Annotated in this window: 110 protein-coding genes and 1 pseudogene (2 of these 111 only partly in view); 62 read left to right on the forward strand and 49 right to left on the reverse strand. The window is 70.7% G+C overall.

What is annotated here, in order from left to right:
• A protein-coding gene (locus BJ998_RS48875) for an HNH endonuclease signature motif containing protein (protein ID WP_184869589.1) crosses the window boundary here: on the forward strand, positions 1-965 show its 3' portion. 178 nt of this gene lie to the left of the window's left edge; 965 of the gene's 1143 nt are visible here — the last part of the coding sequence; its start codon lies beyond the left edge, outside the window; its stop codon occupies positions 963-965.
• 212 nt (positions 966-1177) lie between these two features.
• Here BJ998_RS48875 and BJ998_RS41410 read toward each other — a convergent pair whose 3' ends face one another.
• From BJ998_RS41410 to BJ998_RS41420, 3 genes are read right to left on the reverse strand one after another with little or no spacing between them, the layout of a single operon-like run.
• The gene (locus BJ998_RS41410; protein ID WP_184869590.1) at positions 1178-1795 is read right to left on the reverse strand and encodes an alpha/beta fold hydrolase; all 618 of its coding nucleotides are present in this window, start codon (positions 1793-1795) and stop codon (positions 1178-1180) included.
• The gene (locus BJ998_RS41415; RefSeq protein WP_184869591.1) at positions 1785-3146 is read right to left on the reverse strand and encodes a hypothetical protein; all 1362 of its coding nucleotides are present in this window, start codon (positions 3144-3146) and stop codon (positions 1785-1787) included. The genes BJ998_RS41410 and BJ998_RS41415 overlap by 11 nt, the downstream gene beginning before the upstream one ends.
• Positions 3147-3157: 11 nt before the next feature.
• Positions 3158-3631: a hemerythrin domain-containing protein gene (locus tag BJ998_RS41420; RefSeq protein WP_184869592.1), complete on the reverse strand. Its 474-nt coding sequence runs from the start codon at positions 3629-3631 to the stop codon at positions 3158-3160.
• A gap of 138 nt (positions 3632-3769) precedes the next feature.
• Here BJ998_RS41420 and BJ998_RS41425 point away from each other — a divergent pair, with 138 nt between their 5' ends.
• On the forward strand, positions 3770-4168 hold the full coding sequence (locus BJ998_RS41425; protein ID WP_184869593.1) for a ChaB family protein: 399 nt from the start codon (positions 3770-3772) through the stop codon (positions 4166-4168).
• A gap of 30 nt (positions 4169-4198) precedes the next feature.
• On the opposite strand, the gene BJ998_RS41430 is transcribed toward BJ998_RS41425, so the two are convergent.
• Positions 4199-4669 (reverse strand): hypothetical protein, encoded by a 471-nt coding sequence (locus BJ998_RS41430; RefSeq protein ID WP_184869594.1) that lies wholly within the window; start codon positions 4667-4669, stop codon positions 4199-4201.
• A gap of 51 nt (positions 4670-4720) precedes the next feature.
• Between BJ998_RS41430 and BJ998_RS41435 the strand changes: the two genes are divergently transcribed.
• From BJ998_RS41435 to BJ998_RS41465, 7 genes are all read left to right on the forward strand, one after another.
• Positions 4721-5536, forward strand: coding sequence for an SDR family oxidoreductase (locus BJ998_RS41435; RefSeq protein WP_184869595.1), 816 nt, complete (start codon positions 4721-4723; stop codon positions 5534-5536).
• 115 nt (positions 5537-5651) lie between these two features.
• Positions 5652-10094 (forward strand): SpoIIE family protein phosphatase, encoded by a 4443-nt coding sequence (locus tag BJ998_RS41440; protein WP_184869596.1) that lies wholly within the window; start codon positions 5652-5654, stop codon positions 10092-10094.
• Positions 10084-10461, forward strand: a complete 378-nt coding sequence (locus BJ998_RS41445; protein ID WP_184869597.1) for an STAS domain-containing protein — start codon at positions 10084-10086, stop codon at positions 10459-10461. The genes BJ998_RS41440 and BJ998_RS41445 overlap by 11 nt, the downstream gene beginning before the upstream one ends.
• 36 nt (positions 10462-10497) lie before the next feature.
• A complete protein-coding gene (locus BJ998_RS41450; protein WP_184869598.1) occupies positions 10498-10821 on the forward strand; it encodes a WhiB family transcriptional regulator in 324 nt (107 codons plus the stop codon).
• Between the two features lie 61 nt (positions 10822-10882).
• Positions 10883-11218, forward strand: coding sequence for a chemotaxis protein CheB (locus BJ998_RS41455; protein ID WP_184869599.1), 336 nt, complete (start codon positions 10883-10885; stop codon positions 11216-11218).
• Positions 11215-11964: an STAS domain-containing protein gene (locus BJ998_RS41460; protein WP_184869600.1), complete on the forward strand. Its 750-nt coding sequence runs from the start codon at positions 11215-11217 to the stop codon at positions 11962-11964. The genes BJ998_RS41455 and BJ998_RS41460 overlap by 4 nt, the downstream gene beginning before the upstream one ends.
• Positions 11961-12107 carry a hypothetical protein gene (locus BJ998_RS41465; RefSeq protein WP_184869601.1) on the forward strand — a complete coding sequence of 49 codons (147 nt, stop codon included), beginning with the start codon at positions 11961-11963 and terminating at the stop codon, positions 12105-12107. Before BJ998_RS41460 ends, BJ998_RS41465 begins: the two co-directional genes overlap by 4 nt.
• A 3-nt stretch (positions 12108-12110) precedes the next feature.
• Here the strand turns inward: BJ998_RS41465 and BJ998_RS41470 are convergent, their stop codons facing one another.
• Positions 12111-12362 carry a hypothetical protein gene (locus tag BJ998_RS41470; protein WP_184869602.1) on the reverse strand — a complete coding sequence of 84 codons (252 nt, stop codon included), beginning with the start codon at positions 12360-12362 and terminating at the stop codon, positions 12111-12113.
• A gap of 59 nt (positions 12363-12421) precedes the next feature.
• Here BJ998_RS41470 and BJ998_RS41475 point away from each other — a divergent pair, with 59 nt between their 5' ends.
• On the forward strand, positions 12422-13261 hold the full coding sequence (locus BJ998_RS41475) for a DMT family transporter (RefSeq protein ID WP_184869603.1): 840 nt from the start codon (positions 12422-12424) through the stop codon (positions 13259-13261).
• Here the strand turns inward: BJ998_RS41475 and BJ998_RS41480 are convergent.
• The gene (locus BJ998_RS41480) at positions 13221-14312 is read right to left on the reverse strand and encodes an AI-2E family transporter (protein ID WP_184869604.1); all 1092 of its coding nucleotides are present in this window, start codon (positions 14310-14312) and stop codon (positions 13221-13223) included. The two genes, BJ998_RS41475 and BJ998_RS41480, sit on opposite strands and share 41 nt — an antisense overlap.
• 86 nt (positions 14313-14398) lie before the next feature.
• Here BJ998_RS41480 and BJ998_RS41485 point away from each other — a divergent pair, with 86 nt between their 5' ends.
• The 4 genes from BJ998_RS41485 to BJ998_RS41500 are packed head-to-tail and all read left to right on the forward strand — an operon-like array spanning position 14399 to position 16810.
• Positions 14399-14950, forward strand: coding sequence for a DUF2231 domain-containing protein (locus BJ998_RS41485; RefSeq protein WP_246490003.1), 552 nt, complete (start codon positions 14399-14401; stop codon positions 14948-14950).
• 44 nt (positions 14951-14994) lie between these two features.
• Complete coding sequence (locus BJ998_RS41490; protein WP_184869605.1) at positions 14995-15609, forward strand: flavodoxin family protein; 615 nt, start codon at positions 14995-14997, stop codon at positions 15607-15609.
• A gap of 13 nt (positions 15610-15622) precedes the next feature.
• On the forward strand, positions 15623-15799 hold the full coding sequence (locus BJ998_RS41495) for a PIN domain-containing protein (protein ID WP_184869606.1): 177 nt from the start codon (positions 15623-15625) through the stop codon (positions 15797-15799).
• 6 nt (positions 15800-15805) lie between these two features.
• A complete protein-coding gene (locus tag BJ998_RS41500; RefSeq protein ID WP_184869607.1) occupies positions 15806-16810 on the forward strand; it encodes an NAD-dependent epimerase/dehydratase family protein in 1005 nt (334 codons plus the stop codon).
• Between the two features lie 4 nt (positions 16811-16814).
• Here the strand turns inward: BJ998_RS41500 and BJ998_RS41505 are convergent, their stop codons facing one another.
• The 5 genes from BJ998_RS41505 to BJ998_RS41525 are packed head-to-tail and all read right to left on the reverse strand — an operon-like array spanning position 16815 to position 20644.
• On the reverse strand, positions 16815-17294 hold the full coding sequence (locus BJ998_RS41505) for a hypothetical protein (protein ID WP_184869608.1): 480 nt from the start codon (positions 17292-17294) through the stop codon (positions 16815-16817).
• A 56-nt stretch (positions 17295-17350) separates the two neighbouring features.
• On the reverse strand, positions 17351-18340 hold the full coding sequence (locus tag BJ998_RS41510) for an inorganic phosphate transporter (protein ID WP_184869609.1): 990 nt from the start codon (positions 18338-18340) through the stop codon (positions 17351-17353).
• Between the two features lie 3 nt (positions 18341-18343).
• Positions 18344-18964 carry a DUF47 domain-containing protein gene (locus BJ998_RS41515; protein ID WP_184869610.1) on the reverse strand — a complete coding sequence of 207 codons (621 nt, stop codon included), beginning with the start codon at positions 18962-18964 and terminating at the stop codon, positions 18344-18346.
• Complete coding sequence (locus tag BJ998_RS41520) at positions 18961-19890, reverse strand: YihY/virulence factor BrkB family protein (protein ID WP_184869611.1); 930 nt, start codon at positions 19888-19890, stop codon at positions 18961-18963. The genes BJ998_RS41515 and BJ998_RS41520 overlap by 4 nt, the downstream gene beginning before the upstream one ends.
• Before the next feature lie 34 nt (positions 19891-19924).
• Entirely contained in the window at positions 19925-20644 is a 720-nt protein-coding gene (locus BJ998_RS41525) for a hypothetical protein (protein WP_184869612.1), read from the reverse strand.
• Between the two features lie 60 nt (positions 20645-20704).
• On the opposite strand from BJ998_RS41525, the gene BJ998_RS41530 reads away from it, so the two are divergent.
• The 5 genes from BJ998_RS41530 (at position 20705) to BJ998_RS41550 (ending at position 25598) form a co-directional block, all read left to right on the forward strand.
• A complete protein-coding gene (locus BJ998_RS41530; RefSeq protein WP_184869613.1) occupies positions 20705-21187 on the forward strand; it encodes a hypothetical protein in 483 nt (160 codons plus the stop codon).
• A gap of 147 nt (positions 21188-21334) precedes the next feature.
• Entirely contained in the window at positions 21335-21613 is a 279-nt protein-coding gene (locus BJ998_RS41535; protein WP_184869614.1) for a DUF6292 family protein, read from the forward strand.
• Between the two features lie 57 nt (positions 21614-21670).
• Entirely contained in the window at positions 21671-23464 is a 1794-nt protein-coding gene (locus BJ998_RS41540; RefSeq protein WP_184869615.1) for a thiamine pyrophosphate-requiring protein, read from the forward strand.
• A gap of 35 nt (positions 23465-23499) precedes the next feature.
• Positions 23500-25134: an aa3-type cytochrome oxidase subunit I gene (gene ctaD, locus BJ998_RS41545; RefSeq protein ID WP_376776052.1), complete on the forward strand. Its 1635-nt coding sequence runs from the start codon at positions 23500-23502 to the stop codon at positions 25132-25134.
• Positions 25131-25598 carry a DUF6328 family protein gene (locus BJ998_RS41550; RefSeq protein ID WP_184869616.1) on the forward strand — a complete coding sequence of 156 codons (468 nt, stop codon included), beginning with the start codon at positions 25131-25133 and terminating at the stop codon, positions 25596-25598. Before ctaD ends, BJ998_RS41550 begins: the two co-directional genes overlap by 4 nt.
• Here the strand turns inward: BJ998_RS41550 and BJ998_RS41555 are convergent.
• On the reverse strand, positions 25580-26143 hold the full coding sequence (locus tag BJ998_RS41555; protein WP_184869617.1) for an SRPBCC family protein: 564 nt from the start codon (positions 26141-26143) through the stop codon (positions 25580-25582). The genes BJ998_RS41550 and BJ998_RS41555 overlap by 19 nt on opposite strands.
• Positions 26144-26214: 71 nt before the next feature.
• Between BJ998_RS41555 and BJ998_RS41560 the strand changes: the two genes are divergently transcribed.
• The 14 genes from BJ998_RS41560 to BJ998_RS41625 all read left to right on the forward strand — a co-directional run bounded on the left by BJ998_RS41560 (position 26215) and on the right by BJ998_RS41625 (position 36063).
• The gene (locus BJ998_RS41560; protein WP_184869618.1) at positions 26215-26583 is read left to right on the forward strand and encodes a hypothetical protein; all 369 of its coding nucleotides are present in this window, start codon (positions 26215-26217) and stop codon (positions 26581-26583) included.
• On the forward strand, positions 26580-26834 hold the full coding sequence (locus BJ998_RS41565; RefSeq protein WP_184869619.1) for a monovalent cation/H+ antiporter complex subunit F: 255 nt from the start codon (positions 26580-26582) through the stop codon (positions 26832-26834). The genes BJ998_RS41560 and BJ998_RS41565 overlap by 4 nt, the downstream gene beginning before the upstream one ends.
• A complete protein-coding gene (locus BJ998_RS41570) occupies positions 26831-27112 on the forward strand; it encodes a monovalent cation/H(+) antiporter subunit G (protein WP_184869620.1) in 282 nt (93 codons plus the stop codon). The genes BJ998_RS41565 and BJ998_RS41570 overlap by 4 nt, the downstream gene beginning before the upstream one ends.
• Positions 27109-27348 carry a DUF4040 domain-containing protein gene (locus BJ998_RS41575; RefSeq protein ID WP_184869621.1) on the forward strand — a complete coding sequence of 80 codons (240 nt, stop codon included), beginning with the start codon at positions 27109-27111 and terminating at the stop codon, positions 27346-27348. Before BJ998_RS41570 ends, BJ998_RS41575 begins: the two co-directional genes overlap by 4 nt.
• Positions 27345-28076, forward strand: coding sequence for an MnhB domain-containing protein (locus BJ998_RS41580; RefSeq protein ID WP_184869622.1), 732 nt, complete (start codon positions 27345-27347; stop codon positions 28074-28076). The genes BJ998_RS41575 and BJ998_RS41580 overlap by 4 nt, the downstream gene beginning before the upstream one ends.
• Positions 28073-28408, forward strand: coding sequence for a sodium:proton antiporter (locus tag BJ998_RS41585; RefSeq protein ID WP_184869623.1), 336 nt, complete (start codon positions 28073-28075; stop codon positions 28406-28408). The genes BJ998_RS41580 and BJ998_RS41585 overlap by 4 nt, the downstream gene beginning before the upstream one ends.
• Complete coding sequence (locus BJ998_RS41590) at positions 28405-30201, forward strand: complex I subunit 5 family protein (protein WP_312890638.1); 1797 nt, start codon at positions 28405-28407, stop codon at positions 30199-30201. Before BJ998_RS41585 ends, BJ998_RS41590 begins: the two co-directional genes overlap by 4 nt.
• Positions 30202-30236: 35 nt before the next feature.
• Positions 30237-31256, forward strand: coding sequence for an SDR family oxidoreductase (locus BJ998_RS41595; protein ID WP_184869624.1), 1020 nt, complete (start codon positions 30237-30239; stop codon positions 31254-31256).
• Positions 31234-32325: an Rv2629 family ribosome hibernation factor gene (locus BJ998_RS41600; protein ID WP_184869625.1), complete on the forward strand. Its 1092-nt coding sequence runs from the start codon at positions 31234-31236 to the stop codon at positions 32323-32325. Before BJ998_RS41595 ends, BJ998_RS41600 begins: the two co-directional genes overlap by 23 nt.
• A 324-nt stretch (positions 32326-32649) precedes the next feature.
• A complete protein-coding gene (locus BJ998_RS41605) occupies positions 32650-33192 on the forward strand; it encodes a DUF222 domain-containing protein (protein WP_184869626.1) in 543 nt (180 codons plus the stop codon).
• Positions 33193-33224: 32 nt separating this feature from the next.
• Positions 33225-33791 carry an HNH endonuclease signature motif containing protein gene (locus tag BJ998_RS41610; RefSeq protein ID WP_184869627.1) on the forward strand — a complete coding sequence of 189 codons (567 nt, stop codon included), beginning with the start codon at positions 33225-33227 and terminating at the stop codon, positions 33789-33791.
• 248 nt (positions 33792-34039) lie between these two features.
• Positions 34040-34447, forward strand: a complete 408-nt coding sequence (locus BJ998_RS41615) for a VOC family protein (protein ID WP_184869628.1) — start codon at positions 34040-34042, stop codon at positions 34445-34447.
• Between the two features lie 8 nt (positions 34448-34455).
• Entirely contained in the window at positions 34456-35046 is a 591-nt protein-coding gene (locus tag BJ998_RS41620; protein WP_184869629.1) for an endonuclease, read from the forward strand.
• Positions 35047-35088: 42 nt separating this feature from the next.
• Positions 35089-36063 (forward strand): TIGR03557 family F420-dependent LLM class oxidoreductase, encoded by a 975-nt coding sequence (locus tag BJ998_RS41625; RefSeq protein WP_184869630.1) that lies wholly within the window; start codon positions 35089-35091, stop codon positions 36061-36063.
• Here the strand turns inward: BJ998_RS41625 and BJ998_RS41630 are convergent.
• Together BJ998_RS41630 and BJ998_RS41635 are read right to left on the reverse strand one after the other, a co-directional pair.
• Complete coding sequence (locus BJ998_RS41630; RefSeq protein WP_184869631.1) at positions 36060-36701, reverse strand: putative universal stress family protein; 642 nt, start codon at positions 36699-36701, stop codon at positions 36060-36062. The genes BJ998_RS41625 and BJ998_RS41630 overlap by 4 nt on opposite strands.
• A 135-nt stretch (positions 36702-36836) precedes the next feature.
• The gene (locus BJ998_RS41635; RefSeq protein WP_184869632.1) at positions 36837-36983 is read right to left on the reverse strand and encodes a hypothetical protein; all 147 of its coding nucleotides are present in this window, start codon (positions 36981-36983) and stop codon (positions 36837-36839) included.
• An 82-nt stretch (positions 36984-37065) separates the two neighbouring features.
• Here BJ998_RS41635 and BJ998_RS41640 point away from each other — a divergent pair, with 82 nt between their 5' ends.
• Positions 37066-40035, forward strand: a complete 2970-nt coding sequence (locus tag BJ998_RS41640; RefSeq protein WP_312890639.1) for an FAD-binding and (Fe-S)-binding domain-containing protein — start codon at positions 37066-37068, stop codon at positions 40033-40035.
• A 41-nt stretch (positions 40036-40076) separates the two neighbouring features.
• Here the strand turns inward: BJ998_RS41640 and BJ998_RS41645 are convergent, their stop codons facing one another.
• Genes BJ998_RS41645 through BJ998_RS41665 form a run of 5 tightly spaced genes read right to left on the reverse strand, consistent with a single transcriptional unit; the run spans position 40077 to position 44041 of the window.
• Positions 40077-41783 carry a glycoside hydrolase family 15 protein gene (locus BJ998_RS41645; protein WP_312890640.1) on the reverse strand — a complete coding sequence of 569 codons (1707 nt, stop codon included), beginning with the start codon at positions 41781-41783 and terminating at the stop codon, positions 40077-40079.
• Between the two features lie 18 nt (positions 41784-41801).
• Positions 41802-42881 carry an enolase C-terminal domain-like protein gene (locus BJ998_RS41650; protein ID WP_184869634.1) on the reverse strand — a complete coding sequence of 360 codons (1080 nt, stop codon included), beginning with the start codon at positions 42879-42881 and terminating at the stop codon, positions 41802-41804.
• Complete coding sequence (locus BJ998_RS41655) at positions 42878-43294, reverse strand: ester cyclase (protein WP_184869635.1); 417 nt, start codon at positions 43292-43294, stop codon at positions 42878-42880. Before BJ998_RS41655 ends, BJ998_RS41650 begins: the two co-directional genes overlap by 4 nt.
• The gene (locus tag BJ998_RS41660; RefSeq protein ID WP_184869636.1) at positions 43284-43793 is read right to left on the reverse strand and encodes a DUF1360 domain-containing protein; all 510 of its coding nucleotides are present in this window, start codon (positions 43791-43793) and stop codon (positions 43284-43286) included. Before BJ998_RS41660 ends, BJ998_RS41655 begins: the two co-directional genes overlap by 11 nt.
• 5 nt (positions 43794-43798) lie before the next feature.
• The gene (locus tag BJ998_RS41665) at positions 43799-44041 is read right to left on the reverse strand and encodes an acyl carrier protein (RefSeq protein ID WP_184869637.1); all 243 of its coding nucleotides are present in this window, start codon (positions 44039-44041) and stop codon (positions 43799-43801) included.
• A 72-nt stretch (positions 44042-44113) separates the two neighbouring features.
• Between BJ998_RS41665 and BJ998_RS41670 the strand changes: the two genes are divergently transcribed.
• From BJ998_RS41670 to BJ998_RS41690, 5 genes are all read left to right on the forward strand, one after another.
• A complete protein-coding gene (locus tag BJ998_RS41670; protein WP_184869638.1) occupies positions 44114-45049 on the forward strand; it encodes a glycosyltransferase family 4 protein in 936 nt (311 codons plus the stop codon).
• On the forward strand, positions 45042-45941 hold the full coding sequence (locus BJ998_RS41675; RefSeq protein ID WP_184869639.1) for a glycosyltransferase family 9 protein: 900 nt from the start codon (positions 45042-45044) through the stop codon (positions 45939-45941). The genes BJ998_RS41670 and BJ998_RS41675 overlap by 8 nt, the downstream gene beginning before the upstream one ends.
• A 27-nt stretch (positions 45942-45968) precedes the next feature.
• Entirely contained in the window at positions 45969-46157 is a 189-nt protein-coding gene (locus BJ998_RS41680; protein ID WP_446685019.1) for a DUF2795 domain-containing protein, read from the forward strand.
• A gap of 256 nt (positions 46158-46413) precedes the next feature.
• Entirely contained in the window at positions 46414-46956 is a 543-nt protein-coding gene (locus BJ998_RS41685) for a DUF222 domain-containing protein (protein WP_184869640.1), read from the forward strand.
• 32 nt (positions 46957-46988) lie between these two features.
• Positions 46989-47555 (forward strand): HNH endonuclease signature motif containing protein, encoded by a 567-nt coding sequence (locus tag BJ998_RS41690; RefSeq protein ID WP_184869641.1) that lies wholly within the window; start codon positions 46989-46991, stop codon positions 47553-47555.
• A gap of 234 nt (positions 47556-47789) precedes the next feature.
• Here BJ998_RS41690 and BJ998_RS41695 read toward each other — a convergent pair whose 3' ends face one another.
• The 3 genes from BJ998_RS41695 to BJ998_RS41705 are packed head-to-tail and all read right to left on the reverse strand — an operon-like array spanning position 47790 to position 51342.
• Positions 47790-48584 (reverse strand): glycosyltransferase family 2 protein, encoded by a 795-nt coding sequence (locus BJ998_RS41695; RefSeq protein WP_184869642.1) that lies wholly within the window; start codon positions 48582-48584, stop codon positions 47790-47792.
• Positions 48581-50035, reverse strand: a complete 1455-nt coding sequence (rfaE2, locus tag BJ998_RS41700; protein WP_184869643.1) for a D-glycero-beta-D-manno-heptose 1-phosphate adenylyltransferase — start codon at positions 50033-50035, stop codon at positions 48581-48583. Before rfaE2 (BJ998_RS41700) ends, BJ998_RS41695 begins: the two co-directional genes overlap by 4 nt.
• Positions 50029-51342 (reverse strand): aldehyde dehydrogenase family protein, encoded by a 1314-nt coding sequence (locus BJ998_RS41705; protein ID WP_184869644.1) that lies wholly within the window; start codon positions 51340-51342, stop codon positions 50029-50031. Before BJ998_RS41705 ends, rfaE2 (BJ998_RS41700) begins: the two co-directional genes overlap by 7 nt.
• 9 nt (positions 51343-51351) lie before the next feature.
• On the opposite strand from BJ998_RS41705, the gene BJ998_RS41710 reads away from it, so the two are divergent.
• Positions 51352-52494: a glycosyltransferase family 9 protein gene (locus BJ998_RS41710; protein WP_184869645.1), complete on the forward strand. Its 1143-nt coding sequence runs from the start codon at positions 51352-51354 to the stop codon at positions 52492-52494.
• On the opposite strand, the gene BJ998_RS41715 is transcribed toward BJ998_RS41710, so the two are convergent.
• From BJ998_RS41715 to BJ998_RS41745, 7 genes are read right to left on the reverse strand one after another with little or no spacing between them, the layout of a single operon-like run.
• Positions 52421-53101 carry an SDR family oxidoreductase gene (locus BJ998_RS41715; RefSeq protein WP_184869646.1) on the reverse strand — a complete coding sequence of 227 codons (681 nt, stop codon included), beginning with the start codon at positions 53099-53101 and terminating at the stop codon, positions 52421-52423. The genes BJ998_RS41710 and BJ998_RS41715 overlap by 74 nt on opposite strands.
• A 12-nt stretch (positions 53102-53113) precedes the next feature.
• Complete coding sequence (gene rfaE2 / locus BJ998_RS41720) at positions 53114-54424, reverse strand: D-glycero-beta-D-manno-heptose 1-phosphate adenylyltransferase (protein WP_184869647.1); 1311 nt, start codon at positions 54422-54424, stop codon at positions 53114-53116.
• The gene (locus tag BJ998_RS41725) at positions 54421-54996 is read right to left on the reverse strand and encodes a D-sedoheptulose-7-phosphate isomerase (RefSeq protein WP_184869648.1); all 576 of its coding nucleotides are present in this window, start codon (positions 54994-54996) and stop codon (positions 54421-54423) included. Before BJ998_RS41725 ends, rfaE2 (BJ998_RS41720) begins: the two co-directional genes overlap by 4 nt.
• On the reverse strand, positions 54993-56207 hold the full coding sequence (locus tag BJ998_RS41730; RefSeq protein ID WP_184869649.1) for a glycosyltransferase: 1215 nt from the start codon (positions 56205-56207) through the stop codon (positions 54993-54995). Before BJ998_RS41730 ends, BJ998_RS41725 begins: the two co-directional genes overlap by 4 nt.
• A 2-nt stretch (positions 56208-56209) precedes the next feature.
• The gene (locus BJ998_RS41735; protein WP_184869650.1) at positions 56210-57157 is read right to left on the reverse strand and encodes a glycosyltransferase; all 948 of its coding nucleotides are present in this window, start codon (positions 57155-57157) and stop codon (positions 56210-56212) included.
• Complete coding sequence (locus tag BJ998_RS41740) at positions 57154-58176, reverse strand: glycosyltransferase family 9 protein (protein WP_184869651.1); 1023 nt, start codon at positions 58174-58176, stop codon at positions 57154-57156. The genes BJ998_RS41735 and BJ998_RS41740 overlap by 4 nt, the downstream gene beginning before the upstream one ends.
• A complete protein-coding gene (locus tag BJ998_RS41745; RefSeq protein WP_184869652.1) occupies positions 58173-58697 on the reverse strand; it encodes a D-glycero-alpha-D-manno-heptose-1,7-bisphosphate 7-phosphatase in 525 nt (174 codons plus the stop codon). The genes BJ998_RS41740 and BJ998_RS41745 overlap by 4 nt, the downstream gene beginning before the upstream one ends.
• Positions 58698-58817: 120 nt before the next feature.
• Between BJ998_RS41745 and BJ998_RS41750 the strand changes: the two genes are divergently transcribed.
• The 3 genes from BJ998_RS41750 to BJ998_RS41760 are packed head-to-tail and all read left to right on the forward strand — an operon-like array spanning position 58818 to position 60330.
• Positions 58818-59714: a glycosyltransferase family 9 protein gene (locus BJ998_RS41750; protein WP_312890641.1), complete on the forward strand. Its 897-nt coding sequence runs from the start codon at positions 58818-58820 to the stop codon at positions 59712-59714.
• Positions 59715-59752: 38 nt separating this feature from the next.
• Positions 59753-60145 carry a phage holin family protein gene (locus tag BJ998_RS41755; protein ID WP_184869653.1) on the forward strand — a complete coding sequence of 131 codons (393 nt, stop codon included), beginning with the start codon at positions 59753-59755 and terminating at the stop codon, positions 60143-60145.
• Positions 60142-60330, forward strand: a complete 189-nt coding sequence (locus BJ998_RS41760) for a DUF3618 domain-containing protein (protein WP_184869654.1) — start codon at positions 60142-60144, stop codon at positions 60328-60330. The genes BJ998_RS41755 and BJ998_RS41760 overlap by 4 nt, the downstream gene beginning before the upstream one ends.
• A 74-nt stretch (positions 60331-60404) precedes the next feature.
• Here the strand turns inward: BJ998_RS41760 and qcrB are convergent, their stop codons facing one another.
• The 3 genes from qcrB to BJ998_RS41775 are packed head-to-tail and all read right to left on the reverse strand — an operon-like array spanning position 60405 to position 64559.
• Positions 60405-61991 carry a cytochrome bc1 complex cytochrome b subunit gene (qcrB, locus tag BJ998_RS41765; RefSeq protein ID WP_246490005.1) on the reverse strand — a complete coding sequence of 529 codons (1587 nt, stop codon included), beginning with the start codon at positions 61989-61991 and terminating at the stop codon, positions 60405-60407.
• An 8-nt stretch (positions 61992-61999) separates the two neighbouring features.
• Positions 62000-63103 carry a cytochrome bc1 complex Rieske iron-sulfur subunit gene (gene qcrA / locus BJ998_RS41770; protein WP_312890642.1) on the reverse strand — a complete coding sequence of 368 codons (1104 nt, stop codon included), beginning with the start codon at positions 63101-63103 and terminating at the stop codon, positions 62000-62002.
• A gap of 37 nt (positions 63104-63140) precedes the next feature.
• A complete protein-coding gene (locus tag BJ998_RS41775; protein ID WP_312890643.1) occupies positions 63141-64559 on the reverse strand; it encodes an MFS transporter in 1419 nt (472 codons plus the stop codon).
• Positions 64560-64632: 73 nt separating this feature from the next.
• Here BJ998_RS41775 and BJ998_RS41780 point away from each other — a divergent pair, with 73 nt between their 5' ends.
• Positions 64633-64881 (forward strand): hypothetical protein, encoded by a 249-nt coding sequence (locus tag BJ998_RS41780; protein ID WP_184869657.1) that lies wholly within the window; start codon positions 64633-64635, stop codon positions 64879-64881.
• Positions 64882-65075: 194 nt separating this feature from the next.
• On the opposite strand, the gene BJ998_RS41785 is transcribed toward BJ998_RS41780, so the two are convergent.
• Both BJ998_RS41785 and BJ998_RS41790 read right to left on the reverse strand, forming a co-directional pair.
• Positions 65076-65849, reverse strand: a complete 774-nt coding sequence (locus BJ998_RS41785; protein ID WP_184869658.1) for a class I SAM-dependent methyltransferase — start codon at positions 65847-65849, stop codon at positions 65076-65078.
• 81 nt (positions 65850-65930) lie between these two features.
• Positions 65931-67325 carry a cellulose binding domain-containing protein gene (locus BJ998_RS41790; RefSeq protein WP_184869659.1) on the reverse strand — a complete coding sequence of 465 codons (1395 nt, stop codon included), beginning with the start codon at positions 67323-67325 and terminating at the stop codon, positions 65931-65933.
• A gap of 189 nt (positions 67326-67514) precedes the next feature.
• Here BJ998_RS41790 and BJ998_RS41795 point away from each other — a divergent pair, with 189 nt between their 5' ends.
• Genes BJ998_RS41795 through BJ998_RS41815 form a run of 5 tightly spaced genes read left to right on the forward strand, consistent with a single transcriptional unit; the run spans position 67515 to position 72776 of the window.
• A complete protein-coding gene (locus tag BJ998_RS41795; protein ID WP_184869660.1) occupies positions 67515-68795 on the forward strand; it encodes an extracellular solute-binding protein in 1281 nt (426 codons plus the stop codon).
• 32 nt (positions 68796-68827) lie between these two features.
• Positions 68828-69757, forward strand: a complete 930-nt coding sequence (locus BJ998_RS41800; protein ID WP_221339553.1) for a carbohydrate ABC transporter permease — start codon at positions 68828-68830, stop codon at positions 69755-69757.
• Complete coding sequence (locus BJ998_RS41805; protein ID WP_184869662.1) at positions 69754-70566, forward strand: carbohydrate ABC transporter permease; 813 nt, start codon at positions 69754-69756, stop codon at positions 70564-70566. Before BJ998_RS41800 ends, BJ998_RS41805 begins: the two co-directional genes overlap by 4 nt.
• 3 nt (positions 70567-70569) lie before the next feature.
• Positions 70570-72042 carry a beta-N-acetylhexosaminidase gene (locus BJ998_RS41810; RefSeq protein WP_184869663.1) on the forward strand — a complete coding sequence of 491 codons (1473 nt, stop codon included), beginning with the start codon at positions 70570-70572 and terminating at the stop codon, positions 72040-72042.
• Entirely contained in the window at positions 72039-72776 is a 738-nt protein-coding gene (locus BJ998_RS41815) for a GntR family transcriptional regulator (protein WP_184869664.1), read from the forward strand. Before BJ998_RS41810 ends, BJ998_RS41815 begins: the two co-directional genes overlap by 4 nt.
• On the opposite strand, the gene BJ998_RS41820 is transcribed toward BJ998_RS41815, so the two are convergent.
• On the reverse strand, positions 72773-73432 hold the full coding sequence (locus tag BJ998_RS41820) for a hypothetical protein (protein ID WP_184869665.1): 660 nt from the start codon (positions 73430-73432) through the stop codon (positions 72773-72775). The genes BJ998_RS41815 and BJ998_RS41820 overlap by 4 nt on opposite strands.
• A 51-nt stretch (positions 73433-73483) precedes the next feature.
• Between BJ998_RS41820 and BJ998_RS41825 the strand changes: the two genes are divergently transcribed.
• Complete coding sequence (locus BJ998_RS41825; protein ID WP_184869666.1) at positions 73484-74248, forward strand: cyclase family protein; 765 nt, start codon at positions 73484-73486, stop codon at positions 74246-74248.
• On the forward strand, positions 74245-75858 hold the full coding sequence (locus BJ998_RS41830) for a thiamine pyrophosphate-binding protein (protein ID WP_184869667.1): 1614 nt from the start codon (positions 74245-74247) through the stop codon (positions 75856-75858). Before BJ998_RS41825 ends, BJ998_RS41830 begins: the two co-directional genes overlap by 4 nt.
• Before the next feature lie 138 nt (positions 75859-75996).
• Here the strand turns inward: BJ998_RS41830 and BJ998_RS41835 are convergent, their stop codons facing one another.
• From BJ998_RS41835 to BJ998_RS41845, 3 genes are read right to left on the reverse strand one after another with little or no spacing between them, the layout of a single operon-like run.
• Positions 75997-76452: a pyridoxamine 5'-phosphate oxidase family protein gene (locus BJ998_RS41835; RefSeq protein ID WP_184869668.1), complete on the reverse strand. Its 456-nt coding sequence runs from the start codon at positions 76450-76452 to the stop codon at positions 75997-75999.
• 26 nt (positions 76453-76478) lie between these two features.
• The gene (locus BJ998_RS41840) at positions 76479-76799 is read right to left on the reverse strand and encodes a hypothetical protein (protein ID WP_184869669.1); all 321 of its coding nucleotides are present in this window, start codon (positions 76797-76799) and stop codon (positions 76479-76481) included.
• The gene (locus BJ998_RS41845; protein ID WP_184869670.1) at positions 76799-77026 is read right to left on the reverse strand and encodes a hypothetical protein; all 228 of its coding nucleotides are present in this window, start codon (positions 77024-77026) and stop codon (positions 76799-76801) included. The genes BJ998_RS41840 and BJ998_RS41845 overlap by 1 nt, the downstream gene beginning before the upstream one ends.
• A 161-nt stretch (positions 77027-77187) precedes the next feature.
• Between BJ998_RS41845 and BJ998_RS41850 the strand changes: the two genes are divergently transcribed.
• Positions 77188-78060: a S1 family peptidase gene (locus BJ998_RS41850; RefSeq protein ID WP_184869671.1), complete on the forward strand. Its 873-nt coding sequence runs from the start codon at positions 77188-77190 to the stop codon at positions 78058-78060.
• 4 nt (positions 78061-78064) lie between these two features.
• Here the strand turns inward: BJ998_RS41850 and BJ998_RS41855 are convergent, their stop codons facing one another.
• The gene (locus tag BJ998_RS41855) at positions 78065-79885 is read right to left on the reverse strand and encodes a M1 family metallopeptidase (protein WP_184869672.1); all 1821 of its coding nucleotides are present in this window, start codon (positions 79883-79885) and stop codon (positions 78065-78067) included.
• Positions 79886-80328: 443 nt separating this feature from the next.
• On the opposite strand from BJ998_RS41855, the gene BJ998_RS41860 reads away from it, so the two are divergent.
• Positions 80329-80880 carry an RICIN domain-containing protein gene (locus BJ998_RS41860; protein WP_184869673.1) on the forward strand — a complete coding sequence of 184 codons (552 nt, stop codon included), beginning with the start codon at positions 80329-80331 and terminating at the stop codon, positions 80878-80880.
• A gap of 92 nt (positions 80881-80972) precedes the next feature.
• Here BJ998_RS41860 and BJ998_RS41865 read toward each other — a convergent pair whose 3' ends face one another.
• A complete protein-coding gene (locus BJ998_RS41865; RefSeq protein WP_184869674.1) occupies positions 80973-83834 on the reverse strand; it encodes an AfsR/SARP family transcriptional regulator in 2862 nt (953 codons plus the stop codon).
• Positions 83835-84019: 185 nt separating this feature from the next.
• Here BJ998_RS41865 and BJ998_RS41870 point away from each other — a divergent pair, with 185 nt between their 5' ends.
• The 3 genes and pseudogenes from BJ998_RS41870 to BJ998_RS48255 all read left to right on the forward strand — a co-directional run.
• Positions 84020-93208: an RHS repeat-associated core domain-containing protein gene (locus BJ998_RS41870; protein ID WP_312890644.1), complete on the forward strand. Its 9189-nt coding sequence runs from the start codon at positions 84020-84022 to the stop codon at positions 93206-93208.
• Positions 93209-93230: 22 nt separating this feature from the next.
• Complete coding sequence (locus tag BJ998_RS41875; RefSeq protein WP_184869676.1) at positions 93231-95483, forward strand: DUF8189 domain-containing protein; 2253 nt, start codon at positions 93231-93233, stop codon at positions 95481-95483.
• Positions 95484-95675: 192 nt separating this feature from the next.
• Positions 95676-96287: pseudogene (locus BJ998_RS48255) on the forward strand (AfsR/SARP family transcriptional regulator); the annotation flags it as partial.
• Between the two features lie 516 nt (positions 96288-96803).
• Here the strand turns inward: BJ998_RS48255 and BJ998_RS48260 are convergent.
• Positions 96804-99989, reverse strand: coding sequence for a LamG-like jellyroll fold domain-containing protein (locus BJ998_RS48260; protein ID WP_246490006.1), 3186 nt, complete (start codon positions 99987-99989; stop codon positions 96804-96806).
• Between the two features lie 11 nt (positions 99990-100000).
• Positions 100001-100891: a DMT family transporter gene (locus tag BJ998_RS41885; protein WP_184869678.1), complete on the reverse strand. Its 891-nt coding sequence runs from the start codon at positions 100889-100891 to the stop codon at positions 100001-100003.
• A gap of 41 nt (positions 100892-100932) precedes the next feature.
• Between BJ998_RS41885 and BJ998_RS41890 the strand changes: the two genes are divergently transcribed.
• Positions 100933-101436 (forward strand): MarR family winged helix-turn-helix transcriptional regulator, encoded by a 504-nt coding sequence (locus BJ998_RS41890; protein WP_312890645.1) that lies wholly within the window; start codon positions 100933-100935, stop codon positions 101434-101436.
• Here the strand turns inward: BJ998_RS41890 and BJ998_RS41895 are convergent.
• A complete protein-coding gene (locus tag BJ998_RS41895) occupies positions 101433-102131 on the reverse strand; it encodes a GNAT family N-acetyltransferase (protein WP_184869679.1) in 699 nt (232 codons plus the stop codon). The two genes, BJ998_RS41890 and BJ998_RS41895, sit on opposite strands and share 4 nt — an antisense overlap.
• A gap of 99 nt (positions 102132-102230) precedes the next feature.
• The gene (locus BJ998_RS41900; RefSeq protein WP_184869680.1) at positions 102231-103136 is read right to left on the reverse strand and encodes a LysR family transcriptional regulator; all 906 of its coding nucleotides are present in this window, start codon (positions 103134-103136) and stop codon (positions 102231-102233) included.
• A 97-nt stretch (positions 103137-103233) separates the two neighbouring features.
• Between BJ998_RS41900 and BJ998_RS41905 the strand changes: the two genes are divergently transcribed.
• Complete coding sequence (locus tag BJ998_RS41905; RefSeq protein ID WP_184869681.1) at positions 103234-104235, forward strand: DUF4331 family protein; 1002 nt, start codon at positions 103234-103236, stop codon at positions 104233-104235.
• Here BJ998_RS41905 and BJ998_RS41910 read toward each other — a convergent pair.
• Positions 104232-104612 carry a hypothetical protein gene (locus tag BJ998_RS41910; protein ID WP_184869682.1) on the reverse strand — a complete coding sequence of 127 codons (381 nt, stop codon included), beginning with the start codon at positions 104610-104612 and terminating at the stop codon, positions 104232-104234. The two genes, BJ998_RS41905 and BJ998_RS41910, sit on opposite strands and share 4 nt — an antisense overlap.
• 296 nt (positions 104613-104908) lie before the next feature.
• On the opposite strand from BJ998_RS41910, the gene BJ998_RS41915 reads away from it, so the two are divergent.
• The gene (locus BJ998_RS41915; RefSeq protein ID WP_184869683.1) at positions 104909-106126 is read left to right on the forward strand and encodes an NAD(P)-binding domain-containing protein; all 1218 of its coding nucleotides are present in this window, start codon (positions 104909-104911) and stop codon (positions 106124-106126) included.
• Complete coding sequence (locus BJ998_RS41920) at positions 106123-108054, forward strand: thioesterase domain-containing protein (protein WP_184869684.1); 1932 nt, start codon at positions 106123-106125, stop codon at positions 108052-108054. Before BJ998_RS41915 ends, BJ998_RS41920 begins: the two co-directional genes overlap by 4 nt.
• 13 nt (positions 108055-108067) lie before the next feature.
• Here BJ998_RS41920 and BJ998_RS41925 read toward each other — a convergent pair whose 3' ends face one another.
• From BJ998_RS41925 to BJ998_RS41940, 4 genes are read right to left on the reverse strand one after another with little or no spacing between them, the layout of a single operon-like run.
• On the reverse strand, positions 108068-108685 hold the full coding sequence (locus tag BJ998_RS41925) for a mechanosensitive ion channel domain-containing protein (protein WP_184869685.1): 618 nt from the start codon (positions 108683-108685) through the stop codon (positions 108068-108070).
• Between the two features lie 38 nt (positions 108686-108723).
• Positions 108724-109686 carry a non-homologous end joining protein Ku gene (gene ku, locus BJ998_RS41930; RefSeq protein WP_184869686.1) on the reverse strand — a complete coding sequence of 321 codons (963 nt, stop codon included), beginning with the start codon at positions 109684-109686 and terminating at the stop codon, positions 108724-108726.
• Complete coding sequence (locus tag BJ998_RS41935; protein ID WP_184869687.1) at positions 109686-110255, reverse strand: hypothetical protein; 570 nt, start codon at positions 110253-110255, stop codon at positions 109686-109688. Before BJ998_RS41935 ends, ku begins: the two co-directional genes overlap by 1 nt.
• A gap of 12 nt (positions 110256-110267) precedes the next feature.
• Positions 110268-110819: a type 1 glutamine amidotransferase domain-containing protein gene (locus tag BJ998_RS41940; RefSeq protein ID WP_184869792.1), complete on the reverse strand. Its 552-nt coding sequence runs from the start codon at positions 110817-110819 to the stop codon at positions 110268-110270.
• Between the two features lie 303 nt (positions 110820-111122).
• Between BJ998_RS41940 and BJ998_RS41945 the strand changes: the two genes are divergently transcribed.
• Positions 111123-111530 (forward strand): DUF4383 domain-containing protein, encoded by a 408-nt coding sequence (locus BJ998_RS41945; RefSeq protein WP_184869688.1) that lies wholly within the window; start codon positions 111123-111125, stop codon positions 111528-111530.
• Positions 111531-111549: 19 nt separating this feature from the next.
• Positions 111550-112225, forward strand: the 5' end (the start) of a protein-coding gene (locus BJ998_RS41950; RefSeq protein ID WP_184869689.1) for a transketolase. It continues 1178 nt past the right edge of the window; 676 of the gene's 1854 nt are visible here — the first part of the coding sequence; its start codon is at positions 111550-111552; its stop codon lies off the right edge, out of view.

A 112225-nucleotide genomic window follows, 5' to 3' on the forward strand; every position in this document is an offset into this window, starting at 1 on the left:
AGGACCCCACCGAGCTCGCCATGGCCCTCACCGAACCTGAACAGACCGTGGCCCGGCGGAAAGAAGCCAGTGTGGTGTTGGAGATGCTGCCCCGGCTGGCCGACCAGCTACGACGCGGCGAGTTGGACTTCCGCCGACTGGACGCGGTGCGGGAGCGGGTCCGGCACCTGTCCCCCGACCTGGTCACCGAGGTTGAGGATGCACTGGTCGACGTGGCCGCCGGGTTGAACCGGACCCAGCTGTGCCGCAAGACCACCGCCCTGGTCGCCCACGCCGACCCCGACGGCTACGAGCAACGCTGCCACAAAGCCACCAAAGACCGCCGGGTCGAGTTCTCCCCACTCCCCGACGGCATGGCCAAACTGACCTGGATCCTGCCCGCCACCGACGCCCACGTCGTGTTCCAACAACTCTGCAAAGACGCCAAAGCCCTCCCTGCCGACGACCGCACCACCGACCAGAAACGCTCCGATGTCCTACTCGACCGGTTGCGGGGCACGACCCGCGACTGGAACGTCCGGACCTTCGTCACCCTCTCCATGGAGACGTTGATGGGCCTGACCAACGACCCCGGCCACCTCGCCGGCTACGGACCCATCTCAGCGGATGCTGCCCGGGAGCTGGCCATGCACGGCCCGTGGCGGGGCATCCTCCTCGACGAACACCGCCACGCCACCGCCATCACCACCGACACCTACCGCCCCACCACCCTGATGAAGGAATTCGCCCACGCGTCCGCCGGTGGGACCTGCACCGCCCCCGGCTGCGCCAGCCCCATTCAGGAGTACGACCACATCACCCCCTGGCCGCAGGGCGAGACCGAGCCCGCCAACCTCCAGGGCCTCTGCGCCTGGCACCACCACCGCAAACACGACAACTACACCGTGACCAGGGACCCTGACGGCACCTCACACTGGACCACCCCGACCGGCCGCCATTACACGACTCGCCCCTTCGAATACTGACCCCCGGTTCTTTGACAATTCCACAGCGACCAACAACCGCCAACCCACCACCCCCAGCAATGCACTTGGGCCGATTTTGTGTGGAGGTGGACGATGGCCTAAGCTCTCCGCGCGAGGGGCAGGCGAAGCCTGCCCCGGAATCGCCCCTCGTAGGCCATCGTCCAGATGGCTCCACACAAAATCGGCCCACCCACGCAACAAAACCCCACCACTCACAAATCCCGCAACACAATCTTCGCGAATCCCTCCGGATCCATGTACGGAAAAGCGTGCGGCATCCCCGGCAACGTTATAACCTCCCCGCCCAGGCCCGCGACCCACCCCGGCGTGCAAATGGGATCCCGCTCTCCCCGCACCACAACCACCGGGCACCGCACCCCATCCAGCATTTCCTCCAGCGGGCACCGCAGCATCGACCGCAGGAGCACCCAGATCCTCCGCAGCCCTGCCTTCCCCCACTCGGGAAACTCCTGCCGCCCAAGCGATGCCGGTTCTCTCGTGCCGTCAATCATCCACCGCGCCATCACCCGCGGCACGGTCCGGTACGCGGGGTCGACGGTGGGGCTCCCCAGCACCAACCGCCGCACCTTCATCTCCCGCGCCACCGCGGCGGCGACCTGCGTCCCCGACGAGTGCCCCACCAACACGACGTGGCGGTCACGAATCCGTTCAGCCACAACCGCTGCGTACTCCGGAATCCCCACCGGCGGACCCTCGACCGGCAGCCGCACAAGCTCACACCGCGCACCCGTCGCCTCGATGCATCGCACGGTCGGCTCCAGGTAGCGCGAGACGGCCAGGCCCGGCACCACCACGACGTCAGCTGGCACGGGCATGCTCCAGCTGATCGAGCACCCTCTGTACGCCGATCCGCAACTGCCGGTCGTCGCCGCGCGGAATCGCCGACGAATACGCTGCCAGCGCCGCGAAATCCTCCGGATAGCGACCCAAGTCCGTCGCCGGAAGCCGCACGGCCCCGCTGTATTCGCGCAGCCGCAACCAGTCCTCCGGCTCGGCGATGCCGGCCGACCGCACACCGTGCGGGAACATCAGCACGTCGACGTTCGCGTACCGTCGCTCCCGCAGATACCCCGCCACCGCGTGCAGCGCGTCCCGGACCGGGAAGGCGGTCCAGAACGGCACGAGCCCGGCCTGGTTGACGCCGACCGGGTCGAGCATCACGAACGACTCCACCAGCAGCCGGTCCGCCGGCCGGCCGGCGGCCAGCAGCCACTCCCGGTGCATGTCCGCGACGGCAGCCGACAACCCGTGCGGCTCGTCGAACACGATCCGGTGCACGGGATGCCCGTGCGCGGCGGCCCACCGCTCGATCTCGCCGCCCAGCGAGGGTTCGAACCCCCACTCCGCCTCCGGCGCGTGGTCGTCGGCCGCCGGCGAGTCGAAGGACCGCAGCGGGGATCCCTGCTCGGACAGGAACTCCGCCACCCGTGGGCTGCCGCCGAGGTACTCGTCCGGCCGGAGGCCGCCGTACGCACCGGTCTGGAACACGTGGCGGTCACCGATCCTGGTCACCGGCCACGACAGCTCGCAGTCCACGAGCACGATCGGCGCGCCGGGCATCAGCCGGGTCGCCAGGAACTCCTCGTACGCCCGGGGCAGCCGCAGCCACTTGAGCCGGAAGTACGTCATGAGGTCGATCATCAGCCGGTCCTGGTTGCCGTCGTGCATGTGGTGCAGGGCGACGTCAGGATTGTTGGCCAGTAACGGATCGGCGACCTCGGCGCCGAACTCGGCGGCCAGCACCGGGCGGTCCGGGTCGTTGCCGGACCAGCGCACCGGCACCAGCAGCGTCTGCGGCAGCCATGGAATCCCCGCTGCGGCGCACAGGTGCGTCATGGCGCCGTTGCTGGAACCGATGACCACGCCCGGATACTGCGGCGGCCAGTCGTCGTAGTGGCCGGTCATCCACGACGCCACCTGCTGCATGTCGATCGACGACAGCATCGACGGTGTCACGCCCTCGGCCGCGCCGGAGATGCGGTACAGCTGGGTGCGCAGCGCCTCGGGCAGCAGGTTGGACAGGTGCAGCGGCGCCGCCATCAGCCGGCTCTGGCCCAGCACCGCGAACCGCTTGCCCCGCAACGCGAGCGAGACCGCACGCAGCATCGCGGTGGCGGAGTCGAAGCCCGCCACCGCCCGGCTCGGCGAGACCGTGGACATGACCGCCGTCCTCAGGCGCTCTGCAGCGCCAGCGGATCGCTCGGCGCGTCCGCCTTGGCCGCGGCCATGCGCGCGCCCAGCTCCTGCAACTGCTTGCGCCCCATCGCCTTGCGCACCTCGGGGAACCAGTCCTTCTCCTCCTCTTCGACGTGGTGGCGGACGTTCTCGATCAGCACCGTCACCTTGGCGTCGAAGTTCTCCGCGTCGGCCTCCAGCTTCGCCAGCTCCGAGAGCATCCACACCACGACGTGGTGCTCCTCCACGCTTTCCAGCACGTGGTCCTCGGTCTCCGGCACCGCCTTGCGCGCCTCCGGATAGAAGATGGTCTCCTCGATGTAGGCGTGTGTCGTGAGTTCCTTGATGATGGAGTCGACCAGCCTGCGTTTCGTGGCGTACGCCTTGTCACCGGCCTGCTCGAACTTCTTGAACAGCTGCTCGACCGTCTTGTGGTCTTCCTTCAGCAGCACGATCGCATCGGTCGACACGGGGCCCACTCCTCCCGGCACGGATAAGACGAGACACCCACGGATACCCCGCCGCATCGGCGACAAACTGCGGTTTTCGACCGGGCCCCGCCGAGGTATCCCGTCCCCGTCCGAAGTCGACACTGGAGTGTGATGGCCATGCCCGGGGCGAAGGAACTGCCCAGCACCCTCAAGCGGTCCCCGCAGAAGGCGCAGCGCACGTGGATCAAGGCGCACGACGCGGCCGTCGAGGAGTACGGCGAGGGCCGGCGCTCGCACCAGACGGCGTTCGCCGCGCTCAAGCACAGCTACGAGAAGGTCGGCGACCACTGGGAAGCCAAGAAGAACAAGGGCCCGTCCGATCCGCAGGCGGCGCAGGGCAACCGCGCCAAGGCGAAGAAGACCGCCGGCGGCGTGGACGCCAACGCCAGCAAGACCCACCTGTACGAGGTGGCGAAGAAGCTGGACGTGCCGGGCCGGTCCACGATGACCAAGCAGCAGCTGGTGAAGGCGATCCAGAAGGCCAACAACCGCAAGACCGCCAAGGCCAGGTCGTGACCGGAGAGGGGCAGCCGACCGGGCTGCCCCTCAATCCCGGCGCATCACGCTGGACGGCCAGTCCGGGTCGCTCAACGCCCGCGGGAACAGCCAGAGAACCAGCACCAGCCCCAGTATCGCGACGACGAGGTAGGCCAGCGAGGCGCCGGCGTCGTAGCCGAACACCTCCTGCCACGGTCCGGAGTCGCGCACCGCTGCCGACACCACGAAAAGCAGCCAGAACAGCGACGACTGAACACCCGACAGCAGCGCGGCGGCCCGGCGGCGGAGCGCACACGCCAGTGACACCAGACCCGTCACCGCGATGATGCCCGCCTGCACCGCCGGCACGTGCACGCCGGCCACGAAAACCTGCCCCTGCAGCAGCGCCATGACGAACGCCCAGCCGCCGGCGAGGGCGAACACGATGCCCTGCCCGACGAGGATCCAGCGGCCGCGCCGGAAGGCGAGGTCGTTCGAGCCGTCGGCGATCGGGTCGATGATGACGTGACGGGTGGGCACGGCTCATGGTTGCCCACGCATGGCGGCGGCAAACGCGGGTACGCCAGGGCCATGACTGCCGCAAGCGAACGCGAAGCACGCCCCCTGACCGCCGTCGTCACCGGTTCGGACTCCGGCATCGGCCGCGCCGTCGCCGTCGCGCTGGCCGGCGGCGGGGTCGACGTCGGCATCACGTACAACCGGGACGAGGACGGCGCCGAGCAGACCGCCCAGGAGGCCCGCGAGCAGGGCGTCAAGACGGCCGTCCGGCACCTGGACCTGACCGACCTGCCGACCGCCGGCGCGGTGATCGACGAGCTGGCCGACGAACTCGGCGGCATCGACGTGCTGGTCAACTGCTCCGGCACCGGCACCCACGAACGGGTCATGGACCTCGACTTCGACACCTGGCGCGAGGTGCTGTCGGTTGACCTCGACGGGGTCTTCGTCTGCTCGCAGCGGGCGGCCAAGCACATGATCGACGGCGGCCGGGGCGGCCGGATCATCACCATCACCAGCGTGCACGAGCACGCGCCCCGGGTCGGGGCCGGCCCGTACTGCGCGGCCAAGGCCGGCGCCGGCATGCTGACCAAGGTCCTCGCGCTGGAGCTGGCCGAGCACGGCATCACCGTCAACGCGGTGGCCCCCGGCGAGATCTCCACGCCGATGACCGGCCAGGAGGACGTGGACCCGCACACCGAGCGCCGCCCGGGCATCCCACTGGGCCGGCCGGGGGCGGCCAGGGAGGTCGCGGCCGCGGTTGCGTTCCTCGCCACACCCGCCGCGGGCTACATCACAGGTTCCTCGCTGGTGGTCGACGGCGGCATGCTCCAGATGGGTCCGCAGGCCGGTTCCCACCTGACGAGCGACGACTGGCGCACACCGTGACGGATTGACCGATACCCCTTGTCCGGCAACGCCAAACCCGCATGCGTTGCCGGACCGTCGGACCTGCATCAAGCTGGAGGCATGGAGTCCCGTCGCAGAGAGGCCGGCCGGGTCGGTGAGTGACGTTTTTCCTGGCAGCAGCGAGATGGCCGCGCGGATGCGCGCCTACGACTGGTCCATGTCCACGCTCGGCGCGCCCGAGGGGTGGCCCGAGGCGATGCGCGCCGCCGTCCGGATCTGCCTGACCTCGCGCTTTCCCATGATCCTCTGGTGGGGTCGCGAGCTGCGGGTGTTCTACAACGACCCGTACCGCGAGCTGCTCGGCTCGAAGCATCCGGCCTTGGCCAAGCCGGGGCGGGAGGTCTGGTCGGAGATCTGGCACATCGTCGGGCCGATGCTGGAGGGCGTGCTCGCCACCGGCGAGGCGACCTGGTCCGACGACATGCTGCTGCCGATGAACCGGCACGGGTACTGGGAGGAGACGTACCACACGTACTCCTACAGCCCGGTGATCGACGACGAAGGCGCGATCGTCGGCGTGTTCACCCCCGTCACCGAAACCACCGGGCGGGTCGTCGGCACCAGGCGGATGGCCGCGCTGCAGGACCTGGGGGCGCAGGCCGGGGCGACGACCGTCGACGAGGCGTGCCGCCGGATCGCGGAGTGGGCCGACCGGCACGGCCCGGACCTCCCGTACGTGTCGGTGCACCTCGACGGCCCCGTCGACGACCGCTGGCCGCTGGCCGAGGTGATGCGGACCGGTGAGCCGGTGGTCGTCACCAATGTGAGCGGGCTGCCGAACGGCGGCTGGGCGACGCCGCCGACCGAGGCGATGGTGCTGCCGCTGCGCAGCGACGCCGGCGACAAGCCGCTGGGCGCGGTGGTGCTGGCGGCCAGCGCCGGGCGTGCCCTGGACGAGGACTACCGGGCGTTCCTGCGGCTGATCGCCGACCAGATCGCGGCCCTGGTCAACGGCGCGAAGGCGTACCAGGCGCAGCAGCGCCGGGCCGAGGAGCTGGCGGCGCTGGACCGCAGCAAGACCGTCTTCTTCTCCAACATCAGCCACGAGTTCCGGACGCCGCTGACCCTGATCACCGGGCCGCTGCGGGAGCTTCGCGAACATGCGCCGCCGGAGATCGACGAGCAGCTGTCGATGATCGAGCGCAACGCCATGCGGCTGGGCAAGCTGGTCAATGCCCTGCTGGACTTCTCCCGCATCGAGGCCGGCCGCGTGCAGGCCCACTACGAGCCGGTCGACCTCGCCGTGCTGACCGCCGAACTGGCCAGCGTGTTCCGGGCCGCGATGGAGAAGGCCGGCCTGGCGCTGGAGGTGGACTGCCCCGCCCTGGGCCGGCCGGTCCACGTGGACCGGGAGATGTGGGAGAAGGTCATACTCAACCTGCTGAGCAACGCCTTCAAGTTCACCCTGGACGGCTCCGTCACGGTCACCCTCCGGCCCGACGGCGACCACGTGGTGCTGCGCGTGCGTGACACCGGCGTGGGCATTCCGGCGCACGAGATGCCCCGGCTGTTCGAGCGGTTCCACCGCATCGAGCAGCCCCGTGCGCGGTCCACCGAGGGCAGCGGCATCGGCCTCGCGCTCGTGCGGGAACTCGTCCGGCTGCACGGCGGCGACATCTTCGCCGAGAGCGTCGACGGCGAGGGCACGTGCTTCACCGTGCGCATCCCGTTCGGCGAGGGGCTGGCCGTCGAGACGCGTGCGGAGCCCGCGCCGGTGTCGACGCCGTACGTGGAGGAGGCGCTGCGCTGGCTGCCGCCGGACGTGCCCTCCGGCGGGCCGTTCGACCGGGGGCCGGGCTACGTGCTCGTCGCCGACGACAACGCCGACATGCGCGACTACCTGTCCCGTCTGCTCGGCGTGCGGCACACCGTGCGGACCGTCGGCGACGGGGCGCACGCGCTGGAGCTGGTCCGGTCGGATCCGCCGGACCTGCTGATCAGCGACGTGATGATGCCCGTGCTCGACGGCATCAGCCTGGTCCGGGAGTTGCGGGCGGACCCGAGGACGGCTCGCCTGCCGGTGCTGCTGCTGTCCGCCCGCGCCGGGCAGGAGGCCGCCGCCGAGGGGCTGCGGGCGGGCGCCGACGACTACCTGGTGAAGCCGTTCGCCGCCGGCGAACTGCTCGCCCGGGTGAACACGCACGTCCGGCTGGGCCGGGTCCGCCGGCAGGGCGAGGAGCGGTTCCGCACCATGGCGGACGTGGCACCGGCGCTGATCTGGGCGTCGGACCGGACCGGCAAGCGGGTGCTGGCCAACCGCGGCTGGTCGGAGTTCACGGGGACGGCCGGGCTGGCCGACGAGTGGCGGGCGGCGCTGCACCCGGACGACCGCGACCGCTACCTGGCCACCTTCGAGCGGGCGACTCGGGACGGCCAGCCGTTCGACATCGAGTACCGGCTGCGCCGCGCCGACGGGGCGTACCACTGGATGGTGGAGCACGCGGTGCCGATCGGCAGCGGTTCCGAGTTCGGCGGGCACGTCGCCAGCTGCGTCGACGTCAACGAGCGCTACCGGGAGAGCGAACGGCAGCGGCTGCTGGCGCTGGTCGGGACGGCGCTGGACGCCGAGTCGGGCGTGCGGCAGCGGCTGGACCGGCTCATCGGCGTGCTGATCGACAGCCGGCTGGCGGACGGCTGCGCGGTCACCCGGGTCACCGACACCGGCCTGCCGGTGACCATGGCCGAGGCCGGCGAGAGCATCACTCCGACGATGACGGTCGTGGCCAAGCCGACCCTGATCAGCGACACGGAGATCGCGCTGCCGCTGTGCGCGCGGGGCGAGGTGCTGGCCGTGCTGACCATGCGCCGCTCCCGCGACGAATCCGCGTACTGCGAGCGGGACCTGGAGCTGGCGAGCCAGATCGCCGACCGGGCCGGCATCGCGCTGGACAACGCGCTGCTGCTGGCCGAGGAGCAGGCCACCGCGCGCCGGCTGACGCTGCTGCAGCAGGCCACCGCGGACTTCTCCGCCGCCACGTCGCCGCAGCGCGTCGCCGAGACCGCCGCGACGCACGGCCGGCGGCTGTTCCTGGACCACGAGTTCGTCGTCTTCGAACTGCGCGACCCGCATCGGCTGCAGCCGCTGATCGTGGCCGGTCAGCGGCACGGGCTGGAGCGGCTCGACCTCCGCGAGCACTCGCCCGTCGCCGACGCCGTGGGCAGCCTGTCCCCGCTGTGGCTGGACCGGGTCGACGACTGGCGGGACGAGTACCCGGACTTCGTCGACCGGGCGCGGACCATCGGCTTCCGCTCCGGCGCGGTGATTCCGTTGCTGGCCAACGGAACGTGCATCGGTGTGCTGGCGCTGGGCAGCCGCCACGAGTTCCCGCTCGGCGCCGGCGACAAGCGAGCCGCGCTCGCGCTCGCCGAACAGTGCGCGCAGGCGTTGGATCGGGCCCGGCTGTACCAGGCCGAGCACGAGATCGCCGAGACGCTACAGCGCAGCCTGCTGCCGGCCCGGCTGCCGCAGCTGGACCGGCTCGCGCTGGCGGCCCGCTACCTGGCCGGTGCGGCGTTCAGCCAGGCCGGCGGCGACTGGTACGACGTGCTGCCGCTGGACGACGGCCGGGTGGCGCTCATCGTCGGCGACGTCGTCGGCCAGGGCCCGCGCGCCGCGGCCGCCATGGGCCAGCTGCGCAGCACGCTCGCCGCGTACCTGCTGGAGGGCCACCCGCCGGCCAGCGCCCTGGCCCGGCTGGACGAGTTCGCCGCCCGCATCCCCGACGCCCTGGCGTCGACGGCCGTGTGCGTGGTGATCGACTGCGCCGCCGGGGAGCTGCGCTGGGCCAGCGCCGGCCACCTGCCGCCGCTGGTGATCACCGACGGGTGCGGCGAGTTCCTGAGCGGTGCTCGCGGACCCGTCCTGGGGTTGGGCACCGGCATGGAGTTCACCGAGGCGCGGTGCGCCCTGTCGCCGCGGGCCAGCATCGTGCTCTACACGGACGGCTTGGTCGAGCGCCGGGACGCCGACCTCGACTCCGACCTGGAACGGTTGGCCGCCACCGCGGCGGACCTGCCGCCCGAGGAACTGGCGGTGTGGCTGGTCGACCACCTGCTCACCGACGAGGGCCCCGGCGACGACGTCGCGCTCGTGGTCGCCCGGCTGGTGCCGGAGCCGCTGCGAGGGACCCTGCCGGCCCGCCCCGACCAGCTGTCCGTCGCCCGACGCGACATCACCGAGTGGGCCAACCGGTCGGGACTGCCACAGGCGCTGACCGACGACCTCCTGCTCGTCATCGGGGAGGCCACGGCGAACTCCGTCGAACACGCCTATCGGGACCGGCCCGCCGGCGACTTCAGCTACGAGCTGCGGTGCACCCCGGACGGCGCCGTCACGGGCGTGGTGACCGACGGCGGCAGCTGGCGGCCGGTCCCCACGGACAACGGCACCCGCGGCCGCGGCCTGGCCATGATCAAGGCCGCGTCGGTGCGCTCCGAGGTGCGCGGATCCGAGGCCGGCACACGTGTCGAGTTCACGCTGCCGCCAGCTGTTGCCGCCTCCGACACCCGTGGCTATGGTCGAGGTCATGGGCAGTGACGGAGGTTTTCCGACGCCCGCCGATGCGGTCCCGCCGGCCCTGGCCGCGGTCGACACGATGGGCCCCGTCTCCGTTGTCCACGTCAGCGGCGAGATCGACATGACCAGTCGGGACGCGGTCGAGCGGGTGCTCACCCGCACCGTCGACGGCCATCCCGAGGCGGTGGTCGTCGACCTGTCCGACGTGACGTTCTTCGGCTCGTCCGGGCTGCAGATGCTCGCCGAGGCCCGCGCCCACGCCGCCGCGAACGCGGTGCCGCTGCGGCTGGTGGCCAGCTCCCGCAAGGTGCTGCGGCCGCTGGAGATCACCGGCATGACCACCGCCTTCCCCGTCTACGCCAGCGTCGCCGAAGCCGTTTCCGGCTAGCCGTTTCACCCGGCGCTGAGCGGGAAGCCGGCAGGCATGACCAGCAGGAGAGTCCTCCCCCGACCGGTCGCCGCCGATTGGGCGTGGCAGCTGCGGGCCGCCTGCCGCGGCGGCCCCGAAGCGGTGTTCTTCCACCCGGACCTGGAACGCGGGTCGGCCCGACAGGACCGGGACGAGCGGGCGAAGGCGGTGTGCGCCCGCTGCCCGGTGATCGTGGAGTGCCGCCGGCACGCCATCATCGCCGAGGAGCCCTACGGCGTCTGGGGTGGTCAGGACGAGCACGAGCGGCGGCTGGTCATCGCCCGCCGCCGGCGGGACAATCGGCGGCGCGGGCGAGCCCGGGTGCGTTCCGAAGTGTGAGGTTTCCTGAAGGGGGTAGCCTCCGGATTCGGGAATCGAACCGCCGAAAAGGGTGACGGAATTGCCCCACTGCCGCGACGTCGTTGTCGTCGGCGCATCAGCCGGCGGAGTCGAGTCATCGCGCGGCCTGCTGTCGGCGTCGCCGACGGATTTACCCGCCGCGGTGCCGGTGGTGCTGCACATGCCCGCCGGGGGCACGAGCGCCCTGCCGGCGGTCGACGCGCTGTTCCGCTCCGCGGCGCGAGCTGTCGGCCCGCGCGCCATCGGCGTCGTGCTGTCCGGGACCCTCGACGACGGCACGGCCGGCCTGATGTCGATCGCCGCCCGTGGCGAGCCGTCGGGTTTCAGCTGCCCGGACGGCGACGATGTTCTCACCGACGAGGGAACGGCGCTATGAGCCTGCGCTCCGACCTCGCTGTCGACGTCAGCCAGCGCGGGAAGGCGGTGCTCGTGCGGCTCGTGGGGGACTTGGACCTGGCGAGCGTGGCCGGCGTGCGGACCGCGCTGATGAAGTGCGTCGCCGACGAGCCGTCCGGCGTCATCATTCAGCTAGACCGGGCGACCGTGGTCACGCCGCTCGCGCTGAGTGTGTTCAGTGTGGTGGCCCGCAGGGCCAGCGACTGGCCTGGCCTGCAGGTGATGCTGGTCGCGCGGCCCGGCCGGACCCGGGAGTTGTTGCGGCGCGGCGCCCTCGACCGCTTCGTGCCCACGTTCGCGCTGGTGGCCGAGGCGATGCGCGCGCTGCAGGGGGCGCCCGCCCGCCAGGTGGCCAAGCTCGAACTTCCGCCATCGGACGGCAGCCCCGCGCTCGCCCGTCGCTTCGTCACCGAGACGCTGCGGGAGTGGCGGGTCGACGGCCTGACCGAGGATGCCTGCCTGGTCGTCTCCGAGCTGGTGGAGAACGCCATTCTGCACGGCCAGTCGGCGGCGGGACTCCGGCTGGAGCTGCGCCGCGGACGGCTGACCATCGCGGTGCGCGACGGCAGCAACCGGGCGCCGTCGCGGTTGGAACCGGGCTCGGCGGAGAGCGGCGGTCGCGGCGTGTTCCTCGTGGACGCGATGTCGAAGGCATGGGGCACCACCCCGACGTGGGACGGCGGCAAGGTGGTGTGGGCCGTGCTCGCCGTGGCGGGCACCGAGTGACCTCGTGCGCCGAGTACAGCGAGCGGGAGCTGCTCGGCGTCTCGGTGGTGTTCCATGACGTCCGCGTCGTCGCCAGCCCGCTGCGCGACCGCAACGGCGACACCGAGGGCGCGATCCTCGTCCTGGAGGAGAACCGCGCCTGAGCCTCAGGTGATGCTGACGACCAGAATGGACGGTAACAGGTCGACGGTGCCGTCCGGGCGGGTGACCGGGGCCCACCAGTCGTGGGTGCGGGGGTCGATGATCTCCGGGCCGGTGGCGCTGGCGCGGCAGAAGGAGTCCGGGCCGGCGGGCTCGGGGTCGAAGTAGACGACAACCGCGCCGGTGCTCAGGCGCGGGCTGTCCACAGGTGATTCCACGTCGGTCGGACCGCTGTCCTCCGGACTCATGCGTGTCATGCCCTGGAATACCCCGAAGGTGGGTGCGCAATCGCCGTGGATCCGGGGTATCCGGTGGAATGCTCGGTGTCCTACTGGCAGTGCTGGCCTCCGCGATGAACGCGGCGGCCTCGGTGTTGCAGCGCAAGGCGGACCGCGACGAGCCGGCGCGGATGGCGTTCTCCATCCGCATGTTGTGGGACCTGGTCCGCCGACCGGTGTGGCTGGCGGGAATCGGCGCGGTGGTGCTGGGTTTCGGGCTGCAGGCGGTGGCGTTGGCGGTGAGCCCGGTGTCGGTGGTGCAGCCCCTGCTGATCAGCGAGCTGCCGATGACGCTGGTGCTGGCGTCGATGGTGTTCCGGCGGTCGATCGCGGCCCGTGACTGGTGGGCCGTGCTGGCGATGGCGGTGGGGTTGGCCGTGTTCTCGTACTGCCTGGCACCGACGGGCGGCCATCCGCTCGGGGCCCCGCTGTGGGCGTGGATCGTCGGCCTGGCGGCGAGCCTGGTGCTGATGGGCGCGTTGACGGTCGCGGGACGGCGGACGAAGGGCGGCCGGCGGGCGGCGTTGCTGGGGCTGGCCACGGGAGTCGGGTTCGGCACGACGGCGGTGCTGGTGGCCGCGGTGGGGGCGGCCGGCGTCGGCGCGATGCTGCTGACGTGGCAGACCTACGCGGTGGTGGTGATCGGCCCGACGTCGTTCTTCCTGCTGCAGAACACCTTGCAGGCCGGCGAACTCGTGGCGTCCCAGCCGGGCATGACATTGAGCAATCCGCTGGTGGCGATGGCCTGGGGCTTCACCGTGTTCGGCGAGCACGCCCGAGGCGGCGGCTGGCTGGCCGGCGAGATCCTCGGCGCGGCGCTGATCGCCGCCGGCACTCTCATTCTGGTTCGCTCTCCGGTGTTGAAGCCGGGCTCCTGACGGCCGTCAGCCCGGCGTAGACACAGGCCGTGACCGGCACGGCCAGCAGCGCGCCGACGATGCCGGCCTCGGCGCCGCCGATGGCCACCACGACGACCACCACCAGCGGATGCAGCCGGACGAAGTTCCCGGTCAGCAACGGATGCAGCACGTTGCCCTCCAACTGCTGCACGCCGACCACGACGGCCAGCACCAGCAGCGCGGTCACCGGGCCGCCGGCCAGCAGCCCCATCACCACCGCCGCCGCGCCCGAGGCGAACGCCCCGACGTACGGGACGAACGCGCCCAGGAACACCAGGGCCGCCAACGGCACGACGAGCGGCACGTGCAGCAGGGCCAGCCCGATGCCGATGGCGATCGCGTCGATCAGCGCGACCAGGCCGGTGGTGCGGACGAACCGCACCAGCGCGTCGAAGGCCGCCCGTCCCGCGCGATCCATCCGGTCGGCGGTCCGCTTCGGCCACAGCGCGACGACGTGCTGCCAGACCCGCTCGCCGTCGTACAGGAACACGATCAGCATGAACAGCGCCAGCAGGATGCCGGCCCCCAACTCGGCAACCGCGGTCACCGTGTTCAGAGCCGTGCTCGCGACCACGTCACGGTGACTGTCCACCCAGGACCGCAGCTGGTCGAACATCTGGGTCAGTTGCCGGTCGTCCAGATGCAGCGGCCCGTGCACCAGCCACCCGTGCGTCTGGTCGATGCCCTGGTTCAGGCGGGAACCCAGCTCCTGCCAGTCCGACACGACCGAGACCGTGATGAACGTGACGAGCCCGCCGACCACGACCAGCCCCGCCAGCAGAGCCACCAGCACGGCCAGAACGCGGGGCCAGCCGTGCCGGCGCAGCCAGCTGGCCAGCGGTGCGAGCAGGGCGGCCAGCAGCATCGCCACCGCCAGCGGGATCACCACGATGCTGATCTGCGCCGCGATCACGCTCAGCGCCCACAGCGCACCGAAGATGATCAGGATCTGGAACGCGCGCACGGTCGCGCGGCCGATCAGGCCGGAGGTGAGCACCGGCAGCCGGCCGCGGGGAGTGGACGCCGCCATGCACCCGGGTTGCCGCCGACACCGTCGCGGAAACGCGTTTGCCCGCAGGTCACCCGGGTATTCGCCGACTGATCTGGAGGTGTGTCATGCACATGGCCATGGACGCCGCGAAACGACCCCGCACCGTGCTCGCCGGGCCGTACGGCCACCCGTTCCACCCCATCGCCGTCACGCTGCCGATCGGGGCCTGGACGTGCGCACTCGTGTTCGACGTGGCGGCGTTGTTCGTGCGGCCGCCGGGCTTCCTGGAGCTCGGCGCCGTATGGCTGATCGGCATCGGCATCGCCGGCGCGCTGCTCGCCGCCCCGCTCGGGCTGATGGACTTCCTGCGCCTGCGCAAGGGCGACCCCGCCTTCCGGGTCGGCGCCGTGCACATGGTCCTCAACGTCTTCATCCTCGTCTGCTGGGCCGTGAGCTTCTACCTGCGCATGCTGGGCCAGTTCAACGACTCCCGCACGTGGACGGTCATCTCGGACGTCGTGCTGCTGGCCATCCTCGGCGTCTCCGGGTACCTCGGCGGCATGCTCGCCTACCGCTACGGCGTGCGAGTGGCGACCGAGGCCACGCAGCGTGAGGGCTTCAACCCGTCCCTCGACGCCCCGCGACCGGATCCGCGTGGCCGTCGGCTGACGCGTTAGGGCCAACGCCAGTTTGACCCGCAACCCGACGGGTAGCCGCCTACATGACTGCAGCGAAGGAAGTGCGCGCGCTTGCCCTCGTATGCACGCTCACGCCGTCACCCGCCGAGTCCAGCAGCGACCTGCTCGCCCGGCACGTGCTGGACCAGCTCGCCGCCCAGGGGGTCAAGGGCGAGACCATCCGGGTCGTCGACCAGGAGGTGAAGCCCGGCGTGGCGGTGGACATGGGCGACGGCGACGTGTGGCCGGCGATCCGGTCCCGGCTGCTGGAGGCGGACATCCTGCTGCTGGCCACGCCGATCTGGCTCGGCCACCCGTCCAGCATCGCCCAGCGCGTGCTGGAGCGGCTGGACGCGGAGCTGTCCGAGACCGACGACGAAGGCCGGCCGCGCATGTACAACAAGGTCGCGACGGTCGCGGTCGTCGGCAACGAGGACGGCGCGCACAAGGTCAGCGCCGACCTGTTCCAGGCCCTGGACGACGTCGGCTTCACCATTCCGGCCGGCGGCGTCACGTACTGGGTCGGCGAAGCCATGCACGGCACCGACTACAAGGACCTCGACGAGGTTCCCGAGCAGGTGGCCAAGACCACCGAGCAGCTCGCCAGCAACGCCGCCCACCTGGCGCGGGTGCTGCGCGAGAACCCGTACCCGGCCTGAGGAGGCACCGCCGATGGCGCTCACCAAGAACCCGGCCCGCCCGTCCCTCGTCCTCGACGGCAACCCGCCGCAGCAGCGCCGCCGCGCCGCCCGGCACGTAGCCAGCCTGTCCGACAACGCCGAGCAGTGCGCGGAGTTGCTGGACATGCTCGGGCTCTCCGCGGACGACGGTCTCGCGCCCGAGGAGTGATTCCCGATGCGAGTCGTGGTGGTCGGCGGTTCCGGCAACATCGGAACCGCCTTGCTGCGCGCGATGGCCGGGACATTCGACTTCGACATGGTCGGTGTCTCCCGCCGGGCGCCGGCGTCTGACGTCCCCTGGCACGAGATCGACATCTCCCGGGCCGACTCCGACGTGTTGCTGCGCGCGGCCTTCGAGACCGCCGACGCCGTCGTGCACCTGGCCTGGCTTCTCCAGCCCAGCCGGAACATCCCGCTGCTGGCCCGGACCAATGTGGACGGTAGCCGCCGGGTCTTCGACGCCGCCGTCGCGTCCGGCGTGCGGCACCTGGTGTACCTGTCCTCGGTCGGCGCCTACTCCCCCGGCCCGGAGGATCGGGCCGTCGACGAGTCGTGGCCGACCGACGGCGTCCCGTCCTCGTCCTACAGCACGCAGAAAGCGGCTGTGGAACGGATGCTCGACCTCGTGGTGGCCGGTGACCCGGACATGACGGTCACTCGGTTCCGTCCGGGCCTGGTGCTGCAACACGCCGCCGCCAGCGAGATCCAGCGCTACTTCATCGGCGGTCTCGCGCCGACGGCCGTGTTCGACCTCGCCGCCCGGGCCAAGCTGCGGCTGCTGCCGCTGCCGAGCGACCTCAAGCTCCAGTTCGTGCACGCGGACGACGTCGCCGACGCCATCGTGCGGGCGTTGCGGGGCACCGTCTCCGGCGCGATCAACCTCGCCGCCTCGCCGCCGCTCACGGCGCGCAAGCTGGCCCGGCTGACCGGCGCCGTGCACATCCCCATGCCGGCCGGTGCCCTCCGCGCGCTCGCCGCGACGAGTTGGCGGCTGCGGCTGCAGCCGACCGAGCCGGGCTGGCTCGACCTCGCCATGTCGGTGCCGGAGATGGACACCAGGCGGGCGCTCAACGAGCTCGGCTGGCTGCCGAAGCACTCCGCCCAGGAAGCAGTCACCGCATTGCTGCGGGGACTGGCGGAGGGAGCCGGCGCACCGACTCCCCCGCTCGTACCGCGCTAGCTCCTCAGGCCCGGGGCCGCGGCCGGGGCTCGCCCAGCGTCGGCTCGGCCTGGGGCTGCGGCGCCATCCCGGCCGACGGGTCGTTGGTCACCGCGTACCCGTTCGGGTGCTCCCGCTCGTGCCGGAGCTCCCGCACCTGCGCGTCGAAGCCGGAGACGACCTCCTCCTGCTTGCGCCGGGTGAGCATGCGCAGCGCCACCGCGTACGCGACGGCCACCATGATCAGCAGCAGGCCGATGCGCACCAGGAACACCTGGTTCTGGTCGCCGCCGAACGGAATCGCCGCGAGCAGCGCGAGCAGTCCCAGCGTCACCAGGTGGAACAGCATCGACACCAGCATCGCGACCGAGCCGGCGGACTCGCGCTCCCGCGGGGCGACGTTCGCGCCGGCCAGGTAACGCTTCCCGCTGAAGGCGAGCAGCCGTCCCACGATGACGATGGCGATGACGCCGGCGACCAGGTAGTACACCGTTCCGGTGTCCACGAGAACCACCTCTCCTCAGGGTTGACACCGGAATACCCCGACACGCCGAAGCCGAATCACCCGAGCACGAGGCTCGCCGGCCAGTACACGACCGCCGCGACGACGGCGGCGGCCGGCAGGGTCAGCACCCAGCCGGTGACGATGTCCCCGGCGATGCCCCAGCGCACGGCCGACGGCCGCCGGGTCGCGCCGACGCCCATGATCGCCGTGGTGATCACGTGCGTGGTGGAGATCGGGGCTGCCCAGGCGAAGGCCGTCACGTACAGCACGGCCGCGCCGGACAGCTCGGCCGCGAAGCCGTGCGGCGGCGTCATCGGGAACACGCGGCGGCCGAGGGTCCGCATCACCCGCAGGCCACCGGAGTAGCTGCCGGCCGCCATCGCTCCGGCGCACGACAGCACCACCCACAGCGGCACACCGCTGCCGTGATAGACGCCCGTCACGGCCAACGCCAGCACGATCACGCCCATCGACTTCTGGGCGTCCTGGAGCCCGTGACCGAGCGCGAGAGCCGCCGCGGACACGATCTGCGCGTGCCGGAACCCCCGCCGGACCCGATGCGCGTTGCCGCGCCGGAACGCCCAGAGCACGCCGGTCATCACCAGGTAGCCGAGCACCAGCCCGACCAGCGGTGAGACGACCATCGGGATGATCACCTTGTCCACGACGCCGGCCCAGTGCACCTGGCTCGCCGACGCGATCGCCGCGCCGACCAGGCCGCCGATCAGGGCGTGCGACGAGGAGGACGGCAGCCCGAAATACCAGGTCGCGATGTTCCACACGATCGCGCCGACGACCGCCGCGAGCACCACCGCGAGACCGGTCCCGCCGTTCGGCGGCGCGATCACCCCGTCCGCGACGGTCACGGCCACACCTGTCGACAGCAGCGCGCCGATGAGGTTCATGGCCGCGCCCATCGCCAGCGCCCACCGCAGCGGCAGGGCGCGTGTGGACACCGCCGTGGCGACGGCGTTGGCCGCGTCATGAAAGCCGTTCGTGTAGTTGAACACCAGTGCGAGGGCGATCACCACCCAGAGGCCGAGCACCCGTCAGCTCTCCTTGACGGCGATCGTGTGCATGACGTCGGCGGCGTGCTCGAAGGCGTCCGCCGCCTCCTCAAGGCCGTCCACGATGTCCTTGAGCTTCATCACGGTCAGCGGCTCGTACTCGCCGCTGAACAGCAGGCTGAGCAGCCGCCGGTGGGTCTGGTCGGCGTCGTTCTCCACCTGGCTGATCTGCTGCCAGTACGGCACGAGGTCCTTGGGGGTGCGCAGCTTCGGCATCGCCGCGACCGTCAGCTCCGCCGCCTTCATCAGCTGCTGGACCTGCTCGAACACGCCGTCCGGGAACCGCTCGCAGCCATAGAGCGTGGCCAGGTCGACGACCTCGTCCACGTAGTCCACGACGTCGTCCAGCCGGACCGCCAGCCGGTAGATGTCCTCGCGGTCGAACGGCGTCACGAAGGTGACGTCGATCAGCTCGATGATCGCGTGCGTGTGGTCGTCGCCGACGTGTTCCAGCCGGCGCATCTCCTCGGCGATCGGTGGCCGCGCGGCGGCGTCGGCGCGCACGAACCGGTCGAGCACGGCCACCGCGTCGGCGATGTTGGCCGCGACCGCGGTCAGCAGGTCGTAGAACCGGGCGTCCCGCGGTGCGGGTCGAAGCCTCACTCGTCGGCCTCCCTGGGGGCGAGGAACGGCTCTTCGTCGGCCGGCTCGCCGGCGGCGAGCTGCCGGCCGCGGGCGAGTTCGGCGTCGAACGCGGCGCCCAGCAGCACCGCAAGATTACTGATCCAGAGCCAGACCAGGAAGACGATCACTCCGGCGAGGGAACCGTAGGTCTTGTTGTACGAGGCGAAGTTGGCGACGTAGATCGCGAAGCCGACCGAGGCGACCAGCCACAGCAGCACCGCCAGCACGCTGCCGGCGGTCAGCCAGAGGAACCGCGGCTTGGGCTGGCGGACGTTGGGCGCGGCCCAGTACAGCAGGCAGATCGCCAGGCTGACCAGGATGACGATCACCGGCCACTTGGCGATGCCCCAGATCAGCAGCCCGGTGGACCCGATGCCGATCCACTGTCCAACCTGGTCGGCGACCGGCCCCGACACCGCCAGCCCGAACGCCGACGCCGCCAGCATCACCATCATGGCCAGCGTCAGCCCGAGCTGCAGCGGCACCGTCTTCCACAGCGGACGCCCCTCGGCCACGCCGTAGACGGCGTTGTTGGCCCGGATGAAGCCGCCGATGTAGCCGCTGGCCGCCCACAACGCGCCGAGCACACCGATCACCGCCAGCGGCCCGGCTCCCGTGTGCGCGTTCTGGATGGCGCCGACCAGAAGATCCCGCCCCTGGCCGATCTGCACGGTGTTGATGCTGTCGACGAGCATCTTGGTCGCGTCGGACCCGAGCAGGCCGACCGCCGCCGTCACCACGATCAGACCGGGGAACACCGACAGCACCGCGTAGTACGTCAGCGACGCCGCCCAGTCCATCAGGTGGTTGTCCTGGATCGCCTTCACGGTGCGTTTCAGCGCCGCCCACCACGAGTCGGCCGGCAGGTCGATCGGTGTGCCGGGCGCGTCCGATTCCGTCGCCATGGCCCCCGACTTCCCCCGGGCAAAGCGGGCGAAACTACGAACCCCGCAGCCGCTGGGCCGCCTCGCGCAGCGCCTTGGCCCGCCGCTGGGCCTCGCGCCGCGCCTGTCCGACGGCCGCGTCGGCGTCGTCACGGGCCGAGCGGGCGTCGGCCAGTTCGGCCTGGAGCCGGTCCACCTCCTCGGTGCGCGACCGCAGTTCCTCCTCCGCCGCCTCCAGTGCCCGCTGGGCCTCCGCCTCCGCGGCCTCCGCCTCGTCGTAGGCCCGCTGCCGCTCCTTGTCACGCTTGGTGTCGCGCTTGGGGACCTCCGCGCCGGGCATGGGCATCGCGGCGTCGAAGCCCCAGCCGCCGCCCTCCGGCGCGGTCACGACCCGCCCGGCGAGCAGGTCCTCGGCGGCCGCCGGGTCGGTGTACGACCGTTCCAGCAGGTCCCGCAGCCCGGGGTTGGCGTCCGACACCCGCCCGACGAGCTTGTCCAGCACCTCGTTCCGCCGCCGGGACAGCTCCCGCAGCTCCGGTCCGTTCAGCGTCTCCTGAGCGCCCCGCATCTTCTTGCCGAGGTCCACCAGCGCGGCGACGTCCTTGGGGTGCTTGCGGGCGAGCTGGTTGGCCTGCCAGGCGGCGACGGTCGGCTTGCGCAGCTTCCGGACCCGCTCAGCGATCCCGGGCTCGGCCTTGGCCAGCTTGTCGCGTTCGGCGATGAACCGTTCCCGGGGCAGTCCGTAGAGCCGGTCGACCGCCGCCCCGAGGTCCATGCGGGTCAGGCTAGCCCGCCCGGCGGTTGCGCGCAGGTCAGGACGGGAACACCTGGTCGCATGGAGACCTTCCGGCACGAGCTCGCCATCTACCTCAACGACCATCTCGCCGGCGCGACCGGCGGCGTCGAACTCGCCAACCGCATCGCCCACGAGCACGACGACGCCGAACTCGCCGGGCTGGCCCGGGACGTCGAGGCCGACCGGGACAGCCTGCTGCGCATCATGGCGGCGCTCGGCGTGCCGCAGGACCACATCAAGGTGGCCGGCGGCTGGCTGGGCGAGAAGCTGGGTCGGCTCAAGTTGAACGGGCACCTGTTCAGCCGGTCGCCGCTGAGCTACGTCATCGAGCTGGAGGCGATGCGGCTGGGCGTGGACGGCAAGGCGGCCGGCTGGCAGACCCTGCGCTGCCTGGCCGAGCACGACGACCGTCTCGACCGGACGCACCTCGACGAGCTGCTGGCCCGAGCCGAGGCGCAGAAGGAAACGCTGGAGACCCTGCGCCGCAGGGCCGCCGAGACGGTGTTCGTCAAGCCCAGTTGACCGGTCACTTGACCGGAACAGGTCGCGCCGCCGGTTGTTTGCCCCCCGCCCGGGTATTTGGCTGTGGCTACCAAGGCGGTGACGAGCGTGATGGAACTGGATTTTGACGACTCTGCCTTACGGAACCTACGGGCCTACGTCCAACGCGTGAGCTCGGCGATGGGGTCGCGCTGCGACTGCGCGTGCGTGCTGACGGAGCGGCCGGTCAGCGTCTACCTGGCCATCGACGGCCACCTGAGCGGGTACCCGGACCGCGACGCCGCGCTGCTGTGGGACGAGGAGCGCGGCTGGTCGGCGGCCGTGGAGACCTACAGCGGCGAGGACCTGCTCGTCATCGCCGACATGGACGCGGAGATCTGGCCGGAACCGTCCCGTGTGGCCGCGTGGGCGACGGGGCTGCTGGACGGCGTGCACGCCCGGATTTGAAACCTCGCGGGTGGGTACCCGGCTGTCGAACACCGGCAGCTCACGCGAGGAGGAATCATGGCCGAGACCGTCGGCGACTACCTGCTGGGACGGCTGCGTGACTGGCAGGTGGACCAGGTCTTCGCCTATCCCGGGGACGGCATCAACGGCATCGTCGCCGCCTTCGGCAAGGCCGACGACGCACCGCGCTTCATCCAGGCCCGCCACGAGGAGATGGCGGCGTTCCAGGCCGTCGGCTACGCCAAGTTCAGCGGCAAGGTCGGCGTGTGCATGGCCACTTCCGGCCCCGGCGCGATCCACCTGCTCAACGGCCTCTACGACGCCAAGCTCGACCACGTCCCGGTGGTCGCGATCGTCGGGCAGACCGCGCGCAGCGCGATGGGCGCCAGCTACCAGCAGGAGGTCGACCTGCAGGCGCTGTTCAAGGACGTGGCCAGCGCGTACCTGGTCGAGGTGAACGTGCCCGAGCAGCTGCCCAACGCGCTGGACCGGGCCATCCGCGTCGCCGAGGCGGAGCGCGCGCCGACCGCCCTGATCATCCCCAGCGACCTGCAGGAGCAGCCGTACTCGCCGCCCGAGCACACGTTCAAGCAGTCCCCGTCCAGCCCGCCGAGCCACCCGCACACCGTGATGGTCCCGGACGCCGACGAGATCGAGCGCGCGGCCGAGGTGATCAACTCCGGCTCGAAGCTGGCGATCCTGGTCGGCCAGGGCGCCCGCAACGCCGCCGACGAGGTCCGCCAGCTGGCCGAGCTCACCGGCGCGGGCGTGGCCAAGGCGTTGCTGGGCAAGGACGTCCTGCCCGACGATCTGTCCTATGTGACCGGTTCGATCGGATTGCTGGGCACGCGCCCGAGCTACGAGCTGATGACCGACTGCGACACGCTGCTGATCGTCGGCTCCAACTTCCCGTACTCCCAGTTCCTTCCGGAGTACGGCAAGGCCCGCGGCGTGCAGATCGACATCGACGGCAAGTTCATCGGCATGCGCTACCCCACCGAAGTCAACCTCGTCGGCGACGCTCGGGCGACGCTGGCGGCGCTGCTGCCGAAGATCCGGCGCAAGGAGGACCGGAAGTGGCGTGAGACCGTGGAGCGCAACGTCGCCCGCTGGTGGGAGACGATGGAGCGCGAGTCCATGGTGTCCGCCGACCCGATCAACCCGATGCGCATCACGTGGGAGCTGTCCTCGCGCATCCCGGACAACGCGATCGTCACCTCCGACTCCGGCTCCGCCGCCAACTGGTACGCCCGCACGCTGAGGATGCGCGGCAACATGCGCGGCTCGCTGTCCGGCACGTTGGCGACGATGGGCCCCGGTGTGCCGTACGCGATCGGCGCCAAGTTCGCGCATCCGGACCGGCCCGTCATCGCGCTCGTCGGCGACGGCGCGATGCAGATGAACGGCCTGGCCGAGCTGATCACCATCCAGCGCTACTACGACCGCTGGACCGACCCGCGTTGCGTGATCTGCGTGCTGCACAACAACGACCTCAACCAGGTCACGTGGGAGCTGCGCGCGATGGGCGGCGCGCCCAAGTTCGAGGAGTCGCAGGTGCTGCCGGACGTCGACTACGCCGGCATCGCCCGTTCCCTCGGCCTGGGCGGCATCACGGTCACGGAACCGGACCGGCTCGGCGCGGCCTGGGACGAGGCGCTGGCCGCGGACCGGCCGGTGCTGCTCGACGTGCACTGCGACCCGAACGTGCCGCCGATCCCGCCGCACGCCACCTTCGAGCAGGTGAAGGCGGCCGCGGAGTCCGTGCTCAAGGGCGACCCGGACGCGTTCAGCCTGGTCACCCAGGGCATCAAGACCAAGCTGCAGGAATTCGTGCCAGGCAGCCGACGGTGACAACTCATTCTGGGACCACGACTCGACCACCGGCCCTGGAGCTGCCGCCGGTCCACGCCCGGCGGCAGCCCAAGGGCAGCGTCCTGGAGGAGACGCTGTTCACCACCGATCACAAACGGATCGGGATGATGTACCTGGTCACCACGTTCGGGTTCTTCCTCGTCGGCGGTGTGCTGGCGCTGCTGATGCGGACCGAGCTGGCCCAGCCCGGACTGCAGTTCCTGTCGCAGGAGCAGTACAACCAGCTGTTCACCATGCACGGCACCATCATGCTGCTGCTGTACGCGACGCCGAACGTGTTCGCCTTCGCCAACCTGGTGCTGCCGCTGCAGATCGGCGCCCCGGACGTGGCCTTCCCCCGGCTCAACGCCCTCTCCTACTGGCTCTACCTGTTCGGCGGCCTGATCGTCCTCTCCGGCTTCGTCACGCCCGGCGGGGCCGCCGACTTCGGCTGGTTCGCCTACGCCCCGCTCAACGAACTCGCGCACTCCCCCGGCGTCGGCGGCAACCTCTGGGCCGCCGGCCTGATCGTGTCCGGCCTGAGCACCATCCTCGGCGCCGTCAACATGATCACCACCGTCGTGTGCCTGCGGGCCCCGGGCATGACCATGTTCCGGATGCCCATCTTCACCTGGAACATCCTGTTCACCTCGTTCCTCGTGCTGGCCGCGTTCCCGATCCTGACCGCCGCCCTGTTCGGCCTGCTGGCCGACCGCACGCTCGGCGCGCACGTGTTCGACCCGCACAACGGCGGCGCGATCCTGTGGCAGCACCTGTTCTGGTTCTTCGGCCACCCCGAGGTCTACATCGTCGCGCTGCCCTACTTCGGCATCGTCACGGAGATCTTCCCCGTGTTCAGCCGAAAACCCTGCTTCGGCTACAAGGGCCTGGTCTACGCCACCATCGCCATCGCCGGGCTGTCCATGACCGTGTGGGCCCACCACATGTTCGCCACCGGCGCCGTGCTGCTGCCGTTCTTCTCGTTCACCAGCTTCCTCATCGCGGTGCCGACCGGCATCAAGTTCTTCAACTGGATCGGCACCATGTGGAAGGGGCAGCTGACCTTCGAGACGCCGATGCTGTTCGCCATCGGCTTCCTGCTGACGTTCCTGTTCGGCGGGCTGGCCGGGGTCGTCCTGGCCTCGCCGCCGCTGGACTTCCACGTCACCGACACCTACTTCGTGATCGCCCACCTGCACTACGTGCTGTTCGGCACGATCGTGTTCTCCACCTTCGCCGGCACCTACTTCTGGTTCCCCAAGATCACCGGCCGGATGATGGACGAGCGGCTGGGCAAGCTGCACTTCTGGACGACGTTCATCGGCTTCCACACGACATTCCTGGTGCAGCACTGGCTCGGCGCCGAGGGCATGCCCCGCCGCTACGCCGACTACCTCGGCAGCGACGGCTTCACGGTGCTGAACTCGATCTCCACCGTCGGCGCGTACATCCTGGGCCTGTCCATACTCCCGTTCCTGTGGAACGTCTTGCGCAGCTACCGCTACGGCGAGATCGTGCACGTGGACGACCCGTGGGGCTTCGGCAACTCCCTGGAGTGGGCGACGTCCTGCCCGCCGCCGCGGCACAACTTCCACTCGCTGCCCCGGATCCGTTCCGAGCGGCCGGCGTTCGACCTGCACTACCCGCACATCAAAGAGAGAACTACATGAGCGGGCCGGAGCAGGACGAGCACCAACGCCTGGCCCGCAACGTCGGTGAGCTGCTGCAGGAGCTGCGCGTCGCCCAGAACGGCGTGCAGGTCCTGTTCGGCTTCCTGCTGTCGGTGGTCTTCACCGACACCTACCGCAAGGCCGGCGACTTCGTGCACGTCACCCACGTGGTCGTGGTGATCCTCACCGCGGCCTCGGCGGGTTTCCTGATCGCCCCGGCGGCCTGGCACCGGGTGCTGTTCCGGCGCGGCGCGCGCGAGGCGATCGTGGACCATGCCAGCCGGTTCGTGGTGATCGGGCTGGTCCTGCTGGCGATGGCGATGGCGGGCACGGTGCTGCTGATCGGTTACGTCGTCTTCGGCGGGGTCGTCGGTGTCGTGCTCGGCGCGGGCATCGGGCTGCTCTTCGCCATGCTGTGGTTCGTCCGCCCCAGGTCGTTCGACGATCAGGAACGGTCGCGGTAGTCCTCCGGCTCGACGCCCGGCATGTCCCCGAGCACCGGGTCGGTCTCCGGCGGCTGGTTCGGCAGCGGCTCCTGGGTCACGTGGGTCTGCGGCTCCATCCCGACCTCGCCCCGCCACGCGCCCGTCTCGTGGCCGCGCTTCTCGATGAACGCCTTGAACCGCTTCAGATCGCCGCTGATCCGGTTGTCCACGAGGCCGAGCGCCGTGCCGGCCTTCTCGGTGACGCCCTCCGGCTCGTACTGCATGGCCAGCGCCACCCTGGTGGTGGCCTGGTCGATCGCCTGGAAGGTGACCACCCCGCCGTGCGGCGGGCCGCCGATCGTGTTCCAGGCGACCAGCTCGTCGGGGTGCTGGGCGATGATCTGGGCGTCGAACTCCCGGACGATGCCGCCGATCCTGGTCACCCAGCGGGTGAGCGTGTCGTCCACCTGGATGACCCGCTCCACACCCTCCATGAACTCGGGGAAGGACTCGAACTGCGTCCACTGGTTGTAGGCGGTGCGGACCGGGACGTTGACGTCGATGGACTTCTCGATCGTGGTCATGGTGTGTCGAATACCCGCGTCACCGGGACCCAACCGGTTTTGGCAGGTCATGCGCGGGGCATCCGGGCGACATGGCACGAGCCGTCGAGTCAGCCGTGTGGTGGGCGGTGCTGGTCGGCATCTGGCTGACCACGCTGAGCACGGTGAACTGGCAGGACCTGCTGGTCGCCGCGGTGCTGGCCGTGCCGTGTGTGGTCGCCGCGACGCTGCTGCGGGTCGCCTACGGCGGCCGCTGGCGGCCGGCCCGCGCGTGGACATTGCCGCTGGAGATCGTGCGCGGCTGTGGGGCGCTGTTCAGCCGGCACAAGGAGCTGCGGCACATTCCCGTGTCCTCGCTGCGGAAGGGCGTGAAGACGGTGGTCGTGTCGGCGTCGCCGGGCGCGGTCGTGCTGGACGACGACGGTGACTCGCTGCTCGTGCACGCGCTGGGGGACGAATGAGCGGCTGGGAGATCGCGACCTTGGCGCTGCTGGTCGGCGGCATGGTCCCCGCGCTGGTGCTCGTCGCGCGGGGCGGACCGGTGGATCGACTCGTCGGGCTGGAGCTGGCGTCCGCGGTCGGGGCCTTGACGCTGCTGGTGATGATCCAGGGCGACGGCCAGTCCAGCTACCTGATCGTGCCGCTCGTGCTGGTGCTGCTGGGATTCGCCGGCACGCTCGTGTACACCCGGCTGCTCGGGCCGAAGCCGTGATCGCCTGGGTGCTGCTGGCGGCAGGCAGCCTCGTCGTCGTGGCGTCGTCCATCGGCGCCGTGCTGGCCCGCGACTTCTACCGCCGGCTGCACTGGCTGACGCCAGTCACGTCCATCGGCGGCCCGCTGATCGGCATCGCGCTGGCGGTGGCGAACGGCTGGGGCCTGACGACGGCGATCGTGCTGCTGACGGTTGCGGTGCTGGGGATTTCGGGCCCGGTGCTGACGGCGGCGGTCGGACGGGTCGGCGCGCAGCGTGACGGGATCGTGGACTCGTGACCGCGCTGCTGGTGGTGGCGTTCCTGCTCGTCGCGGCGGGCGGGACGGTCGTGGTGTTGACCCGGGAGCCGGCGCGGCAGGCCGTGACGCTCTCGGTGTACGGGGTGCTGCTGACGCTGCTGTTCGTGCTGCTGCAGGCCCCGGACGTGGCGTTGTCGCAGGTGGCGGTCGGTTCGGCGGTGGTGCCGCTGATGGTGCTGCTGGCCGTGCGGAAGGTCCGGGGAGGAAAGCGGTGAGCCGGTCGGCCCGGTGGATCGTCTTCTGGCTCGGCGCCGGCGGCGTCGGGACGCTGATCGTGTTGGCGGTGCTGAAGCTGCCCTTCGGCGGGCTCGTGCACCCGTACCGCGAGCTGTCCGTGCCGGCGGCGATCGGCCGGTCGTCGCCGAACATCGTGTCGTCGGTGAACTTCGACCAACGGGCGCTCGACACGTTGGGCGAGGAGACCATCCTGCTCGGCTCGGTGGTCGGCGCGGCGGCGCTGCTGCGCCCGTCGAAGAACGAGCGCGAACAGTTGGACCGCGACGAGGGCCGGGTGCTGGAGGCGACCAAGCTGCTCGGCTACCTGCTGCTGCCGGTCACGTTGATCGTCGGCGCGGACGTCGTCACACACGGCCATCTGACGCCCGGCGGCGGTTTCCAGGGCGGCGTCGTGCTGGCCACCGGGGTGCACCTGCTGTACGTCGCCGGGAGCTACCGCATGCTGCGGCGGCTGCGGCCGACGAAGTGGTACCAGCTCGCCGAAGCGGTGGCCGCCGGGGCGTTCGTGGTGCTGGGGCTCGTGGGGCTGCTGCTGACGGGGGCGTTCCTGGCGAACGTCCTGCCTCTCGGCGTTCTGGGCGACCTGTTCTCGTCCGGAACGGTGTTCTTCCTGAACGTGGCCGTCGGGGCCGCGGTGACGTCCGGGGTCGTGGTGCTGCTGGCGGGATTCCTGGCCCAGGCGCTGTCCGTGCGGGAGGTCCGGTGACTCTGCTGCCGTATCTGGTCGCGGGCTGGCTGCTGCTGATCGGCTGCTTCGGCGTCGTGCGCAGCCGCGACCTCATCCACACGGTGGTGTGCGTGGCGGTCGCCCAGTCCGGGACGTACGTTCTGCTGCTCAGCCTCGGCTTTCAATACGGAGCTTCGGCACCGGTGCAGGGGGCGCCGGGGCCGGTGGTGGATCCGGTGGTGCAGGCGCTGACGCTGACCGACATCGTGGTGTCCGCCACGGTGACGGCGCTGCTGCTGGCGTTGGTGATCCAGATCGCCAAGCGGCAGGGCACGGTCGATCCCGACGAGCTCGACGAGTTGCGGGGGTGATCGTGGACCCGAGCTGGCTGCCGCCGCTGGGCATCGCGATCCCCCTGGCCGGCGCATGCGTGTTGCTCGCACTGGCCAAGTTCGTGCCTCGGCTCGTCGTGGACACGGTCGCCATGGTCACCGCCGTGGCCGGGGTCGTGGCCATGGCGTTTCTGGTCGTGGCGACGGATTCCGGGCGCGTTGTGACGTGGGTCGGCGGGTGGACACCGAAAGAAGGCACGAGCGTCGGGATCGTGCTGGCCGCCGACCAGATCGGGGCCGGTTTCGCCTTGCTGGCCTGTGGGTTGACGGCGTGCGCGCTGATCTACACCTGGCGTTATTTCGACGACGCCGAGGCGCACGTGCACGTGTTGATCCTGCTGTTCATGGCGGGAATGGTCGGTTTCTCGCTGACCGCCGACCTGTTCGACCTGTTCGTGTTCCTGGAGTTGATGAGCGCCACCGCGTACGCGCTGACCGGCCACAAGATCGAGGAGCCTCGGTCCGTACAGGGTGGCTTCACGTTCGGCGTGGTGACCTCGCTCGGCGCGTACTTCTCGCTGGCGGGCATCGGAATTCTGTACGCCAGGACCGGCCAGCTCGGCATGCCGCAGATCGGGGCGGCGCTGGACCGGCACGGCATGGACGTCCTCGTCCTGGCGGCATTGGTGTTGGTGCTGACCGGTTTGCTGGTGAAGGCGGCGGTTGTGCCGTTCCACTTCTGGCTGGCCGACGCGCACGCCGTCGCGCCGACACCGGTGTGCGTGCTGTTCTCCGGCGTGATGGCGCCGCTCGGCCTGTACGGCGTGCTGCGGGTGTCGACAACCGTGTTCGGCGGCGTGCTGTCGGTGGCGTCGCTGCACGGGACATTGGTGGTGCTCGGCGTCGTCACGGCCGTGCTCGGGGCGCTGTTGTGCCTGATGCAACGGCACCTCAAGCGGATGCTGGCGTACTCCACCATCGCGCACCTGGGATTGTTCCTGGTTGGCCTGGCGACGCTGACGGCGTCCGGGGTCGCCGGCGCGGTCGTGTACGTGTTCGGGCATGCCGGCGTGAAGGGCGCGTTGTTCCTGATGGTCGGCGTGTTGCTGGCTCGTAAGCGAAGCGTCGACGAGTTCGACCTGTACTGCGAGGGGCGGGACGAGCGGCTCACGAAGTGGCTGCTCCCCCTGGGCGCACTGGCGCTGGCCGGGCTGCCGCCGTTCGGCACCGGGCTGGGCAAGGCGCTCAGCGAGGAGTCGACCGGGAGCGTCGCCCTGACAGCGCTGTTCGTCCTGGTCTCGGCCGCGACCGGCGGCGCGGTGCTGCGGGCGTCGCTGCGTATCCACTTCGGCCTGGGGCCGCCGCCGCAGGACACCGACGTCGACACCACCAAGGGCGACGACGAGGAGCAGGAGGGCCGCTTCCCCGACCGGATCCCGGCGACGATGATCGGCGCCATCGCCGTGTTGATGACCGGTGGCCTGCTCGTCGGAGCCGTGCCGGCGGTGGCGGAGACGATGGGCGCTGGGGCGCAACGGTTCCTGGACCGGGCGGGCATGCTGGCCCAGACCCTGCACGGCGCTTCCGCCACGGCTGTCGGCGGTGTCGAGGCGGAGTGGACGTGGGCGGGGGTGTTGTTGGGGCTGCTCAGCGCCGCTCTGGCAATGGGAATCGGATTCGTCGGCGTCCACTTCGGACTCGGCCGGCTGCGGGCGGCGTTGAAGGCGCCGTTGCACGTGGTGCACCGCCTGCACTCCGGCCACGTCGGTGACTACGCGGCGTGGCTGGTGCTGGGCATGGCCGCCGTCGGCGCACTCTTCGTGATCACCTGACGGATACTCGGCGGCCCGCTGGGTACCCGGGGGTCATGGATCGAGTCGTTGTGATCACAGGTGCCACTGGTGGTGTGGGCCGCGCGACGGCACGGGCGTTCGCCGAGCAAGGCGACCGCGTCGCGCTGCTGGCCCGCGGTGAGGCGGGCCTCGCCGCGGCGGCCGAGGAGGTCCGGCAGGCGGGCGGCACGCCGCTGCCCATCCCCGTCGACGTCGCCGACGCGGCGCAGGTGGAGGAGGCCGCGACGGCCGTGGAGACGGCGTTCGGTCCCATCGACGTGTGGGTCAACGACGCGTTCACCTCGGTGTTCGCCCCGGCCGACGAGATCAGCGCCGACGAGTACCGCCGAGTCACCGAGGTGACGTACCTCGGGTACGTGTACGGGACGCTGGCGGCGCTGAAGCGGATGAAGCCGCGGGACCGGGGCACGATCGTGCAGGTCGGTTCGGCGCTGGCGCACCGGGGAATCCCGCTGCAGTCCGCCTACTGCGCGGCCAAGCACGCCATCAAGGGCTTCACGGAGTCGCTGCGGTGCGAACTGTTGCACGACCACAGCGGCGTGCACGTGACGATGGTGCACCTGCCGGCGGTCAACACGCCGCAGTTCGACTGGCTGCTGTCCCGGCTGCCGCTGCCGGCGCGCCCGGTGCCGCCGATCTACCAGCCCGAGGTCGCCGCCAGGGCCATCGTGCACGCCGCCGCGCACCCGCGCCGGCGGGAGTACTGGGTCGGCGGCTCGACCGTGGGAACGATCATCGGCGAGAAGCTGGCCGGCGGCGTGCTGGACCGGTACCTCGCCCGTACGGGATACGACGCGCAGCAAGTGGAGCGCACACCGCCGCGATCGGGGCCGAACCTGTGGGAGGCGGCCGATCGCCAGCTCGACCACGGTGCGCACGGCGCGTTCGACGACACGGCACGGCCGCGCAGCCGGCAGTGGTGGCTGAACTCGCACCGCGGCGCCCTGGCCGCCGGCGCCCTCGCGACCACCGCGCTGCTGCTGCGTCGCCGTAGCCATCGAAAGGGAGATCATGGAGACGACCGAGCTACGTGAACTGATCACCGCACCCGGCGACTTCGCCTCGGTGTACCTCGACGCCAGCCACGACACCGAGGACGCCGAGCACGCGCTGCAGTTGCGGTGGCAGGAGATCCGTAGCGGGCTCGAGGACCAGGGCGCGGACCGCGCGACCGTGGAGGAGCTGGAGCAGGCCGTTCTGGCCGGGGCGAAGCCCGTCGGCACGGCCGGGCGGGCGTTGATCGCCTCCGCCGGGCGGGTGCTGCTCGACACGTGGTTGCCGGTGCCGCCGCCGACGCCGATCGTGCGCTGGTCCTCGCTGCCCTATCTGCTGCCGCTGGCGTCGCAGAACGTGCCGCCGGTGCCCTATGTCGTCGTGATCATGGACCGGATCGGGGCGGACCTTCGCGGATACAGCTCGTCCGGGGAACTGGCCGGCAAGGCCACTGTGGACGGGAAGGACTTCCCCGTGCACAAGGTCGCCGGGACCGGATGGTCGCACCTGAAGATGCAGCACCGGGTGGAGAACACCGCCCGGGACAACGCCGGAACCGTCGCCGAGGCCGTGTCGCACCTGGCCGACGAACTGCAGGCTCAGCTGATCATCGTGGCCGCCGAGGTGCAGGCGCGCGCCGACCTGCGGGAGGCGTTGCCCAAGCGGCACCGGGAGATCCTGGTGGAGACCCGGACCGGAGGCCGGGCCGACGGTGTCGACGAAGCGGCGCTGGAGGCCGAGGTCCGGCTCATCGTCGAGGACTACGCCCGGGCGGCGCAGCAGACGTGGGTGGACAGGTTCGCGGCCGAACTGGGCCGGGACAGCGGGTTGGCGGTGCAGGGACTGGAGGCCGTGACCGCCGCGCTGCGGGAAGCCCGGGCCGAGACGGTGGTTCTCACCGACAAACTGCCGGCCGACCGGCAGCTGTGGACCACCGGTGGACTGGAGCAGGTGGCCACCAAGGCGGACGGGCTGGTCGAAGGCGATGCGGTGAAGCAGCGGGCCGACGAGGTGCTGCCGGCGGCGGCCTCGGTGTCGGGGGCGAATCTGGTGGTGCCGGATGGGTATGTGGAGTTGGCGGATGGAGTGGGGGCGTTGCTGAGGTATTGATGGTTGGTTAGGGGGTTTGGGTCTCGGGGGTGGCGCGGTTTCGGGTCGCGTGGAGTTGGTTGGTGCGCGGACTTGGGGGCGTGCAGATCTGTTGGGTCGCGTGGATTTTGTGTGGAGCCTCTGGACGATGGCCTCCGAGGGGCAATTCCGGGGCAGGCTCCGCCTGCCCCTCGCGCGGAGAGCTCAGGCCATCGTCCACCTCCACACAAAATCCACGCTTAGGTTTTCGGTGTCGCCGCCGGGGTGGCGGTCGGCGCGATTATGCATGAAACAATCACCCGTTAGTGATTCGAGTTCGATCATGTGTGCGAGTATTCTGGGCACATGAAAGAACGCACCCGTGAACTAGAGAATCAGGAACCCAGCGGGGACCTGTTCGATGTGATCATGGGTGTGGACTGGGCGAGACTGGACACCGACCAGTTGGTGACGGTGTCCATTCTCGCCCGCAAACTGAAGTCCGCCTGCGAATGGGTCGAACTGGCCGCGCTGCGCCGGACCGAGGACCCCACCGAGCTCGCCATGGCCCTCACCGAACCTGAACAGACCGTGGCCCGGCGGAAAGAAGCCAGTGTGGTGCTGGAGACGCTGCCCCGCCTGGCCGAGCAGTTGCGGCGCGGCGAGTTGGACTTCCGCCGGCTCGACGCCGTGCGGGAACGGGTCCAGCACCTGTCCCCCGAGATGGTGGCCGAGGTCGAGGATGCGCTGGTCGGTGTGGCCGCTGGGTTGAACCGGACCCAGCTGTGCCGCAAGACCACCGCCCTGGTCGCCCACGCCAACCCCGACGGCTACGAAACCCGCTGCCACAAGGCCACCAAGGACCGCCGAGTCGAGTTCTCCCCGCTACCGGACGGCATGGCCAACTGACCTGGATCCTGCCCGCCACCGACGCCCACCTCGTGTTCCAACAACTCTGCAAAGACGCCCGATCCCTCCCCACCGACGACCGCACCACCGACCAGAAACGCTCCGATGCCCTGCTGGACCGCCTCCGGGGGACCAAGCGCGACTGGAACGTCCGCACCTTCGTCACCGTCTCCATGGAAACCCTGATGGGCCTGACCAACGACCCCGGCCACCTCGCCGGCTACGGCCCCATCGCAGCCGACACCGCCCGCGAGCTGGCCATGCACGGCCCCTGGCGCGGCATCCTCCTCGACCAGTACCGCCACGCCACCGCCATCACCACCGACACCTACCGCCCCACCGCGCTGATGAAGGAATTCGCCCACGCGTCCGCCGGCGGCACCTGCACCGCCCCCGGCTGCGCCAGCCCCATCCAGGAATACGACCACATCACCCCCTGGCCAGCCGGCCACACCACACCCGCCAACCTCCAGGGCCTCTGCCGCTGGCACCACCACCGCAAACACGACAACTACACCGTCACCCGCGACCCCGACGGCACCTCACACTGGACCACCCCCACCGGCCGCCACTACACGACTCGCCCCTTCGAATACTGACCCCCGGTTCTTTGACAATTCCACAGCGACCGACTACCGCCAACCCATCACCGCCACAATGCACTTGGGCCGATTTTGTGTGGAGGTGGACGATGGCCTAAGCTCTCCGCGCGAGGGGCAGGCGAAGCCTGCCCGGAAATGCCCCTCGTAGGCCATCGTCCAGAGGCTCCACACAAAATCGGCCCACCAAGAGCGCCAAAACCCCGCCACGCCGTTACAACATCGCCAACAACGGGTATCCCACAGTCATGGTGACGCATATCGTCGCGACGACGATCGACTGTGCCGACCCGCACCGCCTGGCCGAGTTCTGGTGCGCCGTCCTCGGCTACCAGACGGTCCAGACCGGCACCAGCACCGACGGCACCGCGTTCGTCGAGATCGGTCCGTCCGACTGGGACACCGTCCGCGGCCCTGCCGTGATGTTCGAGCAGGTGGCCGACGTCCCGCCGAAGACCGGCAAGAACCGGGTCCACCTGGACATCGCCGCCCCGCCCGGCCGCCACCGGCTCGAGGTGGAGCGCATCCTCGGCCTGGGCGCCGCCCGGGCCGACATCGGCCAGGGCAACGACGAGCCGTGGACGGTGCTCACCGACCCCGAGGGCAACGAGTTCTGCGTCCTCAACCGTGACGAGCCGTCCGACATCCGGGGGTGACCGCGCCCATGCCCAACCGCCAAACCACCGTCAAGCAGCTGCTCGACCGGTTCGGCACCACCTTCGCCCACGAGGCCGGCATCCCCCTTCGCGACAAACCCTCGCCTCTCTACCAGCTCCTGGTGCTGGCGACCCTCCAGTCCACCCGCATCCGCGCCGACATCGCCGTGTCCGCCGCCCGGGAACTCTTCTCCGCCGGCTTCCGCACCCCTCAGCGCATGCTCGACGCCACCTGGCAGGAGCGGGTCGACGTCCTCGGCCGCGGCGGCTACGTCCGCTACGACGAGAGCACCGCCACCCGCCTCGGCGAGGGTGCCCAGCTGCTCCTCGACACGTGGCGCGGCGACCTGCGCCGCATGCGCTCCCCGCACCGCGAGGTCCAGAAGTTCCCGGGAATAGGCGAAACCGGCGCCGACATCTTCTGCCGCGAGGTCCAGGCCGTCTGGCCCCGGCTGCGGCCCTTCTTCGACCGACGCGCCCTCGACGCCGCCAAACACCACGGCCTCCCCGACGACCCGCACCGGCTCGCCGAACTGGTCAAGCCGGACCAGGTGGCCACCCTGGCCACGGCCCTGGTCAGGTCGACGCTGAGTCGCTGATGGCGAGGTTTGGCCACCTCCCTACGCGGTACCCGTCTGACCATGGTGAGCATCGGATACTTCCTGTCCAGCGAGGAGTTCGGGCCCCGGGAACTGGTCCGGCAGGCCACCCTGGCCGAACGCGCCGGCTTCACTCGCCTGTGGATCTCCGACCACTACCACCCGTGGAACCGCCAGCAGGGCAACAGCCCCTTCGTGTGGTCGGTCATCGGCGCCCTCTCGGAACGCACCACCCTGCCGATCACGACGGCGGTGACCTGCCCGACGGTCCGCATCCACCCGGCGGTCATCGCCCAGGCGGCGGCGACCGCGGCGGTGCAGTGCGAGGGACGGTTCATCCTCGGCGTCGGCAGCGGGGAAGCCCTCAACGAGCACATCTTCGGCGACCCGTGGCCGACGGCCGACGTCCGGCTGTCGATGCTGGAAGAGGCGGTGGAGCTGATCCGGGCGCTGCACCGCGGCGGTCCGGTCAGCTACCAGGGCAAGCACTACACGGTCGACCAGGCCGAGATCTTCACGCGTCCGCCGCAGCCGGTGCCGATCTACGTCTCCGGCTTCGGCCCCAAGGCCGCCTCCCTGGCCGGCAAGATCGGCGACGGCTTCGTCTGCGTGCAGCCGGACGCCGATCTGGTCAAGACGTTCCGCGAATCCGGCGGCGACGACCGGCCGACGCAGGGCGGCTTCAAGGTGTGTTACGCGCCCGACGAGCAGGAGGCCGTCGCGACGGCGCACCGGTTGTGGCCCAACGAACAGCTGCCCGGGGAGCTGGCGCAGGTGTTGCCGAGCCCGCGGCACTTCGAGCAGGCCAGCACGCTGGTGACGCCGGAGATGATCGCGAAGGCGGTGCCCTGCGGGCCCGATCCGGATCGGTACGTCGAGCAGCTGCGCGCCTACATCGACGCCGGCTACGACGAGGTCTACGTCCAGCAGATCGGGCCCGACCAGGACCAGTTCTTCGAGTTCTGGACGGAGCACGTGCTGCCCCGGGTGCCGGAACTCGCGGCGACGCCGGCCTAGCGCACGACGTACACCGGGCACATGGCGTGGTGCAGCGCGGTTCGGGCGGCCAGCCCGAGCTGCGCTCCCCCGCCGATCACCACCAGGTCCGTCCCCTCCGGAACCGGCGCGGCGGCCCGCTGGCGCTCGACTTCCAGCACGGACCGCGTCAGCTTCGCGAACTCCTTGGCCCGTGCGACCACGACATCGTCGTCGCCGTCTTCGCCGAGCCAGGCCGTCACCTTGCGGAACTCGCCATGAACGGCCTGCGGACGGCCGCGCACGATGACGACGTCGCACTTCGCCGAGCCGGCCAGCCGCAGGGCGTTGCGGCCGACACCGAGGTGGCACTTGTGCTGCCCGCGGCAGCCGAGAACCAGTAGTCCGCTCTCCCCCGAGGCGGACAGCAGCATCGAGGCGGCATCGGCCCCGCTGCTCCGGATCCGGGCCGCGAGCAGCGGATATGGTCGGAGCACGGAGCCGGTTCCGATATCGGTGGGCAGGTCGGCCGGCAGGTCCTCGAACCGCCGGTCGGCCTCGAACACGTCGAGCTCAAGACCGGCGCGATGCGCGTGGCGGGCGGCCCAGCCGAGAGCGGCCCGCCCCCAGTACGAACCGTCCGTGCCGACCGTCACCCGCCCGGGGCGGATGCGCGTCACCTGAGAGGGAATCATCAGAGCGGTCCGTCGCCGCTCACCGTGTGCCACCACGTGAACCCCTGGATTGTGAGACGGTCCCATGTGGACCGTTGCACCGCTGGATGCCCAGCCGGTGGGGGTTTCACACCATATATCTCAGTCCAGGCCGCGCACCACGTTCGGCTCGTCCTCGCCGTCGGCGGCGAGCTGCGACAGGAACGCCTCGGCCCAGCCTCTGGGCAGCATCACGTCCGTATCGTCCGGAACTGGTCGGGGCTGGTCGGCCACAGTGTTGTCAGCCATGTTTCCTCCCTCAACTGAAGGGAAATCCTGTCCCCTAGGTACCCGTTCACATGCGCTTGACACCTCGAAGGAGGCCCGTTCCGTGGAGCTGGCGGCGGAGCTGAGCAGGACGGTCAAAGGCGAAGTCAGGTTCGACGCCGGGAGCAGGGCCACCTACTCCACCGACGCCTCCAACTACCGCCAGGTGCCCATCGGGGTGGTCGTGCCCAAGACCGTGGAGGACGCGGTCCGCGCGATCCGGGCGTGCCACGAGGCCGGCGTGCCGGTGCTGTCCCGGGGCGGCGGCACCAGCCTGGCCGGCCAGTGCTGCAACGAGGCCGTGGTGCTGGACTGGTCGAAGTACTGCACGAGACTGGTGTCGGTGGACGTCGCCGCCAAGACCTGCATCGTCGAGCCGGGCATCGCCCTGGACGAGCTCAACGACCAGCTGGCCAGCCACAACCTGATGGTCGGCCCGAAGCCGTCGACGCACGTCAGCTGCACCATCGGCGGCATGATCGGCAACAACTCCTGCGGCTCCACCGCGCAGGCCTACGGCAAGATGGTCGACTCGGTGGTACGGCTGGAGATCCTCACCCACGACGGCTGCCGGGCCTGGGTCGGCGAGACCGACGACGAGGCGTACGAGCGGATCCTCGCCGAGGGCGGCCGGCTGGCCGAGCTGTACCGGGGGATGCGCGAGCTCCGCGACACCTACATGTCCGAGATCCGCACCCGGTACCCGAAGATCCCGCGTCGCGTGTCCGGCTACAACCTCGACTCGCTGCTGCCGGAGAACGGGTTCAACGTGGCGAAAGCCCTGGTGGGCAGCGAAAGCACGCTGGTGACGGTGCTGCGGGCGGAGATCCAGCTGGTCGACGTGCTGCCGGCACGGACCCTGGTAGTGCTGGGCTTCTCCGACATCACCGCGGCGGCCGACTGCGTACCGGCGATCCTGCCGCACAAGCCGGTCGCGCTGGAGGGCGTCGACGAGCAGCTGATCCAGCTGGAGCACAGCGAGCACCTGGCCGAGCAGGCCATCAAGCAGCTGCCCAAGGGCAGCGGCTGGCTGATGGTGCAGTTCGCCGGCACCGACCAGGAGGAGGTCGACCGGCAGGCGCAGGCGCTGTGCGACGACCTGCACCGCAAGCCCAGCGCCCCCGGCGTCTCCTTCCTGGACGACCCGAGCCGGGAGGAGGAGCTCTGGCAGGCCAGGGAAGCCGGCCTCGGCGCCACCGCCTACCCGCCCCAGGGCCCGGAGACGCACGAGGGGTGGGAGGACGCCGCCGTTCCGCCCGAGAAGCTGGGCGACTACCTCCGCGAATTCCGGAGTCTGCTGGAACGGTACGAGTACGAGAACGCGTCCCTGTACGGGCATTTCGGGCAGGGCTGCGTGCACACCCGTATCCCGTTTGATCTCAAAACGGCCGACGGCGTCGCCAAATATCGCCGCTTCGCCAAGGAAAGCGCCGAACTCGTCGTGTCCTTCGGCGGCTCGCTGTCCGGCGAGCACGGTGACGGCCAGTCCCGGGGCGAGCTGCTGCCGCTGATGTTCGGCGCCCGCCTGGTCGAGGCGTTCGGCAAGTTCAAGGCGCTGTTCGACCCCGACGACCTGATGAACCCCGGCAAGGTCGTGCACCCGCACCGGCTGGACGAGAACCTCCGGCAGGGCAGCGACTACCGCCCGTGGGAGCCGACGACGCACTTCGCCTACCCCGAGGACGACAACCGCTTCGCCAAGGCCGCGGCGCGGTGCGTCGGCGTCGGCAAGTGCCGTGGGCACGAGAGCGGCGTGATGTGCCCGAGCTACCGGGCGACCCGCGAGGAGGAGCACTCCACCCGCGGCCGGGCCCGGCTGCTGTTCGAGATGCTGAACGGCGAGGTGATCCAGGACGGCTGGCGCTCCGACGCCGTGCACGACGCCCTGGACCTCTGCCTGGCGTGCAAGGGATGCAAGAGCGACTGTCCGGTCAATGTGGACATGGCTACCTACAAGGCGGAGTTCCTCTCCCACCACTACGAGGGCCGGCTGCGCCCGCTGTCGCACTACTCGATGGGCTGGCTGCCGCTGTGGGCCCGCCTCGCCGCCTTCGCCCCCAGCCTGGTCAACTCCGTTTCCAACCTGCGGCTGGTCAAGGCCCTCGGCGGCATCGCCCGGCAGCGTGAGGTTCCTTTGTTCGCACGGCAGCGCCTCGTGAAGCGGCTGGCCGGCCGGACCAGCCCCGCCGGGCACCGCGGCAAGGTGCTGCTGTGGCCGGACACCTTCACCAACAACTTCCACCCCGCCATCGGCGAGGCCGCCGTGCAGGTGTTGGAGGCCGCCGGCTTCGAGGTGATCACTCCTGATCGGACTGTCTGCTGTGGACTCACCTGGATCTCCACCGGCCAGCTCTCCACCGCCGAGCGGGTCGCCCGTCGCACGCTGGAGACGCTGAAGCCGCAGCTTCGGGACGGCACCCCGATCGTCGTGCTGGAACCCAGCTGCGCCGCAGTGTTCCGGGACGACCTGCCCCACCTGCTGCACGGCGACCAGGACGCCCACCGGCTCGCCCACCAGACCAAGACGCTCGCCGAAATCCTCACCGAAAAGGCCCCCGACTGGCGGCCGCCCACCGTCGGTCGGCAGGCCGTCGCGCAACCGCACTGCCACCACCACGCCGTGCTCGGCTTCGACACCGACGAGAAACTCATGCGCCAGTACGGGATCGACGTCGACGTGCTCGACGCCGGCTGCTGCGGGCTCGCCGGCAACTTCGGCTTCGAGCAGGAGCACTACGACGTGTCCATGGCCTGCGCCGAGGACAAGCTGCTGCCGTCGCTGCGGGAGGCCGGCGAGGCCACCCTCGTGCTGGCCGACGGCTTCAGCTGCCGCACCCAGATCGACCAGTCCGACGTCAACCAGCGTCCCATGCACCTTGCCGAAGTGCTTGCGGCTGCGCTACACGGGACGCAGCCGCAACCCGAGCGGCCGTCCGCGCCGAGCAGGGCGGCGCGGACGGCCGTTGCGGCCGCGGCGGTGGCCGCGGCCGCCGGTCCCGCGCTGGCGTGGCTGTTCCGACGACGCTCCCGCTGAGCAAAGGAAATGGCCCCGGTTCACCGGGGCCATTCCTTTGCTCACTGCCACCCGCGCGACAACCTCGCCGCGCACTCCAGCAACATCCCGTGCACAAAAGCTTGCGGGATGTTGCCGCGCAGCTGCCGCTGGCCGACGTCGTACTCCTCGGTGAACAGCCCGGGCGGCCCGCAGGAGGCGCGGTTGCGTTCGAACCGGCGGGCGGCGGAGATGGCGTCGCCCTGTTGGTGTTCGGCGAGGGCGAGCCAGAAGCCGCACACGAGGAAAGCCCCTTCGGCGGCGCCGAGTTTCCGTTCGTCGTGACGGAAGCGGTAGACGTAGCCGTCGCGGCCGAGGTCCTCCTGGACGGCGCGCACGGTGGCGATGCTGCGCGGGTCGTCGGCGGGCAGCGCACCGCGCAATGCCGGCAGCAGCAGGGAAGCATCGACAGAATCGTCGTCTATGGATCGTTGCCAGTGGCCACGCGGATGCAGGGAAGTCCGGGCGGTCTCGGCCAGGATGGCATCGGCCAGGGCCGTGCACCGGTTCGCCATCATGAACTTGGCGGTGCGTCGAAGGCCGGCCACGCAGATCAGGTTGGAATGGGTCCAGGACCGGTCCTCCAGTTCCCACACGCCGGCCTCGGTCTTGCGCCACTGCTGCTCGATGGCGTCGATGGCGACGTCGATGGCCCGCTCCGCGTCGGCCGTCAGGTGGTCGTGCTCGGCGGCCGCGCCGAACAGCAGCAGCGCCTCGCCGAAGGCGTCCAGCTGGAACTGGTGCCGCACGCGGTTGCCGACCCGGTCGGTGCCGCCGGGATAGCCGGGAAGGTCGAGTTCACGCTGGTCGGGGATCTGCCCGCCGGTGACGGTGTACGCCGGCTTGAGGTCGGGCCCGTGCTCGATCAGCCGTTCGGCGACGAAACGGACGGCGTCGTCCATGAGACGGTGCGGCTGATGGGTGGCGACGGCCTGGCCCACGTAGCACTGGTCGCGGATCCACGCGTACCGGTAGTCGTAGTCGCCGCCGAGCTTTGCCCGTTCCGGCAACGAAGTCGTGGCGGCGGCGACCATTCCGCCGGTGCCGGACGTCAGTCCGGTCAGGACTGAGTAGGCGTGCCTGGCGTCATCGGGCACGAGCGTGTCGAGGCAGTCCGGAACCGCCTCGCGCCACCCGTGCTCGGTTTCCTGCCAGCACAACCCGGGATCCGGCGGCGGCCCGTCGAACGGCCGGTCGGAGACTTCCAGCACGAAGTCGTGGTGCCGCCCGGCTTCCACCCGGACGCGCCCGTCGACCGCGCCAGTCCATCGGATCCACAGTGGACCCGTACGCATGGTCCACACGTCGCCGTTCCGCTCGACGTCGCGCACCTCGGCCCGGCCGAAGTCGGCCCCGGGTTTGCAGCGCACGAGCAGCTCGACGGGATCGTCGTCGGCGAGGATCCTCCGCAACAGCACCGCTCGGTGCGGATCGGCCGGGAGGGCAAGCGCCTCCCGGCATTCCACGATGGTGCCTTGCGTGCTCCACCGGCTGTGCCAGATCAGCGTGCCGGGCTCGTAGTAGCCGCCCCACACGTGCCACGGGTCCGCCGGCACCACCTGGTAGTAGCCGCCCCCGCCGATCAGCGCGCCGAACACGGCGTCGTCGTGCCACCTCGGCGCGCACATCCACGCCACGCAGCCCTGCGGGTCGATCAATGCGCCGCGTTCGCCGTCCGCGACCAGCGCGTACTCCCGCAGGACGTGCGGTATGCAGTCCAGTCCGTCCACACCAGACGGATACCCCACTCAGCGCACTCGGAAGCGCTCCGCGTCGGCCTCCTTGAACACCAGCCCGTTACCAGGCGTTTCCACCGGAATCAGACAGCCTTCGACCGGTTCGAGCACGCCGTCGAACAACATCTGCTCGATGCGGACATGGTCGTGGAAGTACTCCAGGTGCCGCAGGTGCGGCGGCACCGTCGCCGCGTGCACGTGGGCCATCGGCGCGCAGTGCCCGGAGAACGGCTTGGTCGTCGCCGTCGCCACCCGCAGCCACTCCGTGATGCCGGCGCAGCGGGTGATGTCCGCCTGCAGCACGTCCACACACGGGGCCATGACCTGGAAGTACTCCAGGTGGTAGCCGTACTCCCCCGCGGTGACGTCCAGCGGCAGGTCACGCGACAAATCGGTCAGACCCGGCAGGTCGTCGGAGCTGACCGGCTCCTCGAACCACGTCACATCGGCCTGCTCGACCAGCTGCCGACCCAACCGCAGCGCCGTGACCTGGTCGTACGCGCCGTTCGCGTCCACGTACAGCTCGGTGTCGGTGCCGATGGCCTTGCGCACCGCGCAGGCCCGTTCGAGGTCGTCCTCCGGCGAGATGCCGATCTTCATCTTCACCCGCGGGATGCCCTGCTCGACCCAGCCGGCCAGCTGCGCGACCAGGTCGTCCCGCGAGTACGTGGTGAAGCCGCCGGAGCCGTACACCGGCACCTCGGACCGGCAGCCGCCGAGCAGGCGGTGCAGCGACACGTCGAGGGTACGGGCCTTGGCGTCCCACAGGGCCATGTCGACGGCGGCGATGGCCATCGAGCACAGGCCGGGACGGCCCAGGTTGCGGATCGCCGACCGCATGGCCTCCCAGGCCGCCCCCGTCTCCCGCACGTCGATGCCGACCACCCGCGGCGCCAGCAGGCCGGAAATCAGGCTCTCCAGGCACTCGTGGCCGTAGGTGTGGCCGACGCCGGTCACCCCCGCCCGGGTGCGGACGGTGACCACGACGATCGTGGTCGCGTCCCACGACAGCGTGCCGTCCGCCTCCGGCCCGTCGGTCGGCACCGTGTACGCGGCGGCCTCGACCGACGTGACCTCGTGCCCGTCACTCATGACGGGACGGACACGTTCAGGCGGCCCAGAATCGCCAGATCGTCGACGGCGCCCCAGCGCTCGACGATCTTGCCGTCGGCCAGCCGTGACATCTGCATGCCCCGCGTCTCGACCCGGTGCCCGGTGGCCGCGACGCCGTGAAACCGGCCGCGCTGCGTGCCGCTGAGCCGGTACACCAGCGCCACGTGGTCCCCCTCGGCGATGATCACGTCCTCCTCCAGGTGCAGGTCCGGGAACGCCGAGTTCAGGTCGGCGAAGTACCGCTGCACACCGTCGAAGCCGCCGCCGTGCTCCGGCGCCGGATCGTGGTCGACCAGGTCGTAGGCGTAGACCTCGTCGAGCCGGTCGAACTCCTGCTTGTTCACCAGTTCCAGCAGCCGCCGCACGGTCTGCACGTTCTGCTCACGAGTCATCGCCGGCGTCCTTCGCGTTGTCGTAGGCCAGTTGCAAGCCGTCGTTCAAGGCGAGAGCGGTCAACGTGGTGCACACCAGCCGGGTCAGCCGCGGCGCGAACACCATGCCCGCGGTCAGCCCGGTCGCCACCCACACCGCCAGGCAGAACGGGCAAGTGAGCAGCTCGCCGGCGGCGTGCTGGACGCCGTGGCCGCGGACTGACTCCATCAGCTCACCGTCGCCGGCCGGCTCCTCGTACCGCGTGAACGGCGCCCGCAACGGACTGGTCACCGCGTCCTTGGTGAGCAGGCGGCTCAGCTTGTACGTCGCCAACGACAGCAAGGCGGTGTCGGTGATGCTCGGCGTGGGCGGCGTGATCCGCAGCGACCTGGCCAGCACGGTCAGGCCACCGGTCACACCGCCGTACACGCCGAGCACAGCCAGGTAGCCGCCCAGGGGACGGTCCTCGTCACCCTGGTACTGCTGCTTGACCCGGCGGATCAGCGTTTGGACCGACATCCGCGTCACCGAACCGCCGGACCGGCCTTGCTGGTCTGCCGGATCTGGTTCAGGAACTCGTGGCAGCGGCGCGCCCGCTCGGAGTCCTCGGCCATCACCTGTTCGAAGAACTCGGCGATCTCGTTCTCGCCCGCGTTGCGGGCGTCCCGCACGTACTGGCCGTAGTCGTGGCCGGCCTTGAGCGAGTGGTACTGGACGGAGATCAGGTCGAAGCTCACGTCGTCGAAGCCGGTCTCCCCGGTCGCCATGTCTGGACTCCCTTCGTTCTTCTGTCCTCCGTTAATGCGTTACCCCGCCACGGCGCGGGTAATCGTCGCCCCGTGGGTGAACTACGGGTGGCGATGGTCCAGGGCGGCACCGACCGGCGGCTCGACGGCGTGGCCGACTACACCGGACACCTGGTGCCGGCGCTGCGCGATGTCGGCGTCGACGTCGTGGACCTGGCGTCGGATGTGGACATCGTGCACGTGCAACATGCACCCTTCGGATTTCCGGACGGTATGGGCGAGTCCCGGTTTCCGGCGCCGCTGGTGACGACGTTGCACGAGTACGACGAGACCCTGGTGCCGCTGAGCGACGCGTTGGTGGTGACGAACCCGTCGCACGCTCGGGAGCTTCGTCGCCGCACCGGGCGGTCGGCGTGGCACATCCCGCTGGCGCCGAACGTGCCGGTGTGTGACGTGCCGGCGCGGCGGTTTGGTGGGACGACCGTGGTGTTCTTCGGGTTCGTGCATCCGGTCAAGGGGACCCGGTACCTGATCGAGGCCGTGCAGCGGCTTTCCGGGGTGCGGTTGGTGGTGGTCGGCGGGTTCGAGTCGCTGGCGATGCCGCCGGATGAGGCTGCGGCATATCGGGCCGAACTGGAGGCGCTGGCCGATGAACGGGTGGAGTTCACCGGGCACCTGCCGGTTCACGAGGTGTCGGCCGTGCTGCACGGGGCGGACGTGGCGGTGCTGCCGTTCACGGCCGGCGTGACGACGAAGAGTGGAGCGTTGTTGACGGTGCTGGCGCACGGGTTGCCGACGGTGGTGACCGACGCCGGGGATCCGGAGTTGGTGGACGGTGAGACGGTCGTCGTCGCTTCTCCGGTGCGAAGTGCGGACGCGATCGTGACGGCGCTGCAGCGGGTGCTGGGGGATTCCGCGTTGCGTGAGCGGTTGTCCATGCGGGGCAAGGCGATGGTGGCGGAGCGGACGTGGCCGGCGATAGCCCGGCGGCACCGGGAGTTGTACGAACAGGTGCTGCGGAATGGGTGATTTCCGCCGGATTCTGGTGATCGAGTTGTTGGGCGGTATCGGCGATCTGCTGATGGTGCTGCCGGCGGTGCACGCGCTGGGCCGGCGGTACGTCGGCGCTCGGGTGACCGTGCTGACCGAGGAGCCGGGGGCGGAGCTGTTACGGACAGATCCTTGGGTGGCGGAGGTTTCCACGTCCACCGACGTGCGCGGTGAGCTGGCGCGGGTGGATCCGGATCTGGTCGTGAGCACCTCGATGCACAGCGGGATTCCGGGGTTGGTGGCCGCGCACGGGTGCCGGGCGGTGACGGATCTCTGGCGGAACCCGCCGGCGGATCAACGGATTCCGGTGCGGTATCTGGAGATTCTCCGGGCAGAGGGGTTGATCGGGGAGACGGATCCGACGCCGAGGGTGCATCTGACCGCTGACGAGTTGGAGCGGGGACGGCAGGTCGTCGGGGACGTCAAGCGGCCGGTGGTGCTGGTTCGGGACTCGGGGATGGCGGTGAAGCGGTGGCCCTACTTCGACGAGCTGGCGGAGGTTGTGCCGGTGTTGGAGCTGCCGGCGATGTCGTTACGGGAGTTGGGGGCGTGCTTCGCTGCCGTGGCGTCGGTGGGTGGTGTGGTGGTCGGGGGCGACACCGGGCCGGTGCGGTTGGCGGAGGCGATGGGGGCGCGGGTGGTGGGGCTGTTCGGGCCGACGACGGTTGAACGTTATGGCTATGGGGATGGGAATCTGCAGGGGTTGCCCGAGTGCCCGCACCGGCGGCCGTTGGCGATCACGGAGCAGCCGTGCTGGTGGAGTGCGCGGTGCCCGTTGGCCGAGGACGGGCCGGCGTGCATGGCGGCGATCTCGGTGCGGGACGTGCTGGGCCGTTTGTCCGGGGGCGGGGCGGGTAGAGCTTCGGTCTGAGTCGTCGAGTCGTAGGAAGGAGATCTTGTGAGCGAGAAGCCGAATCCGATTCAGATGCAGAAGTTCCTGGGCGGGATGGAGTATCCGGCCAGCAAGGACCAGATCGTGGAGCACGCGAAGTCCAAGGGGGCCGATGAGGCCGTGCTGGACGGGCTGAAGGCGATTCCCGACCGGGAGTACAACGGACCCAACGCGGTGAGCCAGGCGTTCTCGTAGGGGGCTTGGCGGGTTCTTGCGTTGTGGGTCGCGTGGATTTTGTGTGGAGCCTCTGGACGATGGCCTCCGAGGGGCAATTCCGGGGCAGGCTCCGCCTGCCCCTCGCGCGGAGAGCTCAGGCCATCGTCCACCTCCACACAAAATCCACGCTTAGGTTTTCGGTGTCGCCGCCGGGGTGGCGGTCGGCGCGATTATGCATGAAACAATCACCCGTTAGTGATTCGAGTTCGATCATGTGTGCGAGTATTCTGGGCACATGAAAGAACTCACCCGTGAACTAGAGAATCAGGAACCCAGCGGGGACCTGTTCGATGTGATCATGGGTGTGGACTGGGCGAGACTGGACACCGACCAGTTGGTGACGGTGTCCATTCTCGCCCGCAAACTGAAGTCCGCCTGCGAATGGGTCGAACTGGCCGCGCTGCGCCGGACCGAGGACCCCACCGAGCTCGCCATGGCCCTCACCGAACCTGAACAGACCGTGGCCCGGCGGAAAGAAGCCAGTGTGGTGCTGGAGACGCTGCCCCGCCTGGCCGAGCAGTTGCGGCGCGGCGAGTTGGACTTCCGCCGGCTCGACGCCGTGCGGGAACGGGTCCAGCACCTGTCCCCCGAGATGGTGGCCGAGGTCGAGGATGCGCTGGTCGGTGTGGCCGCTGGGTTGAACCGGACCCAGCTGTGCCGCAAGACCACCGCCCTGGTCGCCCACGCCAACCCCGACGGCTACGAAACCCGCTGCCACAAGGCCACCAAGGACCGCCGAGTCGAGTTCTCCCCGCTACCGGACGGCATGGCCAACTGACCTGGATCCTGCCCGCCACCGACGCCCACCTCGTGTTCCAACAACTCTGCAAAGACGCCCGATCCCTCCCCACCGACGACCGCACCACCGACCAGAAACGCTCCGATGCCCTGCTGGACCGCCTCCGGGGGACCAAGCGCGACTGGAACGTCCGCACCTTCGTCACCGTCTCCATGGAAACCCTGATGGGCCTGACCAACGACCCCGGCCACCTCGCCGGCTACGGCCCCATCGCAGCCGACACCGCCCGCGAGCTGGCCATGCACGGCCCCTGGCGCGGCATCCTCCTCGACCAGTACCGCCACGCCACCGCCATCACCACCGACACCTACCGCCCCACCGCGTTGATGAAGGAATTCGCCCACGTGTCCGCCGGCGGCACCTGCACCGCCCCCGGCTGCGCCAGCCCCATCCAGGAATACGACCACATCACCCCCTGGCCACAGGGTACGACCGAGCCCGCCAATCTTCAGGGCCTCTGCACCTGGCACCACCACCGCAAACACGACAACTACACCGTGACCAGAGACCCGGACGGCACCTCACACTGGACCACCCCCACCGGCCGCCACTACACAACCCACCCCTTCGAATACTGACCCCCGGTTCTTTGACAATTCCACAGCGAACCGACTACCCCCAACCCACCGCCCTCACCACAAGCTTGGGCCGATTTTGTGTGGAGGTGGACGATGGCCTAAGCTCTCCGCGCGAGGGGCAGGCGGAGCCTGCCCCGGAAATGCCCCTCGTAGGCCATCGTCCAGAGGCTCCACACAAAATCGGCCCACCCGGCCGGCCACCACGAAACCCGCCCCCGCCGGCCAACACCACCCCTACCGCACCACATCCACCGCCTGCACGTCCCGCTCCGGCACCGTCGTCTCCGACTCCAGGTGCACCGCTCCACTCGGCAGAATCCCCGCGCCCCCGTATTTCGCCATCACCCGCCACTGGGCCGCGACGTCCTCCCCCGCATGTTCGGCCGGCAGTTCCCGCCAGAAGTCGAATCCGCCGCACTCGACCAGCTTCTCCCGGTCGAACAGCACGCATCCGGCGACCCAGGCGACCTTGTACGGCCGCCACTCGCCCGCCTTCATCCCGAGTTCCTCGACGAGATGCACGAGGTTCGCGGCGTTGTGCAGTGTCCACCGCCGCTCCTCCTCCGAACCGATCACCTCGGGTTCGACGCCGTCCACCCACTCCTCGTACGGCTCCAGCTCCCCCGGCCGGCGATCATCCAGAAAGGACAGTCCCTGCATCGCGTTGCCGACGAAGCCGCATCGCAGCTCGGACATGGCGGTCCACAACCGGCTCAACGTCCCCGGTTCGAGCCACACGTCGTCGTCCAGGAACAGCACGTGCGACGCGGCGGCCAGGCCCAGCAGGAAGTCCCGATGCTCGGCCAATCCTCGCCTGGGCAGGTGCCGCACGAACTCCACCTCGACGCCCCGCCGCTCCAACTGCCGGGCCATCGCCCGCGCCGGCGCGGTGTCGAAGGACGGCCGCTCGTCCGACTGGTCGCTCACGATCACCCGCCGCAACGGCCCCTCCTGCGCCGCCAGCCCGGCCAACGTCACACCCAACTCGACCGGCCGGTTCCTGGTCGGCACAAGCACTTCGACGCTCACCGCGCTCCCACCCGGCCCCGAATCCGCTCGATCACCGCCGAAGTGGACCGATCCGGCAGGTAGTCCAGGATCCGCACCTCGCCGCCGCAGGACCGAACCACCGGCGTCTCCGGCAGCATCTCCGGCGTGTAGTCCCCGCCCTTCGCGTACACGTCCGGCCGCAGCCGCGAAACCAGCCCCGCCGTCGTGTCGGTGCCGAACGTCGTCACGTGATCAACGCAGCTCAGTGCGGCCAGCACCGCCGCCCGGTCCGACGCCGAGTTCACCGGCCGCCCCGGCCCCTTCAACCGCCGCACGCTGCCGTCGTCGTTCACCGCCACCACGAGCACATCCCCCAGGCGCTTCGCCTGGTTCAAGTACGCGATGTGCCCCCGGTGCAACACGTCGAAGCACCCGTTGGTGAACACGATCCGCCGACCGGCCGCCCGGTGCGCCGCCACCGCCGCCGCAAGCTCGTCGTGATCGAGCAGCGCCGCCCGGAAGCCACCGAGCCGGGCCGTCAACTGCTCCGTCGTGCACACCGACGTCCCCGGCCGGCTCACGACCACATCGGCCGCCGCCTGCGCGAACTCGACACCGGCAGTCGCCGGCAGCCCACCCGCCAACGCCATCGTGAGCGCGGCAACGAACGTGTCCCCAGCCCCCGACGCTTGGCTCTCCGGCGCCGGCTGCGCCCATGTCCGATGCACCGGACCATCTGGAGGCAGCAGCATCGCGCCGTCCCGGTCCAAGGTGACGACCACCGCGCCGGCCCCCGTGGCGGCACGAAGATCCGCGGCCCTGCGCTCCACCTCACCGGTCCGCGCACCCGACCACGCCGTACCGAGCAATGCCGCCGCCTCACTGGCGTTCGGCGTCACTACATCCGGCCGCACGTCCGCCCACGGCGCCAGGTCGTGCGCGTCGACGACCAACAGCGGGCCCCGCAACCGGGCGATCTCCGCCCGGACCTCCGCGGTCAGCGTCCCGGCACCGTAGTCACACACCAGCACCGCATCGCACTGCGGCACCACGTCGCGCAGCACCCCGACAAGCGCCCGCCCGGTGCACGGCCGGACGTCGCCGCTGTCGCCCTCGTCGAACCGGGCCACCAGCTGATCACCGGCGACCACCCGACGCTTGGCCAGCGTCCGACGGCCGTGCTCCACCAACATCGCATCAGTGCGAACACCGGCGGCATCCAACTCACGCCGGATCCGCACACCATCCAGATCCGCCCCGGTCACGGCGACGATCACCGCCTCGGCCCCCAGCGCCGCCAAGTTCGCCGCGGTGTTGGCCGCCCCGCCCGGACGGTTCGTCGCCGACGTGATCTCCACGACCGGGGCCGGCGCCTCGCGGCACAGCCGCGTGCTGCCGCCGCACAGCCAACCGTCCAGCATCGCGTCGCCGACCACCGCGATCCGGAGCCGGCGCTTCGCCAACTGCTCGGGCATGTCAACGGTCAGCATGCCGCCTCCCAGTGCACAACCTTCATCGTCGTCATCTCGTCCAGCAGCTCCGGCCCGTACCCGAACCCGGTCCCGCTCGCGCCGCGCGGCTGCGCCGCCCCACCCGGCGCGCCGCCGAACACCGCGTTGATCTTGACGGTCCCTACCGGCAGCTCCCGCCACGCTCGCTGCGCGTGATCCATGTCCCGGGTCAGCACGGTCGCCGCCAGCCCGTACGGGCCGCTACACGCCAATTCGAGCCCGTGATCGAAGCTGTCGACCACGCACACCGGCGCCACCGGGCCGAAGGTCTCCTCGCGCATCACCCGCATCTCCGGCGTGCAGTCGCTCAACACCGTGTTCGGGTAGTGCGACCCCGTCGCCACCAGCACCGTGCCGCCGGTGACCAGCGAAGCCCCGGCGCGCACCGCCTCCTGCACCTGGCCGTGCACGGAGTCCCGCGCCCTCACGTCGACGAGCGGCCCGGTCACGAACTCCTGCGCCTCGACCTGCAGCGCCTCCAGGAACGGCTTCGCCACGGCCTCGTGCACGAAGACCCGTTCCACGGACGTGCACAGCTGCCCGGCGTTGGTGAACGCTCCCAGCGCCGCCTGCGAAGCCGCCCAGGCCGGATCCACGCCCTCGTCGACCAGCAACGGATCGTTGCCGCCGTTCTCCAGCAGCAACTTCGCCGTGCTGTTCCGGGCGATCTCCCGACCGGTCGCGGTGCTGCCCACGTGTGCGACCACGTCGACCCCCGGTTGCGAAGCCAGCGCCTCGCCGACCCAGCCGTCACCGGGCAGCCACTGCAGGACGTGCTCCGGGAACAGGTCGGCGAGCAGCTTGGTCAGCAGCTCCCCCACGTGCGGCGACCGCTCGCTGGGCTTGTGCACCACGGCGTTCCCCACCGCCAGCGCCGCCCCGATGAGCCCGCACGCGATCGCCACCGGGTCGTTCCACGGCGTGATCGCCGCGACCACGCCGCGCGGCTCCGGCACCATCAGGTCCGTCGCCGACCACGCGCCGTGCAACACGCGCCCGCGGTGCAGCGGCCCCAGCTCGGCGTACTGGTCGAGCGTGCCCGCCGCGGCCAGGACACCGCCGCGCGCCTCGTCGATCAGCCGGCCGGTGTCGGCGTTGTTGGCGGCGGCCAGCTCGTCGGCCGCCGACCGCAGCCTGGCGGCCGCGGCCGCCAGGGCGGCTCCTCGTTCGGCGGCCGGGGTCCTGGCCCAGCCGCGCTGCGCCGCCCGGGCAGCGGCGACGACCTGTTCGACTTCGCTCATGCCCTCGCGGCTACCCGGTGATTGCCGGCTTAAGCGGCCGGGCATACCGATGTCATGCGCCCGTTCGACGATGTGCACAGGATCGCGATACTCCGCGGCGGCGGCCTCGGCGACCTGATCTTCGTGCTGCCCGCCGTGCACGCCGTCCGGAACGCCTATCCCGGGGCGGAGATCGTGCTGCTCGGCACCGGCCAGCACGCCCGGCTGCTCGAGGGCCGGCCGAGTCCGATCGACCGGGTGATGCGCCTGCCGGCGGCCAAGGGCGTGTACGAGCCGCTGCCCGGTGTGCACGACGATCCGCCCGCCCTGCACCGGTTCTTCCAAGCGGCGCTGGCGGAGCGCTTCGATCTGGCGTTTCAGCTGCACGGCGGCGGTCGGTGGTCGAACCCGTTCGTACGGAGCCTCGGCGCCCGGCACACCGTCGGCACGCGGACCCCGGACGCGGCCCCGCTCGCCCGCTGGCTGCCGTACCGGTACTACCAGCACGAAATCCTGCGCTGGCTGGAGGTCGTGGCCCTGGCCGGGGCGCCGCAGGTGACGCTGGACGCCGGACTGGCCGTGACGGACCACGACCTGACCGAGGCCGCCGAGGCGTTGTCCGGCCTGCCCGGCCGCCTGGTGACGCTGCATCCCGGCGCGACGGATCCGCGACGGCGTTGGCCCGCCGAGAAGTACGCCGAGGTGGCCGTGCACGCCGTCAGCCAGGGCCACGGCGTCGCGGTGGTCGGCAACGGCGCGGAATCCGCGCTGGTGCAGGAGATCGTGGACCGGGCCCGGAGCCGTTCGCGGTCGCCGATGAGCATTCGCGGGCTGGCGGGCGTGCTGGACCTGAACGGGCTGGTCGGCGTCCTGGCCCGGAGCGACGTCGTGGTGGCCAACGACAGCGGGCCCCGGCACATGGCCGAGGCGATCGGCACGCCGACGGTGAGCGTCTTCTGGTGCGGCAACATGATCAACGCCGGGCCGTTCTGGCGGGGCGTGCACCGCCCACACATCTCGTGGATGGTGCACTGCCCCGTCTGCGGCCGCTGGCTGACCGACCAGAACGTGCCGGACTGCGGTCACCGCACGCCGTGGGTGGCCGACGTGCCGGTCGACGGCGTCCTCGCCGACGTGGACGAGATCATGGCGGCCACGATCCCTCCTCAGCGTGGGTCACGACCAGTTCCCGAAGCTCGCAGTTCGCCGGCTGGCTGAGCGCGAACACCACGGCCGCGGCCACGTCGTCCGGGTCGTTGAGCCGGGCGTCGGACGGCGGCTTGTACTGCTCCTCGCGGTCGTCGAAGAACTTCGTCCGCATGCCGCCGGGCACCAGCAGCGTCACGCCGACCTTCCCGGTCAGCTCGGCGGTCAGCGCCCGGGTGAAGCCGACGACACCGAACTTCGAGGCGCAGTAGGCGGTCGCGTCGCTGACCGCGCTGAAGCCCAGCGTCGACGACACCGTCACGATCCGGCCCCGCGCCTCGATCAAGTACGGCAGCGCGGCCCGCACAACGGCCGCCGTGCCGAGCAGATTCACCGTCACGACACGATCCCACTCGGCACCGTCTATATCGGACAGTGTGCCGCAGCGGTCGGTGCCGGCGGCGGTCACCACACCGCTCAGGCCACCGTTGCGCTCGGCGATCTCACGCACGGCCCGCTCGGCAGCACGGGTGTCGGACAGGTCCACCTGCACGAAGTCGTCGCACTCCGCCGGCTCGACCACGTCCAGCACGGCCGCCTTGCCGCCGGCCTTGCGCACCGCCCGCACGACGGCCGCGCCCAGGCCGGACGCTCCGCCGGTGACAGCGATGGTTTCCACTGATTTCTCCCCTCACTTCGCGTGCGACAACAGGTCCACGAGCCGCGTGGTGGAGCGGCCCGCGTGGTAGGGCACGACAACGCTTTCGCCGCCCCATTCCCGCACGACCTCGGACTCCGGCAGCGTCTCCGCCGAGTAGTCGCCGCCCTTCACCCAGACGTCCGGCCGCAGTTCGCGCAGCACATCGCAGGGCGTGTCGCCGTCGAAGATCACGACGGCGTCGACGCAGTCGAGCGAACGCAGCATCTCGGCCCGGTCGCGCTGGTTGTTGACCGGTCGCGACGGGCCCTTCAGCCGCCGCACCGATTCGTCGGAATTCAGGCATACCACGAGGAAATCGCCGAGGCGGCGGGCCGCGTGCAGGGTGCGGGTGTGTCCGGTGTGGAGGATGTCGAAGCAGCCGCCGGTGGCGACGACCTTGCCGCCACGGGCCCGGACCGCCGCGATGGAACGTTGTGCGTCGGTGGAACCGCCGGCAGAGACGTACTCCGAGGCGGCAACGACGCCGGCGGCGACGGCGACGTCCAGTGCATCGCCCCGCATCAGGCCGGCGGCGACCGAGGACGCGAACCGGTCGCCCGCGCCACAGGGGTCGAGCACCGGAACATGTGGCGCCGGCACGACAATCGGCGCTTCCCCGCCATTGTGCAGCAACGCGCCGCGGCTGCCCAACGTCACGGCGACGGCCCGCGCCCGCAGCCGCGAGCGCAGCGCCTCCGCCGCCAGTCGAGCGCCCTCCAACCCCTTCGCCGCAACACCGCTGGCGGTCAACGCCTCCGACAGGTTCGGCGTGACCAACCGGACGCCCGGCACGGGCTCCGGACCGCGCGGATGCGGGTCCCACACAACGGGAACCCGCTGTGCCGCAGTAGAAAGCACCTTGCGCAGCTCCGGATCGGCGGCGATTCCCCGACCGTAGTCGGACACCAGCACGGCATCGGCGGACCGCACCGCGTCGAGCATCTCGGCCGTGACCTCCGGCGGCCGTTCGCTGCCGCCGCGATCGACCCGGGCCAGGGAATGGCCGTCCGCCCGCAGCCGGGTCTTCACGACGGTCGCCCCGAAGGATCGACCGGCGACCACGCGAACATCGGACAGGCACGACCGCAGCACGGCGGCGTCCTCGTCGTCCGACAACGCCGTCACCAATGCCGTCGACACGCCGTCGCCAGCGGCCAGAAAGGCGGCCAGACCGGCGCCACCGGCCCGGGGCCGTTCGGTCGCCATGTCCAGCACGGGCGCCGGGCCGTCGGGGCACACGCGGCTCACCGAACCGACGATGTCCACGTCCAACAGCACGTCGCCGACCACGACCAGATTCACGAGGCCCGCCTCTCCAACAACGCCAACGCCTGCTCGAACGCGCCACACAACACGTGCACGGCAACGAGGTGCGCCTCCTGGACGGTCGCCGGCTCGGCCGGCACGCACAGCGCATCGTCCACAATGGACGCCAGTGGGTTCGGGGCACGGCCGGTCATCGCCCAGCACACCGCCCCGGCGCTACGGGCCGCCTCGGCGGCGCGCACGACGTTCGGGCTCTTGCCGCTGGTGGACAGCAGCATCACGATGTCCCCCGGCCGCGCATGGGCCGCCACCTGGCGGGCGAACACCTCGTCGTAGCCGTAGTCGTTGCCGATCGCGGTCATCGCGGACGTGTCGGCGTGCAGCGCGATCGCCGAGAAGGCCGGCCGCTCGCCGTCGAAACGTCCCACCAGCTCGGCGGTCAGGTGCTGGGCCTCCGCGGCCGAGCCGCCGTTGCCCGCGGCGAGTAGTCGACCGCCGGATCGCAGCGTGGCGGCCAGTCTCTGGCCCCAGCTGTCCAGCACCGACGACTGCGCGCAGAGCCAGTCCAGCGCCTCGTGCAGGTCGTCGACGTGTCTGACCGAGTTCACGACGAGACCTCCAGGGCTGTGCCGGCCGGCACGACGCCGGCGCGGTGGTAGATCTGCACGGTGTCGGCGGCGATCCGGTCCCAGGAGTAGCGGGCTTGCGCCCGGTCGCGACCGGCGGCGCCGTAAGCCTGGCGCAGCGTGGGATCTTCCAGCAGCGGGCGCAGCACTCGGGCCAGCGCGGCCGGAGAACGCGGCGGGACATGCCGTCCGGTGACGCCGTCGACGACGGTGTCGGTGAGGCCGCCGGTGGCGGCGGCCACCACCGGGACGCCGCACGCCATCGCCTCCAGCGGCACGATGCCGAACGGCTCGTACCAGGGCGTGCAGACGACGACGTCGGCCGACCGCAGCAGCGCCGGCATCTCCTCGCGGGACATCTGGCCGAGCAGGGTGACCCGGTCACTGACGCCGACGTGGTTGGCCACCTGGCGCAGTCGCCGAGCCTCCTCGTCCGCGGCCAGCCCGGACGGCTGCGGGCCGCCGGCGATCACGAGCTCGGTGTGCGGCAGCCGGGCCAGCGCCTCGATGGCGATGTCGAACCCCTTGCGCTGCACCAACCGCCCCACGGCGAGCAGCCGGTGGCGGTCGCCGCGCTCGGCGACGGGCCCCTCCGGACTGAACTGCCGCAGGTCCACGCCGCACGGCACCACGGAGATCCGCGACCGCGGCACGCCCATTCGGACCAGCTCGAACACCTCGTCGGAGCAGGTCGCGGCCACCCGGGAGACGGTCCGTCCGACCAGGCGCTCCAGGCGTAGTCGCCCGGCCGGGCTGGTGTCCTGGCTGCCCTGGTGACGGCGCTTGACCGAGCCGAGCGCGTGGAAGGTCTGCACCACCGGCACGTCCAGCTTGTCCGCACCCAGCACGGAGGCCAGGCCGGACATCCAGAAGTGCGCGTGCACGATGTCGGGCGGCTGATGACGCCACTCGCGGGCCAGCGTGTCGGCGAATTCGCCCATGTGCGGGAGCATTTCGTCCTTGGGTAGCGGGCCCGGCGGACCGGCCGGCACGTGCACGACACTGAAGCCTCGGGCCGTGTCGACCCGCCTGGGCAGGTCCGGGTCGGCCTGGCGGGTGTAGACGACGACCTCGTGGCCCTGCCTGGCCAGCGCCGACGACAACTCGGCCACGTGCAGGTTCTGCCCGCCGCAGTCGACCTCACCGAGCGCGGCCAGCGGACTGGCGTGCTCGGAGACCATCGAGATCCTCATGACTACCTCCCACGTTCCACGGTCTCGGTCAGCAGCCAGTCCCAGTCCCGCAGGAAGGCCGCCAACCCGTATCTCGCCAGCGCCGCCTGCCTGGCCTGTTTGCCCAGCTCGGCCGCCAGCTCCGGGGCGTTGATCAGCTCCCGTGCCGTGTCGGCCAGCACCTCCACCTGGGTGGAGACCACGCCGGCGTCGGGCGGCACGGCCTCGATCGCCTCGGTCGCCGCGAACACCACCACCGGCATGCCCAGGTGCATCGCCTCGATGAGGGACAGCCCCAGTGAAGTCCAGCGCAACGGGTGCACGTACACCCGCCGGCGGGCCAGCTCGGTGTGCAGTTCGTCGGTCCACAGGTCGCCGACCGGGTGCACGCCCGGGAGGTCGAGCCGATCGACGTGAATGCCGAACACGTCGATCGGGGCGAACCTCGGCAGCAGGTCGGTGCCGGTGATCCTGGCCCGGCGCACCGGTTCGTTGATCACGGCCGCGGCCCGCGGCAGTTCACCGGTGTAGCGCTCGCCGGGATCCGGGACGCCGTGCTCGATCACGGTGGTCGGCGCCCGGCCCGAATCCCACATCACCTCGTTGAAGTGCGTGACGTGGACCAGCCGGATGTCGTCCCGGTCGGCCAGCGGATGCGGCTGCCCCTTCGGGGTGTTGTGCTCCACGTAGACCATCGGCGCCCTGCCGCGCACCCACTTCGGCACCTCGTCGATCTCTTCCGGCCGTTGCAGCACGACAACGTCCACATCGGACGCCTCGGTGATCTCGACGGCGTTGGGCCAGTCGCGGCCGCACTTGCCGCCGCCCCACGGCCCGGTCGGGATCAGGTATTCGTGCCGGCCGGCGACGAAGGCGGACATCCACGCCGCATGCACGTGCCACACCAGGACACGGAGCCGGCGGTCCGGCGCGGCCCAGGTGGGCGGTGGCAGCACAGCGCGTTCACTCATGCACGTACCCCCTGCATCGCTTCGACCGCGTCGGCAACCTCGGCGGCGGTGACGTCGTTCAGGCACGGGTGGCCGGCGAGCGGGCAGATCCGGGCCCGACTGTCGCGGCAGGGCGAGTCCTGGTCACCCAGCAGCACGTACGGCACGCGGTACGGCGCCCACCGCCGCGACGGGACGACCGGGGAGAACAGCGACACGACGGGCGTTCCGACCGCCGCGGCCAGATGCGCGGGGCCGGTGTTCCCGACCACCAGGGCATCCGCGCCGGCGATCGTCGCCGCCAGTTGTGAGAACGTCGTCCGGCCGCCGAGATCGAGTCCACAGTGGCCGGCGACACGAGCCGTCAGGGCACGCTCGTCGGGGCTACCCGTGACCACTACACGGATGCCGCGGCGGGCCAGTTCGATCACGGTTTCCGCGCACCGCTCCGGCGACCAGGCCCGTGACGGAACCGAGGCGCCGGGATGCAGCACCACGTACGGGTCGTTGCCGACGAGACGGGGACGCTTCGGCAGCGCACGCACGGCGAGCCGGCCGTCGTCGGCGGGTCCGAGCGCGAAGCCGGCCGCCCTGGCGACGGTGAGGGCGCGTTCGGGCTCCGGCAGGTCCTCGTCGACCTCGATGCCGGGCCGCAGGCGGATGTCCAGCAGGGAACCCGGATAGTCCTCCGACACGGCCGCGATCCACGGCACGCCGGCCATCCGCAGCACCAGCGCCATCGGCAGCGGCGACTGGTGGTACGAGGTGAGGATCAACGCCGTGTCGAACCTGCGGCGCTGCAAGGTCTTGCGCACGGACTCGATGTCACGCCGGTCCACATCGGACGGCGTGGGGTCGATCCACGGGCAGCGCCACACCAGCACGTCGCTGACCCCGGGCAGCATCCTCGCCGCCTGCTTCCCTCGGGGTCCACACAGGAACGTGACGTCGTTGCCCTGGGCCGCGGCGCGCACCGCCGGGCCCGACACGAGCACGTCGCCCTCGCTGTCGAGGCGGACGACCAGCACCTGACGCCTCATCGCAGCACCTTTTCCACGGCGGCAAGGAGATTCGGGCTCACCTCGGGAGCGGCGTCGACCTCCTCGCGGCGCGTCTCGGCCGTGGGCACGAGAATCGTCCGCGCGCCGGCGGCGAGGCCGGCGTCGACGTCGCTGCCGATGTCGCCGATCAGGGTGATGCGGTCCGTCGGCACGCCCAGGGATGCGGACGCCGCCAGCACCATGCCCGGCTCCGGCTTGCGGCACGGGCAGCCGTCGTTCGCGCCGTGCGGGCATATCTGCCAGGTATCAAATGGGCCGAGCAGCCGCTCGACCCGTTGGTTCACCGCCCGCACGTCGTCCAGCGTCAGCTTTCCTCGGGCCACACCGGACTGGTTCGTCACCACGCCGACCGCGATCCCCCGGTCCCGCAACAGGTCCAGGGCTCGACGCGCACCCGGCACCGGGCGTACCCTGCCCGGGTCGCCGTTGTAGGGCACGTCGACGATCAGGGTGCCGTCCCGGTCGAACAGCACCGCGTCGCAGCCATGGCTCGCAGTCACGGGGGACGAGATTTCCGCTGCGAGTAGGAGTAAACGCGGCCCGAGCAACTACTACTCACCGTGACCGCGCACCCGTCGGAGGTCTGTTTGCCGACGCCGCAACGGGGTAGCCCGACCCGGGTGTCCACTGTGCTTGCCTTGCGGGCCTTGAATCTCGGCGATCTCCTCGTGGCGGTGCCGGCGCTGCGCGCGCTGCGTAGGCACTGGCCGGAACACCGGCTGCAGCTGGCGACCTCCGCCTGGCTGGAGCCGATCGTTCGGCTCGGCGGCGGCATCGACGAGCTCGTGCCGGCCAACGGCCTCCATCCGCTCGACGGGGTGGAGAATCCCGATGTCGCCGTCAACCTGCACGGGGCCGGACCGCAGAGCAATGAGGTTCTGGACGCCCTCGGGCCGCGGCACCGCATCGGGCACCGTGGTCATGGCTGGGACGGACCGATCTGGACAGACGGCCTGCACGAACGGCAGCGCTGGTGCCGGATGCTCACCGCGCACGGCATCGACTGCGACGCGGACGACCTCCTGCTCCGGCGGCCGGACATCGGCAGCGTCGCCCCCGGCGCCGTGGTCGTCCATCCCGGCGCCGGTTACGGCAGCCGGCGCTGGCCGGTCGAGCGGTACGCCCAGGTGGCGGCCAAGATCGACCGCCGGGTCGTGGTGACCGGCACCGAGCGGGAACGCGACCTCGCGCTGGCCGTCGGCGTGCCCGATGAGGACGTCCTCGCCGGTCGCCTGGACCTGACCGAGCTGGCCGCGCTGATCGCCGAGGCGCACCTGGTGATTTCCGCCGACACGGGCGTCGCTCACCTTTCCTACGCCTACCGGACGCCGTCCGTCGTGCTGTTCGGTCCGGCTCCGGTCGAGCAATGGGGCCCGCCCGCCGACGGTCCACACCGCTGCCTCACGGTGGCGTCGGCTCGGCGCGGTGATCCTTTCACCGACGATCCCGATCCCGCGCTGCTCGGCGTGTCCGTCGACGATGTGCTGGCGGGTGTCGCGGCGCTGACCAGCGGGTAGTTCCAGTACATCGGAACAGCCACGCTGGGAGGAGACCAATGCCTCAGGACGAAGCCTCGACCGGCCAGCTGCTGGCTCGGTTGAGCGAGCAACTGTCCACCCTCGTACGGGACGAGGCCGCGCTCGCCGTCGTGGAGGTCAAGACCAAGGCCAAGGCCGCGGGCCTGGGCGTCGGCGTGCTGGTCGGGGCCGCGCTGTTCGGCTTCCTCGGCCTGTGCGCGCTCATCGCGTGCGCCATCATCGCGCTCGCCCTGGTGCTGCCCGCCTGGCTCTCGGCCCTCGCCGTCGGCGGCGCCCTCATCCTGCTGGCCGGCGCCCTCGGCGCGTTCGCGCTGGTCAAGCTGCGCAAGGGCGTGCCGCCGGTGCCGGAGGAGACCGTCGCCAACGTCAAGGACGACGCGGCGATCATCCGCCGGGCGGTGACCCGATGAGCAGCCGCCCCGACGATCCCGCGCTACTCCGCGAGGAGATCGAGCGGACCCGTGAGGAGATCGTCGACACCATCGCCCGCCTGCACGGCAAGGTCGACCGCGCCCGCAAGGTCCCGGCGGCGGTCATCGCCGTCGGCGGCCTGGGCGTGCTGGTGCTCGTGGTCCTGCTGCTCCGGCGGCGCTGACCAGGGTCGCGGCGGGCGGGGCCGGGGTTCGACGTGCCGCCCCGCCGCCGCGCCGGCTCGCTACTTCGACCTCGCTACTTCGACGGGGTCGACCTGCGGGCCCAGCGCTCGGCCTCCTCGGCGCGGGCGGCTTCGAGGGCTTCCACTTCCTCGGGCGGATCGGGACGCCACGTCGTGCCGGCCCGGGGCTCCCCGGCCAGGCCCAGGTCGTTGGCCCGGCGGGGCACCCGCGCCCCCTGGTACTCCAGCGGCTGGTCGGCCAGCGGCTGCTCCAGGTCGACGAAGTCGCCGGCGGGGGTCCGGCGGATGATGCCGGTCTCGATGCCGTGCTCCAGCACCTTCCGGTCCCGCCGCTGCAGGCCGACGCACCACCGGTAGACGGCGGTGTACGCGATCGGCGGCAGGATGAACAGCCCGATCCGGCCGGCCCAGATGGTGGCGTTCAGGGAGATGTCGAACACGTGGGCGATGATGTCGTTGCCGCCGGAAATCAGCAGCACCATGAAGAACGTCAACGCCATGGCGCCCAGCGCGGAGCGGACGGGCACGTCCCGGGGCCGCTGCAGCAGGTTGTGCCGCGCCTTGTCCTTGGTGAGCCAGCGCTCGACCCACGGATAGAGCGCGGCGAAGCTGATCAGGGTCAACGGCAGCACGACCGTCGGCCAGAACACGGGCGGGATGCGCCAGTGTCCGAACAGGACGATGGGCCAGTCGGGCATCAGGCGGGCCGAGCCGTCGAGCCAGCCGATGTACCAGTCGGGCTGGGAACCCGACGAGACCAGGTCGGGACGGTAGGGCCCGTAGTTCCACACGGGATTGATCTGGAAGATGCCGCCCATCACACCCAGCACGCCCACGACGGCCGTGAACAAGGCCCCGCTGTGCAAGGCGAAGGTCGGCACGATCCGGACCCCGACCACGTTGCGCTCGGTGCGGTCGGTGCCCGGGAACTGGGTGTGCTTCTGGTACCACACCACCGCGAGGTGCACGGCGACCAGGGCCAGGATGATGCCCGGCACCAGGAACACGTGGGCGATGTAGAGCCGGCTGTTGAGGATCTCGCCGGGGAACTCGCCGCCGAACACCAGCCAGTGCAGCCACGTCCCGATCACGGGGATCGACTGCACGATGCCGGACATGATCCGCAACCCGGTGCCGGACAGCAGGTCGTCCGGCAGCGAGTAGCCGGCGAACCCCTCGGCCATGCCGAGGGTGAACAGCGTGACGCCGATGACCCAGTTCAGCTCCCGGGGCTTGCGGAACGCGCCGGTGAGGAAGATCCGCGCCATGTGGCACAGGATCGCGGCCATGAACAGCAGCGCCGCCCAGTGGTGGATCTGCCGCACGAACAGGCCGCCGCGAACGTCGAACGACAGATCGACGGTCGTCTGGAACGCCCGCGACATCGGCACGCCGCGCAGCGCCGAGAACGTTCCCGAGTAGGTGACCTCCTGCAGCGACGGGTCGAAGAACAGCGCGAGGTAGGTCCCCGTCAGCAGCAGCACGATGAAGCTGTACAGGGCGATCTCACCGAGCAGGAACGACCAGTGCGTCGGGAACACCTTGGACAGCTGCCGCCGCAACCCGGCCGCCAGGTGGAAACGCTCGTCAACCGCACGGGTGACGGTGCCCTCGGCGAACAGTTCGCCGCGGGGGCGCATCGACGGCCTCATTGCCACCCCATCTCCCAGAACTCGGGTCCGACGGGCTGCCGGAAGTCGCCCTTCGCCACGAAGTACCCGGTCTCCTCGTCGACGGTGATCGGCAGCTGCGGCAACGGCCGCGCGGCGGGTCCGAAGATCGGCGTAGCGGACTGCAGGACGTCGAACTGGGACTGATGGCACGGGCACAGCAGGCGACCGGTCTGCTGCTCGAACAGCGACACCGGGCAGCCGAGATGCGTGCACAGCTTGGAAAAGGCGTAGAACTGGCCGAAGTTGTCGTGTTCCTGGCCCGGCCGCGGCGTCACCTGTTGCCCGGGCCGCAGCCGGATCAGCATCGCCGGGGTGTCGCCGCGCTGGAAGATCGCCGACAGCCGGTCGGGATCCTCCCGGTCGGACTCCCGGAACGGGAACACCGTCAGCAGCGAGCCGGCCTCCATGTCCTCGGGCCGCACCAGCACCACCTTGTGCGGGTCGCCGACATCCTGACGCAGGAACACCTTCTGGCCGTCCTCGGAGTACCAGCCGGTGTGCCACACGGTGTCCGCGGGCGGCTGCCGCCAGGGATCCTTGATCAGGCCGCCGACCGCGGCGATCAGCGCGCCGACCACCGGGATGCCGACGCCGACACCGGCCATGCCGAGCACCGCACGGCGGCGGGGCATGCCACCCCGCCGCACGGTGTCGGTGATCAGCGCCGAGGTCGTCGAGCGGTCGAAGTCGCCGGACGGGTCGTCGTGGCGCTGCTGGACCGCCTGCTCCTCCGGCAGGAAGTTCTTCGCATACCGGATGATCGCGACGGCCAGCAGCAGCACGCAGCCGCCACCGGTGACGCCCAGGAGAGGTGTGTACAGCTCGTAACCGGGAGCCGGATAGCGGAACGGCCAGACCAGGTACAGCACGATGCAGGCGATGCCGAAAGCCGCGGACAGGCCGAACCAGGCGAAAACGCCCCGCACGGCCCGCCGCTCCGCCCTGGTGCCCGGCAGCGGCCACCGGTCGGCGTACCGGACCAGCCGCACCCCGTCTTCCGCCAGCCCGGCCCGCAGCAGGTCATCCCTCGTCATGCCGTCGAGTTCCTGGCCGTCCGAGGCGCGTTTGTCCAGGGTCACACCAGCGGAATTCCCGCTTCCGACGCCGCCAAACGTGCTACTCGGCGGCGCTCAGCGGCTTGGCGACGTCCTCCAGCGCCGCGCCCTCGGCCTTCACGCCGAGCACGAGCTCGGCGATGCCGCCCAGCGCCATCACGCCGGCGCCGACGGCGAACCCGATGGCCACCTCGATCCGCGCCCCGGAGCTGATCAGCTGGCCGAACAGCACCGGGCCGACGATCCCGCCCAGACCGGTGCCGACGGCGTAGAAGAAGGCGATGGCCAGGGCCCGGGTCTCCATCGGGAAGATCTCGCTGACGGTCAGGTACGCGGCGCTGGCGCCGGCCGAGGCGAGGAAGAACGTGACCACGAGCAGGCCGAGGAAGCCCCACTCGCCGCCGATCTTGGTCAGGAACAGCCAGATCAGCGGCACCGTGCACAGCGCGGAGCCGAAGTAGGACAGGGCGATCATCGGCTTGCGGCCGACGGTGTCGAACAACCGCCCCAGCGTGATCGGTCCGAGCATGTTGCCCAACGCGAACGCCACCAGGAACATCGGCGCGGTGCCGGACGAAACCCCGTAGTAGCCGCCGAAAAGCGTGCCGAGGTTGAAGGTGAACGCGTTGTAGAGGAACGCCTGCCCGACGAACAGCGCCAGGCCCAGCACGGCCCGCTTCGGATAGACGGTGAACGCCGTCCTGGCCAGTTCCCGGAACGAGATCGTGCGCCGCTGGCGGATCTTGAGCTCGTCCTCGGGCTCCTCCAGCTGCTCGTGCCGCTCCTGCTCGACCGCGTGCTCGATGCCCCTCACGATGTTCTCGGCGTCGTCCTGGCGGCCGTGGATGAACAGCCAGCGCGGGCTCTCCGGGACGTGCCGGCGCACGATCAGCACGCCGAGCCCGAGCACCGCGCCGAGGCCGAAGGCCAGCCGCCAGCCCAGATCCGCCGGCAGCAGCGCGGTGTTCAGCAGCACGAGCGAGATCGCCGAGCCGGCGGCCGCACCCGCCCAGTAGGTGCCGTTGATCACCAGGTCGACGCGGCCGCGCAGGCGGGCCGGGATCAGCTCGTCGATGGCGGAGTTGATCGCGGCGTACTCGCCGCCGATGCCGGCGCCGGTGAGGAACCGCGCGATGAAGAAGTACCAGGGCGCGAACGTGAACGCCGTCGCCACGGTCGCCGCCAGGTACAGCGCGAGCGTGACCATGAACAGCTTCTTTCGCCCGAAACGGTCGGTGAGCTGACCGAACAGCAGCGCTCCCAGGCACGCGCCGGCCACGTACAGGGAGGCGGCCACGCCGATCTCCGTCGGCGAGATCTGCACGCCGCTGCCGGCCTCGGCCATCCGCGCCGCCACCGAGCCGACGATCGTCACCTCGAGACCGTCCAGGATCCACACCGAGCCCAGTCCCACCAGGACCCGCCAGTGGAATTTCGACCACGGCAGCCGATCCAGCCGCGCCGGAATCCGCGTTCTCACCGTACCCAGGGCTACGTCGCTCACAGACGTCTAATACCCGCTTAGCCGCAGGGAAAACGGGTACCCGATCATCATGCTCCGGTGCACACTGCTCGGCCACCGGCACCGTTTCCACGCGCACGGCGCGACTTTGCGCTGGCAGTGCGAACGCGGGTGCGGCGACGGCGGCAGCAAGGACTACCTGACCGAACGCGAGGCCGCCATGTTCGCGGCCGCCTTCGACCGTCGCGACCAACTGGGCGAGCGGGCTCCGCTGATCGGGTTGTTCCCGCTGCGGCTGGCCCGGCTGGTGCGCGACCATACTCGTCAGCCCACACGCTGACAGGAGAGCAGATGGCCGAGTTCACCGGCGCCACCGGAACAATCCACTATGGACACTGGGAGCCGGTGACACCGAGCTCGGTGGTGGTGTCCCGCACCGCGACGAGGTCTACCGCGTGCTGGTGGAGTTCGTCCGAGCCTGATGTCACGGTCGCGGCCTACTCGCTCGGGCAGCGCTGTTGAGGTCCGGGTTGATCAGCTGACCTTGCGCGCCTTCCAGACCTCCTCGACGGGCCACTGCCGCGACCAGCCCGCCGGGGCGTAGTGGAAGAAGGAGTCGGGCGCGTCCTCGGGCGCGTAGATCTCGATCAGGTCCTCGACCTCGAAGCCGCTGGCGCGCAGCAGGCGAATCATGTCGCCGTGGCTGAGATGGAACTCGACGCCGCCGTCATCCCAGGCGAACCGGTGCATGTCCCGCTGCGAGCGCAGCATCCGCTCGGTGGACTTCTCGTTCTCGTCGTCCGGCGCGCACAGCATGGAGACCACGCTGTTGCCCAGGAACGCGAGGCGCCCGCCGGGACGGAGCAGCCGCGCCGCCTCCGGGATCCACACGTACGGGTCGCACCAGATCGCCGCTCCGTACTCGCTGACGGCCAGGTCGAAGGACTCGTCCGGGTACGGCACGTGCTCGGCGTTGCCGTGCAGCAGCGGGAACTCGACGCCGTGCTCGTGCTGCAACCGCCGGGCGGTCCTGAGCTGCTTCTCGGAGTTGTCGATGCCCACCGGCTTCGCGCCGCGCCGGGCCAGCCACGAGCTCACATAGCCGGTGCCGCAGCCGAGTTCGATGACGTCCATGCCGCTGACGTCGTTCGGCAGCAGCGGAACCTCGGACTGCGGGGCGTGAAAGACGCCCCACGTCACCTCGTTGTCCCGCCACGCCCGCTCGCCGGCGGTCACCCAGCGGTCGGCCATGCCGTCCCAGTACTCGCGGTTGGCCCGAACGTGCTCGGGTAGCTGCTCGGTGGTCATGACCGCCATGACAGCGGGTCCACGCGAAAGCGGTCAATCGAATTAGTCTGCCCCCGCCCGTTCGGGCGGGGGCAGACCGCTTCAGTTGGGCACGGTGTCGGTGAAGTGCGTGCCGGCGGCGTAGTAGCCGGAGACGGCGCTGTCCACCTGGGCCGGGCTCAGCGCCGCGGCGTTGAAGTACACCCAGTTGACCTTCTGGTCCCAGGTGCGCTGGCCGGTGAACGGCAGGTCGATGAACCACTCGTTGAAGTCGATGGTCATCTTGTCCCGCGGGTAGTACTTCCCGTTGCTGGTGAAGTAGACCTGACCGTCCACATAGTACGTGACGGTGCCGTTGGCGACGGTCATCACCAGCGTGTGCCAGCCCTTCAGGCTGGCGACCACGTTGTGCGTGACGCGGTCCATGGCGTCGGCGCTGTACCAGGTGGTGGTGTAGAGCGTCGGGCCGGGCGCGCCCCAGCCGCCGTTGGGCAGGTACTCGTTGTCCAGCTCGCTGTAGAGCGGCTCGTCGGGCGTGATCGTGTAGAAGGTCTCGTTGACGTGGTCGCCGTTCGGACCGCTGGTCGGCGCGTCGGTGAAGTACACCCGAGCGGCGTAGGTGCCTTCGAGGAACTTGCGCTGCACGGTGTCGATCTCGGCCTGCGTGGTGTTCGCGGCGGTGCCGTCGGTCCTGGCCTCCAGCTGCATCACCCGGCCGCCGACCGCGGTCGAGTCGGACGGGAAGCTGATCGCGTTGGCCGACCACGTGCCGGCGATGCCCGGGCCACCGCCGCCGGTGCGCACGCTCCAGCCGTGCGCGGCGAGCGCAGGGTCGGATGAGCCGCTGTAGTGGAAGTCGTCGAACAGGGCCGGGCCGCTGGGCGGCGGTCCGCCGGGCGAGGTCGTGGTGGTCGTGGTGGTGGTCGGGCCGCCGCCGGCCGGGGCGGTGCCGAAGGCCAGCGTGCCGTTGACGTAGGCGGCGACCTTGGTGTTGACGGCGTAGTCGGTGTCGGCCCCGTTGAACGAATAGTCGTTGGCCTGGTTGACGTTCTGCCAGTCGGCCCGGTACAGCCGCAGCTGGATGTCGCCGCTGTCCGCGCCGGGGGCGATAGCGCCGCCGGTGAAGCTGACCTGGAGGTAGTGGTCGGCGGTCGCGGTCGGCGTCGGCAGCGTGCCGATGGTTCCGGTGATGGTGCCGCAGCCGACGACCGCCCAGGCGCAGGCGAACACGTACTGGCTGGTGGTGTCGGCGGTGAAGTAGTAGCGCAGGGTCACCTGGTTCAGCGCCAGCGAGCCGCCGCCGGTGTTGGCGATCTTGAACCAGGGTTCGGCCTCGCCCGCGCTGGCGGGTGTGGAGGTCTTGTACTGGACGCTGAGCGCGGGCGTCGCGGCCAGCGCGGGATGGATGGCGTAGAGGCTGGCCGCCGCGCACACCGCCGCGGTCGCGGCGAGAGCGGCGCGGCGGCGGACCCGCGGCCGGGCAGGGCTGTGGTCCATCGGTTCTCCTCGGTCGAACGACGCGTGGCGGCCTCGTCGACACCGGCTTACCAATGGTCAGGTCTTTGGTCAGCCGGATTCCGTACACGGTGAACCTGGTGAGCGACGGTGTCAAGAGCCTTGACATGACCAATGGTCATGCGGAAGTCTCCGTCGCCAACCGCCCCCGCCGCCCCCGGGAGGATCCCGATGTCCAGACGCAGCACCGCCGCCTCAGCCATGGCCGCCGTCGCCCTCGCCGTCTCCGCCTGCGGCGCCGGTTCGGCCGAGAACGCGTCCCAGGGCAAGGCCATCACCGTCTGGCTGATGGACGGCGATCTCAGCGACAAGGCCGTCGCCGCGATCAACACCGCGTTCGAGAAGGCCACCGGGGCCACGGTGACGGTGCAGGTCCAGGAGTGGGACAACATCAACACCAAGATCAGCACCGCGCTGGCCCAGGACAGCACCCCGGACGTGCTGGAGATCGGCAACACCGACGTGCCGCTGTTCGCCGCCAACGGTGCGCTGGCCGACCTCACCGACCACAAGGCCGATCTGTCGGCCGGTCAGGCGTGGCTGCCGGGGCTGGCCGGGCCGGCCACCGTGGACGGCAAGATCTACGCGGCCCCGCTGTTCGCCGGCAACCGCGCGGTCATCTACCGCAAGTCGATCTGGGCCAAGGCCGGCGTCACCGCGCCGCCGGCCACCTTCGCCGAACTGACCGCCGACCTGGACAAGGTCAAGGCGGCCAACCCCGATCCGGCGTTCGCCGCGTTCAACTTCCCGGGCCAGTACTGGTACGGGGCCCTGCAGTTCGTCTGGGACGCCGGTGGACAACTGGCCACACAGGACGGTCGCAAGTGGACCGGAGCGCTGGAGAAGCCGGCCGCGCAGCAGGGGCTCAAGGCGTGGCAGCAGTTCCAGAACACGTATTCCGGCGCGGCCTCGCGCAACGTCGACACGAAGGCGCCGGACCAGGCGGCCATGTTCGCCCAGGGCGCGACCTCGGCGATCCTCGACACCAGCGTGAACACCATCCTCAAGGACAACCCGTCGATCAAGGACGACATCGGCACCTTCCCGTTCCCCAGTGCCACTGCCGGCCGGACGCAGCCGGTGTTCCTCGGCGGCTCCGACCTCGGCGTCGCGGCCAAGTCCCGCAACCAGGACCTGGCGCTGGCCTACCTGAAGGCCGCGGCCGACCCGGCCGTGCAGCGCTCGGCGATCGCCGGCATCGACGGCTGGACCCCGGTCTCCACGCAGGTCATCGACCAGGTGACGCCGTCGCTGCCGCCGCTGAGCGCCGCGTTCTTCGCCGCCGCCAAGTCCTCCGGCAGCACGCCGGCCACCCCGGGCTGGGCCACCGTCGAGAGCGACAAGTCGATCAACACCTTCTTCGCCGACATCGCCACCGGCCGCAAGTCGGTCGCCGACGCGGCCAGGGACTTCGACGCGCACCTCGACCAGGCCCTGAACGCGGCGCGATGAGCGCCCTCCGGACGTCATCGCCGGCAGCAGCGATGACACCAGTCGCCGGCGCCGAACCACCGCCCCGGCGCCGGCGACGCCCCCTCCTGCCCTACGGCCTGCTGGCCCCCGCGGCCGCCGTGCTGGCCCTGGTGCTCGGCTACCCGCTGGCCCGGCTGGTGGTCATCTCGGTGCAGGACTACGGGCTGCGGTCGCTGTTCACCGGCACCGTCGGCTGGGCCGGCCTCGCGAACTACCTGGCGGTGCTGGGATCGCCGGATCTCGGGCCGGTTCTGGCGCGCAGCATCGGTTTCTGCGCCGCGCTGATGGTCGGCACGCTGGTCATCGGCCTCGCGGTCGCATTGCTGATGGGCCGGCTCGGGCGGCGGATGCGGGCGGCGGTGATGTTCGCGCTGATCGCCGCCTGGGCCATCCCGAACGTGGCGTCCACGCTGGTGTGGCAGTGGCTGTTCCAGCCGGTGTACGGCGTGCTGAACTGGCTGCTCAGCCGCGTCGGCGTGCTCGGCGACCTCACCCAGCACGACTGGACGACGTCGGCGTTCTCCGCGTTCGCGCTGGTGTGGCTGCTGGTGGTGTGGCAGTCGGTGCCGTTCGTGGCGCTGACCCTGCACGCCGGCCTGACGCAGATCCCCCGCTCCTACTACGAGGCGGCGGCCATCGACGGCGCCGGCCCGGTGCGGGTGTTCGCCACCATCACGCTGCCGTTCCTGCGGCCCGTCCTGGGCCTGGTCACCATCCTGTCGGTGATCTGGGACTTCACCGTGTTCAACCAGATCTGGATCCTCACCCAAGGCGGTCCCAGCGGGCAGACCACGACGCTGGGCATCTGGACGTTCACCACGGCGTTCAGCAAGAACTCGTTCGGCCAGGGCGGCGCGATCGCCGTGGTGTCGGTGCTGCTGTTGCTCGCGATGACCGCGGTGTACGTGCGCCGGCTCGTCCGCTCCGGGGAGACGCTATGAGGATTGCTCGCAACGCGGCGGCGACGCTGTTCTGTGCGGTATGGCTGTTCCCGGTGTACTGGATGGTGAATACGGCATTCAAGCCGTACGGGGACATCCTCAGCGCCACGCCGCGGTTCCTGCCGTTCCCGTTCACGGTGGCCAACTTCGCCGATGCCATCGGAAAACCGGGTTTCCTCCACGATCTCGGAAACAGCGTTCTCGTCACCGGCGCGGTGGTGGTCGTGGCGATCGTCGTGGCGTTCCTGGCCGCGACCGCGCTGACCCGGTTCCGCTTCCCCGGCCGGCGCGGCTTCCTCATCGCGGTGCTGGTGGTGCAGATGGTTCCCGTGCCGGCACTGGTGATTCCGCTGTTCCTGAGCCTGAAATCGGTGCACCTGCTCGACACGTTCCTCGGGCTGGGCCTCACCTACGTGGCGCTGGTGCTGCCGTTCACCATCTGGACCCTGCGCGGGTTCCTGCAGGGCATCCCGGTGGAGCTGGAGGAGGCGGCAATGGTCGACGGCGCCGGTCGCGGCACCGTGATCCGTCGGATCCTGCTGCCGCTGGTGCTTCCCGGCATCATCGCCACCAGCGTGTTCGCGTTCATCACGGCCTGGAACGACTTCCTGTTCGCATACGTGATCATGAAGGACCAGTCGGGCTACACGCTGCCGGTGTGGCTGGTCTCGTTCAGCACGAGCACCGGCACCGACTACGGCGGCCTGATCGCCGCCTCCACCCTGTTCGCCCTGCCGGTGGTGGTGTTCTTCGCCCTCGTGCAGCGGCGGCTGGTGGAGGGCATGACCGCGGGGGCGGTGAAGGGCTAGCCGATGATCATTCCCAGTCCCAGTCAGGTGGAACGGCGACCGGGCACCTTCCCGTTGCGCCCCAACCTGCGGATCAGCTGCGGCCCCGGCGCCGAGCGGGCCGGCGACCTGCTCGCCGGCTACCTCGGCCTGCGCGGCGGCAACGGCTTCGCGCCGTCGATCTGGCTCGAACTGGCCAGCCGTGGCCCCGGCCCCGAGGGCTACCAGCTGGACATCCGGCCACACCAGGTGCTGCTGTCCGCCACCGCCGAGGCGGGTCTGCTCAACGGCGTGCAGACGCTGCGGAGCCTGGCGTCGCAAGAAAACCTGCCGTGCCTGCGGATTCGCGACGTGCCGCGGCTGCCGTGGCGGGGAGTGCTGCTCGACGTGGCCCGCCACCACATGCCGTTGGAGTTCCTGCACCAATTCGTCGACGTGATGGCGCTGCACAAGCTGAACGTGCTGCACCTGCACCTGACCGACGACCAGGGCTGGCGCATCGAGATCGACGGCTGGCCGCGGCTGGTCGACGTGGGCGCGTGGCGGCCGGAGAGCATGGTCGGCCCGGCCGGCAGCAGCCGGTTCGACGGCGTGCCGCACGGCGGCTACTACACCCAGGCCGAGCTGCGGGAGCTGGTGCGGTGCGCCGCCGACCGCGGTGTGACCATCGTGCCGGAGATCGAGATGCCCGGGCACGTGCGGGCGGCTTTGGCGGCGTATCCCGAACTGGGCAACTTCCCCGAGCGGCGGCTGCCGGTGTGGACGAGTTGGGGCATCAGCGAGGACATCCTCGGCGTGCACGACACCGCGCTGGCGTTCTGCCGTGAGGTGCTGCGCCAGGTCGCCGACGTGTTCCCGGCCCCGTACGTGCACATCGGCGGCGACGAGTGCCCGACGACGCAGTGGGCGACCGCCCCGTCGGCGCTGGCCCGCGCCGCCGAACTGGGGTTCGACGACCCGAGCCGGCTGCACGGCTGGTTCCTCGGCCAGATGCGGGACACGCTCCGTGACCTGGGGCGGACGGCCGTGTGCTGGGCCGAGACCGGCCAGCACGCCGGCGACATGCCGCCGGGCATGGTGCTCGCCGCGTGGCGGGACGCCGCCCACGGGGCGTCGGCCGTCGACGACGGGCATCAGGTGATCATGGCCCCGCACCGGTCGACGTACCTCGACTACCGGCAGGAGAAGCCGCCCGGGCACTCGGGGATCGTCACGACGGTGGCCGACGTGTACCGGTTCGACCCGCTGGCCGGCGGGCTGCCGGTGGCCGTCGGCGACCGGCCCGGGGTGCTCGGCGCGCAGGCCCAGCTGTGGACCGAGCTCGCGCCGACGCCCGACCACGTGCGGCGGCTGGCGTTCCCCCGGCTGTGCGCGTTCGCCGACACGGCCTGGCGCTCGACCGCTCCCGACTACGATGACTTCCGGCGCCGGTTGGCCGACCAGCTCGACCTGCTCCACGCCCTGAACGCCCTCCCTACGACCGAAACGACGCCGTGACAGCTGAGCCGCTCGACCCCCGGAAATCGCCCAAGCGGGACGTCGTCCGCCGGCACATCCTCGGGCTGATCGAGAACACCCGCCCCGGCACCGGCCTGGCGTCCGAGCGGGACCTGGCGCAGCAGCTCGGCGTGTCCCGGCCGACCGTCCGGGCCGCCCTCGACGAGCTCACCCGCGACGGCTTCCTGGTCCGGCAGCGCGGGCGCGGCACGTTCACCAGCCCGCACAAGGTCACCCAGGAGCTCGCCGGCTCCGCCGGCATGACCGTGCCGCCGGCCGAGGGCGACTGGACCAGCTGGGTCGTCACCTTCGACGTCTCCCCCGCGCTGCCGCCGACCGCCGCCCGCCTCGAACTCGACGCCGGCGACCCGGCGCTGCGCGTCACCCGGGTGCGGCTCGTCGACGACGAGCCGATCGCCATCGAACGCCTCGAACTGCCCGCCGCCATCGTCCCCGGGCTGCAGCCGTCCGACATGGAATCCGGCAACTTCTACCGGCTGCTGCGGGAACGCTTCGGCGTGCGCGTGTCGGAGGCCGTGCAGAGCATCGAGCCGTCCTTCACCAACCCCGAGCAGGCCGAACTCCTCGACGTCCCGGTGTACTCGCCGCTGCTGCAGATCGAGCGGACCACCCGCGACACCACCGGCCGGGTCGTGGAGGTCACCCGGTCCGTGTACCGCGGCGACCGGTACCGCATCACCTCGACGCTGCGGTTCGACGACACGTCCGGCTAGGACCTCTTGGCGAACTCCAGCAGGGGACGCATCACCGACACGTCCACCCCGGTGCTGCGCAGGGCGACGATGATCTGGGCCGCGCGGCGGTACTCCTGCTCGTTGGCGGGACGGTAGATGCCGGGTTGGAACTGGGCGACGGGGATGGTCGTGGGGCGGACGCGGACGTTGGTCTCGTCCCGCCACGCCCGGCAGTCGGCTTGGACGGCCTTGGCGTCGAGACCGGTGACCCAGACGAATCGGACCCGGCCGGCATCCTGGTCGTCCTCGACCCACAGCGTGTTCGGCGAGATGGGGTTGACCGGCGCGGGGGCGGGCGGCGGCGGGGCCTGCGCGGCGCGGCGGGAAAACCGGCCGCTGGCGGCCGGCGGCGGGGCGGCCAGCGGGGCGCCGATGAGCACGGCGTCGAGGTCGGCGGCGGCGCGCAGCAGCGTGCCGTAGTCGACCTGCCCACCGACGGCCTGGATCTGCTGGATCACCGTGCGGGCGAGGTCCACCGCGGGATGCGGCCCGAGGCCCCGGTCCAGCACGTCGACCTCGGCGGCCGCGGCGTCCAGGGCGTCGGCGAGCCGGCGGAACTCGTCGGCCGCACGGCGGACCGGAGCCTGCACGGCACGGCGGAACACCGCCGGCCCGGACACGTTGTCGATGGTCATGGGTGTCAGGTTAGGAGAGGATCGCGTGGGTCCCGAGTCAAGGAGGTTCCGATGCCCGTGCTGGCCGACCTGCTGTCCGCGCTGGCGGGTGGTCGTGTCGAGGTCGTCGACCTGACCGCGCCGCTCTCGGCGAGCACCCCCGTGCTGCAGCTGCCGCCGCCGTTCGCGAACACGACGAGCTTCCGGCTGGAGGAGATCAGCCGCTACGACGACCGCGGCCCGCGCTGGTACTGGAACGACATCCACACCGGCGAGCACGTCGGCACGCACGTCGACGCCCCGAACCACTGGCTGTCGGGCAAGGACGGCGACAGCGTGGACCAGATCCCGCTGCGCACGCTCGTCGCGCCGGCGGTGGTGCTCGACGCGTCGGCGAAGGTGGCCTCGGACCCCGACTTTCTGCTGAGCATCGACGACGTGCGGGAGTGGGAGGGCGAGCACGGGCCGCTGCCGGACGGGGGCTGGCTGCTGTATCGCACGGGGTGGGACACGCGGTCCGGCGACCAGGAGAGCTTCCTCAACGGCTCGCACAGCCCGGGTGTGTCGCCGGAATGCGCGCAGTGGCTGGCCGAGGAGACGCCGATCGCCGGCTTCGGCGTGGAGACCGTGGGCACGGATGCCGGTCGGGCGGCCGAGTTGGAGCCGATGTTCCCGTGCCACGACCGGTTGCTGGGCGCGGGAAAGTGCGGGTTGACGCAGTTGCGGAACCTGGCGCAGCTGCCGCCGACCGGGTCCGTGCTGGTGGTGTCGCCGCTGCCGATCGTCGGCGGGTCGGGCAGCCCGGCCCGGGTGTACGCGTTCGTGGAGCGGCCGTGATCGTCGCCGAGGCGGTCGGGCGCGTGCTGGCCGAGCTCGGCGCGGGCCCGGTGTTCGGGGTCGTGGGCAGCGGCAACTTCCACGTCACCAATGCACTGCGGGACAACGGTGTCCCGTTCTACGCCACCCGTCACGAGGGCGCGGCGGCCACCGCTGCCGACGCCTGCGCGCGGATGAGCGGCCGGGTGGCGATCGTGTCGACGCATCAGGGTTGCGGGCTGACGAATGCCGTCACGGGGATCGGCGAGGCGGCCAAGAGCCGGACGCCGCTGCTGGTTCTCACGGCGGAGGCGCCGGACTCCGATCCGTTGAACAACTTCCGCATCGACCAGGACGCCCTCGCCCGCTCCGTCGGCGCTGTCCCGGAACGGATCCACAGCCCGGAGACCGCCGTTGCCGACGCCGTGCGGGCATACCGGACGGCGTTGTTCGAGCGCCGCACGGTCGTGCTCAACCTCCCGCTCGACGTGCAGGCCATGGTCGCTCCGGAGTCGAAACCCGTTGCGCTGCTGGCGCCTTCGCCCGCCGCCGAGCCCGACGTCACGTCGCTGGCGGCCCTCATCGCCGCCGCCGAGCGGCCCGTGTTCATCGCGGGCCGCGGCGGGCGCGGGGCCGCCGCGGAGATCCGTGCCCTGGCCGACGCGTGCGGCGCGCTGCTGGCCACCTCCGCCGTCGCGCACGGCCTGTTCCACGAAGACCCTTGGGCCCTGGGCATTTCCGGCGGTTTCTCGTCGCCGCTGACCGCCGAGTTGATCCGTGGCGCGGACCTCATCGTCGGCTGGGGCTGTGCGCTGAACCGGTGGACCACCCGTCAGGGCAAGCTGATCGGGCCCGACACCCGGCTCGCCCAGGTGGATCTCGACGAGAGCGCCCTCGGCGCGCACCGACCGATCGACGTCGGCGTGGTCGGCGACTCCGCCGTGGTTGCCCGCGCGGTGCGCGCCAAGCTGGACAGTTCGAAGGGTTACCGCTCCCCCGAGCTTCGCGACCGTATCGCCTCTCGTGCGCGATGGTCCGCCGCCGACCACACCGACGAGTCCACCGCCGAGCTCATCGACCCGCGCACGCTGTCGTCGGAGTTGGACCGGATCCTGCCGGCCGAGCGGATCGTCTCCGTCGACTCCGGCAACTTCATGGGCTATCCCAGCGCCTACCTGGCCGTGCCCGACGAGTTCGGCTTCTGCTTCACCCAGGCGTTCCAGTCCATCGGTCTCGGCCTCGCCACCGCCATCGGCGCCGCGATCGCCCGCCCCGACCGGCTTCCCGTCGCCGCTCTCGGCGACGGCGGCTTCCACATGGCCGCCGGCGAACTCGAAACCGCCGTCCGCCTCGGCCTGCCGCTCGTCGTCATCGTCTACAACGACGCCGCCTACGGCGCCGAGGTGCACCACTTCACCGGCGACCACGCCACCGTCCGCTTCCCGCCCACCGACATCGCCGCCATCGCCCACGGTTTCGGCTGCACCGGCGTCACCGTCCGCACCACCGCCGACCTCGACCCCGTGCAGAATTGGCTCGACGGCCCCCGTGACACCCCACTGGTGATCGACGCCAAGATCACCGACGACGGCGGCTCGTGGTGGCTGGCCGAGGCGTTCCACGGTCACTGAGCCAGGCTCGTCTCCCGCCGGCGGCCGGCCTGACCGACACGGACCTGCTGAAGGGCCTTGCTCACGCACGTGAGTGGCTCATGTGGCTTCCGCGGACCAAGTGAGCCACTCACGTGCGCCACAGCCCAGCCTCGGGTGCTACTCCCGCTCGACCTTTCGCAGCCCGCCGGCCGGTGTCCACCACTCCACCACCAGCAGCGTCGCCGCCTCGTTCAGGTGGGTGTGCACGATCTCGGTGATGTCGGCCTGGAGGCGGTCGCTGTCCGGCCGCTCGGCGGTCGGGTCGGCGAAGATCGCCCGGCCGGCGATCTTGGCCTCCCCGGGCCACGCGGCCTCCTCGCCGTCGACGGGGTCGACGGTGGCGCTGTGCAGCGCGAACCGGGGGTCCCGGCGCAGGTCGGCGCCCTTGCGGGCATTGGGCATGGAGCCGAAGACCAGCTCGCCGTCCTCGAACCTGGCCTCGATGCCGGAGATCCGGGGCGAGCCGTCGGCCCGCAGGGTGGCGATGGTCTTGTGTCTGTGCGCGTCGAACAGCGCCCGCACCCGCCCCGCGAACTCCGGCGCGGCCTGCTCGACGTCCCGCCAAGCGGTCATCGGGCCATGATCGCGCGCTACGGAACCTACCGCCACACTCTTTCGGGCTTCTCGGCCAGCAGGTACGCGAGCGCGCCGGCGACCGCGGTCACGCCGACGACAACGGCGACCGTGGCGCCGGCGCCGATCACGGCCCCGCCGGCTGCGCCGAGGGCCGCGACGGCGAAGCCGACGACGATCACGATCAGGCACCACGCGGCCTTCCCCAGCCCGGCCCGCGGCAGCGGCCGCACCGGCTCGGGGAACAAGCCGCTCAGGTGGGTCAGCACCGCATCGCCGGCCAACGACCGGTCAAGCCGGGCCAGGTTCCGCCGCTGCCGGGCGGACAGGCCCATCACCCGTCCCATCAGTCCTCCAAGGGCAGCACATCGATGATCAACGCCGTCGGCACCAGGTCGACGGGCCCGTCCGTCCGCCGCACCGGGATCCACCACTCGTCGGTGCCCGGGTCGACGATCTCCGCCCCGCTGGCGGTCCCTCTGCGGACCGTGCCCACCGGGTACTGGCTGAGGTCGAAGTAGGCGACGACGGCGCCGGTCTCCAGGCGCTGCGGGCGTTCGGTGTCCTCGTCCATGGGAGCATGGGTACCCGCTGGTCGCGGGACAATTCCGCCGGTCGGACACCGCCGTCCACTATCGCCGCCGACTTGTCCGTTCGGGAACATTCGGTGGTGAGCGGAGTCGCAATCTCGCGATCGGGACAACCTTTTCGCGCCGCCGTCCGTATCAAACAGGCATGAGCACGCTTTCGCGCCGCCCGGCGCCCGTGCGCCTGGGGGCCCTGGCGGCCGCGGCGATACTCGGCGCGGGCATCGCCTGCGCATACACCGTGACGACACAATCACGGAGCGTACCCCGGAACACCGTGCTCACAAGCGGCCACACCGACCGCCCGCATGTCGTAACCGCGCCAACGACCACAACTCGCCCGGGGCCGAGCGCCGTGCTGCCGTTCAACGCGAAACTCACGTCAGCGGACATTCCGGTGCTCGGCGGCGGGATTCGCAGCGGCGCGTGCAGCGGTTCCCTGATTGCGGCGGAATGGGTAGTGACCGCCGGCCATTGCTTTCACGACGTGAATGATGTAAGGGTCGGCGGCGCACCGCGATATCACATGACCGTGACGTTGGGAAAGCTCAAGGACAGCGATCCGGGTGGCGATTCCGCCCAGGTCGTGGACGTTCGGCAGTCCCCGGTCAACGATCTGGCGGTGGTGCGGCTCGACCGGCCGATCACCGACATCAAGCCCTTGGCCCTGGCCGACAAGCCGCCGGCCGTCGGCGAGCCGCTGCAGTTCGCCGGCTGGGGCTCCACCTCGCCGACGGTCGTCGCGCCGTCCGACCACCTCAAGCGCGGGCAGTTCCGGGTCGCGGCGCTGCACAAGACCACCCTCGACGCCGAGCCGACCGTGCCGCGGACGGTGGAGAACAGCCCGTGCCCCGACGACTCGGGCGGCCCGTTCTTCGTCTCCGACGACAACGTGACCGGCACGCTGGTGGCCATCGTCGACAACGGCCCGGCCTGCCCGCAGCCGGGCCTGGAGGTCGTCGCGCGGGTGGACGCCGTGTCCGACTGGATTCACCAGCAGATCGACGCCCACCCGCGCTGAGGACTCAGCCCTCCACGCGGTGCGAGGCCCAGAACGAGGTGAGGTCCGTCGAACCGGCCGCCGCCTGCGCCGCCGCCTTGAAGTCGGCCACGGTGGACACGCCGTACCAGTGCGACTGGGCGTAGGACTTCAGCAGGTTCGCCATCGCCGTGTCGCCGATCAGCCGCCGCAGGTCGTGCAGGGTGCACTTGCCGTAGTTGTAGACCACCGACGAGTACCGCGACGAGTGCGCGTCCCAGTAGGCCATCGAGTTGGTCAGCTTCTCGGCGCTGGACTGCCACGTGATCGAGCAGCCCGAGCCGGTCACGCCGCGGTAGAGGTCCGTGGCGTAGTCGGTGAAGCCCTCGTCCAGCCACGGCGAGTTGTACTCGTCGTCGCCGACGATGCCGTAGAACCACTGGTGCGCGATCTCGTGCGGCAGGGCCACACTGGACACCAGGTCGAGCACGAAGCCCGGGTACTCCATGCCGCCGAACCAGAAGTTGTTGTCGATGACGGCATCCAGCTCACCGTACGGGTAGTCGCCGAACCGTCCCGAGTGGACGTCGACGGCGTCGGCGGCCAGCGTCAGCATGGAGTTGGCGCTGCTGGTGGAGATCCCGCTGACCGAGTAGACGTTGACCCGCACGCCCTTGCCGGAGGTCTTGGTGATCTTCGCGAACGGCCCGGCGGCCCAGGCGAAGTCCCGGACCTTGGACGCCACCGCGTGCGTGGTCGTGGTGCTGCCGCTGGTGGTCTCGGTGGACGTGCCGGTGGCCGGGGTCAGCAGGCTGGTCGGGTGCACCAGGGTGACGTCGAAGTCACCGATCACCGTGTAGAACGACTCGCCGTTGTTGGTGTACGGGTCCAGGTGCCAGCCGGCGCCGTCGCGCACCGCGAGCACCGGCAGCGCGTTGCCGATCATGTTGTACGCGCCGTCCCGGCCGAACCGGTCGGCGCCGCTGGGCACCGCGATGCTCAGGTCGAAGCCGATGGTGGCGGACTGGTTCTGCGCCAGCGGCGACGGCAGCGTCACCTTCATCGCGGTGCAGCCCACGGTCAGCGCCGACGCGGTGCCGCCGGTCAGGTTGGTGACCGTGATCGGCGTCGTCGGGCAGGAGCCGTGGTAGTTGTCCCACAGCCGCAGGTAGACCTCCGGCAGCGCGGTCGGCGAGCCGTTGGTGAAGGTCACCGTCTGGTGCCCGGTCCACGTGTCGCCCGTGCTGTTGGACGTCAGGTTCACCGTGTACGCCGGGTTGATCGGCGTGCGGGTGGAGTCGGTGGGCGGCGGCGGGTTCCCGGTGCCGGTGGTCAGCGCGAAGTCGTCCAGCGCGAAGTTGGTGGCCAGGCTGGAGTCCTCGCGGCCGGTCAGGGTCAGCGTCACCGTCTGGCCGAGGTAGCGCGAGACGTCGAAGCTGCGCTGGACGTAGCCGGTGTTCTTGTCCAGGTTGGAGTAGCTGGCCAGGGTGTCGGAGCCGATCTGCACCGCCAGCGTGTCGTACTTCGTGGAGGTGGTCGTCTCCTTGGTGTCGATGTGCGACCAGAAGGTCAGCGTCGCCGACGAGCAGCCGCTCGGCAGCGTCACCGACTGGGACAGCGTGTCGGTGTGCGTGCCGCCGGTGCCGTCCAGCCGCGCGAGACCGGTGCCGCTGTGCGCCGGCTCGGCCGCGGTCGCCGCGCCGATGGTGCCGGTCGATCCGGTCCACGGCGCGGTCCCGGACTCGAAGCCGGCGTTGCCGATCACCTGGTCGCCGCAGGTCGCGGCCTGTGCGGGCGGGGTCACCGCCACAGTAACGAAGAGTCCGACCGCCAGCGTGAGGGCAGCAGGGAACGCCCGGCGTCTCATGGGATTTCCTTTCGTGGCCCCGCCCGTCGGGGACATCGACAGGTTCCCGGCTCGTCCGCACGCCCAACAACCCGCCATCCGTACTGTTTTCGCCCAGCGCAGGACAAACGCGAGGCCCGGACCGGCCGGCGCCCGGGGCCGGCCGGGCGGCGGCCAGGTGATCACCGTCGGCCTGTCGGTCACCGGCACGGCGGTGACCGGCGACCCGTCACAGCGCCGCGTCGACGGCAGGTCCCCGAAAAGTCACTTCAATTGTGAGCACAACCAATTGGATGGCCATGCCGTGTCAATGTCGAGTTTTGCCACTACCTGAACCTTGCGTCGGCCGAAGTGATGCGAGTAAGGCTGGATCGGTACGAAAATGCGACACACTTCGGGTGACGCAGATTGTTCTGTTGAGAGCTCAGATATGTCGAGCGTTCAGAGCAACGAAGGGAAGGAAAGTGCGTAAGGGTTCATGGCGGGCCGGCGCGACGCTGGCCATCGCCCTGCTTTCGATTCTGGTCCTCGGACCGACGGGCATTGCGAATGCGGGAGCGGTGTCGCCCGCGCAGCCGAGTGCGGGCTGGTTCGAGATCGTCAACGTGAACAGCGGCAAATGTCTCGACGTCCGCACCGAAACCGGCCTGTACAGCAACGGCGCGCACATCCAGCAGTACAGCTGCGGCGACGCCGCGGGCCAGAAGTGGTGGGTCTGGGACGTGGGCAACGGATACTACAAGATATCGAACGAGGCGAGCGGCAAGTGCCTCAATGTCGTTGGCGGATGGGTAGGCTGGGGAGTTCCTATCGAGCAGTGGGACTGCTCGCAGGCGACCACGTCCGCGACCTGGAAAATCATCCGAGTGGCGGACTTCCCCACCCCCGTCTACGAGTTCGTCACCCAGACGGGCGGGCTTTGCCTCGATGTTCCGAACGCGTCCACCGCGAACGAGGTGCGGCTGCAGACGTGGGGATGTAACGGCACCGTCGCACAGCAGTTCACGTTCCGCTAGACAAGCGCGGACGACCATCGACCGCTTTTCCCATTCTGATGCGCGCCCCGTCTCCGCTCCGGCGGAGGCGGGGTTTCACGCCGGCTGGTGAGTCAGCCGACCTCGAGCTCGTGCAGCCGGGCCTCGACCGACAGCGCCGGCTCGTCGGCGCCGAAGGTCTGCCACAGCGCGAGCGCCCGCCCCAGGTGCACGCGCGCGGCGGCGCGGTTGGAGTAGCCGATGTCGAGCTCGCCGAGGAGTTGCCAGCAGCTGGCCTCCCCCATCCGGTCGCCGTCCCGCTGGAACCAGGTCGCGGCCCGGGTCAGCACGACGGCGGTCTGCACGCCGTCGCGCCGCCCGGCGTAGACCTGCCCCATCCGCAGCAGGGTGTAGGCGAGGCAGCGCTCGTCGCCGAGCTGTTCGAACATGTCGTGCGCGGCCCGCAGGTAGTCCAGTGCGCGGTCCGAGGACAGCTGGCTCATCTCCCGCAGCACAACGGCTTCCCGGTGGACGTCGCCGGTCTGCCGTGACAGCCGCAGGGCGCTCTCGAACCAGGTCTCGGCCTCGGCGGCGGAGCCCCGCGCGAGGTGGATGACGGCGATGCCGTTGCGCAGCTGCGCCTCGATGTGCCGGTCCCCCGCCGCGATCACCAGGTCCAGGGCCAGCTTGGCGTGGTCGAGGGCGTCGTCGTGGCGGCCGCGGAAGCGTTCGATCGTGGCGAGCGCCCCGGTGGCCAAGGCCTCGCCGCGACGGTCACCCAGTTGCCGGTAGAGCTCCAAGGCGCGGTGCAGGTTCGGAATCGCGGCGTCGAACTGGTCACGGTAGATCTGCACCTGCGCGAGTTCGGTCAGCAACACGGCCTCGCCACGCGGGTTGCCGGCCTCGCGCACCGCGCCGAGGGCGATCTCGTGGCCCCGCGACCAATCCTGGTGCAGGCTGCGCAGGTCGTAGTACGACACCATGGCGGCGGCCAGCTCCCAGGCCAGCTCGTCCAGGCCCCACTCGGCGGCCAGCGCGACGGCGTCCAGGGCGGTGGCCCGTTCGGCCTCGAACCACCCGACCGGGTCCCGCTGGACATCGACCGGCACCGCCACCCGAACGGAAGTGCCGGGAGTGGGCCGGAACAGGCTGGGCGGCAGGTGTTCGGCGGCCCGCTCGGCGAGGTACAGCCAGGCTCCGAGCAGCCGGATCACGGCGTCACGCCTGGTCTCCGTCGGATACGTGCCCACGACCTCGACGGCGAACGCCCGCAGCAGACTGGGCAGCTGGTAGCGGAGCTGGCCGGTCACGTCGGTGTCGACGACCTGGATCAGGTTGGCGTCGAGCAGGACGTCCATGACCTCGTCGGCCTTGGACCGGCCGAGCAGCGGGCCGAGCACCCAGGCCGGCACCGACCGCGCGCACGACAGGCCCAGCAGCGCGAAACCCCGCGCGGCGTCCTCGGGCAGCGATCGCAGGCTCAGCTCGAAGCTCGCCCGCACCCCCGACTCCCCCACCCTCAGCTCGTCCAGCCGCTGCGACTCGTCGTCGAGACGCTCCCGCAGCACCCGTAACGGCCATTTGGCGCGGCCGGCGAGCTTGCCGCCGGAGATCCGGATCGCCAGCGGCAGATATCCGCAGGCCCGCAGGATCGCCTCGGCGTGCTCGGGTTCCGCCGCGACACGGGCCTCGCCGACGATGGCCGTGAACAGCTCGCGGGCCGCCTCGGGCTCGAAGACGTCCAGCTCGACATGCCGGGCCCCGGGCAGGTCGGCGAGGGATCTTCGGGTGGTGACCAGCACGGCGCAGTTGCCGTTCGGCGGCAGCAGCGGCCGCACCTGGCCGGCGTCCGAAGCGTCGTCGAGCACGAGCAGCATCCGTCTTCGGGCCAGCAGCGAGCGGTACAACGCCGCCCGCGCGTTCACGTCGTCGGGAACCCACTCGCCACGAACACCCAGCGCCCCAAGCACCTCGGCCAGCAGCATGGCGGGATCCCGCGGCCGGGCCGAGGTGCCGCCGAGGTCGAGGTAGAGCTGCCCGTCCGAGAACCGGGGACGGACCGCGTGCGCGGCGTGCACGGCAAGGCTGGACTTGCCGACGCCCGGACCACCGACCAGCACGGCGACGGGCGGCGGCCCGCTCTCCGAGCCCGCGGACAGGGCGTCGACGACGCGCGCCACGGTGTCGGCACGGCCGGTGAAATCGGGAATGTCCGGCGGCAGCTGATGCACCGGCGCCATGACGGCCGTCTGCCGCACGGCCAGCGCGGGATCGGCGCGCACGATCTGCTCGTACAGGCGCTGCACGGACGAACCGGGGTCGACGCCCAACTCCTCGGCCAGCAGCGAGCGCAGCTCGGTGTAGACGCCGATGGCCTCGGCCTGCCGGCCCTGCCGGTACAGCGCGAGCATCTGCGTCTGCCGCAGGCGTTCCCGCAGCGGATACCGCGCGACGAAGTCGGCCAGGCGGGCCAGCACGGCGCCGTGCTCGCCGCGCGCCAGCTGTGCCTCGGCCCAGTCCTCCAACGCATCGACCCGCGCCTCGGCGAGCCGGTCCGCATCGGCGCGGATCATCGGCGACAGCGGCACGTCCTCGTACGGATCGCCGCGCCACAGCCGGAGAGCCGCGTCCAGGTCCCGGGCGGCCGCCTCGACGTCGCCGGCCCGCAGCGCGGCCCGGCCCCGGTCGGCGAGCACGGCGAACTGGCCGGCGTCGGTGTCCGCCGAGGCGACGTGCAGCCGATAGCCCGGCGACTGCGTGACGAGCAGCTCGGCGCCGAGCAACCGTCGCAGCCGGGCGACATAGCCGTAGATCTGGTTGTCCACCGTCTTCGGCTGACGCTCGCCCCACAGCTCGGCCGCGATCCTGTCGTTCGAGACCACACGATCCCGCTCGACGAGCAGCACGGCCAGCAGCGCCCGCCACTTGGCCGCGGCGATGCGTCGCCATTCGGCGTCGTCGAGGAACTCGACCCGGCCGAGAACCCGAAACCGCATGCGTCCCCTTCAGGCATTACGCCACCTTTGCCGCCAATCTAGGCGACCGGGGCGGCAGCCGGAAACCACTTCGGGTACAGGTCGGCTACACGTGCCGCTGCCAACGTCGACGCCCGCAGGCGAGCGGGGAGGCACGCGGACACATGGGGCGACGGAGATCACGCGGTTTCTGGTGGATCTGGTGGGTGTCGGCGAGTGTGCCGGTCAAGATCACGGCACTGGGGCTGGCCATCGTGATGCTGGGCGGCGTTGTCGCCACGGGCATCGTCGGACCGTTCGGCGGCGGACCGGGCGGCCCGGCCTACGCGCACGGGCCGGCGCAGCGCTGGGGTGCGGCGGCTTCTTCCGGTGCGCCAAGCGGAAAACCCGGCAACCGAGTGTTGCCCGAGTCGCTACGTGGACGCTACCCCTCGTTAACCTGGCGTCCACCTCAGAATGAAGCGACGGTCGAAACACCGCCCGCGGCAACGACTACCGGCTTCGACCCGAAGACCAGCACGGAGATCCCGGCCGCGCGCAGCGCGTACGACACCACGTACGCCAACACCGACGGCACCGAGACCACCGAGTTCTCCACGGTTCCGGTGAACTACCGGACCGCGCAGGGCTGGCGGCCGATCGACACCCGCCTCACCTCGGACGGCCGGTCGGGCTGGCGCAACACCGCCGACTCGGTGGGCCTGGACTTCGCGCCGACGGCCAGCGCCCCGAACCTCGCGACCGTGGACACCGGCGCCAGTCAGCAAGTGTCCTTCGGTCTCGACGGCGCATCCGCCGCCAACGGCACGGTCAGCGACAGCACCATCACCTATCCCGGCGTGAAGCCGCACGTCGACCTCAAGCTGGAGGCACGCCCCGGCGGCGTCAAGGAAACCCTCGTCCTCGACTCGCCGGACGCGCCGACCACGTACGTCTTCCCGTTGCGGCTCAACGGGTTGACGCCGAAGCTGGTCGGCGGCCAGGTCGTGCTGAGCGACGCCGCGGGCGAGACCAAGGCCGTCATTCCCGCCGGCGACATGCTCGACGCCGGCGCCGCCCGGTCGGCCGGCGTGACGTACCGGCTCACGGGTTCGGCGCTGGAGGTGACGCTCGACGCGGTCTGGCTGCACGACCCCGCCCGCCGCTTCCCCGTCCAGGTGGACCCGACGATCAAGATGCCGGTCGACGGCGGCTCCGGCACCGACGCGATGTACGTGCAGGAGGGTGTCGGCTCGGCCAAGGGCGACCAGGACCTGCTCGTCGGCACCGTGAACGGGCACCAGTCGGCGTCGTACGTGAAGTTCAGCGACCTGGTCGGCAAACTCCAGTACCACACCATCTTCGGCGCGCAGCTGTGGATGGTGGAGTACAACTCCGACTCCTGCAAGCCGCGCGAGATCACGGTCGACCCGGTGACCGGCTCGTGGACCGGTGGCTCCGGCTACAGCTGGCCGGGCCCCGCGGTGGGCGGTTCCCTGGCCAGCAAGTCGTTCGCGCACGGCTACATCGCGTTCGGCCACTCCTCCTCGGACTGCCCGACCGCCGGCGAGACGATCAATCTCGGCGCCGCCGGGCGCGACCTGGTGCAGCGCTGGGTGAACGGCGACCAGCCGAACTACGGCCTGTCCATCCGCGGTTCCGACGATTCGTTGTCCGGCAAGTGGTTCACCGGCACCGGCACGGCCAACCCGCCGAAGCTGTACGTCACGCACAGCCCGTACAACGCCTCGTACTCCATCCCGAACCCGGTGCCGAACCCGCCGGTGCTGCAGAACCAGGACGGCAAGATCAAGGTCTCCGTCACCAACAAGAGCGCGGAGTCCTGGGCGCCCGGGAACTACTACCTGGCCTACCGGGCCTACAACGCCACCACCGGCGCTTCCGTCACGCAGCAACGCTCCGCGAACCTCACCAGTACCGTCGCCCGCGGCGGCCGCGTGACGCTCGACGCGACGATCAAGGCGTTGCCGCCGGGGAAGTACTTCCTCGACTTCACCATGGTCCACACCGGCGGCCAGGTCTTCACCGACTACCAGGTGCCACCAGCGCGACTCGTGTTGCAGGTCTTCGACATCCCGCCGGTGGTGCAGGAACTGTATCCGCCCAACGGTTTCCAGGCGCCGACGCTGACGCCGCAGCTGTGGGCGCGGGCGTTGGACATCGACGCGCCGCCGAGTTCGACGCTGCAGTTCAAGTTCCAGGTCTGCCTGCGTGACGACGCCGGCAACCCGACCGGCTGCTCCGATTCCGGTTACCAGACCAAGCAGGCCTGGACCGTGCCGGCCGGCACGGTGAGCTGGACCAAGGCGTACATGTGGCGTGCCTACGTCAAGGACGCCACCAACGAGGTGATCTCGCCGTACTCGACGATCCTGACGTCGGTGCCGCAGCCGGACATCACCTCGCACCTGTCCGGTGCGCCCTACGGCGAGCAGCACCAGGACTTCGACCCGCAGGTCGGCAACTACAGCACCGCGGCGGTCGACGCCTCGGTGAACACCGTCGGCCCGCAACTCACCCTGACCCGCACGTACAACAGCCTGGACCCGCGCAAGGACGGTCTGTTCGGGGCCGGCTGGACGTCCACCTACGACATGAAACTGGTGCCGGACAACGACGGCTCCGGCAACGTCGTGATCACGTACCCGGACGGCCAGCAGGTGCGGTACGGCAAGAACGCCGACGGCAGCTACGCCGCCCCGGCCGGCCGCACGGCGTCGCTGACCCTCGATGCCACGTCCTGGAAGCTGCTCGACAAGTCCGGCACCACCTACCAGTTCTCGACCGCGGGCCGGCTGAACCGGATCACCGACAACGCCGGCCACGCCATCGTCCTGACGTACGACACCAACACCGGCAAGCTGTCCAAGGCCCAGGTGTCCAACAGCCAGACCAACACCGCCGGCCGGTCGCTGAGCTTTGCCTGGACCGGCAACCATGTCACGAGCGTGCAGACCGATCCGGTCAACGGCGCGCCGCTGGCTTGGGCGTACAGCTACACCGGCGACACCTTGACGAAGGTCTGCGGGCCCGGCTCGGCCTGCACGAACTACGGCTACGCCACCGGCTCGCACTACCGCAGCGCCGTGCTGGACTCGCATCCGGAGTCGTACTGGCGGCTGGATGAACCCGACGGTACAGCTGCGGGTAGCGAGGTGTCGGTCAACCTCGGCAAGGACGCCGCCACCTACTCCAACGTCACCCTCGGCGCCGCCGGCGCGTTCGCCGGCACCACCGACACCGCGGTTTCCTTCAACGGCACCACATCCGCGGTGACGCTGCCGAAGGGGACCGTGAAGAAGAGCCGGGACGCGGCCGTCGAGCTGTGGTTCAAGAACTCCCTGACCGGCTCGGGCGGTCCGCTGCTCGGCTACCAGGACAAGGCGCTGGGCAGCGCGTCCACCACCGGCGTTCCCGTGCTCTATGTCGGCACGGACGGCAAGCTGCGCGGCCAGTTCGCCACCGGCAGCATCAACCCGATCACCTCCGCCACGGCCGTGAACGACGGAAAGTGGCACCAGGTCGTGCTTTCCTCGATGGGCAGCACACAGACGCTGTACCTGGACGGCGCGAAGGTCGCCGACCTGACCGGCAAGCAGATCGACGCCTCGCTGCTGACGTTCAACCAGCTCGGCGCCGCCTACGCCACCACGCCCGCGTCCTGGCCGGCCTGGGGCACGACGGCGCAGCGGTCCTACGCCGGCGCGATCGACGACGTGTCCATCTACAGTGGACCGCTCGGAGCCGCGGCCGTTGCTGCGCACTACAAGGCCGGCACCGGCGCCGCCGACCAGCTCTCGTCGATCACCCTGCCCAGCGGCAAGGCCGCCGCGTCGGTGACGTACGACGTCGCCCGCGACCGGGTCAAGGAGTACACCGACGGCAACGGCGGCACGTGGAAGGTCGGCACGCCGACGGTGTACGGCGGCGACACCGACCTGCGCCGCAGCGTCGAGGTACTGGACCCGTCGAACCGCCCCAGCCTGTACGAGTACGACGCCATCGGCGGCTGGCTGCTGCGCTACGGCCAGCCGCTGGGCATCGAGGCCCGCGACGACGACGCTCCCGGCGAGCCGACGGCCACACCGCCACCGCCGACCGAGAGCTGCACGCAGCCGGACCCGAACGACCCGGCCTTCTGCACCACCATTCCCGGCGACTCCGGCGGCCCGGTGTTCGTCCGCTACGACGCCGAGGGCGTGAGCATCCGCTCGTACTCCTACGACGCGGACGGCAACCTCGGCAAGGTCACCGACGAGAACGGCGACTCGACGTCGATGACCTACGACTCGCGCGGGGACGCCATCTCCACCACCACGTGCCGCGCGGCCAACGACTGCCAGACGACGCGCACCACGTACCCGGCGACGATCACCAACCAGTACGACCCGCGTTCCTACCTGGCGACCGAGACCCGCGACGCCCGGTCCGCCAGCGCGACCGACAACACCTACCGGACCAGCTACACGTACCACTCCACCGGTCAGGTGGCGACGCGCACCGGCCCGGACGGCAGCCTGATCCAGAACGCCTACACCTCCGGCGCCGAGGCGGCGTTCGGCGGCGGCATCCAGCCGGCCGGGCTGCTCGCGTCCACAATGGACGGCCGGGGCAAGGTGACGAAGTACTCCTACTACGCCAACGGCGACCTCGGCCAGCTCACGGCGGCGTCCGGCCTGGTCACGCAGTACACCTATGACGCGATCGGCCGCCTGGCCAGCCAGAAGCAGATCTCCGACAGCTTCCCGGCCGGCGTCGTCACGACCTACACCTACGACGGCTGGTCCCGGCCGCTCTCGGTCACCGAGCCGCAGACGACCGACGCCGTGTCGAATGCCAAGCACCAGCGGCGAACCACCACCACCTACGACGTGGACGGCAATCCGACCCGCGTCGATGTCTCGGACGTCGTCGGCGGCGACCCCAGCCGGGCCGTCACGACCGACTACGACGAACACGACCGTCCGATCCGCGTCACCGACGCCGTCGGCAACGAGACCAGCTACGGCTACGACCAGTTCGGCAACGTCACGACCGAGACCGACGCGAACGGCAACCGCTACGACTACGCCTACACCGCCCGCAACAGCATCGCCGAGGTGCGGCTGCGGAACTGGCACAGCGATCCGCCCGGTGCGCCGGCAATCGCGAACGACTACCTGATCCTGCACGCCTACAGCTACGACTTCGCCGGCCGGCTGGCCAGCGACACCGACGCGATGGGCCGCCGGACCGAGTACCAGTACTACGGCGACGGCCTGAAGCACCGCGTGGTGCTCAAGGGCTTCCACAACCCGGACGGGTCCACGAAGGACTACGTGCTGGAGGACGACTCCTACGACGCCGCCGGCAACCTCACCAAGCAGGTGACCGACAACGGCACGACCGTCACCCAGCACACGCCGGACCTGAACGGCCGGCCGGTGTCCACTGTGGTCGATCCCGGCGGCCTGAACCGCACCACGACCTTCCGCTACGACGCCAACGGGAACGTCACGCACACCGAGGTGTCCGGCAAGGCGTCGAACGTGCCGTGGATCATGCCGACCACGCCGTCGACCGTCGACTACACCTACGACGACGTCAACGACGTGCTGACGAAGACCGTCACCGACGGCACCACGCCCCGCACCACGTCGTACACCTACGACCAGCGCGGCCTCCAGACGTCCGTGACCGACCCGCGCGGCAACGTCAGCGGCGCGAGCAAGGCCGCCTTCACCACCACGATGGCCTACGACGAGCTGGGCCGGCAGACCGGCTCCACCGGCCCGGCCCTCTCGGTCGAGTCCGGCGGAAACCCCGCCACCACCCAGGCTCCGACCCGCCGGACCGGCTACGACACGTTCGACGACCAGGTCGAGCTGGCCGACGAGCTGGGCAACGTCTCCCGGGCGGCCTACGACGACGCCGGCCGGATGACCACCCAGACCGCGCCCGGCTACCAGGCGCCGGGCACCAGCCAGGTGATCACGCCGACCACGAAGTACTCCTACGACGGCAACGGCAACGTCACCTCGATCACCGACCCGCGCGGCAACGTCACCCGCACCACCTACGACCAGCTCGACCGGACCGCGACGGTCGACGCCCCGTCGACGACGAACGACGACCGGGCAGTCACCGTCTACACCTACTCCCGCACCGGCATGCTGCTGTCCACAGTGGACGCCAACGGCGCGCGGACCGAGGCCACGTACGACGACCTCGACCGCCAGGTGTCCGGCACCGCCGTGGAACGCAAGCCGTCCTCGGCCGCCTACACCACCGGCATGCGATACGACGACCAGGGCAATCTCCTGCGCGTCACCTCCCCCACCGGCGCCACGACCGTCAACACCTACGACACCGTTGGTGAACTCACCGGTACAACCGACCCGTCCGGCATCCCGGCCCAGTACGGCTACGACTACGCCGGCCGGCAGGTCCGCTCCAGCGACGGCCTCGGCCGCACCACGCAGACCAGCTACGACCTGCTGGGCCAGGTGGTCGCCGTCGCCGACCTGAAGGCGGACGGCACCACGCTGCGCACCACGAAGTACGGCCACGACCTGGTCGGCAACGTCACCTCGGTGACGGATCCCTTGCAGGCCACCACGACGTACGCCTACGACGCGGCGAGCCAGCTGGTCAGCCAGGTCGAGCCGGTGGACGCCAAGACCACCATCACCAGCTCGTTCGGCTACGACGCCGCCGGCAACACGACCCGGTTCACCGACGGCCGCGGCAACGCCACCATCACCACGTACAACAGCCTCGGCCTGGCCGAGTCCACCATCGAGCCGGCGACCGCGGCGCAGCCCAACCCGGCCGACCGGACCTGGACCACCGGCTACGACGCCAACGGCAACGCCGTCCGCATCACCGCGCCCGGCAACGTGGTGCAGCAGAACACCTTCGACGCCGCCAACCGGCTCACCGACGCGACCGGCAGCGGGGCGGAGGCGGTCACCGCGCCCCGCCACGTCGGCTACGACCTGGCCGGCCGCGTGGTCACCGCCGGCAGCGACACCTACACGTACAACGACCGCGACGAGATCCTCAGCAGCAACGGCCCCTCCGGCACGGCGAGCTTCGGCTACGACGGCGACGGCAACCAGACCAGCCGCACCGACGCGGCCGGCACCACCGCCTACGGCTTCGTCAAGGCGCGGCTCGACTCCGTCACCGACGGGCTGACCGGCACCAAGCAGCAGCTCGGCTACGACGGCGCCGGGCAGGTCAAGACCGTCGGCTACGGCGCCGGCCGCACCCGCACCTACGGCTACGACGACTTCGGCCGGCTGTCGACCGACGTCCTGACCAACTCGGCGGCGCAGACGGTCGCCGGCACCACCTACCACTACGACCTCGACGACCAGCTCTCCGACAAGACCGAGCTGGGCGTGACCACCAGCTACACCTACGACCAGTCCGGCCGGCTGACCAGCGACACCACCAACGGCACGACGACCGCCTACGGCTGGGACGCCGCCGGCAACCGCACCAAGGCCGGCAACACGACGGCCACGTACGACGAGCGCAACCGCCTGCTGACCGCGGGCGGCGCCAGCTACACGTACACGGCCCGCGGAACCCTCGCCTCGAACGGTACGGTTCAGTACAGTTACGACGCCTTCGACCGGCTGACCTCCGCCCCCGGGCAGACGTACAGCTACGACAGCCTGGACCGGGTGGCGGCACGCAACGGCACCTCGTTCACGTATGCGGGACAAGGCGACGAGCCGGTGTCCGACGGTTCCGAGACCTACGCCCGCGGCCCCGGCGGCGACCTGCTCGCGGTCCGCGCCAACGGATCGAACCAGCTCACCCTCAGCGACCGGCACTACGACGTGGTCGGCTCGTTCAACCCGTCCGACACGACCCTCAACGCCCTGTCCGGCACCACCGCCTACAGCCCGTTCGGCCAGGTCACCGCGCACACCGGCGACACCGGCAACCTCGGCTACCAGGGCGACTGGACCGACCCGGGCACCGGCCAGGTCGACATGGGCGCACGCTGGTACGACCCGGCCGGCGGCGTCTTCACCTCCCGCGACAGCATGTCGCTGAACCCGCAGCCGTCCAACAACGCCAACCGCTACCTGTACGGCAACGGCGACCCGGTCGACGAGACCGACCCCACCGGCCACTTCGGCTGGGGCTCGCTCCTCAAGTTCGGCAAGAGGCTCACGGGCCCCGAGGGCGACCTGATCCAGACCGAACTGAAGATGCTGTACAACGTCGTCAAGCCCACCCCGCTGGGCGACGACTCCTGCACCGCCATCTACGGCATGGAGTGCGACGCCTACTACCACAGCCTGTACCACGAGTCCGCGCACGACCTGTTCTGCGACACCCACGCGTGGACCAGCCAGTGCGGTGGCGGCGGCCGTTATCCGTACTCCTCGGGCGGCTCACACCACGGCGGTGGCGGCAGCGGCTATCACCCCGGCGGCGGTGGGGGCAGCCCGATCGACTGGGCCGAGCGCGCCGCCGAGGCGGCTCGCAAGGCGGCGTACGAACGGGCGTTGCGCATCACGCAGGCGGCCCGCGACGCCGCCGAGGACGCGGCCAAGCACACGGCGATCGCGGTCGGCAGCGCCGCCACGACGGCCGTGATGAACATGCCCACGCTGGTCTCGTCGACCCCGACCGCCGCCGCGGCGATCGTGGACACCATCGAGAACGTCGTCGCCGACAACAAGGCGCAGGCGCAGAAGATCTACCAGGCCGCGGTCGACGCCGCGGGCACGGTGGTCGCGGTGGTTTCCCTTGCGTCCCAGACGAAAACCAAGACCGACAGCCGGCGGGACCAGGACTGCCGGGAGCGGCTGCCGGAGCCGAACTACATGCCGGTGGACGCGTCCAACGGCAGCCGGGCGACCGGCGTCGAGGCCTGCGTCACCTACGACGACCTGCGCACCGGCACCGGCACCAAGAAGACCATCCGGCCGCCCGGCTACAACTGGGCCGGGCGCTACGGGGCGTACCTCGGCAGCACGCCGCCGAAGCTCTGGATCAACAACTGCCACCTGCTCGGTTCCCAACTCGGCGGCAGCGGCACGGACCTGCGCAACCTGTCCACCTGCAGCCGGGCCACCAACGCCAACCCGCAGGCCCAACAGGATCCGGGTTTCCAGCCGAACATGTACTGGTTCGAGACCCAGGTGAAGGAAGCGGTGGAGGAGAAGCAGGTCGTCGACTACACCGTCACGCCGCTGTACGAGGGACATCGCACGGTGCCCTACGCGTACGAGATGGACGCGGTCGGCACCGCCCCCAAGGGCGTCAGGCCGATCAACCTGCACCGGGAGATCCCGAACAAGATCTGGGGCGTGAACTCCCCGGGCTGGCACAACCTCGGCCGCGCCAGCAAGGACGGGCAGCCGGTGCCGACTGGTGGCATGAAGTAGCCATTCGTTCAAGGAGAATGATGTGCACAGAAAGATGATCGGGGCACTGGCGGCAGCGGTGTTCGCGCTGACCGCCGTGACCACGGTGGCGCACGCCCCGGCGGCGCACGCGGACGCGGCCGGCCGCGGCGGCGACTTCGTGCCGCTGCCGTCCACGCCGGCGGTGCTCGACACGCGCAGCGGCACCGGCGGGATCAGCACCCAGGTCGGCGCGGCCGCGACGGTCAGCTTCCCGGTGCTCGGGGTCGGCCAGGTGCCGGCCACCGGCGTCGGCTCGGTGCTGGTCCGCGTCGGCCTGCTCAACCCGACCGCCACCACGTTCGCCGAGCTGTGGCCGGACGGCACGGCCCGGCCGAACATCACCATGATCTCGGCGGTCGCCGGCGAGCAGATCTCCAACACCGCGGTGGTCAAGGTCGGCGCCAACGGCAAGATCGACCTGTACAACAACGCCGGCAAGACCGACGTCGTGGTCGAGGTGCAGGGCTACTTCAAGGCCGAGCAGGGCACCACCGGCGGCGGTTTCGTGCCGCTGACCCACTCCCGGCTGATCGACACCCGCAGCGGGCTGGGCACCACCACCGGCACGATCGCCGCCGGCGCGTCCCGCACGGTCACCATCACCGGCAGCCTGGTGCCGACCGGTTCCGCGGCCGCCATGGTGAACCTGCTCGTGCCGGGCGCGGCCAACCCGGGCTGGCTGTCGGTGACCCCGGTCGGCGGCAACTCCCGGCCCGTGTTCAACTTCGAGAAGGGCTCCACCCAGTCCGCGGCGGTGCTGTCGCTGCCGGCCAACGGCCAGGTGACCTTCACCAACAGGGGCCCGGACGCGATCAACCTGGTGGTCAACGTGGAGGGCTACTGGACCTCCAGCTCCACGCAGGGCGCGGGCTACCGCCAGGTGGCGAGCCGGCTGCTGAACACCCGCTCGGTCGGCACCGGTCAGCCGCTGGCCGCCAACGCCACGATCGACGTGCAGGTCGGCGGTACCAACGGCCTGCCGACCCGCGGCATCGCCGGCGCGCACCTGAACCTGGTCGTCACGCCCGAGGACGCCGGTTACCTGAAGGCGTGGCCGGTGGGCCAGGCCGAGCCGTCCGTGAGTGTCATGGACTTCAACGCCGGCGACTGGCGGGACAACTCGCTGGTGCTCACGCCCGGCACCGACGGCAAGATCCGCATCCGCAACGGCAGCTCCGGCACCATCCACCTGATCGTGGACCTGCTCGGCTGGTACTCCAACCCACAGGCCGCCGTGCCCGTCGCCCAGAACACCCGGATGACCGCGATGCAGGCCGCCCCGGTCGCCGGCGCCACCGTCGGCACCCTCGAATACGCCTACGTGGACAACGCCGGCCGGGTCGTCGAGGGTCACCAGTCCGATGTGGACAACTTCGGTTCCGTGCAGTGGACCGTGATCTCCGGCAACGAGGCGTTCACCGGCCAGCCCTCGCTGACCCAGCTGGCCAACGGCAAGATCCAGGTCGGCGCGCAGTACACCGACGGCGGCGACATCTGGGCCGACACGCAGACCGCCGCCGGCGTGCAGACGTGGTCCCCCTGGGCCGACTTCGGCGGTTCCATGGCCTCGCCGCCGGTGACGTCGAAGCTGTCCGACGGCACCGTCGTCGACTTCGCCGTCGACGCCGACGGCAAGCTGTGGGCCTACGCCCAGACCGGTTCCGTGCCGTTCTGGAAGAACCTCGGCGACCAGGACCTCGTCTCCGGCATCTCCGTGGTGCAGGTCCGTGACGGCCTTCGGGTGTTCGGTCTCAACGGCGCCGGGTCGCTGCGCAGCATCGAGTACTACAACGACGGCACCCTGTCCGCGTGGAGCGACCTCGGTGGCTTCGGCCTGTCCGGCCAGCCCGCCGTCGTCGTCCGCCCCGGCTTCCTGCTGCAGGTCTTCGCCCGCTCCGCCGACGGCACCATCGTGACCAAGCTGGCCAACTCCGACGGCTCCTGGCCGGCGGACTTCCAGCCGGTCGGGACCTTCGTGGCGGCCGGCGCCCCGGCGGCGATCATGGACCCCGCCCTCGGCCGCCTGGCCGTGGTCGTTCGCGGCACCGACAACGAGATCTACCACGTGTGGGAGACCGCCACCGGCAGCAACACCTGGGGCGACTGGACCAAGACCGTCGCCGCGACGGATCCCGCCGCCACCGACCCCGGTGTCGCGCCGTACCTCAACTCCAACGGCCAGTCCTGGATGATCACCTTCCGCAACGCCAACGGCGCTGTGCGGTTCTACGACCGCCAGCTGCCCAGCGCCTGAGGGCGCTGTTCACCGGGCCGGCCCCTGCTCCCCGGGGGCCGGCCCTCCTTCTTCCGCCGCCCTGGCTCTCCCGCGCCCCCGCTTCCTCCCGCCCGATTCCCCGCCCCTGCCCATCCCTGGCTCCCTCCCCCGGCCCTCACTCTCATTTCCTCGGAGATTTCCTTGCGGTACCGCGTGTTGGGTCATGTCACCGTGCACGACGGGCCGCTGGGCGGTCCCAAGCCGCGCACGGTGCTGGCGGCCCTTCTGCTGCACGCCAACCAGGTCGTGTCGGATCGGCGGCTGCGCGACCTGGTGTGGGGCGACAGCCCGCCGGCCACGGTGCGCAGCCAGCTCCAGATCTACGTCTCGGGCCTGCGCAAGCTGCTCGGGGCGGACACGATCCAGCGGCAGGGGTCGGGATACCTGATCAGGGTGCGGCCGGGCGAGCTGGACCTGGACGTGTTCAACGCGCTGGTGGAACAGAGCCGATTTCGCGAGGCGCTGGAGTTGTGGCCGGGTCCGGCGCTGGGCGGCTGCGCGGAGTCCCTTGTGGACGATGTCAGGCTCGACGAGCGGCGGCTGGCGGCGCTGGAGGCGTTGTTCGACGGCGAACTGGAACACGGCAATGCGGCCGCGCTGATCGGTGAGCTGCGCCGGCTGACGGCCGAGAACCCGTATCGTGAGCGGCTGGCCGAGCAACTGATGCTGGCCCTGCACGGCAGCGGCCGCACGTCGGAGGCCCTGGAGGCGTACGCCACGGCCCGGCGACGGCTGGCCACCGAACTCGGCATCGAACCGGGAGACCGGTTGCGCGACCTGCACCGGCGGCTCCTCGGCGGCGCAACCCCCGTGCCGGCGAACACGCCGGTTCCCGCGCAACTCCCCCACGCCCTCGAAGGCTTCACGGGTCGGCACGCGGAACTCGCGGCCCTGGACGCGGATCTCGCGGGCTGGTCCGGGGAATCGGTGCGGATCCGGGTGCTCAGCGGCGAAGCGGGCGTGGGCAAGACGGCGCTGGCGCTGCACTGGGCCCATCGCGTCCGCAGGGAGTTCCCGGACGGCCAGCTCTACGTCGACCTTGCCCGGATGGACCCGGCCTCGGCGCTGGCGGCGCTGCTGCGGTCGCTGGGGATCGACAAGGTTCCGGATCTGGTCGACGAGCGGGCGGCGCTGTTCCGGTCGGCGCTGGCAGACCGGAAGTGCCTGCTGTTGCTGGACAACGCCGCCGACGCGGACCAGGTGCGACCGTTGCTGCCGGGGCGGTCGGCGCTGGTGCTGGTGACGAGCCGGGTGAGGCTCACGGGCCTGGTCGCGCGTGACGGAGCCCGGGCGCTGCCGCTACATCCGCGCGTGCGGCGTGGCGGAAACGGTGTCGAACGGCAGCCGGAGCGCGGTCACGTTGCCCAGATCGGCGTTGTTCTGCCGCACCGAGTCCAGCTCCGCAGTCGACAGGGCCTTGCGGAAGATCCGGAACTCGTCGAGCGAACCGTTTAGCCAGCCTGTCCCGTCCGGCCGAGCCCCGAGCTGGAAACCGGTGGCGGTGAACGTATCGCCGTAGGTCAGCGATCCGGCCACACCGGACGCATTGGTCGTCGCGGCGTCCACGATGAGCGACAGCTGGTTTCCGCTGCGACGCAAGGCTACGTGGTGCCAACTGCCGTCCCGGAAGACGGTGTCGGGCGCCGCCACCGAGGCGATGCCGGCATCGGTCTGGAGGTACGCGTAGAGCCGATCCTGCGACGGTTGGGCCCGCAGCCACAGGCCCCGCTGGGTCGCGCCGACGCCACCGGCCCAGAAGATCACCTGATCGGCCGTGCCGGCGGTGTACCTGAGCCAGGTGGTGATCGTGAAGTCCTGGTCGCCGAGGTTCGTCGCCGCCGAGTACGGGATCTGCACGGTGTCGTCCACCCCGTCGAAGGTCAGCGCGCTGCCCGCCTTGCCGGTTCCCGGCGTTGCGCCGCCACGCACGTACGCGCCGCCGCAGTGGCTGGAGTAGTCCGGTGTGGACGGTCCGTCGGCCAGGCGGACCACGTCGTGCTTCTGGGTGTTCTGACTGTCGAACGACCACCAGATCGCCGGCAGCTCCGCCGGGTACGCGCCGGCCGCCTCGGCCGCGGTGAGCGCACGCGGGTAGAACCGGGCCTCGTCGATCGCGCCGGTGAACACGTCCGTCCCGTCCGGCTTCGAGCCCACCCGCAGGCCGAGCACGTCCGCCTTGCCGGCACTCACCGACCCCGTGAGCCCGGACGCCGTCGCCGACAGGGTGCCGACGCTCAGCCGGACCTGGCCGCCGATTCGGGTCAGAGCCAGGGCGTGCCAGGCGTTGTCGCCGAACGCCGTCGCCCCGGAGGCGTCGGGCAGCGCGACACTCACCTCGCCGGTGTCGGTCTGTACCCAGGCGTACAGTCGGTCCTGCGACGGCTGCGCGCGGACCCACACCGATCGCTGGCCGGCGGTCGCGCCGTACGCCCACACCAACGCCTGGTTGGGGCTGCTGGCGGTGGCCGAGTACTTGAACCAGGTGGTGATCGTGAAGTCGCCGCTGCCGACGTCCAGCCCCGGCACGAACGGCGTCTCCGCACCGGGATGCGCCGCGCTCACCTGCAGCGCGGTGGTGCCGGTGGCCCGGCCGGCGACGAGGGAACCCAGGCCGCCGAGGAGATTCGCGTCCGCGCAGTGCGCCGACAGGTCGTCCGACATCGCGACCGAGCCGCGGGCCGGCACCGTCGCGTCATCGATCACCTGGAACGCCAGGTGCGCGGTCTCCCTTCCACCGACGTTGAGATGGAAGTCGCCGATGGTGCCGTGGAACGGGTCGCCGGCGGCGGAGTCCAACTTCGCACCGAGACGAAGGCCGACCGGGCCAGCGCTGACCGAGCCCGTCACGCCGCTCGCGGTCGCGGCGGCGCCGTCCACGGTGAGCTTGATCTGGCCACCGGTTCTGGCCAGCGTCAGGTGATGCGTGACGTTGTTGCCGAACGCGACCGCCGACGAGGTGTCCTTGAGAGCCACCTGCGCCCCGGTGGCTCCCTGTACCCATGCGTACAGCTGGTCCTGCCCCGGCTGCGCGCGGAGCCAGACCTGCGGCACACCGGCGCCGACTCCGTACGCCCACAACAGCACCTGGTCAGCGCTGGTCGAGGTGGCGGTGTAGCGGAACGTCAGGTCGTAGGCGAAGTCGTCGGCGCCGGGGTCGACGGACCGGCTGTGCGGGATGTCCGCGTAGTCGCCGGCGCCGTCCAGGACCAGGCCGTTGTCGACGGTCGCGTTGCCAGCCGGGTAAGCGTCGTTCGCCTCGGGCGACGAGTCCGGTGTCGTCGGCGCCGCCGCTGTCGACGGCTGCCCCGACGGGTCGCCGACGAATGTGCCCGGCAGGCCGATCTCCGCCGGCGTGAACCGGTTGAACCGGATCTCGTCGGCGGAGAAGCTCACGCCGCCCTCGTAGAGCACGCCGATCTCGCCGTCGGCCAGCTCGGCGAGGTCCGAGTAGCCGGACCGGTCGTTGGTGATCAGCCCGTGCGCGGGCGTCGCCCAGCTGCCGCCGTTGTTGGTGGAGTAGCGGATCTGGAGGTGGGTGCGGTCGGTCGGGTCGGACGGCGCGGCGAAGATCAGCGTGTCGCCGGGCATGCTCTTGTACGTCTGGCGCAGCGCCAGCACCGCGCCCTGCACGTTCGGCGTGACCAGCGACGGCACCGTGGCGAAGACCGGGAAGGTGGTCCCGCCGTCCGCGCTCACCGCCGCCACCCGATGATCGCCCGTCGTGATCTCGTTGCGGCCGGCCGCGTACAGGCGCCCGTCGGCCAGCTCGGCGACGGAGATCTCCGCCGGACTGACCTCTCCGTCCACATAGGAGTTCGGCGCCTGGCTCGCCTGCCAGGAATCGCCGTGGTCGTCGCTGTACAGCACGCCGGCGTTCACCACGCCGCTCTTGGGCTTCTGGTGCGCGCCAACGACAAGCCGACCGTTGCGCAGCTGGACGCCGTGACCGGGTCCGGTCGCGAACCAGCCGTTGTTCGTGCCGTCGAACGTGGCCGGCAGCTGCGTGGCCGCCGACCAGGTCAGGCCGTCGTCGTCGCTGTGCTGGGCCCAGGGCAGCCGCTGCCCCGACACGCTCGCCTCGTTCGACGTGGACACCAGCATGATCCGCCCGGTGGTCTCGTCGACCACCGGCGACGGGTTTCCCCTGGTGAACGCCGCGAACGGATCGTCCTGCCGACCTGAGAGCACCACCCGGACCGGGCCCCAGGTGCGGCCGTCGTCGGTGGACCGGCGGACCACGGTGTCGATGTCGCCGCGGTCCGCGCAGGACGGCGACTTCCGGCCCTCCGCGAACGCGAGCAGACTGCCCCGCGTCGTCCTGATCAGTGCCGGGATACGGAAGCAGCCGTAACCGGCCGTGCCGGCCCGGAACAGCACCTGTTCCGTGCCCGCCACCGCCGATTGCGACGCGCTCACCCCGCTCGCCGCCGCATCCGGCGCCACCGCCAGCATCAGGACGAGCGCGACCACCAGACCTCGCACCATGCCGGCCATCGTCACCCGGCCCGGTTCGAAACCGCCTGCCTCCCGCTATAAATCCGGCTCACGAGCGGTTGGCCCAGCAGCAGGCCGACCAGCACCAGCACGATTCCGGCCACCTGCCGCCCGGTCAGGCTGTCGCCGGCGAGCAGCGTGCCGAGCAGCACGCCGGTGACGGGGTTGAGCAGTCCGACGAGCCCGACGCTGCCGGCGGGCAGATGCTTCAGCCCCGCGAACCACGCCGCGAAGGCGGCCGCCGTGGCCACCACCGTGACGTAGCCGAACCCGAGCAGCGCCTCGCCGCTGAGCGCCGGTGGCGCGCCTTCGACCAGGACCGCCGGCGGGATCAGCAGCAGGCCGCCCCAGGTCAGCTGCCACGACGTCGACGCCAACACGTCGACTTCGCCGGCCCACCGCTTGGCCAGGATGTATCCCACCGACGACAGCGTCATCGCGCCCACCGACGCCGCCACCCCGAGCAGGTCCACCCGCGCCGCCGCGGTCATCAGCATCAGACACGCCCCGCCGATCCCGATCACCGCGCCGACGAGCGCCCCGGACGTCGGCCGTTCGGCGTTGATCAGCCAGGCCAGCAGCATCAACACCACCGGCGACGTCGCCATGATCATTGACGCCAGGCTGGTCGGCAGCGCCTGCGCCGCCACGTAGATCAGCGTGAAGAACACGCTGGTGTTCAGCACGCCCAGCACCAGCGACTTCCACCACCACTGCCCACGCGGCCGCTTCCGGCCCACCGCCAGCAGCAACAGGCCCGCCGGCAGCGCCCGGAACACCGCCCCGTACAGCGGATATCCCGCCGGCAGGTGCTCGTGCGTGACGAAGTAGTTGGTCCCCCAGGCCACCGGCGCGATCGCCGTCACCAGGCTCCACCTCACGGTAGCTTCCATGGAAGCTACTTTATACCTTCCTTGGAAGCTATTGTGTGCCTGTGAGCGAGCCCATGGACCACGTAGCCCGCATCCAGGCCGAATGGCACCGCGAACGCCCCGACCTGGACGTGTCGCCGCAGGGCGTGATCGGCCGCCTGCACCGCGTCGGCGCGCTGCTGACCGACCAGCTCAACACCGTCTACCAGCGGTTCGGCCTGTCCGAGGGCGAGTTCGACGTGCTGGCCGCCCTCCGCCGCGCCGGCGAGCCCTTCGAACGCGCCCCCGGCGAGCTGGCCGCCTTCACCATGGTCACCACCGGCGCCATGACCAAGCGCCTGGACCGGCTCGAGGCCGCCGGCCTCCTCACCCGCCGCCCCAGCCAGTCCGACGGCCGCGCCCGCGTGGTGGCCCTCACGCCCGCCGGCCGCGCCCTCATCGACGAGGCCTTCACCGCCCACATGCGCAACGAACGGCGGCTGTTGGCGGACCTGTCCCCCGCCGAGGCGGAACAGTTGGAGGAACTGCTGACGACGTGGCTGGCCCGCCTGGAACCGCCGCGCTAGACCCTTGCCAGGCTCCCGACCCTCGTCACCACGAACACCGGCCGCCGGTGCACCCGGAAGCCCAGCGACTCGTACAGGCGGATCGCGCCCGTGTTGGTCTGGGTGGCGTGCAGGAAGGGGATCTCGCCGCGGGACTGGATGCCGGCGGCGACGGCGAGGACGAGGCGGGCGGCGAGTCCCTGGCCGCGGTGGTCGGGGTCGGTGCAGACGGCGCTGATCTCGGTGCAGCCGGGCGGGCGCATGCGCTCGCCGGCCATGGCGACGAGGGCTCCGCCGCGGCGAATGCCCAGGTAGGAGCCGAGTTCGATGGTGCGCGGGAGGAACGGGCCCGGGCGGGTCCGCTCGACGAGGTCGATCATCTCGGGCACGTCGGCGGGGCCGAGCGGGACGGCCTCGGCATCCTCGACGCCCGCGACACCGTCGTCGACCAGCTGCACGGCCGGGAACTCGGCGACGACCTCCCAGTCCGCCGGCGGCGTGACGACACCCGCGGTGATGGTGACTTCGGCGCCGGGACCGGCGAACTCGGCCAGGTCACGCCACGCGGCCTCGTCGGGCTGGTCCGGCAGCGCCAGGAACGGCGCCACGTCGGCGGGGTAGCGCACGACCCGGCCGTGCCGCTCGGTGAAGCGGGCATGCGGCCCGCTCAACGACGTCAGGACCGGGTTGTCGAGCACCGAGAGGGAGTCGGTCATACATACGATCATCCCCAACCGGCGTCGGTGAGTTCTCGGCCGTCCACGGAGTGGACATCCCGGGCGTCGAGGTGGGTCCGCCGCCTGGCCGAGGCGATCTCACGGTGAGGTCCGCCGGTGGGCCCGCACGGCAATCCGCAGCAGGTCCTCGGCCGCGCCGACCAAGCGACGTCCCTTGGGCCACACCGCCCGCAGCCTGCGGTGCAGGTCCACGCCGGCCACCGGGATCTCCACCATGCGCCCCTCGGCGAGGTCGTCCCGCACGGTCACGGCGCTGAGCACCGCCGGTCCGGCGCCGGCGACGACCGCGCTGCGCATGGCGGCGTTGGCGTCCAACACCATCAGCGGCTTCGCCGGTTCGAGGCCGTCCAGCAGCCGGTCGACGGTCTCCCGTGTCCCCGATCCCGGTTCGCGCACGATCAACCGCGTTCGGGCCAGCTCGGCGAGGTCCACCGGCTGCCGCCGGCGGGCCCAGGGATGGTGCGGGGCAACGACTACGGCCAGCCGGTCGGCGGCGACCTGGCGTGAGCTCAGGCTGCGCGGCACCGTCGGCGCCTCGATGAATCCCAACCCGATCCGGCCGCCGGCGGCCAGCGCCGCCACCTGCTCGGAGTTGGTGACCTTGAGGCTGACGTAGACCTCGGGCGATTGCCGTTGCAGGGCGCCGATCCACCGCGGCACGAAGTGCTCGGCCAACGTCATGCTCGACGCGAGGGTCAGGTCGTTGGCCTGCTCCGCGCGCAGGGCGGCGACGCCGACCATCAGGGCGTCGACCTCGGCCAGCACCCGGCCCGCCCACTGGCAGACCGCCTTGCCCTCCACGGTGAGCGCGGAACCGCGGCTGCCGCGGTCCACCAGCGGCAACCCCAGTCGCCGCTCCAGCATCGCCAGCCGCTTGCTCGCCGCCGGCTGGCTGACGCCCATCCGCTCGGCGGCGCGGCCGAGGCTGCCCAGCTCGGCCACCAACGTCAGCAGCCGCAGGCTCTCCAGGTCGGGCTCGGTCATAACCGCAGTTTATGACCGGTTGCCGAATCGACGGGTACCGGCCGGCCGCCGGCGCGGCCACGATCGGCGCAGGCCGAACCACCCGAGGAGTCACCCCATGTCGCACCACCTGGATTCGCCGATCGCCCGCCAGGACGTCCGGTTGGACATCTCCGACGTCTACCTGTTCCGCGGCGAGCGGGGCACCGTGTTCGTGATGAACGTCGGCCATTCCCTGGCGGGTCAGGACGTGCGGGGCTTCCACCCGGAGGCGATGTACGAGTTGAAGATCGACGGCGACGGCGACGCCGTGGAGGACGTGACCTATCGCGTCACCTTCGACTCCGACCAGCGCCTTCAACTACGTCGCATCACCGGCGCCGCCGCACCCGACCCACACGCCGCCGGCACCCTGCTCGCCGAAGGCGCCATCGAGTCCACAGTAGACGCCGACGAAGGCGTGCGACTGTGGACCGGGAAGGCCGGCGACCCGTTCTGGATCGAGCCGGACGTCCTGCACGCCGTCGGCCACGCCTTCCAGGACGGCACCCGCATCGACCTGTCCGGCTGGGATCCCGCCAACGCCACCAATCTCTTCGCCGGGCACACCGTGTACTCCATCGTCCTGGAGCTTCCCGACCCCGTCCTGCTGCCGGTCGGCTCCCGCATCGGCTTCTGGGGCCTCACCAGCCTCGCCACCGACGCCGGCGGCTGGCGCCGGATCAACCGCGCCGGGCTGCCGATGATGCATCCGCTGTTCACCCAGTTCAACGAGGATCTGGGCAACCGCCTCAACGACGGCCGCCCCGCCGACGACCCGCAGACGTACGGCAAGGCCCTCGTGGACATGGTCGCCGGCGTCGTCGCCGCCAACGGCACCGCCCAGGATCCCCGCGCCTACGCCGAAACCGTGGTCTCGCGGCTGCTGCCCAACCTGCTCCCGTACACCGTCGGCACCCCCGCCACGTTCGGCTTCGCCGGCTGGAACGGCCGCTCCCTCACCGACAACGCCCCGGACGTGATGTTCTCCCTCGCCAGCAACTCCCCGGTGAGCCTGGGCATCGGCCGGGAGTCCGTCACCGCCGAGCCCTCGGACATCTGGCCCTACGTGCCGCGCTAGCGGGTGAAGCCGCCGAGGTGCTCGGGCAGGACCGTGATCGGCACGTCCGGGCCCACGGATTCCCTCAGCGTGTCGAGGATCCACTGCGTCGGCTGGCCGTAGATGCGGATGTCGGTGGTGCCCTCCAGGGTTTCCCGGTACGACCGGTCCGATTTCTCGGCCAGCACGCGCAGGTGGTTCTCGAAGGAGTCGACATCGGGGTGGACCTGGACGTACTCCACCTCGGTGCCGTCGGCACCGCGGTACTCGTGGAAGGCGAGCAGGCGGGGCTCGTTGTCCCGAATGAACTGGACCCAGCCGGGCACGCGGCGGCGCTCGTCGTCGAGCTTGCCGTCACGCACCTTGTTGCCGGCGATGAAGATTAACGGTCCGGACATGTCGACCTTCCTGGTTATGGGTCCACTGGACCCTTACCGAGCCACGATAGCAGTCCAGTGGACACGTAACAAGGCGTCCCCCGATCGGTTGACGACGTGTCCGTCCTACTCGGACACCGCAGCCGCCGTCGCCGGCGGGCGACGGCGGCGGCGAGGTTGCCGCACCGGCAGGTCGGTGTCGCCAGGGACCTACGACTCTGGCCGGAAGTGCCCTGGACCGCCCGGGGCCGGGGGTGGTAACGCCGCGATCCGTCGCAGCGACTTCACGCGCAACTCTTATCCACAGTGGAGGTTGCGTGACATCCGTTGCCGTCATCGGAGCCGGGCCGTACGGGTTGTCGATCGCCGCGTACCTGCGCGACTACGGTGTGAACACACGTGTTTTCGGTATCCCGTTGGACACGTGGCGTAGCCACATGCCCGCCGGGATGCTGCTCAAGTCCGACGGGTTCGCCTCGAACGTGTACGGCCCCAAGGCGGTCGGCACGCTCGCGGACTACTGCCATGAGCGCGGAATCCCTTACCACGACACGGACATCCCGGTTCCGCTCCAGGTGTTCAGCGACTACGCCATCGACTTCCAGCGTCGGTTCGTGCCCGATCTCGAGGAAGTTCTGGTCACCGGCCTGACACGCAACGGAGCCGGTTTCCGGCTGAAGTTGACGGACGGTCAAGAGGTGCTCGCGGACCGTGTGGTGTGCGCGGTCGGCATCAGCCACTTCGCCGCCCTGCCGGCGAAACTCGCATGCCTGCCACCGGAACTGGTCAGCCACAGTTTCGACCACCACGACCTGACCAGGTTCGCCGGACGCCACGTCACGGTGGTCGGTGCGGGCTCGTCGGCGGTGGACACCGCGGTGCTGCTCAGCGATTCCGGCGCCACGGTGTCGCTCGTGGCCCGCAGCAACGCCGTGAAGTTCGGCGGAAAGCCCGAACCTCGCGGCACATGGGAGATGCTGCGCAGCCCATCGTCCGGGGTCGGCCCCGGGCTGCGGAACTGGCTGTGCGAGGCGATGCCGTCACTGTTCCGCTTCCTGCCCGGGGACCTGCGGCTGCGGCTGATCCGCACCCACCTCGGCCCGAAGTCCCCGTGGCACATGAAGGCCCGCTTCGACGCCAACGTCAGCACCCACCTCGGCCGGGACATCGTCGGCGCGCGCGAAGTCGACGGCCGGGTGGAGCTGGACCTCGGCGGGCAGACCCTGACGACCGACCACGTCGTGGCAGCGACCGGTTACTACCCGGACCTGTCACGGCTGGAGTTCCTCGACGACGGCCTGCGGCGTGCGGTCCGCACCCACGCACGAATGCCGATGGTGTCCCGGTGGTTCGAGAGTTCGGTGGCCGGCCTGTACTTCGTCGGCCCGGCCGCGGTCGACACGTTCGGCCCGCTGATGCGATTCATGGTGGGCGCGGAGTACGTGGCGCCGCGGATCGCCCACCACCTGGCCCAGCGGACCGGCTCCCAGGCCGCCTTCACCCGAGCGCGGCGCAGACGGTGGTTGGTCCGTTGATCGTCTACAAGGCGGGTGGGGTGCGGATCGACCTCGTGCGCGCGGGCTCGGCGGGCACGCTCGTGCTCGTGCCGGGCCTGGAGGGCGATCCCGACGAGCTGGCCGGCGTGATCGCCGGCTACACCGGTCCGGAGTCCGTCTACTGCGCCGCGCCGATGCTGGTCGACGACGACGGCGAGGCCATCGAGACGGTCGAGCGGATGGCCGAGCTGATGGTCGCCGCCCTCGACGAGGTGCTGGGCGGCTCCTACGATCTCGGCGGCTACTCGTTCGGTGGGCTGATCGCATGGGAGATGGCCCAGCGGCTCAAGGCCGATGGCCGAGCCCCGGCCCACGTGTTCCTGATCGAGGCGATCTACGACGAGCGGTTCTGGAGCCGCCGGCTGTGGCTGACCGCGATGCGGCGGCGGGGATTGAACCAGCTGGCGCGGATCTCGCAGTTGCCGCCGCGGCAGGCCGCCGCCGAGTTCGGCCGGCGCGGGCAGCGGCTGTTGCGGCGTTTCGCGCGGCGGTCCTCCGGCGGCGACGCGACCTCCGTGTCCTCCGGTGAAACGGACGCCGGCCGCCGCGCATATCGGGCGATGCCCCGGTACCGGCCCGCGTACTACGACGGCGCGGTGACAGTCCTCGCCGCGACCGACAACCGGCATTTCGGTTGTGACACCGCCGAATGCTGGCAGGGCCTGGCCCGTGAGACGCGCGTGCGGCGGGTGGTCGGCGATCACCTCACGATCGTCGGCGAACCGGACGCGGCGGCCGCGGTCGCCGACGGCATCGGGCGCGACCTGAACAGGGCCTCCGGTGTGCGGCCTTCGCCGGGCTACGAGCGGGTGCTGATCGTGTCGACCATGCGGTGGTTCTCGGCCGCGCGGCTGGCCGACGCGATGATCGAGTCCGGGTTCACGGTGTCCGTCTGCCATCCCTCCGGGCATCCGCTCGAAGTTGTCGACGGACTGGCCGGCGATCATCAGCTGCACAAGTGGATGCCGCTGCGCTCGATCGCGCGGGCGATGCGGGCGGCGAAACCGGACCTCGTCATGTGCGACGACGAACGGTCGCTGGTTCTGTTGCGGCGCTTGCACACTCGGCAGCCCCACGACGAAGTGCTGGCCCGGTCGCTCGGTGAGTGGACGCGGATGATCTCCCGTGCGGGCGTCGCGGAGATCGCCCGCGACGCCGGAGTCGACGTGCCGGAAACCGCCGTGGTCACCGATCCGTCGGCGCTGCGGAGTTGGACGCCGCCCGTGGTGCTCAAGACCGACGGCAGTTCCGGTGGTCGTGGAGTCGCGGTCGTGGCCGAGCCGGCGTCGCTGGAGCGGGCCTGGCGCGACATCTCCCGACCGCCGGCGCCGCATGTGGCCGTGAAACGGGCGCTGGTGAACCGGGAGCTGCATTCCCTCACCGCGACCGTGTTGCGCCGCCGCCCCACAGTGAACGTGCAGCAGTTCCGCGCCGGCACCGACGCCATCGCCACCGTCGCGTGCCGTGACGGCGAGGTGATTGCGTTGGTGTGCCTGGAGGTTGTTCTCGCGGAAGAGGTGCGCGGGCCGTCGGCCGTGGTGCGGGTCATCGATCACGCCGGCATGGCCGAGGCCGCCCGGCGGATCGTGCGGCGGTTCCGGCTCAGCGGCTTCTGCGGCCTCGACTTCGTCGTCGACGCGGCCGGCACCGCCTGGTTCGTCGAGCTCAACGCCCGTGTCACCCCCACCTGTCACCTGCTGTTCGACGCACCGCGCCCGCTCGGCCAGGTCCTCGCCCTGTTCCCGTACGAGCACGGTTCGCCGGCCTACGCCGACTGCGTCGACGTTCCGGTCCGTGCCCCACGACTGGCCGAGCGTGGCCAGAAACTCCTGGCCCGGCAACAACATCCCATCCTCAGGCGGGTTCGCGGGTGGACCAGCCGCCCCCGACCCGAACTGCCCGCCTAGAACCTCTGTCCCATCACTCCGGATCGTGCAGGCCGACGGTGACGCCGGCGGCCAGCACCCCGGCGTTGGGCAGCAACAGGGTGCCGTTCTCGGCCGCCAGCGTCACGTAGGTCAGCCCCAGGGCCCGCACCCGGCCGGTGAACGGCCCGTTCAGCGCGCCGGAGCGCACCTCGATGGTGTCGCCGACCCGAAAGGGTCGCACCATCAGGATCATCAGGCCGGCGAACACGTTGCCGAGGGTCTGCTGGGCGGCGATACCGACGACGACACCGGTCAACGCGCCGCCGACCACCAACTGCTGCAGCGGAATCGCCAGCACGCTCAGCGCGGTCAGCACGACGACGCAGTAGCCGGCGGCCGAGATCACCACGGCCAGGATCGACCCCGCGGAGCCCAGGCCCCGACGGCGGAACCGGGCATCGACGACACCGGCGATCCGCCTGGTGGCGAGCACGCCGGTGATCACGAACAGCAGCGCGCCGACGAGCGAGATCGCCTTCTGCACGGCGCGGTCGTGGATCGGGATCAACCCCGCGTCGGGGGCGTTCACCACGATCAGGCAGACAACGGAAAGCACCACCCAGAGCAGTGGCCGGCGCAGTCGGACAGCTTTCTCCTCCGTTCCGGTCATGATGTTCGCCTACCCGGGTGACCCCGGGGCGCAAACACTCAGGACGCCTTGCGACTCGCCCGCTTCACCGCCGACGCCAGCTCGTCGCGCTTCATCTTGGACCGCCCCTTGATGCCGAGCTCCCGGGCGGCCTGGTCCAGCTCGGACTTGCTGGCCCCGGAAACGTCCACTCGGGACGGTTTCGACGGGCCCTTGCCCCGTCGCCCGCTGTTCGCCCCGCGCCGCCCGCTGTTCTCCACGCTGCGACGCAGCGCCTCCAGCAGGTCCGTGGTCTCGGTCGGCTCCGGCGGCTCGGCCTCGACGACGATCTCCCGGCCCTTGCGTTTGTCCTCGATGAGCTTGTGCACCTTGCGGGTGTAGGTGTCACGGAAGTCACGCGGCCGCCACGGCATCGCCATGGATTCGATCAACTGCGTCGCCATCTTGAGCTCGTTGGCGTGCGGACGGTTGCCGCTGGGCAGCGTGTCGAGCATCTTGTGCGGGTCACGGATCTCGTCGGCGTAGTACAGCGTGTCCAGCGCCAGCACGCCGTCGTCGGCGCGGATGTCGGTGAGATATTGCTTACCCCGCATGACGAACGAGGCGATGCCGACCCGGTTGGTCTTGTCCAGCGCCTCGGTCAGCAGCGCGTACGGCCGGCCGTACTCCTCCTTGGCCGGCGCGAGCCAGTACGTCTTCTGGAAGTGGATCGGGTCGATCTCGTCCAGGTCGACGAAGCCGGTGATCTCGATGGACTTGGACCGGCCCGGCGCGATCGCCGCCAGCTCGTCCGGCTCGACCAGCACGTACTCGCCGTCGCCGACCTCGTGCCCGCGCACGATGTCGGCGTACTCGACCTCCTTGCCGGTCCGCTCGTTGACGCGCTGGTAGCGGATCCGGTCGGAGGTGCCGCGCTCGAACTGGTTGAAGTGGACGGTGTGGTCCTCGGTGGCGCTGAACAGGGCGACCGGGATCGTCACCAGCCCGAAGCTGATGGAGCCGCTCCAGATCGACCGGGCCATCACGCGCCTCCGCTGCGGGCCCGTCGCATCGCGTCCTCCACGCTGGCCCGGATCCGCTGCCAGTCGTCGGCGATCTCGCCGTGCTGGGGCTCCAGCGACAGCAGCGTCTCCACCAGCCGGCCGACCACGTCGGGGTGACCGAGCGGCACCGGCTTCGGAACCCGCACGGCCGGGTCGTCCTCGTTGCTGACGAACGTCCGCACGATCACGCGCTGTTCGGCCAGCTCACGCCGCAGCCCCTCGACCTCCGGCGGCGGATCCACCAGAACCACCGACTGCACCTGCCCCGGGTGTCGCGCGGCCAGGCGCAGCACCGCTTCCGCGGCCGGGCCACTGGTCACGAGGTGCACCGCGCCCTCATTGGGCAGCCGGCGCTCGACGTCGTCGACATCGGCCAGCCGCTGCCAGCCGATGCGCAGGTGGTCGGCGAGCGGCCGCCAGGTCGCCGGCAGCCCGCCGTGCTTGGCCTCGCCACCCGGGTCGAGCACCAGCAGCGTGGGCGCGTCCGGCGGACCGTGCCAGACCAGCGCCGGGCCGTCCGTCCGCACATCGCCGTTGATGTCCCGCACGATCCCTCCTCCTCACATCTGGGCCGACGCGAATTCCCGCACCAGTGCCTCGCAGAACGCCGGCAGGTCGTCCGGGTTGCGGCTGGTGACCAGGCCGCCGTCGATGACGACCTCCTTGTCCACCACCGTGCCGCCGGCGTTGCGGATGTCCGTGCGCACGCTCGGGTACGAGGTCAGCGTCCGGCCGCGCACCACGTCGGCCTCCACCAGCAGCCACGGGCCGTGGCAGATCGCCGCGACCGGCTTGCCCGCCTCGAAGAAGTCCTGCACCAGGGACACCGCCCGGTCGTTCTGCCGCAGCTTGTCCGGGTTGGTGGTGCCGCCGGGCAGGATCAGCGCGTCGAAGTCGTCCACAGTGGCCGAGTCCACGGTCAGGTCGACCGCGAACGTGTCGGCCTCGTTGACGTCCGCGTTCATCGCCTGGATCTCGCCGTCCTTGATCGACACCAGCTTGGTGGTGCCGCCCGCGGCCTTCACCGCGGCGATCGGCTCGGTCAGTTCCACCTGCTCGACGCCGTCGGTGGCGAGAACAGCGACCGTGCGGCCGCGCAACTGCTCGGACATCACTGCCTCTCTCGTGTTGCCGTACAGATCGGGCTCCTCCTCGGCGAGCCGCTCGTCCAGCGTCTCCCCCTCGCGCTCCTCGCGCGGCGTGACGCCGTGCCGGTTCACGCCCGCCCAGCCCTCGGGCGGCTCGATACCGTCCTCCAGCGGGTCGGTGCCCAGCTCGTCCTCGTCGAGCTGCTCGCTGGTGGTCAGGTCGGGATCAGGTGGGCTCGTCATGACCATCGGGTACCCCGTCAGCGGTGCTCAAACTCGCGCGCGATCCGACGTTGAGCGCGGCCGCGCGCGGGTAGCCCCCTTCATATGAGCGAGACGAGAGTGCGCCGGCGGGTCGACGTGGGTCGGGCGATCCTCGTCGCCGAGGGGATCCTGCTGCTCCTGCTCGGCCTCGCGGCCCTGATGACCGGCAACGGCACGGTGGTGGGGTTCCAGGTGAACCAGCCCCACGGCATCGCGCTGGCCGTGACCGGTTTCGTCGCGCTGGTCGTGGCGGCGACGCGCCGGCTGGTGCTGCCGTTCGCCGTGCTGCAGTTCCTGGTCTACGGCGCCGCGTACCTGTACGGATCGAACATCCAGGGGCAGCACACCGGCGACATGTGGCAGTTCAACCAGGCGGACTCCTGGCTGCACCTCGGGTTGGCCGTCGTCGCGCTGGTCATCGGGTTCGCGGTGGCCGCGGCGCGCGGGGCCCGCCAGCGCCACGCCAAGTGACGAGATGAGGACTTCTTCCATGGTTGACAACAACTTCCGGCGCGAGCTGGGCCAGCAGCTGCGGGTCGACTCCGTGCGCGCGGCCTGGCACGCCGGGTCCGGGCACCCGACGTCGTCGATGTCGGCCGCCGACCTGATGGCCGTGCTGCTTGACGGGCACCTGCGGCTGGACTACGACAACCCGCACGCGCCGCACAACGACCACCTGATCTTCTCCAAGGGGCACGCGTCGCCGCTGTACTACAGCATGCTCAAGGCGGCGGGTGCGATCGACGACGCGGAATTCGCCACGTACCGGCAGTTCGGCAGCCGTCTCGAGGGCCACCCGACGCCGCGGATCCCGCCGACCGACGTCGCCACCGGCTCCCTCGGGCAGGGCCTGCCGGTCGGCGTCGGCATCGCCCTGGCCGGGAAACGGCTGGATCGGCTGCCGTACCGGGTGTGGGTGCTGTGCGGCGACTCGGAGATGGCCGAGGGATCCATGTGGGAGGCGTTCGAGCACGCCGCCCACTACGGATTGGACAACCTGACCGCGATCGTCGACGTGAACCGGCTCGGGCAGACCACCGAGACCATGCTGGGCTGGGACGTCGAGACGTACGCCGCGCGGGCGCGGGCCTTCGGCTGGCACGCCATCACCCTGGACGGGCACGACGTCGACGCCATCGACGCCGCCTACGCCGCGGCCGAGTCGA

The sequence above is a fragment of the Kutzneria kofuensis genome (genome assembly GCF_014203355.1).
Taxonomy (GTDB): domain Bacteria; phylum Actinomycetota; class Actinomycetes; order Mycobacteriales; family Pseudonocardiaceae; genus Kutzneria; species Kutzneria kofuensis.

What these genes read in the sequence shown, in the direction of transcription:
- BJ998_RS41945 (WP_184869688.1), top strand. Translation starts at nt 111,123, where the DNA reads ATGAGCGAGACGAGAGTGCGCCGGCGGGTCGACGTGGGTCGGGCGATC.
- BJ998_RS41865 (WP_184869674.1), bottom strand. Translation starts at nt 83,834, where the DNA reads ATGCGGTTTCGGGTTCTCGGCCGGGTCGAGTTCCTCGACGACGCCGAA.
- BJ998_RS41885 (WP_184869678.1), bottom strand. Translation starts at nt 100,891, where the DNA reads ATGGAAGCTACCGTGAGGTGGAGCCTGGTGACGGCGATCGCGCCGGTG.
- BJ998_RS41760 (WP_184869654.1), top strand. Translation starts at nt 60,142, where the DNA reads ATGAGCAGCCGCCCCGACGATCCCGCGCTACTCCGCGAGGAGATCGAG.
- BJ998_RS41520 (WP_184869611.1), bottom strand. Translation starts at nt 19,890, where the DNA reads ATGGCGACGGAATCGGACGCGCCCGGCACACCGATCGACCTGCCGGCC.
- BJ998_RS41850 (WP_184869671.1), top strand. Translation starts at nt 77,188, where the DNA reads ATGAGCACGCTTTCGCGCCGCCCGGCGCCCGTGCGCCTGGGGGCCCTG.
- BJ998_RS41665 (WP_184869637.1), bottom strand. Translation starts at nt 44,041, where the DNA reads ATGGCGACCGGGGAGACCGGCTTCGACGACGTGAGCTTCGACCTGATC.
- BJ998_RS41495 (WP_184869606.1), top strand. Translation starts at nt 15,623, where the DNA reads ATGGCGCTCACCAAGAACCCGGCCCGCCCGTCCCTCGTCCTCGACGGC.
- BJ998_RS41790 (WP_184869659.1), bottom strand. Translation starts at nt 67,325, where the DNA reads ATGGACCACAGCCCTGCCCGGCCGCGGGTCCGCCGCCGCGCCGCTCTC.
- BJ998_RS41415 (WP_184869591.1), bottom strand. Translation starts at nt 3,146, where the DNA reads ATGTCCACGGTCTCGCCGAGCCGGGCGGTGGCGGGCTTCGACTCCGCC.
- BJ998_RS41660 (WP_184869636.1), bottom strand. Translation starts at nt 43,793, where the DNA reads ATGTCGGTCCAAACGCTGATCCGCCGGGTCAAGCAGCAGTACCAGGGT.
- BJ998_RS41460 (WP_184869600.1), top strand. Translation starts at nt 11,215, where the DNA reads ATGAGCCTGCGCTCCGACCTCGCTGTCGACGTCAGCCAGCGCGGGAAG.
- BJ998_RS41710 (WP_184869645.1), top strand. Translation starts at nt 51,352, where the DNA reads ATGCGCCCGTTCGACGATGTGCACAGGATCGCGATACTCCGCGGCGGC.
- BJ998_RS41530 (WP_184869613.1), top strand. Translation starts at nt 20,705, where the DNA reads ATGGAGACCTTCCGGCACGAGCTCGCCATCTACCTCAACGACCATCTC.
- BJ998_RS41900 (WP_184869680.1), bottom strand. Translation starts at nt 103,136, where the DNA reads ATGACCGAGCCCGACCTGGAGAGCCTGCGGCTGCTGACGTTGGTGGCC.
- BJ998_RS41480 (WP_184869604.1), bottom strand. Translation starts at nt 14,312, where the DNA reads ATGGCGGCGTCCACTCCCCGCGGCCGGCTGCCGGTGCTCACCTCCGGC.
- BJ998_RS41555 (WP_184869617.1), bottom strand. Translation starts at nt 26,143, where the DNA reads ATGACCACGATCGAGAAGTCCATCGACGTCAACGTCCCGGTCCGCACC.
- BJ998_RS41565 (WP_184869619.1), top strand. Translation starts at nt 26,580, where the DNA reads ATGAGCGGCTGGGAGATCGCGACCTTGGCGCTGCTGGTCGGCGGCATG.
- BJ998_RS41835 (WP_184869668.1), bottom strand. Translation starts at nt 76,452, where the DNA reads ATGACCGCTTGGCGGGACGTCGAGCAGGCCGCGCCGGAGTTCGCGGGG.
- BJ998_RS41525 (WP_184869612.1), bottom strand. Translation starts at nt 20,644, where the DNA reads ATGGACCTCGGGGCGGCGGTCGACCGGCTCTACGGACTGCCCCGGGAA.
- BJ998_RS41810 (WP_184869663.1), top strand. Translation starts at nt 70,570, where the DNA reads ATGATCATTCCCAGTCCCAGTCAGGTGGAACGGCGACCGGGCACCTTC.
- BJ998_RS41895 (WP_184869679.1), bottom strand. Translation starts at nt 102,131, where the DNA reads ATGACCGACTCCCTCTCGGTGCTCGACAACCCGGTCCTGACGTCGTTG.
- BJ998_RS41825 (WP_184869666.1), top strand. Translation starts at nt 73,484, where the DNA reads ATGCCCGTGCTGGCCGACCTGCTGTCCGCGCTGGCGGGTGGTCGTGTC.
- BJ998_RS41605 (WP_184869626.1), top strand. Translation starts at nt 32,650, where the DNA reads ATGAAAGAACGCACCCGTGAACTAGAGAATCAGGAACCCAGCGGGGAC.
- BJ998_RS41820 (WP_184869665.1), bottom strand. Translation starts at nt 73,432, where the DNA reads ATGACCATCGACAACGTGTCCGGGCCGGCGGTGTTCCGCCGTGCCGTG.
- BJ998_RS48260 (WP_246490006.1), bottom strand. Translation starts at nt 99,989, where the DNA reads ATGGTGCGAGGTCTGGTGGTCGCGCTCGTCCTGATGCTGGCGGTGGCG.
- BJ998_RS41490 (WP_184869605.1), top strand. Translation starts at nt 14,995, where the DNA reads ATGACTGCAGCGAAGGAAGTGCGCGCGCTTGCCCTCGTATGCACGCTC.
- BJ998_RS41600 (WP_184869625.1), top strand. Translation starts at nt 31,234, where the DNA reads ATGGAGACGACCGAGCTACGTGAACTGATCACCGCACCCGGCGACTTC.
- BJ998_RS41540 (WP_184869615.1), top strand. Translation starts at nt 21,671, where the DNA reads ATGGCCGAGACCGTCGGCGACTACCTGCTGGGACGGCTGCGTGACTGG.
- BJ998_RS41485 (WP_246490003.1), top strand. Translation starts at nt 14,399, where the DNA reads ATGCACATGGCCATGGACGCCGCGAAACGACCCCGCACCGTGCTCGCC.
- BJ998_RS41625 (WP_184869630.1), top strand. Translation starts at nt 35,089, where the DNA reads ATGGTGAGCATCGGATACTTCCTGTCCAGCGAGGAGTTCGGGCCCCGG.
- BJ998_RS41650 (WP_184869634.1), bottom strand. Translation starts at nt 42,881, where the DNA reads ATGAGTGACGGGCACGAGGTCACGTCGGTCGAGGCCGCCGCGTACACG.
- BJ998_RS41795 (WP_184869660.1), top strand. Translation starts at nt 67,515, where the DNA reads ATGTCCAGACGCAGCACCGCCGCCTCAGCCATGGCCGCCGTCGCCCTC.
- BJ998_RS41450 (WP_184869598.1), top strand. Translation starts at nt 10,498, where the DNA reads ATGACCAGCAGGAGAGTCCTCCCCCGACCGGTCGCCGCCGATTGGGCG.
- BJ998_RS41675 (WP_184869639.1), top strand. Translation starts at nt 45,042, where the DNA reads ATGGGTGATTTCCGCCGGATTCTGGTGATCGAGTTGTTGGGCGGTATC.
- BJ998_RS41840 (WP_184869669.1), bottom strand. Translation starts at nt 76,799, where the DNA reads ATGGGACGGGTGATGGGCCTGTCCGCCCGGCAGCGGCGGAACCTGGCC.
- BJ998_RS41620 (WP_184869629.1), top strand. Translation starts at nt 34,456, where the DNA reads ATGCCCAACCGCCAAACCACCGTCAAGCAGCTGCTCGACCGGTTCGGC.
- BJ998_RS41550 (WP_184869616.1), top strand. Translation starts at nt 25,131, where the DNA reads ATGAGCGGGCCGGAGCAGGACGAGCACCAACGCCTGGCCCGCAACGTC.
- BJ998_RS41615 (WP_184869628.1), top strand. Translation starts at nt 34,040, where the DNA reads ATGGTGACGCATATCGTCGCGACGACGATCGACTGTGCCGACCCGCAC.
- BJ998_RS41425 (WP_184869593.1), top strand. Translation starts at nt 3,770, where the DNA reads ATGCCCGGGGCGAAGGAACTGCCCAGCACCCTCAAGCGGTCCCCGCAG.
- BJ998_RS41805 (WP_184869662.1), top strand. Translation starts at nt 69,754, where the DNA reads ATGAGGATTGCTCGCAACGCGGCGGCGACGCTGTTCTGTGCGGTATGG.
- BJ998_RS41940 (WP_184869792.1), bottom strand. Translation starts at nt 110,819, where the DNA reads ATGTCCGAGCAGTTGCGCGGCCGCACGGTCGCTGTTCTCGCCACCGAC.
- BJ998_RS41475 (WP_184869603.1), top strand. Translation starts at nt 12,422, where the DNA reads ATGCTCGGTGTCCTACTGGCAGTGCTGGCCTCCGCGATGAACGCGGCG.
- BJ998_RS41445 (WP_184869597.1), top strand. Translation starts at nt 10,084, where the DNA reads ATGGGCAGTGACGGAGGTTTTCCGACGCCCGCCGATGCGGTCCCGCCG.
- rfaE2 (WP_184869643.1), bottom strand. Translation starts at nt 50,035, where the DNA reads ATGCTGACCGTTGACATGCCCGAGCAGTTGGCGAAGCGCCGGCTCCGG.
- BJ998_RS41635 (WP_184869632.1), bottom strand. Translation starts at nt 36,983, where the DNA reads ATGGCTGACAACACTGTGGCCGACCAGCCCCGACCAGTTCCGGACGAT.
- BJ998_RS41740 (WP_184869651.1), bottom strand. Translation starts at nt 58,176, where the DNA reads ATGAGGCGTCAGGTGCTGGTCGTCCGCCTCGACAGCGAGGGCGACGTG.
- BJ998_RS41925 (WP_184869685.1), bottom strand. Translation starts at nt 108,685, where the DNA reads ATGACCGGAACGGAGGAGAAAGCTGTCCGACTGCGCCGGCCACTGCTC.
- BJ998_RS41855 (WP_184869672.1), bottom strand. Translation starts at nt 79,885, where the DNA reads ATGAGACGCCGGGCGTTCCCTGCTGCCCTCACGCTGGCGGTCGGACTC.
- BJ998_RS41910 (WP_184869682.1), bottom strand. Translation starts at nt 104,612, where the DNA reads ATGTCCGGACCGTTAATCTTCATCGCCGGCAACAAGGTGCGTGACGGC.
- BJ998_RS41560 (WP_184869618.1), top strand. Translation starts at nt 26,215, where the DNA reads ATGGCACGAGCCGTCGAGTCAGCCGTGTGGTGGGCGGTGCTGGTCGGC.
- BJ998_RS41845 (WP_184869670.1), bottom strand. Translation starts at nt 77,026, where the DNA reads ATGGACGAGGACACCGAACGCCCGCAGCGCCTGGAGACCGGCGCCGTC.
- BJ998_RS41735 (WP_184869650.1), bottom strand. Translation starts at nt 57,157, where the DNA reads ATGAGTGAACGCGCTGTGCTGCCACCGCCCACCTGGGCCGCGCCGGAC.
- BJ998_RS41655 (WP_184869635.1), bottom strand. Translation starts at nt 43,294, where the DNA reads ATGACTCGTGAGCAGAACGTGCAGACCGTGCGGCGGCTGCTGGAACTG.
- ku (WP_184869686.1), bottom strand. Translation starts at nt 109,686, where the DNA reads ATGGCCCGGTCGATCTGGAGCGGCTCCATCAGCTTCGGGCTGGTGACG.
- BJ998_RS41730 (WP_184869649.1), bottom strand. Translation starts at nt 56,207, where the DNA reads ATGAGGATCTCGATGGTCTCCGAGCACGCCAGTCCGCTGGCCGCGCTC.
- BJ998_RS41595 (WP_184869624.1), top strand. Translation starts at nt 30,237, where the DNA reads ATGGATCGAGTCGTTGTGATCACAGGTGCCACTGGTGGTGTGGGCCGC.
- BJ998_RS41905 (WP_184869681.1), top strand. Translation starts at nt 103,234, where the DNA reads ATGTCGCACCACCTGGATTCGCCGATCGCCCGCCAGGACGTCCGGTTG.
- BJ998_RS41785 (WP_184869658.1), bottom strand. Translation starts at nt 65,849, where the DNA reads ATGACCACCGAGCAGCTACCCGAGCACGTTCGGGCCAACCGCGAGTAC.
- BJ998_RS41800 (WP_221339553.1), top strand. Translation starts at nt 68,828, where the DNA reads ATGACACCAGTCGCCGGCGCCGAACCACCGCCCCGGCGCCGGCGACGC.
- BJ998_RS41435 (WP_184869595.1), top strand. Translation starts at nt 4,721, where the DNA reads ATGACTGCCGCAAGCGAACGCGAAGCACGCCCCCTGACCGCCGTCGTC.
- qcrB (WP_246490005.1), bottom strand. Translation starts at nt 61,991, where the DNA reads ATGCGCCCCCGCGGCGAACTGTTCGCCGAGGGCACCGTCACCCGTGCG.
- BJ998_RS41500 (WP_184869607.1), top strand. Translation starts at nt 15,806, where the DNA reads ATGCGAGTCGTGGTGGTCGGCGGTTCCGGCAACATCGGAACCGCCTTG.
- BJ998_RS41685 (WP_184869640.1), top strand. Translation starts at nt 46,414, where the DNA reads ATGAAAGAACTCACCCGTGAACTAGAGAATCAGGAACCCAGCGGGGAC.
- BJ998_RS41705 (WP_184869644.1), bottom strand. Translation starts at nt 51,342, where the DNA reads ATGCCCGGCCGCTTAAGCCGGCAATCACCGGGTAGCCGCGAGGGCATG.
- BJ998_RS41470 (WP_184869602.1), bottom strand. Translation starts at nt 12,362, where the DNA reads ATGACACGCATGAGTCCGGAGGACAGCGGTCCGACCGACGTGGAATCA.
- BJ998_RS41755 (WP_184869653.1), top strand. Translation starts at nt 59,753, where the DNA reads ATGCCTCAGGACGAAGCCTCGACCGGCCAGCTGCTGGCTCGGTTGAGC.
- BJ998_RS41780 (WP_184869657.1), top strand. Translation starts at nt 64,633, where the DNA reads ATGCTCCGGTGCACACTGCTCGGCCACCGGCACCGTTTCCACGCGCAC.